This is a genomic window from Bifidobacterium apis (assembly GCF_036986835.1).
In the GTDB taxonomy this organism is placed as follows: domain Bacteria; phylum Actinomycetota; class Actinomycetes; order Actinomycetales; family Bifidobacteriaceae; genus Bombiscardovia; species Bombiscardovia apis_A.
In genome coordinates, this window is the sequence record NZ_BTXD01000004.1 from 1 (window position 1) to 115,343 (window position 115,343).

76 protein-coding genes, 4 tRNA genes, 1 rRNA gene and 2 pseudogenes (1 of these 83 running past the window's edge) are annotated in these 115,343 nt (G+C 60.9%); 42 read left to right on the forward strand and 41 right to left on the reverse strand.

Annotated elements, in window-relative coordinates; all coding sequences use genetic code 11:
• Window positions 1–2: 2 nt before the first annotated feature.
• The 3 genes from rrf (at window position 3) to AACP62_RS07755 (ending at window position 2,784) form a co-directional block, all read left to right on the forward strand.
• Window positions 3–119, forward strand: a 5S ribosomal RNA gene (gene rrf / locus AACP62_RS07745).
• A gap of 521 nt (window positions 120–640) precedes the next feature.
• Entirely contained in the window at window positions 641–2,035 is a 1,395-nt protein-coding gene (gene uhpT / locus AACP62_RS07750; protein WP_339347539.1) for a hexose-6-phosphate:phosphate antiporter, read from the forward strand.
• Window positions 2,032–2,784, forward strand: coding sequence for a tyrosine-protein phosphatase (locus AACP62_RS07755; protein WP_339347540.1), 753 nt, complete (start codon window positions 2,032–2,034; stop codon window positions 2,782–2,784). The genes uhpT and AACP62_RS07755 overlap by 4 nt, the downstream gene beginning before the upstream one ends.
• A gap of 411 nt (window positions 2,785–3,195) precedes the next feature.
• On the opposite strand, the gene AACP62_RS07760 is transcribed toward AACP62_RS07755, so the two are convergent.
• The 8 genes from AACP62_RS07760 to AACP62_RS07795 all read right to left on the reverse strand — a co-directional run bounded on the left by AACP62_RS07760 (window position 3,196) and on the right by AACP62_RS07795 (window position 14,629).
• On the reverse strand, window positions 3,196–3,579 hold the full coding sequence (locus AACP62_RS07760; protein ID WP_339347541.1) for a nuclear transport factor 2 family protein: 384 nt from the start codon (window positions 3,577–3,579) through the stop codon (window positions 3,196–3,198).
• 124 nt (window positions 3,580–3,703) lie between these two features.
• Window positions 3,704–4,546: a formate/nitrite transporter family protein gene (locus AACP62_RS07765; RefSeq protein WP_044097952.1), complete on the reverse strand. Its 843-nt coding sequence runs from the start codon at window positions 4,544–4,546 to the stop codon at window positions 3,704–3,706.
• Between the two features lie 101 nt (window positions 4,547–4,647).
• Window positions 4,648–7,473 (reverse strand): ABC transporter ATP-binding protein/permease, encoded by a 2,826-nt coding sequence (locus tag AACP62_RS07770; RefSeq protein WP_339347543.1) that lies wholly within the window; start codon window positions 7,471–7,473, stop codon window positions 4,648–4,650.
• A 104-nt stretch (window positions 7,474–7,577) separates the two neighbouring features.
• Window positions 7,578–11,036 carry an FtsX-like permease family protein gene (locus AACP62_RS07775; RefSeq protein WP_339347545.1) on the reverse strand — a complete coding sequence of 1,153 codons (3,459 nt, stop codon included), beginning with the start codon at window positions 11,034–11,036 and terminating at the stop codon, window positions 7,578–7,580.
• A gap of 2 nt (window positions 11,037–11,038) precedes the next feature.
• A complete protein-coding gene (locus AACP62_RS07780; protein ID WP_045923831.1) occupies window positions 11,039–11,740 on the reverse strand; it encodes an ABC transporter ATP-binding protein in 702 nt (233 codons plus the stop codon).
• 156 nt (window positions 11,741–11,896) lie between these two features.
• Window positions 11,897–13,396, reverse strand: a complete 1,500-nt coding sequence (locus AACP62_RS07785) for an ABC transporter ATP-binding protein (protein WP_339347547.1) — start codon at window positions 13,394–13,396, stop codon at window positions 11,897–11,899.
• On the reverse strand, window positions 13,326–14,024 hold the full coding sequence (locus tag AACP62_RS07790) for an energy-coupling factor transporter transmembrane component T (RefSeq protein WP_339347549.1): 699 nt from the start codon (window positions 14,022–14,024) through the stop codon (window positions 13,326–13,328). Before AACP62_RS07790 ends, AACP62_RS07785 begins: the two co-directional genes overlap by 71 nt.
• On the reverse strand, window positions 14,021–14,629 hold the full coding sequence (locus AACP62_RS07795; RefSeq protein WP_198216721.1) for an MptD family putative ECF transporter S component: 609 nt from the start codon (window positions 14,627–14,629) through the stop codon (window positions 14,021–14,023). The genes AACP62_RS07790 and AACP62_RS07795 overlap by 4 nt, the downstream gene beginning before the upstream one ends.
• Before the next feature lie 219 nt (window positions 14,630–14,848).
• Here AACP62_RS07795 and AACP62_RS07800 point away from each other — a divergent pair, with 219 nt between their 5' ends.
• Together AACP62_RS07800 and AACP62_RS07805 are read left to right on the forward strand one after the other, a co-directional pair.
• On the forward strand, window positions 14,849–16,936 hold the full coding sequence (locus AACP62_RS07800) for an ATP-binding cassette domain-containing protein (protein WP_339347551.1): 2,088 nt from the start codon (window positions 14,849–14,851) through the stop codon (window positions 16,934–16,936).
• Window positions 16,920–18,668 (forward strand): amino acid ABC transporter ATP-binding/permease protein, encoded by a 1,749-nt coding sequence (locus AACP62_RS07805; protein WP_339347553.1) that lies wholly within the window; start codon window positions 16,920–16,922, stop codon window positions 18,666–18,668. Before AACP62_RS07800 ends, AACP62_RS07805 begins: the two co-directional genes overlap by 17 nt.
• 28 nt (window positions 18,669–18,696) lie before the next feature.
• On the opposite strand, the gene AACP62_RS07810 is transcribed toward AACP62_RS07805, so the two are convergent.
• The 5 genes and pseudogenes from AACP62_RS07810 to AACP62_RS07830 all read right to left on the reverse strand — a co-directional run bounded on the left by AACP62_RS07810 (window position 18,697) and on the right by AACP62_RS07830 (window position 26,553).
• Window positions 18,697–18,879 (reverse strand): hypothetical protein, encoded by a 183-nt coding sequence (locus tag AACP62_RS07810; protein ID WP_144085837.1) that lies wholly within the window; start codon window positions 18,877–18,879, stop codon window positions 18,697–18,699.
• 347 nt (window positions 18,880–19,226) lie between these two features.
• Window positions 19,227–19,841 (reverse strand): annotated as a pseudogene (locus AACP62_RS07815) (isochorismatase family protein); the annotation flags it as partial.
• Between the two features lie 1,177 nt (window positions 19,842–21,018).
• Window positions 21,019–26,031: a type ISP restriction/modification enzyme gene (locus AACP62_RS07820; RefSeq protein ID WP_339347558.1), complete on the reverse strand. Its 5,013-nt coding sequence runs from the start codon at window positions 26,029–26,031 to the stop codon at window positions 21,019–21,021.
• A 337-nt stretch (window positions 26,032–26,368) separates the two neighbouring features.
• A tRNA-Ala gene (locus AACP62_RS07825) sits at window positions 26,369–26,441 on the reverse strand.
• A 38-nt stretch (window positions 26,442–26,479) separates the two neighbouring features.
• Window positions 26,480–26,553 (reverse strand) — tRNA-Ile (locus AACP62_RS07830).
• Between the two features lie 104 nt (window positions 26,554–26,657).
• On the opposite strand from AACP62_RS07830, the gene AACP62_RS07835 reads away from it, so the two are divergent.
• Window positions 26,658–27,266, forward strand: coding sequence for a M48 family metallopeptidase (locus tag AACP62_RS07835; RefSeq protein ID WP_339347559.1), 609 nt, complete (start codon window positions 26,658–26,660; stop codon window positions 27,264–27,266).
• Window positions 27,267–27,740: 474 nt separating this feature from the next.
• Window positions 27,741–28,508, forward strand: coding sequence for an SDR family oxidoreductase (locus AACP62_RS07840; RefSeq protein ID WP_339347561.1), 768 nt, complete (start codon window positions 27,741–27,743; stop codon window positions 28,506–28,508).
• Between the two features lie 90 nt (window positions 28,509–28,598).
• Here AACP62_RS07840 and nhaA read toward each other — a convergent pair whose 3' ends face one another.
• From nhaA to AACP62_RS07855, 3 genes are all read right to left on the reverse strand, one after another.
• Window positions 28,599–29,981: a Na+/H+ antiporter NhaA gene (nhaA, locus tag AACP62_RS07845; protein ID WP_339347562.1), complete on the reverse strand. Its 1,383-nt coding sequence runs from the start codon at window positions 29,979–29,981 to the stop codon at window positions 28,599–28,601.
• 490 nt (window positions 29,982–30,471) lie between these two features.
• Window positions 30,472–30,951, reverse strand: coding sequence for a Dps family protein (locus AACP62_RS07850; RefSeq protein WP_015021094.1), 480 nt, complete (start codon window positions 30,949–30,951; stop codon window positions 30,472–30,474).
• Between the two features lie 375 nt (window positions 30,952–31,326).
• A complete protein-coding gene (locus AACP62_RS07855) occupies window positions 31,327–32,700 on the reverse strand; it encodes a hemolysin family protein (protein ID WP_339347567.1) in 1,374 nt (457 codons plus the stop codon).
• 156 nt (window positions 32,701–32,856) lie between these two features.
• Between AACP62_RS07855 and AACP62_RS07860 the strand changes: the two genes are divergently transcribed.
• The 3 genes from AACP62_RS07860 (at window position 32,857) to AACP62_RS07870 (ending at window position 35,824) form a co-directional block, all read left to right on the forward strand.
• A complete protein-coding gene (locus AACP62_RS07860; RefSeq protein WP_024627523.1) occupies window positions 32,857–33,420 on the forward strand; it encodes a redoxin domain-containing protein in 564 nt (187 codons plus the stop codon).
• 121 nt (window positions 33,421–33,541) lie between these two features.
• Window positions 33,542–35,293, forward strand: coding sequence for an FAD-dependent oxidoreductase (locus AACP62_RS07865; RefSeq protein WP_339347570.1), 1,752 nt, complete (start codon window positions 33,542–33,544; stop codon window positions 35,291–35,293).
• A 345-nt stretch (window positions 35,294–35,638) separates the two neighbouring features.
• A complete protein-coding gene (locus AACP62_RS07870) occupies window positions 35,639–35,824 on the forward strand; it encodes a hypothetical protein (protein WP_339347572.1) in 186 nt (61 codons plus the stop codon).
• Between the two features lie 912 nt (window positions 35,825–36,736).
• Here the strand turns inward: AACP62_RS07870 and AACP62_RS07875 are convergent.
• Both AACP62_RS07875 and AACP62_RS07880 read right to left on the reverse strand, forming a co-directional pair.
• Window positions 36,737–40,328: pseudogene (locus AACP62_RS07875) on the reverse strand (InlB B-repeat-containing protein).
• Between the two features lie 262 nt (window positions 40,329–40,590).
• Window positions 40,591–43,350 carry a phosphoenolpyruvate carboxylase gene (locus AACP62_RS07880; RefSeq protein ID WP_339347575.1) on the reverse strand — a complete coding sequence of 920 codons (2,760 nt, stop codon included), beginning with the start codon at window positions 43,348–43,350 and terminating at the stop codon, window positions 40,591–40,593.
• 306 nt (window positions 43,351–43,656) lie between these two features.
• On the opposite strand from AACP62_RS07880, the gene AACP62_RS07885 reads away from it, so the two are divergent.
• Window positions 43,657–45,432: a threonine/serine exporter family protein gene (locus tag AACP62_RS07885; protein WP_339347653.1), complete on the forward strand. Its 1,776-nt coding sequence runs from the start codon at window positions 43,657–43,659 to the stop codon at window positions 45,430–45,432.
• Here the strand turns inward: AACP62_RS07885 and trpS are convergent.
• Window positions 45,429–46,514: a tryptophan--tRNA ligase gene (gene trpS / locus AACP62_RS07890; RefSeq protein WP_339347576.1), complete on the reverse strand. Its 1,086-nt coding sequence runs from the start codon at window positions 46,512–46,514 to the stop codon at window positions 45,429–45,431. The two genes, AACP62_RS07885 and trpS, sit on opposite strands and share 4 nt — an antisense overlap.
• 153 nt (window positions 46,515–46,667) lie before the next feature.
• Between trpS and AACP62_RS07895 the strand changes: the two genes are divergently transcribed.
• Window positions 46,668–47,051, forward strand: coding sequence for a DUF3073 domain-containing protein (locus AACP62_RS07895; RefSeq protein WP_198206367.1), 384 nt, complete (start codon window positions 46,668–46,670; stop codon window positions 47,049–47,051).
• 22 nt (window positions 47,052–47,073) lie between these two features.
• Here AACP62_RS07895 and AACP62_RS07900 read toward each other — a convergent pair whose 3' ends face one another.
• On the reverse strand, window positions 47,074–47,493 hold the full coding sequence (locus AACP62_RS07900; RefSeq protein WP_029679057.1) for a sterol carrier family protein: 420 nt from the start codon (window positions 47,491–47,493) through the stop codon (window positions 47,074–47,076).
• A gap of 133 nt (window positions 47,494–47,626) precedes the next feature.
• Entirely contained in the window at window positions 47,627–47,857 is a 231-nt protein-coding gene (locus tag AACP62_RS07905; protein WP_015021110.1) for a hypothetical protein, read from the reverse strand.
• A 153-nt stretch (window positions 47,858–48,010) separates the two neighbouring features.
• Here AACP62_RS07905 and AACP62_RS07910 point away from each other — a divergent pair, with 153 nt between their 5' ends.
• Entirely contained in the window at window positions 48,011–48,772 is a 762-nt protein-coding gene (locus tag AACP62_RS07910; RefSeq protein ID WP_339347577.1) for a rhomboid family intramembrane serine protease, read from the forward strand.
• A gap of 392 nt (window positions 48,773–49,164) precedes the next feature.
• On the opposite strand, the gene crgA is transcribed toward AACP62_RS07910, so the two are convergent.
• Window positions 49,165–49,584, reverse strand: coding sequence for a cell division protein CrgA (gene crgA / locus AACP62_RS07915; protein WP_029679054.1), 420 nt, complete (start codon window positions 49,582–49,584; stop codon window positions 49,165–49,167).
• A 90-nt stretch (window positions 49,585–49,674) separates the two neighbouring features.
• Here crgA and AACP62_RS07920 point away from each other — a divergent pair, with 90 nt between their 5' ends.
• Together AACP62_RS07920 and AACP62_RS07925 are read left to right on the forward strand one after the other, a co-directional pair.
• Complete coding sequence (locus AACP62_RS07920; RefSeq protein ID WP_339347655.1) at window positions 49,675–50,427, forward strand: DUF881 domain-containing protein; 753 nt, start codon at window positions 49,675–49,677, stop codon at window positions 50,425–50,427.
• Window positions 50,428–51,543 carry a class E sortase gene (locus AACP62_RS07925; protein WP_339347580.1) on the forward strand — a complete coding sequence of 372 codons (1,116 nt, stop codon included), beginning with the start codon at window positions 50,428–50,430 and terminating at the stop codon, window positions 51,541–51,543. It abuts the gene before it with no gap.
• 444 nt (window positions 51,544–51,987) lie between these two features.
• Here the strand turns inward: AACP62_RS07925 and pknB are convergent, their stop codons facing one another.
• The 8 genes from pknB to AACP62_RS07965 all read right to left on the reverse strand — a co-directional run bounded on the left by pknB (window position 51,988) and on the right by AACP62_RS07965 (window position 62,042).
• Window positions 51,988–54,150 (reverse strand): Stk1 family PASTA domain-containing Ser/Thr kinase, encoded by a 2,163-nt coding sequence (pknB, locus tag AACP62_RS07930; RefSeq protein WP_198206363.1) that lies wholly within the window; start codon window positions 54,148–54,150, stop codon window positions 51,988–51,990.
• A complete protein-coding gene (locus tag AACP62_RS07935) occupies window positions 54,147–55,139 on the reverse strand; it encodes a serine/threonine-protein kinase (RefSeq protein ID WP_198206362.1) in 993 nt (330 codons plus the stop codon). The genes pknB and AACP62_RS07935 overlap by 4 nt, the downstream gene beginning before the upstream one ends.
• Window positions 55,136–56,599: a peptidoglycan D,D-transpeptidase FtsI family protein gene (locus tag AACP62_RS07940; protein WP_339347583.1), complete on the reverse strand. Its 1,464-nt coding sequence runs from the start codon at window positions 56,597–56,599 to the stop codon at window positions 55,136–55,138. Before AACP62_RS07940 ends, AACP62_RS07935 begins: the two co-directional genes overlap by 4 nt.
• Window positions 56,596–58,137: an FtsW/RodA/SpoVE family cell cycle protein gene (locus AACP62_RS07945; RefSeq protein WP_339347584.1), complete on the reverse strand. Its 1,542-nt coding sequence runs from the start codon at window positions 58,135–58,137 to the stop codon at window positions 56,596–56,598. Before AACP62_RS07945 ends, AACP62_RS07940 begins: the two co-directional genes overlap by 4 nt.
• Before the next feature lie 2 nt (window positions 58,138–58,139).
• Entirely contained in the window at window positions 58,140–59,708 is a 1,569-nt protein-coding gene (locus tag AACP62_RS07950; RefSeq protein WP_339347585.1) for a PP2C family protein-serine/threonine phosphatase, read from the reverse strand.
• Window positions 59,709–59,714: 6 nt separating this feature from the next.
• Window positions 59,715–60,230: an FHA domain-containing protein FhaB/FipA gene (locus AACP62_RS07955; RefSeq protein ID WP_373564724.1), complete on the reverse strand. Its 516-nt coding sequence runs from the start codon at window positions 60,228–60,230 to the stop codon at window positions 59,715–59,717.
• A 36-nt stretch (window positions 60,231–60,266) separates the two neighbouring features.
• A complete protein-coding gene (locus AACP62_RS07960) occupies window positions 60,267–60,971 on the reverse strand; it encodes an FHA domain-containing protein (RefSeq protein ID WP_015021121.1) in 705 nt (234 codons plus the stop codon).
• 198 nt (window positions 60,972–61,169) lie between these two features.
• Window positions 61,170–62,042 carry an LPXTG cell wall anchor domain-containing protein gene (locus tag AACP62_RS07965; protein ID WP_339347588.1) on the reverse strand — a complete coding sequence of 291 codons (873 nt, stop codon included), beginning with the start codon at window positions 62,040–62,042 and terminating at the stop codon, window positions 61,170–61,172.
• A 348-nt stretch (window positions 62,043–62,390) separates the two neighbouring features.
• On the opposite strand from AACP62_RS07965, the gene AACP62_RS07970 reads away from it, so the two are divergent.
• From AACP62_RS07970 to AACP62_RS07990, 5 genes are all read left to right on the forward strand, one after another.
• Window positions 62,391–64,799, forward strand: coding sequence for a S9 family peptidase (locus tag AACP62_RS07970; RefSeq protein ID WP_339347589.1), 2,409 nt, complete (start codon window positions 62,391–62,393; stop codon window positions 64,797–64,799).
• Window positions 64,800–64,856: 57 nt separating this feature from the next.
• Window positions 64,857–66,164, forward strand: coding sequence for a chloride channel protein (locus AACP62_RS07975; protein ID WP_339347591.1), 1,308 nt, complete (start codon window positions 64,857–64,859; stop codon window positions 66,162–66,164).
• 277 nt (window positions 66,165–66,441) lie between these two features.
• Window positions 66,442–69,078 (forward strand): YhgE/Pip family protein, encoded by a 2,637-nt coding sequence (locus AACP62_RS07980; RefSeq protein WP_339347593.1) that lies wholly within the window; start codon window positions 66,442–66,444, stop codon window positions 69,076–69,078.
• Window positions 69,075–71,405, forward strand: coding sequence for a YhgE/Pip family protein (locus tag AACP62_RS07985; protein WP_339347595.1), 2,331 nt, complete (start codon window positions 69,075–69,077; stop codon window positions 71,403–71,405). The genes AACP62_RS07980 and AACP62_RS07985 overlap by 4 nt, the downstream gene beginning before the upstream one ends.
• Before the next feature lie 36 nt (window positions 71,406–71,441).
• Window positions 71,442–72,533 (forward strand): alpha/beta fold hydrolase, encoded by a 1,092-nt coding sequence (locus AACP62_RS07990; protein ID WP_339347596.1) that lies wholly within the window; start codon window positions 71,442–71,444, stop codon window positions 72,531–72,533.
• A 21-nt stretch (window positions 72,534–72,554) separates the two neighbouring features.
• Here the strand turns inward: AACP62_RS07990 and AACP62_RS07995 are convergent, their stop codons facing one another.
• The gene (locus AACP62_RS07995) at window positions 72,555–75,404 is read right to left on the reverse strand and encodes a heavy metal translocating P-type ATPase (RefSeq protein WP_339347598.1); all 2,850 of its coding nucleotides are present in this window, start codon (window positions 75,402–75,404) and stop codon (window positions 72,555–72,557) included.
• Between the two features lie 119 nt (window positions 75,405–75,523).
• On the opposite strand from AACP62_RS07995, the gene AACP62_RS08000 reads away from it, so the two are divergent.
• Window positions 75,524–75,805, forward strand: coding sequence for a metal-sensitive transcriptional regulator (locus AACP62_RS08000; RefSeq protein WP_339347600.1), 282 nt, complete (start codon window positions 75,524–75,526; stop codon window positions 75,803–75,805).
• 164 nt (window positions 75,806–75,969) lie between these two features.
• Window positions 75,970–77,304: a dicarboxylate/amino acid:cation symporter gene (locus AACP62_RS08005; protein WP_339347602.1), complete on the forward strand. Its 1,335-nt coding sequence runs from the start codon at window positions 75,970–75,972 to the stop codon at window positions 77,302–77,304.
• 190 nt (window positions 77,305–77,494) lie between these two features.
• Here AACP62_RS08005 and AACP62_RS08010 read toward each other — a convergent pair.
• Both AACP62_RS08010 and tgt read right to left on the reverse strand, forming a co-directional pair.
• Window positions 77,495–77,577: transfer RNA gene (locus AACP62_RS08010), tRNA-Leu, on the reverse strand.
• A 58-nt stretch (window positions 77,578–77,635) separates the two neighbouring features.
• Entirely contained in the window at window positions 77,636–78,934 is a 1,299-nt protein-coding gene (gene tgt / locus AACP62_RS08015; RefSeq protein WP_339347603.1) for a tRNA guanosine(34) transglycosylase Tgt, read from the reverse strand.
• A gap of 232 nt (window positions 78,935–79,166) precedes the next feature.
• Between tgt and AACP62_RS08020 the strand changes: the two genes are divergently transcribed.
• The 9 genes from AACP62_RS08020 to AACP62_RS08060 all read left to right on the forward strand — a co-directional run bounded on the left by AACP62_RS08020 (window position 79,167) and on the right by AACP62_RS08060 (window position 92,026).
• The gene (locus AACP62_RS08020) at window positions 79,167–81,050 is read left to right on the forward strand and encodes a S1C family serine protease (RefSeq protein ID WP_339347605.1); all 1,884 of its coding nucleotides are present in this window, start codon (window positions 79,167–79,169) and stop codon (window positions 81,048–81,050) included.
• Window positions 81,051–81,222: 172 nt separating this feature from the next.
• Entirely contained in the window at window positions 81,223–83,190 is a 1,968-nt protein-coding gene (locus AACP62_RS08025; RefSeq protein WP_339347607.1) for a heavy metal translocating P-type ATPase, read from the forward strand.
• Window positions 83,191–83,308: 118 nt separating this feature from the next.
• Window positions 83,309–84,775: an FAD-dependent oxidoreductase gene (locus tag AACP62_RS08030; RefSeq protein WP_339347657.1), complete on the forward strand. Its 1,467-nt coding sequence runs from the start codon at window positions 83,309–83,311 to the stop codon at window positions 84,773–84,775.
• Window positions 84,776–85,037: 262 nt separating this feature from the next.
• Window positions 85,038–86,048, forward strand: a complete 1,011-nt coding sequence (locus tag AACP62_RS08035; protein WP_339347608.1) for a D-alanine--D-alanine ligase family protein — start codon at window positions 85,038–85,040, stop codon at window positions 86,046–86,048.
• Between the two features lie 136 nt (window positions 86,049–86,184).
• A complete protein-coding gene (gene htpX / locus AACP62_RS08040; RefSeq protein WP_339347609.1) occupies window positions 86,185–87,120 on the forward strand; it encodes a zinc metalloprotease HtpX in 936 nt (311 codons plus the stop codon).
• Window positions 87,121–87,168: 48 nt separating this feature from the next.
• Entirely contained in the window at window positions 87,169–87,828 is a 660-nt protein-coding gene (locus tag AACP62_RS08045) for a response regulator (protein ID WP_339347611.1), read from the forward strand.
• Window positions 87,829–87,890: 62 nt separating this feature from the next.
• A complete protein-coding gene (locus tag AACP62_RS08050; RefSeq protein ID WP_339347613.1) occupies window positions 87,891–89,000 on the forward strand; it encodes a sensor histidine kinase in 1,110 nt (369 codons plus the stop codon).
• A gap of 183 nt (window positions 89,001–89,183) precedes the next feature.
• Complete coding sequence (locus AACP62_RS08055) at window positions 89,184–91,082, forward strand: ABC transporter permease family protein (protein WP_339347614.1); 1,899 nt, start codon at window positions 89,184–89,186, stop codon at window positions 91,080–91,082.
• A 101-nt stretch (window positions 91,083–91,183) separates the two neighbouring features.
• The gene (locus tag AACP62_RS08060) at window positions 91,184–92,026 is read left to right on the forward strand and encodes an ABC transporter ATP-binding protein (protein WP_339347616.1); all 843 of its coding nucleotides are present in this window, start codon (window positions 91,184–91,186) and stop codon (window positions 92,024–92,026) included.
• 20 nt (window positions 92,027–92,046) lie between these two features.
• Here the strand turns inward: AACP62_RS08060 and nagA are convergent, their stop codons facing one another.
• Genes nagA through AACP62_RS08080 form a run of 4 tightly spaced genes read right to left on the reverse strand, consistent with a single transcriptional unit; the run spans window position 92,047 to window position 96,570 of the window.
• The gene (gene nagA, locus AACP62_RS08065; protein WP_339347618.1) at window positions 92,047–93,354 is read right to left on the reverse strand and encodes an N-acetylglucosamine-6-phosphate deacetylase; all 1,308 of its coding nucleotides are present in this window, start codon (window positions 93,352–93,354) and stop codon (window positions 92,047–92,049) included.
• A 14-nt stretch (window positions 93,355–93,368) separates the two neighbouring features.
• Window positions 93,369–94,157, reverse strand: coding sequence for a glucosamine-6-phosphate deaminase (nagB, locus tag AACP62_RS08070; RefSeq protein ID WP_198178529.1), 789 nt, complete (start codon window positions 94,155–94,157; stop codon window positions 93,369–93,371).
• Window positions 94,154–95,260 carry an ROK family protein gene (locus tag AACP62_RS08075; protein ID WP_198178530.1) on the reverse strand — a complete coding sequence of 369 codons (1,107 nt, stop codon included), beginning with the start codon at window positions 95,258–95,260 and terminating at the stop codon, window positions 94,154–94,156. The genes nagB and AACP62_RS08075 overlap by 4 nt, the downstream gene beginning before the upstream one ends.
• Before the next feature lie 5 nt (window positions 95,261–95,265).
• A complete protein-coding gene (locus AACP62_RS08080; protein WP_198178531.1) occupies window positions 95,266–96,570 on the reverse strand; it encodes an AGE family epimerase/isomerase in 1,305 nt (434 codons plus the stop codon).
• A 298-nt stretch (window positions 96,571–96,868) separates the two neighbouring features.
• Here AACP62_RS08080 and AACP62_RS08085 point away from each other — a divergent pair, with 298 nt between their 5' ends.
• Together AACP62_RS08085 and AACP62_RS08090 are read left to right on the forward strand one after the other, a co-directional pair.
• Window positions 96,869–97,987, forward strand: a complete 1,119-nt coding sequence (locus AACP62_RS08085; RefSeq protein ID WP_044097946.1) for an ROK family transcriptional regulator — start codon at window positions 96,869–96,871, stop codon at window positions 97,985–97,987.
• 123 nt (window positions 97,988–98,110) lie between these two features.
• Window positions 98,111–98,181, forward strand: a tRNA-Gly gene (locus AACP62_RS08090).
• A gap of 229 nt (window positions 98,182–98,410) precedes the next feature.
• Here AACP62_RS08090 and AACP62_RS08095 read toward each other — a convergent pair.
• Entirely contained in the window at window positions 98,411–98,848 is a 438-nt protein-coding gene (locus AACP62_RS08095) for a hypothetical protein (RefSeq protein ID WP_339347624.1), read from the reverse strand.
• 801 nt (window positions 98,849–99,649) lie between these two features.
• Between AACP62_RS08095 and AACP62_RS08100 the strand changes: the two genes are divergently transcribed.
• The 3 genes from AACP62_RS08100 (at window position 99,650) to AACP62_RS08110 (ending at window position 101,683) form a co-directional block, all read left to right on the forward strand.
• Window positions 99,650–99,883 carry a DUF2188 domain-containing protein gene (locus AACP62_RS08100; RefSeq protein ID WP_144085876.1) on the forward strand — a complete coding sequence of 78 codons (234 nt, stop codon included), beginning with the start codon at window positions 99,650–99,652 and terminating at the stop codon, window positions 99,881–99,883.
• 203 nt (window positions 99,884–100,086) lie between these two features.
• Complete coding sequence (locus AACP62_RS08105; RefSeq protein ID WP_339347626.1) at window positions 100,087–100,896, forward strand: hypothetical protein; 810 nt, start codon at window positions 100,087–100,089, stop codon at window positions 100,894–100,896.
• A gap of 31 nt (window positions 100,897–100,927) precedes the next feature.
• Window positions 100,928–101,683 carry an alpha/beta hydrolase gene (locus tag AACP62_RS08110; protein WP_339347627.1) on the forward strand — a complete coding sequence of 252 codons (756 nt, stop codon included), beginning with the start codon at window positions 100,928–100,930 and terminating at the stop codon, window positions 101,681–101,683.
• A gap of 6 nt (window positions 101,684–101,689) precedes the next feature.
• Here the strand turns inward: AACP62_RS08110 and AACP62_RS08115 are convergent, their stop codons facing one another.
• On the reverse strand, window positions 101,690–103,915 hold the full coding sequence (locus AACP62_RS08115) for a cation:proton antiporter domain-containing protein (RefSeq protein ID WP_339347629.1): 2,226 nt from the start codon (window positions 103,913–103,915) through the stop codon (window positions 101,690–101,692).
• A 573-nt stretch (window positions 103,916–104,488) separates the two neighbouring features.
• Here AACP62_RS08115 and AACP62_RS08120 point away from each other — a divergent pair.
• A complete protein-coding gene (locus AACP62_RS08120; protein ID WP_339347631.1) occupies window positions 104,489–107,224 on the forward strand; it encodes a cation-translocating P-type ATPase in 2,736 nt (911 codons plus the stop codon).
• Window positions 107,225–107,283: 59 nt separating this feature from the next.
• Entirely contained in the window at window positions 107,284–107,712 is a 429-nt protein-coding gene (locus tag AACP62_RS08125) for a nucleoside deaminase (RefSeq protein ID WP_029679017.1), read from the forward strand.
• Between the two features lie 9 nt (window positions 107,713–107,721).
• On the opposite strand, the gene AACP62_RS08130 is transcribed toward AACP62_RS08125, so the two are convergent.
• The gene (locus AACP62_RS08130) at window positions 107,722–108,549 is read right to left on the reverse strand and encodes a sulfite exporter TauE/SafE family protein (RefSeq protein ID WP_339347633.1); all 828 of its coding nucleotides are present in this window, start codon (window positions 108,547–108,549) and stop codon (window positions 107,722–107,724) included.
• Window positions 108,550–108,771: 222 nt separating this feature from the next.
• Between AACP62_RS08130 and AACP62_RS08135 the strand changes: the two genes are divergently transcribed.
• Both AACP62_RS08135 and AACP62_RS08140 read left to right on the forward strand, forming a co-directional pair.
• Window positions 108,772–109,746, forward strand: a complete 975-nt coding sequence (locus AACP62_RS08135; RefSeq protein WP_029679015.1) for a ketopantoate reductase family protein — start codon at window positions 108,772–108,774, stop codon at window positions 109,744–109,746.
• Between the two features lie 176 nt (window positions 109,747–109,922).
• Window positions 109,923–112,148, forward strand: a complete 2,226-nt coding sequence (locus AACP62_RS08140; protein ID WP_339347660.1) for an alpha-galactosidase — start codon at window positions 109,923–109,925, stop codon at window positions 112,146–112,148.
• A gap of 22 nt (window positions 112,149–112,170) precedes the next feature.
• On the opposite strand, the gene AACP62_RS08145 is transcribed toward AACP62_RS08140, so the two are convergent.
• Window positions 112,171–113,451, reverse strand: coding sequence for an ROK family protein (locus AACP62_RS08145; protein WP_339347636.1), 1,281 nt, complete (start codon window positions 113,449–113,451; stop codon window positions 112,171–112,173).
• Between the two features lie 268 nt (window positions 113,452–113,719).
• On the opposite strand from AACP62_RS08145, the gene AACP62_RS08150 reads away from it, so the two are divergent.
• Entirely contained in the window at window positions 113,720–114,916 is a 1,197-nt protein-coding gene (locus AACP62_RS08150) for an ABC transporter substrate-binding protein (RefSeq protein ID WP_339347662.1), read from the forward strand.
• A 20-nt stretch (window positions 114,917–114,936) separates the two neighbouring features.
• Window positions 114,937–115,343: the beginning of a carbohydrate ABC transporter permease gene (locus AACP62_RS08155; RefSeq protein WP_339347639.1), read on the forward strand. Its footprint extends 532 nt past the window's final position; only the first 407 of its 939 coding nucleotides appear in the window; it begins with the start codon at window positions 114,937–114,939; its stop codon lies off the right edge, out of view.

A 115,343-nucleotide genomic window follows, 5' to 3' on the forward strand; every position in this document is an offset into this window, starting at 1 on the left:
TTCGCGGCGGTCATGGCCTGGGGGAGACGCCCGGTCCCATTCCGAACCCGGAAGCTAAGACCCAGCACGGCAATGGTACTGCACCCGGAAGAGTGTGGGAGAGTAGCACACCGCCGCCACAACACGTTGAAAGGCCTCTGATGACATAAGTCACCAGAGGCCTTTACTTGTATATACGGGCGTACACCCCTACAAAACACATGCTGTCTGCAAGCCGGACCTCTAGCCCTTGGAGCATTTCAGCTTTATCGAGGCGCTTTATGCTGCGGTACAGCCAAGAGGCGGATACTGGCCCGCCTTATCAGATCTCAGCCAGTGTTCCTGCGATGCAATAGATAAGAAAAGTGAAACTAACGTCGAGCAACTTATGATATTCCAGCTCATACGATACTTTAAAGAGCCATCAATAGCCGCTTACACCGCTGATCGGGATCAACACAGTAGCCAATAGACTGTCCAATAATCTTCAGGTCGTGTCTTATCGGTGAGGCGCCCGGTGCAGTCAATGAAACCTCTCCGGGAACTGTGGTTTTCACATGAATTTGGCAGTGTCTCAAAACCCTTGTGTGTCAATACATAAAACGTTAAAGCAAATAAGTAAAATGTCAGCTGTTGCCCACCATATACAGGGAGGTATTAGATGGCTGGCAGGATATTCGATATCCATTTGGACAAACATGTGCCGAAGGCGACCATACCGGTAACCGAACAACGACATCTCTGGTTCCGTGAGTTCATGAAACCATATCTGATGGTCATCATTCTGTACATTACCATGTACCTTGTTCGGAATAATTTTAAAGCGGCACAGCCTTTGATGAAGCAGCAGTTGGGCATTACAACCCAGCAGTTGGGCGTAATTGGTTTTGTTTTCTCCGTTGTCTATGGAATCGGAAAAATCGTTGTGGGATATCTGGTCACAGGCAAAGACAACAAGAAGATTGCATCAATCATGCTTTTCTGCTCGTCTATCGTGGTCATTTGCATCGGCTTCCTCTTCACCTTAAGTCATGTGCCTATTGGTTGGTTGATCGTTCTATGGGCCTTGAACGGGGTCTTTCAGTGCGCCGGCGGCCCAAGCTGCGCGACGGTGATCTCCAACTGGACGACGAAGACGACCTACGGCCGATATTTGGGTGTTTGGAACGCTTCCCACAATATAGGCGGTGGCTTGGCTGGGGTATTCGCCATCTGGTGTGCCCAAACCTTCTTCGGAGGCAAGGTGGCCGGTATGTTTATCGTCCCGGGTGTAGTGGCGCTTCTTGTGGCTATTATGTGCTTCCTGGTCGGCAAGAACCGGCCTGAGGATCTCGGGTGGGAACCCTCAGAGAAGATCTTCGATGAGCCTGTCAAGCAGGAAGACAAAGAGTCGCATGATGATACCACTTGGCAGATTTTCCGCCGGTACCTGCTCTCCAACCCTTGGGTTTGGGTGCTTTGCGTCAGCAACGTTTTCGTCTATCTGATCCGTATCGGCATCGACAACTGGGCGCCTCTGCGTGTGACTGAGCAGTTGCATTTCAGCAATCAAGTGGGGGCGCGGACCATCTTCTATTTCGAGATGGGTGCTCTGATCGGATGCCTTCTCTGGGGAGTGGTGTCTGACTTCCTGGGCGGCAGGCCTGCCTTGGTATCCACGCTTTGCGCCATCTGCCTGCCACTCGGAATGGCAGGCTACCAGCTGGGCCGCACCCCTGTGGTCATTTACATCTCGCTCTTCTTCCTGGGCATGTTCATCTTCGGACCCCAGATGTTGATAAACATTTCCATGCTCAATCAGATTCCCAAGCGGGCCAATGTGCTGTCCGGCGGCATGGTCGGTGCATTCGCCTACCTGTTCGGTGATTCCACCGCCAAGGTCCTGCTGGCCAAAATCGCAGACTCCTCGTCCGATGGACTGACCGTGTTGGGGCATGTGCTGCATGGTTGGAATGACACTTTTATCGTGCTGTATATCGCCATTGTCTGCGCAGTCGTGCTTCTGGGCCTAGTGGCCCTGATGGAAGAGAAACGCATTAGAGGAGGTCGTCGATGAACATCACCAATTTCCGGGATCTGGGAGGCATTCGGACCATCCATGGCCGCAGGGTACGCCCCCACAGGTTCATCCGGTCAGGGCAGCTGGTCGGCCTGGACGAGGAGACCAGGAGGGATTTGGTCGACCGCTACCATGTGACGCAGGTCGTGGACTTCCGCCGGCCTTTCGAGATACAGGAGAGCCCTGATGATCCAATTGAAGGCATCACCTTCACCAACATCGATCTGCTGGGCATGATTGGTGCCCGCAATACCAGCTTGGACGACTTCGCCTCCATAGGTTCGGTCGATCGGGTCAATGACCATATGCTGGGTACCTACCACGACATGGTCTTGAATCCAGGCGCTCAGAAAGGTTTTGGGCGCTTCCTGCGCATCGTCGTGGACAACGCCCAGGGTGCCACCCTCTTCCACTGTTTCGCCGGCAAGGACCGGACCGGGTTCGCCGCGGCCCTGGTGCTCTGGCTGCTGGAGGTGGACGACGACCAGATATTCGCTGACTATCTGAAGACCAACCAGGAGAGGGTCGCGGCCAACAACCAGCTGCTGGACCAGTTCCGGGCAAAAGGCTTCGACCAGGATTCACTGGATGCACTGGCGGTTGCACTTTATGTCAAGAAGGAATATCTGATTTACGCCCGCCAACTCATGATCGACGCCTATGGCGATGTCTTCGCCTACGCCCAGCAGGCTCTAGGGTTCGGCCCCGACCAGGTGGAGGCCCTGCGCCGCAACCTGCTGGAGTAATCAGACAAGCTGAATAGTCAGGGACAGATGATCGGGCTTGACTGCCAATGGTAAGGAGGACATCGTGCATACATAAATCTGGGACGGACAGGATTCCGGGCCTCCCGAGTGACCCTGGCCGGTCAATGTTGATCACCAGGGGACCGCGAGGCCCGGGCCACTGTGGAGACGGCCATGGATGCAGGTGTGCGTTTCCTTACGCACAAACATATTGCCGGGCAGACCGCGATTATATGGTCAGCAAAACGGCATGGAAACAACTGGATCCGTCTTAACTGACCATATCAACGTTGCAGGCGTCTGGATGGTCAAGGAGAATTTTGGACTCAGTTTGAAAAGCTTCCATGCCCTGGAGCACCACGGTCTTCTCCAGGCCCAGCATGCTTTCACTCTTTCTTATCTCGCTGGATGTCAGAAGAGGCCGTTGCCGTTGCGGGACTGAACGTCTTCCACGTTGTGCTCGATGATGTCCCAGTGCTCAGCCAGCTGGCCGTCCTGCAGCCGGTAGATGTCGCAAACCTTGTTGACATGGCCGTTCTTCAGTGTGCACTTGAAGAAGACGTAGACCATGTCGCCCTCGCCGTTCAGCCTGATGATCTCAATTTGCGGGCCCAGGGACAGGAAGCCCTTGATGAACTCCAGGAAGCCCGCCTTCCCGTCGGCGCAGGTGGGGTTGTGCTGGATGTAGTCGTCCCGCATGAACCTATCGAGGTTGCTGGTATCTCCCCGGCTGAAGACCTGGTCGTAGAATTCCTGCACCAGGGACTTATTGGCTGCCGTTTCAGTCTCGCTCATCATGAACCTTCGCTTTCTGCCTGTACATAGGCCTTTGAGTTTCTTCATGATAGGTGTCTTCGCTCAGGCTCGTAAGTATGTCTGAGATCTCGGTGAACGGGGACGGTAGCAGGCGGGAAGGCTCTCAGGCCTTGAAGTGGCGCTCGTCGTTCATGGTGGCGAAATTCAGGCCGATCAGGATGCCGCCGCCTATGTAATTGCCCAGCATGGCCACCAGGACCACCAGGATTGCCTTCCAGGCGTTGACCCGCCCGAAGACGCCCAGAATGAGGAAGAGGGCCGAATCCGCTATCGAGTGCTCGAACCCGCAGAAGGCGAAGACGAAGACGGCCACGACCATGATGATGCACTTGGTGAAGTCGTTGGAAAGTTTGCCGTTGTAGACCATGAGCATGGCGATGTTGATGCAGAAGTTACACAGGATGCCGCGCACGAACAGGTCGGCGAAGCCCATGGGGCCGCCGGAGACGTAGCCGGTTTTGGTCGCTGCGGCCGCCAGCATCTGGTCCAGGGTGGGACCGCTGACGATGGAAGAAAAGCGCAGGATGACGGCCACGATCAGGGCCCCGGCCAGGTTGCCCAGAAGGCAGAGGACCAGGATCCGCAGGGAGGCCAGCCAGCCCAGGCGCTTGTGATAGGCGCCTATGGTGACCACCATCATGTTGGAGGTCAGCAGTTCTGAGTTGGTGTAGTAGATCAGGACCAGGGCCCAGCCGAAGGTGGTCGCCGCCAGGACCCGGCCTGCCAGGATCAGGCCGTGGTCGGCGGGGTTCTGGCCGGCCTGGCCCATGATGACGAAGAAGGCCGTGAAGAAGATACCCACAAAGAGGCCGGCCATGGTGGCTCGCTGCATGTACTTGCCGGTCAGGGCGCCGCTCATGGTCTTCTTGCTCTCGACCACATCCAGGACGGTGCTGATGAAGGCCCGTCCGGGGAAGAGGGGCTGTCTGTTCTGTGGATCTGTCATCTGATTGGATTGCTCATTCACGGGGTTCATTATGGCATTCCCGAGTAAAGAGAGACCGCTCTTAGGGCCCGACTGTGCGGGAATTCACTTCTTTGCCAGTGTCACTCGGTGCGCAAGGCAGTGGCAGGATCCTGCTTGGCTGCCTTCCGTGAGGGGATCAGGCCGCCGATCAGGGTCAGGATCACGCTCAGAATGACCAGAGCCACGCCACCTGAGGCAGGCAGAGCTGCATTCACCTCCGTGGTGCCCATGAAGTGGTGCATGATGCTGTTGGCCGGAATGATCAGCAGCAGGGTGATGCCCACCCCCAGCAGGCCCGCCAGAAGTCCGATGAGGCCGGTCTCGGCGTTGAAGACGTTGGAGACGTTCCGCTTGGAAGCGCCCATGGCACGCAGGATGCCGATCTCCTTGGTCCGCTCCAGCACCGAGATATAGGTAATGATGCCGATCATGATGGAGGAAACCACCAGCGAGACCCCGACGAAGGCTATCAGCACATAGGTGATGACGTTGATGATGGTGGTGACCGAATTCATCATCAGGCCGACATAGTCGGTATAGACGATCCTGTTCTTCTCTGCGGCCTTGTCGTTGTAGTGCTTGATGGCATCGCCCACGGAATTCTTGTTCTCGAAGCTGTCCGTGTAGATGCTGATGCGGGAGGGGGCATCCCGGGAGATCAGGCCGAAGTCGCTCAGGTTGTCGGCGTAGGTGCCGGTGGAGACGTACTGGTTGTAGATGGCGACCAGGGCGTCCTGTGGGGCGGTGGCGATGTACTGGTCGAAGGCCTGGGCCGTCTGCTGTTCGGCTGAGGCCCCCGTGGGGATGCCCGCAGAACCTTGGGCTCTTGCAGCGGCCCCGGCCCGGCCCTGGGTCTCCTGGCCGGCCATGGCTGCCGAGCCCTTCATGATCTCCTGGGCCATGCTGGCCTTCTGGCTGACACCCAGGGATGCGATGTAGGCCTTGGCGTCGTTGGCCTTGGCGGCATCGTCGGCAGGGGCGAAGGCCATCCCGTTGAGGACGCTGTGGCCTTGGTCGGCCTCCTGGTCGGTGACGATAGGGCTGGTCTTGGCCTGGTCAATCAGATAATCGGTCAGCTGGCGGGTATATCCAACGCCCACCTTGAGTGGTGTTGCCTTGGCTCCTTGGTTGGGACGGACGATGCCGACGATGTGCAGCTGCAGGCCTTGGTCGGCGGCCTTGGTCATCTGGTCGGTGCTGTCGCCGATGTAGTGGTAGTGGCCGTCGGTCCCCTTGGCGTACTGGTCAGCAGCGGGCACCAGGGAGAGCTTCTGGTCCATGGCCTTGGCATACTCGATGGGCTTGGTGTCGGCCTTGACCTCCTGGCCGCTGTTGAGCTTGTTCATCATGTCGGTGTACTGGCTGGAGGGGAGGATACCCAGCTTGTAGAGGCTGGTGACGGGCATCTGGTTGTTCTTGTCCAGCACCAGGACCACCTGATCCTTGGCCTTGGGCCAGGTGCCGTTCACCACCTGGTAGTTGTCGGTCACCACCTTGCTGATGGTGGTCTTGGCATCGGCCCCCGGCATGATCTCGCCGAAGATCTCCGGAGCCTTGTTCTTCTCGGTCTTGCCGGTCAGGTAGGACATCTGCATGGACTGGATGTCGCCCATGTCGCTGTCGGTGTTGGCCGTGGCCATCTGGCTGGCGGTGGAGCTGGCGTCGTCCTGCCCGCTCATGGTCACCTTGTCCGCAGAGACCAGCTTGCCGTCCGGGTCGTGCCCGAAGACCGCGAACTTGGTGGCGTAGGAGTACTGGATGCCGACGGACCCCACGTATTGATGAATTTCGCTCTTTGGATTATCCAAGTATTTTTTGAAGTCCGTCAGATTGTTCTGGGTGATGCTGCTGGTCAGGCTGGAGGCCCCCTTGATGCTGGAGTCGTCTGGCTGAATGGCCTTGAGATCCTTGTGGGCCTTGGCCTCCTTCTGGGATTCCTGGGCGGAGTCCACTATCTTGTTCAGGTCGAAGGACTGCTCCTGAATGGTGATGGGGTAGGAGGTCATGGTCTCCCGCTGCACCCTGTCGATGTAGCGGTTGACTCCGGTGGACACCGACAGGATCAGGGCGATGCCGATGATACCGATGGATCCTGCGAATGCTGTCAGGGCAGTCCGGGCCTTCTTGGTCCGAAGATTGTTGAAGCTCAGGGACAGGGAAGTCAGCAGACCCATGGAAGCCTTGCCGAAGGTGCGGTGGCGTGCCCGGCGGATGGGCACCTGGTCGTCGGGCAGGGGGTCGGAGTCGCTGATGACCGATCCGTCGTGCAGCTCCACAATCCTGGTGGCGTACTGGTGTGCCAGTTCGGGGTTGTGGGTGACCATGACCACCAGCCGGTCCTGGGCCACCTCCTTGAGCAGGTCCATGATCTGGATGGAGGTCTCCGAGTCCAAGGCTCCGGTGGGCTCGTCAGCCAGGAGGATGCGGGGGTTGTTGACCAGGGCCCTGGCAATGGCCACCCGCTGCATCTGACCGCCCGAGAGCTGGTTGGGCCGTTTGTTCACATGCTGGCCAAGCCCCACCTGCTCCAGGGCCTTCCTGGCCCGCTCCCGCCGCTCCTGCCGGTGCACGCCCGAGATGGTCAGGGCCAGCTCCACGTTGGACAGGATGCTCTGGTGGGGGATCAGGTTATAGCTCTGGAAGACGAAGCCCACGGTGTGGTTGCGGTAGGAGTCCCAGTCGCGGTCCTTGTACTTTTTGGTGGAGGTGCCATTGATGATCAGGTCGCCCTGGTCATAGCGGTCCAGCCCGCCGATGATGTTGAGCAGGGTGGTCTTGCCGGAGCCGGAGGGGCCCAGGATGGCCACGAACTCGTTGTCGCGCAGGTTGACGCTGACATCATTCAAGGCCTGCTGGACGAAGTCCCCCGTTTTGTATTGCTTGGAGATGTGTTCGATCTGCAGCACCGTCGTCCTCCGCTTTCTGGGTTCTCAATGGCTTTAATGGCATGGACTTATGGACTCTTGGAGTGCCAGCTTACGCCATTAGCATGGGTAAATGCCGATATGGCCTAGTCCACCGACTTGAGGGCCTCCAGCATGTCCACATGCTTGAGCTTGTTGTTGACCATCCAGCCCAGTCCTGCCGTGATGACCGTGATCATGACCAGGGGCACGACGAAGGCCACCCAGCTGATGGAGGGGTCAAAGAGAACGTTGTCCGGCGGGACGGTGGTGATGATGTAGTGGTGCAGCCAGGCCCCGAACCCGTACCCGGCCAGGACGCCGATAGCCGAAAGGAGGATGGTCTCCCGGTAGATGTACATGGTCACCTCGCGGTCGTAGAAGCCCAGCACCTTGATGGTGCTCAACTCGCGGATCCGCTCCTCCACGTTCAGGTTGGTCAGGTTGTAAAGGATGACCAGGGCCAGCAGGGTGGCCACGATGATCAGCACCTGCATGATCATGTTCAGGGACCTGACCACGGTGTCGATTTGGCTCATCAGGGTCGTGTTCTGCACCACACCCTGGATTCCGTCAATCCGCATGAAGGAGGCGGCCTGCCTTCTGGTGTTCTCCGCGCTGGAGTCCTTGAAGGTGACCAGGTGGGCGTTGGGCGAGAAGTCCTGGTGAAAGACGGTCCTGTAGGCCGATGGGCTCATGAAGACGAAGTGTCCCAGGTACATCTCGCAGATGCCGTCCACCCGCATGGTCCTGTCCCTGCCGCCTGAATCCTGCAGGGTGATCCTGTCGCCAACCTTGGTCCCTGTCAGCTGGGCTATGCGTTCGGAGAGGATCACGCCGTCGCCCTTGAGGCGCAGGGGCTTGTGCCCCGACCGGGTGTCCATGCGGATGAAGTCGTCCAGGTGTTCGGCGCTGGCCGGCGCGATCATGGTGATGGACTGCTTGTCGGCGTTGTGTCCGGCTGTCTTGCTCATCTCCTCGTAGCGCACGTTCAGGGAACGGCTCACATCGGGCTTTTCCAGCCGCTTTTTGATGGATTGGCGCTGGTCGGATGTGGCCTGGCTGTTCTCGGCGGCGATCAGGTCGTAGCGAATGACTTGGCCGAACTGGTGCTCGTTGATGGCCGAGATGGACCCCTGCACGCCGAATCCCGCCATCAGGAGGGCCACCGATCCGCAGACTCCGAAGATGGTCATCAGCATTCGCTGCTTGTAGCGGAAAATGTTCCGGGCGGTGACCTTGTGGGTGAAGTTGAGCCGGTTCCAGATCAGGGGGATGCGCTCCAGGAAAATCTTCGAACCGGCGCTGGGCGGCTTGGGCAGGAGGAGGGCCGACGGTTTCTCGCGCAGCTCCCGCCAGGCGCTCAGGAAGGCCGGGACCACGGCGCTCAGGAAGGCCAGCAGGCAGGCCAGGAGGGTGATGGGCAGGTGGAAGCCGTAGTGGATGGGCGGCATGTCGAAGGCGTGGGCATAGGCCCGGTAGACGATCCAGGGCAGGAGAGTGTGGCCGGCGATGATGCCCAGAAGAGCGCCCAGGGCCGAGGCCGCTCCGCCATAGACCAGGAACTTGGCCATGACATCCTGGTCCCTATAGCCCAGGGCCTTGAGCGTCCCGGCGTTGATTCGCTCCTCGTCCACAAAGCGCGTCATGGTGGTGAAGGTGACCAGGGCGGCGACCAAATACATGAAGTAGGGGAAGACCTTGGCCAGCGAGTCCACGATGAAGGAGACGGAGGCGTAGACCTTGTAGCCCTCTGAGCCGGGCGCCTCACGACGAGAGTCCAGGGCGTAGACCGGCTTTTCCAGTCGGCTCAGCTGGTCGGCTGCCTTGTTCAGCTTTTCCTGGGAGTCGTCTATCTTCTTCTGGGCGTCTGGGCTCTCCCTCTTGAACTTGTCCAGTTTGGTCTGGTATTCCGCGGTTTTCTGATCCAGGGTGGCCTGGGCCTGGTCGATCTGCCCCTGGGCTGAGGCACGGCTGTTGGCCAGCTGCTGCCGGGCCTGGACTAGCTTGGCCTTGCCCTTGGCCAGCTGTGCGGAGGCCTGGTCAAGTTGGGCCTTGCCTTGGGCCAGTTGGCGCTCGCTTTCATTCACCTTGTCTCTTGCCTGGGTCAGTTCCCGACGCTTTGCGTCCAGGGTCTGCTGGTTGGCCGCAACCTGGGCCATGCCGGGGGTGTACTGGTTGGTCATGAAGGCATCGCGGCCCGCCTTGGCCTTGACTACCAGGGCGTCGATCTGCGGTGACTGCCGGTTGAGCTCGGCCAGCTGGGCTTGGAGTCCGGCCTTTTTGCCGTTGAGCTCGTCCTGCTGCTGGGGGGTCAGCCCGGGGGTGGCCAGCTGGGCGCCGATGGCCTGAATGAGGCCGGTGACCTGTGCAACGCCTTGTCTGCATTGCTGCTGCGCTTCCTGAGCCTGGGATACAGCCTGGTCGGCCTGGGTCTTGCCGCCCTCCAGCTGCTGGCGGGAACCATCAAGCTTGGCCTGTCCCTGGTCGATGGCCTGCTGCCCCTGCTCGGCCTGTTGCCTGCCCTGGGCCACCTGGCTGGCGGAGGACTGATACTGCTTCTGTTTTCGAGCCAGTTCAGCCGAGCTCAGGTCCACCTCCTGTTGTCCTTGGTCGATGGCTGCCTGGGCCTGTACCGTCTTGGTTGCCAGTTGGTTCTTGGCGGACTGGATGCTCTGGGCACCCTGGTCCAGATTCTTCTTGGCCTGGTCCAGCTGCTGCCGGTTCCCCTCGAGTTCCGCTCTGGACTGATCCACCTGGTCCTGCCCCTGGTTCAGCTGCTTCTGCAGAGGAGCCTTAATGGCGTTCAGTCTGGCGGTGGGGCGGCCTGACAGAATCCTGTTCAGATCGTCCTTGTGGGTCTGCAGGGCCTGGATGTACTGGTCGGAATAGTGGTCCTTGATTCGATCCAGGTCCTTGAAGGTCAGTCGGGCGATCATGTACTCGTCCGAGTCGAAGGCCTTGGGTGTGGTCACAGCGTAGGAGTCCAGGGAACCGGATCCGGCTGTGGAAGGGCCCATGTTGACCTTGCTCAGGATCTCGGTCGACTTGACCGTACCCACCACGCGGAGCTTGTGGTGCCTCAGAACCTTCCTACCCAGCTGGTCGGCCTTTTCGTCCACCTGAATGCTGCTGCCGATGGGGTGGCTCTCTGCCAGGGCCGTATCGACCGCCACCTGGTCCGGTCTGGTCGGCATTGATCCGTCAACCAGCTCATAGGTGGAGATCCGGTCGGGGGCGGAGTAGATGCGAAGGCTCTTGTCGGTGCCCTTGAGCACCACATCCTTCAGATACCCGTATTCGATTCCCGAGTTGCCGGGGGCGGTGTCGATGGCATCCTGGTCCTCCTGGTCCAGCCCATAGCTGCTGATGACCATCAGGTCGGCCAGATGGTGGTTGGACAGGTAGGCGTTGCCGGCCTGCCGCATGTCCGGCCCGGTCACGCTCAGCCCTACCAGGGCGAAGGAACCCAGCGCCACCAGGCAGACGATGGAGATGAACCGTCCCAGGGACTTGCGCAGGGAGACCCGGATGTCGTGCCAGAGCACCTTCCTGACGGGCTGCATCTTTACCACTCCACGTTTTCGATGTCTTCGGGGCTGTCATTGGTCTGCACGGCCTGGACCCGGGCGTCGTGCATGCGGATGACCCTGTCGGCGATGGGGGCGATGGCCGCGTTATGGGTGACGATGACCACGGTGGCGCCCTTCTTGCGGCACTGGTCCTGGAGGATGCGCAGCACCTGCTTGCCGGTCCGGTAGTCAAGGGCTCCAGTGGGTTCGTCACAGAGCAGGATCTTGGGGTTCTTGGCCACGGCCCGGGCGATGGCCACCCGCTGCTGCTCGCCGCCGGAAAGCTGGGCGGGGAAGTTGTCGATCCGGTCTCCCAGGCCTACGTCGACCAGGGTCTGGACCGGGTCGGCGGCATCGTCCACGATCTCCGAGGCCAGTTCCACGTTCTCCCTGGCGGTCAGGTTGGCCACCAGATTGTAGAACTGGAAAACGAAGCCCACGTCGTAGCGGCGGTAGGTGGTCAGCTGCCGGGCGTCGTAGCCGGCGATGTCCTTCCCGTCCACGATCACCTGGCCCTCGTTGCAGGTGTCCATGCCGCCCAGGATGTTCAGCACGGTCGACTTGCCGGCTCCCGAGGCGCCCAAGATGACCACGAGTTCGCCCTTTTCGATGGAGAAGGTGACCTCATTGTTGGCCACGATGGTCGTTTCGCCGGTCACGTACCGCTTCGTCTCTCCGATGACGTCGATATAGCCCATCATGCCCTCTCGTAACCCTGGCTGTGCGGCGGGGCCGTCCGGCGCGAGGGACGCCCCCCTGATGCTCTTTTCCCCACTACTGTATACGTTCGCGGGGTCCGGAGCACAGGAGAACCGCCTGCCGGGAGGCGTCATGTTCACCGACCCTGCAAGGGCTCAGAGGGCTTGCAGGAGATTGCCCAGTTTCCGGCTGTCCCTGACCGGTCTGCCCTGGCGGAAGGTGATGAACCGCTGGCAGGTCTGGGCCAGGAACTCCTGGTCGTGCGAGATGACGACCACCATGACCCCCAGGGAGCGCATGTAGCGGATCATCCCGGTCACCTGATTCATATGGAGCAGGTCCAGGCCGCTGGTGGGCTCGTCCAGAACCACCAGGCGCTTGCCCGACAGTATGGCGGCCGCGATGGCCACCCGCTGCTTTTCCCCGCCGGAGAGGGTGTTGGGGTGTCGGCCCAGGAGCCGCTCCAGGTCCAGCTTTCGTGCCACCTCCTCGAAGAGGTCGGTCCGTTTGGCTCCAAGGAGCATCTCGCCCTCCACGGTCTCGCTGAAGAGCTGGTAGTTGACATCCTGAAAGACCATGTAGGAGTCCTCGACGCGCTCCCTGGCGGTCTGTTTCGTCCCATTCAGGCTGATTGCCGACCTGTCGCCAGGCTTGAGCAGTCCGGTCAGGACCGAGGCGAAGGTGCTCTTGCCGGCGCCGTTGCGACCGATGATGCCGGTGATGTCATCGCTGGACAGGGTCAGGTCGTCCACATCCAAGGCAGGAGGCTGGTCGTGATGGTAGGCATAGGTCAGGTTCCGGACCCGGAGCAGGTCGGGGGTCCTGTCATCGATGACCCTGGCAGGTGTGCTCGCATTCTCGGTCGCGTCCAGGTCCAGGGCCCGCAGCCCCATAGCCTGGCGACTCGGACCATCCAGTCCCCTCATGGCGGCCGGGGTCAGGTGCTCTGCCAGCCTGCCGTCCTTCATGACCAGGAAGTCGTCGGCCAGGCCGTCCAGGTAGTAGAGGCGGTGCTCGATCAGGACCATGGTCAGGCCCCGGTCCTTCAAGCGGCCCAGGATCTGCGCCAGGCTGGCCACCGCTTCGACGTCCAGATTGCCTGAAGGCTCGTCCAGGACCAGGATCTGCGGGTCCATCATGCAGGAGGAGGCGATGGCGATCATCTGCTTCTCGCCCCCGGACAGGGAGAAGATGTCCCGATCCAAGAGCCGGGTGATGCCGAAGAGGTCGGCCACCTGGTCTATACGCTCCCGGATGGCCTCCGGCTGGACCCCGGTGTTCTCCAGGGGGAAGGCCAGCTCGCTGCGGACGTCGGTGGTGAAGAACTGGGTCTTGGGGTTCTGGAAGACCGATCCCACCTGCTCCGAAAGCCGGTAGATGGGCCGGGCCGTGGTGGGTTCGCCCCCGATCAGGCACTCTCCCTCCAGCTTGCCCTCGTAGAGTTCGGGAATCAGGCCGTTGATGACCCTGGACAGGGTGGTCTTGCCACAGCCGCTCGGCCCGGTGACCACGGTCAGCCGTCCCTGGCCCATTCGGCAGGAGACTTGCTTGAGGGATGGCTGGCTGGCGCCTTCGTAGGTGAAGCTAAGCCTGGAACATTGCAACATAGGCTCCACATCCCATAAGAACCAGACCCAGGGCGCACATGAGCGCATCCAGTCCGGTGAAGGCGATCTGTTGGATGGAGGTCTTGGGCCCGGGGTCGCCGATCCCCCTGGTCAGGGCGGCCGAGGTCAGGTCGGAGGCCACATTGGTGGCGTTGTTGAGCAGGGGAACGTAGATGTACTCCATGGTCCGCATCGGATGCCGGACCATGTCGCCGGTGGTGACCGCGATCCCCCTGAACTTCATGGCTCGTCTGATCTGGGCGTAGTCGTGCCTGACGGTCGGGAAGAAGCGGAAGAGGACGCTGACGGGGATGACCAGCCACTGGGGGGCGTGGATCTTGCGCAGCAGGTAGACCAGCTCCGAGACCTTGGTGGTGCCCATCATAAAGGCCGCCACCAGCACCAGGGGGAGGATCCTGCCCACGCCGACGAAGAGGAAGAGCAGGTAATGCCCCGGCAGGTTCTCGGGAAAGACCATGGCCAGGGAGGCGCCCAGGGCGAAGACCAGACAGACCAGAAGCCAGGCCTGGCCCTTCCTGACCCTGCCCACGATGACCTGGAAGCTGCAGAAGTAGATGTTGATGGCCAGGACCAGTGGGGTGGGGAGGGTAACGAAGATCAGGGCGTTGGCGAAGATGACCAGCAGGAATCTGGTGTAGATGGAGATGGGCCTCATTGCTTGGCGGGTATCCGGTTGAAATGCCTGTCGACGATCTTGGCGCCTATCCATGCCCCGAGCAGGGCGCCGACCAAGGTGGCCAGAATGCAGACCAGGAAGGTGGCTCCGGTGATGGGCGCGAAGACCCCGTCGATGTACTCCTGGCTCTTGCCGCGGCGGACCAGGCTGGCCACATAGGCGTCCTTCATGAACCAAAGAGGCAGGACGGGGCCGGTGCAGCCGAAGGTGAGGATGACGTAGCTCAGGTAGCGGGCCAGGTTGGGACGGCTCTCCCTGAGCGAGGACTGAACCAGATCAGCCAGCAGGCCGCAGAAAGCATAGGGGATGAAGGAGAGGGCGAAGTGGCCGAAAACCAGCAGGAAGAGGCCCATGATGACGCCGACGATGGTGATGGCCCCGAACCTGGGCACCCGGCGGATCATCAGCATGTAGACCGGGCCGGAGACCAGCCCCACCACAGCGGGGATAAAGAGGGAGGACAGACCGGGCATGACCAGGCCAGCCAGGAAGACGGTGATGAAGTTGCCCACCGCCATGCTGACGAAGTAGAGGGCCGTGAAAATGCCGACGTTGACCAGGTCTTTTGTCTTCAGTGCTTTCATAAAGGATCGCTCCCATCTGGGTGGCGGTCGCTCGGCCCTAGGCCATATCCGCCGATTTCAGGTTGTGCCGTCAAGTTTAGGAGGGCCGGGAGGGAAAGTAAATGATATTTTTTTATGTCTCTTGCCAGTGCTTCACAATCGGGGTATTGCCTGGCGCGCGAGGATTTTGTTAGTGTCCACTGAGAGGGGCGTATCAGAAAGGCGGCACAGAGGACAGGCATGATCAGCAAGCGACTACTTCATCTACCGGGAGCCAGGATGGGCGCCAGCCTCCTGCTGGCCCTCCTGCAGACGATCGGTGCGTTGGCGGAGGTGCTCCTCCTGCCGGTAGCCATCGCGGCCGTGGGCCGTTCCCTTGGCCTGCCTGTTCCCCATGCCCTTGCCTGGGTGCCCGGTCGGCCCGGACCTCTGGCGGCCTTGATAGGTGGGCTGATCCTGGTTCGGCTCCTGACCCAGGCGGTCACCAAGTCCGTCAGTGCCCGGCTGGCCGATGGGATGGGCAAGGCGCTCTCCCAGGCCCTGTATCTATCCGTGTTCGACCCCAACAGGCAAGAGGACGACCTGGGCGTTCCGGCGCAGACCCTGGCCAGGCTTTCGACCGAAGGGGTCAAGTCGGTCGTCTCCTACTTCACGGCTTATATTCCGGCGCTGGTCCAGACCGCCCTGATGCTGGTCGTGACCCTGGCCGTCCTCCTGCCTGTCAGCCCGCTGGCTGCGGCAATCGTCGTGATCGGCATGGTGTCTCTGCCCCTGGCATCCAAGCCCACCATGGGCGAGAACATCAAGGTGCAGCTGGGCCAGTTGCGCAAGTATGACAAGGTCGGCGTCCACTTCGAGCATGCCCTGAGGGGGCTCAACACCTTGAAGATCTTCGGGGCAGACCAGCGGCAGGCTGATGACCTGGCCAAGGAGTCCGAGGGATTCCGCAGGATAACCATGGGGGTCCTAGGCGGGCAGCTGCGCTCGCTGATCAAGGCCGACGTGGTCATCTACACCAGTCTTATTTTGGCGGTTGCAGCGACGGTCCTGATCGGGCAGGGCGGGCCCGCTCGAGTGCTGTCCTGCCTGGTTGTTGCCCTGGCTGGGGTCCGGCTCTTCGCCCCTGAGCGGCAGCTGGTCTACATGATGCATTCCGGCATGGTCGCCATCAAGCAGGGCAAGGCCATCGACGATATTCTCCAGGCGCGGCAGGAGAGTGACGGGAAGTCGGCGGCTCCGGGGACGACTCCTGAGTCACGCGGGAAAGCGCCTTCGGATGTGGCTCCGGCAACGATTCAGGAAGCATCCGAGGAAGCGGCTCCAGAAGCGAGTCTTGAAGCATCTGAGGAAGCAATTCAGGAGTCTGAATCGGAATCCGCCTCGAAGCCTGCTTTGCAGCCTGCGTCGGAATCTGCTTTGGAACCTGTTTCGGATGCTGTCCAAATGCCTGCACGGACATCTGCGTCGAAACCTGTTTTGGGTGCTGTTCAAATCCTTGCACCGGGTTCTGCCAATGCGATGAGGCAGAATACTGGTTCGGCGCGATCGAGCTCGCAGCAGGCAGATCAGACGGATATGTCTGGCGACGATTTGCCGGGCATCAGCGCTCGCAATCTGACCTATACCTATCCTGATGGATTCCAAGCCCTGACCAATCTGAACTTCGTCCTGCCTGCCAAGGGACATGTGGGCCTAGTCGGCGCTTCGGGCTCTGGCAAGAGCACCTTGGCGGGTCTGCTGTCCGGGCGTCTTCAGGGGTATGTCGGCGAACTGTCCATTGGCGGGTGCCAGATCTGCGACCTGTCACGCGAGGAACTGGTCGGTCTACAGACCGTAGTCCGAGGGACCGATCACATCTTTACCGGGACCATCAGATCGAATCTCGATCCGGCCGGACTGGGCTACTCGGATTGGGAGCTGCTGGATGCACTGGACCAGGTCGGTCTGACTGGTCTTGTCCAAAGCAAGGGCGGGCTGGACGCTCACATCGATCCTGAAGGAGGCAACCTCTCCGGTGGGCAGCGCCAGCGCCTATCCATTGCCCGCGGGCTCCTGCGGCGTTCTCCCGTCTATATCTTCGACGAGGCCACCAGCGCCGTGGACCGCGAGCATGACGCTACACTGGCAGCCCTGATGGACGCGCTGGGCAAGGAGTCCCTGGTCCTGACCATCACCCACCGCTTGGCCGGGGTCCGCAATGCCGATTCCATCCTCTTCCTGCAGGAAGGCCGTCTGGCGGAGAGCGGCGGCTTCCGTGAGCTGTTGGATGCCGGGGGCGGATTTGCGGCCCAGTGGAAGGAGCAGGCTCAGTATGAGGACGGGGAGTGAAGACATGCAGCAGACGACCGGCAATCTGACGATGATGCGCCGCATGGCCCGGCTGATGAAGCCTCTGACCGGCACGGAGGGCAAGGCCATCCTCTGCGGCAGTCTGGGCCATCTCTTCGCAGTCTGGAGCATGATGGCAGCCGCAGCGGCCCTGATTGGCCTGGTCACGGACTGGCCGCCGCTGAATGGCCAGTGGGTCGTCTGGGCCCTAGTGGCGGTTCTGACTGCTCTCAGCCGTGGGGTCATGGCTTATGGGGAGCAGTACTACAACCACGAGATGGCCTTCAGCATGCTCCGGGACATCCGCACGACGGTCTTCGACAAGATGCGGTCCCTGGCCCCGGCCGGTTTGCGAGACCAAGCGCGCGGAGACATGGTGACAGTGATCACCAACGACATCGAGCTGCTCGAGATCTTCTACGCCCATACGCTTTCGCCTATCGCCATCGCCCTGGTGACCTCTCTGGCCAATTTGGCCCTGCTCACCTGGCTCTCGCCATGGATGGGTTTGGCCGCCCTGGTCTCCTACCTGATCGTCGGTCTGCTCATACCCATCCTGAGCGCAAGGCCTACCTTCAAGGTAGCCATGAAGGAGCGGACGGCCCAAGCCAATTTGCACTCTCTGCTTCTGGAGACCCTTCAGGGCCGCACCGAACTGGCGGGGCTTGGGGCTCTGGGGAATACCCGTCGCCGGGTGGGAGCCGCCACGGACCGGATGCTGGATGCCAGGGGGCGCACCTCTGGGCGGACCATCGCCAACGATATGGTCACCAACGTGGTTACTCTGATCTGTGCTGGAGCCTTCACGTTGATGGCCTGCTACCTAGGTTCGGCGGGCTTGGTGGATCCTGCCCGGGGCATGATCGGACTGGCCGGCTTTCTCTCTTCCTTTGCTCCCTTGATACCTGTGGCCCGGCTAGGCGCTGGCCTACAGCCCACCTTGGCCGCGGCCCGACGTGTTTTCTCGCTTTTGGACAAGGAGCCGCCTGTGCGCGAGGTGAAACCCGATCATGGAAACCCCCTGACGGAGTTCACTGTAGAAGAGGCCAAGGCGGTTTCCTTCTCCTACGCTGGCAAGACTGACCCGGATAAGGACGACCTGGGTGAACATGGCGGCCGGACTTCGGTTTTGGAGGGTCTGGACCTTTCCATCAAGCCTGGCGAGCTGATCGGGATTCAGGGTGCCAACGGAGTCGGCAAGTCCACCTTGATCGATCTGCTGATGCGGTTCCAGGAGCGCAGCGGCGGGGATCTGACCGTTTCCGACCTGCCGATCGAGACCATCTGCACCGCTGATCTGCGTGCCCAGCAGACTCTGGTGAGCCAGGACACTTATATATTCAGTCTCACATTGGCGGATAACATCGCTCTGGCTCGGCCCGATGCCAGCAGAGAGGATATTGAGCAGGCGGCTCATGATGCCTGCCTGGATGATCTGATCGACCAGCTACCCGACGGCTTGGATCATTTGCTTGCTGACAATGGCTCGGACCTGTCCGAGGGGCAGCGGCAACGAGTGGCCTTGGCTCGAGCCTTTTTGAGTCCAGCGCCTCTCATGCTCCTGGACGAACCCACTAGCAATATGGATGCCCTCTTGGAGGGTCGGGTTCTGACCAGACTGATCGAGCGGAAGGGTGACCGTACCTGCCTGATCGTCTCCCACCGTCCTTCAGTTCTTGCCCGGGTTGACCGGTTGCTGACGCTGCAGGACGGCAGACTTATCCCCTCCTAATCGCTGGCAGACGGAAGACGGCTGCCAGTCATAGGAACTGGCGCATGATCTCCCGCAGCGGTGGCATCTTGGGAATCTGGAACTTCTCTTTGTAGTAGCCGACTCCGAACCGCATGTAGCCCTGGGCCTCGTCGTAGACGGTCACGTGGCTCAGGACCGACCGGTCGAATATGTCTGTCTTGTGGAGGCGGTCGCTCCGGGTGGTACACAACTCATGGTGTCCAGATTGATGTTGCGGTAATGATTGATCCTGGTGGCCTCCAGGCCTATCTGAATGGCAGGGGTCTAGAGGGTACTTCGTAAGGAAACAGCCCTGGAGGGGATGCGTATCCGTACTGCTACCATCTACCCCGAGGCTATCAGGCCGACCTGTTGAACACCATCACAGATAAACAGACGCTAATGAGATATGCAAGTCAGTATCAGATAACCCCTGAAAGAACGGCCAGAGTGGTATCTTTCGCCATCACCCAGCCTGAAGATACTTATTGGAGAATTCGCCACAGACCTACTTTTCATCCATGGTGAATTCCTGATCGATCTCTTTCGCTCCTTGCTGGAGGTGGACAACCGGATACCGGCCCGGGTCATAGCCTCACACGCTTCTATACCTTGGTCCTCACTGACCGGGACGGCAGATTCTTGAAGATCGTGACCTTGTAGCCCTGTTTCACAGCGTCAAGGTTGGTTTCTTTGAAGCGCAATGTGATTCAGCGATACCTACTACGTCCGCTTGGTCGACCTTGGCCAGCGCCAGAGCTTCCGCTGGGGTGGAACCGGACGATTTGGCTTTAGAGAACTCCTGCCTGCTCTGGACTCGATCAGTGTTGTCCTCGATATCTTTGAATCCGGAGCATGTGGCTGAGTACTGTCTTTTTTGAAATGATGGGAGATTCCCAGTTCCCGAATTTTGGCATGCAATTCAGCCTCGGGTGAGCCGACTATACCATGTTTTTGGGCTAGTTGTCTACGAAATTTGGGTGGTGGGACGAAAGTTTCGGGTTCGATGTACCAGTCCTGGATGGTGGCCATATAGGCTTAATACCCGGCATGCTTGTGGATGTAGTCGGCAATCCTGCCGGCGACCTCGTTGCTTACCTCAATCGCCAGTTCTTTTCCTTCGCAAAAGGCTGGCTGGACATCCACGATTATCAGGGTCTTGGTCGAGGCGATCGTTTTCTCTGCTGGAACAGATGGTACGAATCAAGAATGTCCAACTTTACCTTGCTAGTCACTCCTTTATTATGGCAGTCTAACGCCATGCTTCGGCCGGTCGTATCAGTCTCCAAGTATATGAAGGAATGCAGAGAATGCAGCTGGCGGACAAGGTGGCGTAGTGGGCACTAGATCATCGAGAGTGTCCGTCGCGGATCAGATTCAATGATATGGTCTTATGGGGCTGTTGAGGCAGTTAGTGATCTTTCTGACGCCACTCTTTTCCTTCAGACAAAGCAGATGTTCAAAATTCTGGTCGCAAATACCCAAGGTCAGCCGCCATAAGGGTCGTCATCTTCTGCCACAAACTCTGTGGAATGGTCTCCACTTGGCTTCCCAGTCGTTTTAGCGTGGTGGTCACGTTCATGGCATAGCAGTGAGCGATATTCCCAGCCAAGTGAGCCTTGGCATCGACTAGATTTCACGGCAGCCTTAGTGCTAGGTTGTTATGGACCAGGTCAGCTTGTTGTATACTGCTACGTCATCGAAGAGCTGGGGAGTATTGATCTTTTGAAAGTACCACGGTGTTGCGCAGGTGCAACTGTATTTGACCCAAGACGGCTATCACGGGCACTATGATCCATTTTGTATCGGAGAGTCCGTCGGGCATATGGATGATGGCCCTGGAACCACCAGTCGACAGCCAGCTGACCGCTTTCCAGGTTCAGCTTGGCGTGGGGCGCAGCGGCCGGAGCCGCTACCGCTTCATGCTTGGCTTGGGTGAAACTTGACTTTGTTGCTCTGTCGGTAGAGCGCACAGACCATCGTATTTACCGAATCCCCAGCCAGTCCATAAACGTTGTCAATTCCTTAGGTCTCCATGGCCCTGACCATCTTGTCGGCAGCTCGGTATCTATCTTCACGCCCCATGTTCGGTTTTGTGCAGTTGTTCGTTAATGGTATTGCCAGGCTTCTCATGGCCTGTTGACGCTAATCGGTTACGAGCAACTACCATATGTTTTACCTTACAAAATCAAGCATCTTCCCTGCGACTAGGAAGACAATTAAAAGTCTAGGAAAGAGGTCAGGGAAGCGGGGTATGCACCAAAATAAAACGTTCCATTCCGGAATTGATTGTCTCTCCTTCTGCAATATCGGTTGGTTGAGGAGAGACAATCAATTGATATGGACGTCTCTATATGCGCCAATCAGCCGGCCAATCTGTCGGTTGTGGCAGCTCTTCCAATGGCGGTAGCGATTCAACTATATCAAGTGTCTTCATGCTGACAGTCACGACTTTTTCAACGAGTTCCACGATATACCGTGGATTATCGCTGTAGTTGTTGGGATCGTTGGTAATTCCTGATTTGTTGTCAGTGGTTACCTTGTATCGATCAATAAGCCAGCCAATGGCAGATTTGCCGTTTACTACATATTCATAGGCTCGCAATGGTATGCCATGAAGTGTGAGGTGTTCTGCTACTTGGAGCACTGTGCGGTCAGGCACCCTCTTACCGGTCTCTGGATCCTTGATCCTTTGAGGGTACTTCATTTTCTCGGTTCTTCCGGGTTCCTTGGAATTCCCTACTTCCATGAGTGGCCAGTTCTCTACAGTTTCATAATTAAGATGCAGGTCAGCCAATGCGCGCCCAGCATTCATGAAAGCCACAAAGTCATTCGCAAGGGGAATTCGGGGCATTTCCTTCTTGAGATTATTGCCAAAGCGCTGACGATACTCTGGAGAGTGCAGGATACCGTAAACATAGAAGAATATATCTTCCTTGCTTATGCGGGGGTCTCTGCTAGCTTTAAGCGCTGTATTCTTCTCATGTACATGGTGACTTAAGTGGATGCTTTGGTAGGCTTCGCGGAATACGCGAAGTGTGGTATCTGTTATTGCACTATGTTGGACCCAACGTGGAGTCTCCCCGCTAATAGGATCTCGATTAATTGCCAGTTGGCCCTGTTGTGCTCCACTAATTTGCTCGTACCAGTAGAGTGGGAAGCACTGTCCATGGTGGTTAAGCTCGAGATCTGGAACAAGATTCGTAATAAACGGGCCGCGTTCTCCTGTGATAATAGCAAGATTTTCCATATCAGAAGCGGGAAAAATTTGTGGCTGGAGATATACACAGCTGTTGAATTGTGAATCCATGTATTGCCACTGTTTAAAGAATGGACGGTACAGAGCGAGACGCACATGTTCAATGTTGAACTCAGCTTTACGATTCTGGATAATATCGTTGTACACTTCGCGTGTCCATTTGATTCGGGTTTGATCCCTTGTGAGAAATGACTGAGCATTAGCTGGTTTACCTGCTTGCTGCCAGCGTAGTAGTTCAGAGTTATAAGTGTCGACTGTCCTTTTCATATTTTCGATAACGATGTCACGTTCGGAGTTATAGCACCACGAATCACGATTGGTCTTTACCCCTGCTGACCAAATAGAGAAGAGGCCTGTCTTCAGTTTTCTGGTTCCAACCTGAATACCGGCCGGTATAAAGGACTTATAGCTATCGTCACGGTGATTAAGCCAATCGCCATGCATATCTTGTTCCAGGCTGGTCCATTCCGGATCTTTGGTGACCGCTTGGGTGAGAATCCCAAGCTTATCTTCGCGAGATAGATAATCGCCAATGTCACAATAGTGGATTATTCCATGACGATTTGAATTGGGGTTCTTTACTAGAAGAGTGATGGCAATGGTGGCCCGTGAGCCAGAGTCAAATATCTTGCCGCCTTCGCGTCGAGACTCTTCACCTAAAGTACGCTGATTGCCGCGCAGGTTATAAACATAGATATCGTTAAATTCTCTGGTGAAGCATCGCCGTACGCCTGCACCTGCTGCGCTGGTTAGCCACCCACCGTTGGAGACGAAGCAAACTATGCCAGAGCTGCCGATCCTGTCAGATGCCCAACGAAAAGCTTTGATGTAGTGGTCGTACAAAGAGTTGTTGTTTGTCGCATCCGAATTGGCGACATAAGTCTCTTCGACACGTTTATCAAGTTTAGGATATCTGGTATTTTGATTTCCCGTATTTTGGCTATCTCCTGCACGGTATGGAGGATTACCGATAATGATTTTGATGGGTAGGTCTTTTTGTTCCTTCACCCTAGTTGTGTTTTCGACGAATACGCCTAAATCGAGTGGATCGTCCTGTTCATACATCTGGAATGTGTCTGTTAGCAGGGCGCCGGGGAAGGGTTGGTAATCGCCACCGACACGTTTGTGGTAAGACTGCTCAATATTGATATCCATAATCGTCTCGGCGAGCGGAACGATTTCATTCGAGTGCAGATCGTGAGTGTATTTGTAAGGTAGGTCTTCATCACTGATGAGACTTCTGTCTTCGATAAGGCGGCAGATATAGGTGCCAGTACCCGCGAAGCCGTCCAAAATGTGTACACCTTTGTCGCTCAGAGATTGGTTGAATTCTCGTTGCAGTGCACGCTCAACCATGTGCAGTTGTGCATCTACGACTTCTACAGGCGTGTAAACGATTCCCAGTGAGTCAGCTGTGTCTTTGAAGGCTTTGGTGAAGAAGTCATTGTAAATCTCCTTAATCAGATTCTGCTTTGCCAAATCTGATTGCAATTGAGCAGCTGATAGCCGCACGCTTGCATACAAATCACGCAAGGAGACACTATCAATGCTGTCTGGTAATCCTGCTGCGTACAAGGCGTTTAATGCCCGGTCCAAGCCCTTTATGATCGGATTATTGGCGAGTACTTCTTTATTAGTAAATAGGGTTTCAAAAATTGGTTTGGTGATTTCGTGCTGGGCTAGTACGGCAATCGCGTCAGCTTCAGAATACCCGGGATTAAGGCTGTCCTGTAATCCCTGAAGAAAAGTAAGGAAAGCGCTGCGAGCAGGTCCTTCCTTTGAAACTAGTTCAGTGATTTTATCGATCCTGCTTCGGGTGATGGATGTAATTTCATCCGTCCACTCACCCCAGTAGATTTTTGTGCCGCACTTACGCACTATCTGTGCATTTATTCCTCGAGCCATCTCACTTAAGTCGAAGTCGAGTTCAGGCTGTGAGCTATTTTCCTCTTGAATATTCTCATCCGTAATTTCTCGGTCATCTGATTCTTGAGAGCCGACTTGGTTCGTCCTATTCGCTGGCTGACCATTTCTGCGCTTGTTCTTGCGCAACTTCGACTCATCGAGTACATCGACCTCGATAATACGGCTCAGGGCATCAGTGTCACCAAGACTGGCCGAGTTGATAACGGCATCCAAACGTTCATCATGACTACGTAGTGCAGTGACAACATCCCAAACGGGTTTATAAGCTCCAGAGGAGAGCACGGAATCAGCATCTGCGCCCAGTGGTATCACCACCGGAATTATGATATAGCCGTACTTCTTGCCAGGAGAACGCCGCATTACGCGGCCGACGGATTGGATGATATCTATCTTGCTTTTCCGACTGCTTAGATACATCACTGCATCCAGATCAGGCACATCAATGCCTTCGGCCAGGCATCTGGCATTGGATAGAATGTGGCATTCATTGTCGGCCGTCGAAGCTGCCAGCCAGTCCAGTCGCGTTTTGCGGGTCTGTGAATCCATGCCACCATCTACATGCTGAATGTCTACGAGAACTTCTTTATTTGCATCGATAAGGGCTTTGTTTTCGCTGCTGTCTTCGAGATTTGACGTATAATCGTCGATAACGGCCCGGAACCGTTCTGTCAGTGCTTTGGATGCTTTGATTGAAGGGGCAAAGGCAATGGCATGGTGCAGTATTGTCTGACTACTGTCGTCTTCTATCGCTGTAGGAGAGCTGTCTGCAATGTCGATATCGCTGATACTGTGTGAGCGCTTCCGGTCAAAAAGTGCCTTCCAGCAACCAACGAACTTGGCGGCGTCATCCAGCGGAATTTCGGAATCCTTGGCGCCATACATTTCCTGCATGCGCTTGCCCATCATGGATTCGGCAACTTGCATGACTACGATTTTGTAGTCAGTTAATAGATGTTGATCTACTGCTTTGCCAAAGCTTAAACGATATGCAATCTTCCCAAAAATGTGCGTATCATCCATGCTGGCTATCTGTATTGCACCAGCATCAGCTTTGTTCCGTGCACCTTCTGAAAAGATGCGAGGTGTGGCAGTCATGTATAGGCGTTTGTTTGAACGTATGAAATGGGGGTCGTGAATTTTTCGGAATGCGGCTTCGCCATCGATAACTCCGGTAGTGCGGTGAGCTTCGTCGCAGATTGTTAAGTCAAAATCCGGTAGTCCCTTTTCCTGTGCATCGTGAATGACCTGAATTGACTGGTAAGTAGAGAATACTACGTTCAGTGCTTTCTCGTTCACATGGAACCGCTGAGAGACGGTTACCGGATTTGTGGTCGCAGGGAATGGTACATCTGATAGCTGGCCATAAGATTCTTCAGATAGCTTGCTGGCTTTTCCATCGGAGCATACCACATATACGTTGATGGGTACACGAACCTGGTTTACCCAGTCACGCATGGTCTGAGAGACCAATGATATTGACGGGGCAAGGAATAGGACCGTGCCGCCCTCGCCCAGCATTTCTTCCGTAAGCCTCAGTGATGTCAGCGTCTTGCCGGTACCGCAAGCCATAACCATTGAGCAACGGTCAGCCTTGGAAAGCTCTTGTTTGACTGCATCAATGGCTTCCCGTTGGTGTGGGCGAGGATCATAGGTGGCACGCTGCTTGAACTTTGTGCCGTGCACAAACGCACTCCAATCAAGATTTGCGTCGCGCATGGTTTCCAAGTCCATGCGAACCAAATCCAGATCGGGGTGTGTGTTGAAGTACGTTTCCAAATTTGAAGTATAGCCAGGTGCAGTATCGGCAATCATATAGTGCTGGTACTGATCATCTGCGAGAGCGTTCATAAAGAAAGTGGCGACATCTCCGTTTGCCAGCCTCGCCTTTGAGTAACATTTCGCTTGTATTGCCCAATACGTGCCATCAACATCTTTCGCAACCAGGTCAATACCTGTATCCTGTTTACCAGGATTGGTAGGAGCCTCATCCCAAAGCCATACGCCGGTCAGCCGTTCAACCCAAGCAGGGTCATTTTTCAGGAACCATTCGACGGCGCGCTCAAATCGGGTTCCCTGTTCCCGTTTGTCAACTGAATCCGCAAGGATGCTGGTGAATATTTCCCCCAAAGAGTCTGTTGGCTTGCTTTGGGCAATTGTGTCATCCGTATATTCCATCATCAGTTACCTTATCCTCCGACTGTCGGCTTCAATGTCATTCTAGAAGTGATTATGATTAACTCATAAGCAGACTTTGTGATGTAGGAAATCAACATGACCAGAGTAATAAGGGTGTCCTGTTGCGCTACTTGTTTAATGAAAATTACTGTAAGTCAGATGCGGGATTTTTACAAAGAATCCGAGCCAGTTGAATTCATCGATTAAAAGCAACGTATGATTCAGTGCGATTGCCCTAATTCTTCTAGATTAAAAATGAACAGGATAGAGGCCTGGAGTCTGTACTGGATTGGAGAACTTATGAAAAGGTCTCCTAGTGGAAACCTGGAAACCCTACCTGTGGAGCTAGCCGGATTCGAACCGGCGACCCTCTGCTTGCAAAGCAGATGCGCTACCAGCTGCGCCATAGCCCCGTAAATGTGAAAAGAACTTCAACTGCGCAAGAAATGCGTGGGCCTGGGAGGACTTGAACCTCCGACCTCATCCTTATCAGGGATGCGCTCTAACCAGCTGAGCTACAGGCCCATGCCGTGTGACCGAAGAATCACACAAATGGATAGCTTACCATAGTGTCCCCTCAAGTCAATCTCGGCGGCGTCGCGTCGCGTCTTGGCGGAAGAATGGGGGTCATGAGGCGGAAACGGCGTGCGGAACCAGTTCGGTCAGAGCAGCTGGAGGTCGGTGGTGAGACTGTTCTGGTCATCAGGAAGCGGATCGCTAACGTCTATCTGCGGGTCAAGCCGCCTGACGGCCATCTGGAAGTGACGACGCCTCTAAACTTGAGCGATGACCAGATTCGTGCCTTTATCGACGGCAAGCGCCGCTGGATCGCAACCACTAGAGAACGTCTGGCCCGCTCGCGCGATGTCTACGCCCAGCCCGGAGCCGATGGTCAGCTGTCGCCGGACCGGTCCGAGGCCGAAGCCAAGAGAATTCTCCAGGAGAGGCTGCCGACTCTGCTGGATCGGTGGGTCCCTGTGGTAGGTCGCCGGCCTGAGCGCATCAGTCTGCGAAAGATGGAAACCCGCTGGGGTTCCTGCACCCCCGCCACTGCCAGCATCCGGCTCAACACCGACCTGGCCTGGCTGGATCCTGACCTGCTGGAGTATGTGCTGGTTCACGAGCTGACCCACCTCTACGAGCATGGCCACGGCCCCGGCTTCCGCGCGCGAATGGATCGCTATATGCCCGACTGGACCGAGCGCCGTCGTCGACTCAACCGCTATCTGGCTTTGTGACCCGCAAAGCTTAGACGTCTGAAGTTATGAGTTCTAAATCCGTGACTTCCGGAGCCGTAAAATCCTCATGAGTCCTGAACTTGTGGACGGGGAGCTTGTAAATTACGAACCTGCGGCATCATCCGTGCTGAAGATTTCGTGACCAAACCCTCGCTAGGCCATCTGGTGCGAAGTTGAATCGGTTTTTGATACGTCCTATCTATCCTGAACCGACTATACGGTCTGATTCAGCCCGATCTGACTTTGCTCTGTTCTGACTCAACTAATCTGCCTTTGATTCGTTCTGGCTCTACTCAAGCCTGGTTTGATGTGCCACATTGGTCATCGAAGACTGACAGGAGACTGCCGCAGCCCATGTTGGTGCGCTAGCGTTGAGGAAGAGGGATGGCACTGCAGCAGTTAGGCAGGCTCCCTGTGACCCGGAGACGCGTGTGGAGTCGATCCGGGGCAATTGATCATGAAGGAGCAGATGAGATGACGGAATCCAAGAAGACGATCAAGCGTGCCGTGGTGACCGGTGCCTCCAGCGGCATCGGCCAGGCCAGTGTGCGGGCCTTGGTGGACAAGGGCTGGAAGGTGGTCGGCCTGGCCCGGCGCGAGGACAAGCTCAAGGCTCTGGCTGACCAGCTGAGTGAGAACTTCACCTATGAGGTCTGTGATGTGACCGACGAGGACTCCACCCAGGCGGCCGTCGATGCTGTGCTCAATGGCGGTCCGGTCAAAGCTCTGGTCAACTGTGCTGGCGCGGCCTTCGGCAAGGACCCGGTGGCTACCTCCAGCCTGGACGATTGGCGCGGCATGTACGAGCTGAACGTCATCGGCACCCTGCGGGTCATCCAGAAGCTGCTCCCGGCTCTGAAAGAGTCGGAGGGCACGGTCCTGGTCATCTCCTCCACGGCGGGCATCGAACCCTACGAGGGCGGCGGCGGATACTGCGCTTCCAAGGCGGCGGAACGGGTCATGGCACGCATTCTGCGGCTGGAGCTGATCGGTCAGCCGGTGCGCGTGGTCGACATCGCCCCGGGCCTGGTCCACACCGACGAATTCTCCCTGAAGCGGTTTGGCGGCGATAGTGACCGGGCTGATGCGGTCTATGCCGGAGTGCCTGATCCGCTGACCGCCGACGACATCGCCGGATGCGTCACTTGGGCCCTGGAGCAGCCCGACACTGTGGACATCGACCAAATCGTGGTCCGTCCCCGGGCCGAGGGCTCCTACACCAAGCTCTACCGTCGTAGTTGAGTCTGGTTGGGGGCCGATTCTGTAGGAAACCGAGACTGGCATGGGATGATTCCGGCAGGGGAAGAGCCTGGCTGGGGCTGAGTCATGCAGTCAGGATGAGACGTGCCTGGCGGACCGCAGTCGACCGGGAATGGTGCCGACGGCCACGATGAGTACGGACAGGACCGACCCTGCCAGCACGCCCAGCAGGGATGATTCCAGGTGCGGGGATCCGGCGAAGGCCAGGTTGGCGATCAGGAAGGACATGGTGAAGCCGATTCCGCAGAGCTGGCAGAGGCCGATCAAGTTCCCGGTCGTGGAGCCGGCAGGTCGCCGCAGTCCCAGACGACCTGCCAGGATCAGCATGGTCATGATCCCCAGGGGCTTGCCCAAAGCCAGTCCCAGAGTGGCGCCCCAAAAGACCCGGTCCGTCAGCAGTCCGGGTCCCAGCTGATCCAGGGAGATGGACAGCGAAAAGAAGGCGAAAAGGGGCAGGACCACCAGGGCGCTCAAAGGGGTCAGGAAGTGGTCCAGCCGTTCAGCCGGTGATAGCGTCGGGTTGCGGTTTGGCTCAATCTCAGTTGGTCCAAACCCAACTGGTTTGGTATTGGCTTGACTGGTCACTGGTGGATGGGTCTCGGTCGGCTCGGTACCGGATGGTTTTGTATCGGTTGGCCTATGCTCGGTTGGCTCAGTTAAATTCGGCGCGGTACTGGCCGAAGGCTCTTCCGCTTCTGTTGCTTCCGCTTCAGACGCCTTCGACCTGGCAACAGGGGTCAATAGGCCCATCGCCACTCCCGCTAGCACCGGGTGGATTCCAGCCTTGAAGAGGCTGTACCAGGCCAGCAGACCGCCTGCGAGAGCGCCCAACAAGCAGAGAAATACCAAGGGTCGCCAGAGCCGGGCGGAACGGCTCGCCGCTCGGATCAGCAAGGCCCAGACCACTAGGCCGACCAGGCAGACAAGCAGCCAGCTCGGTTGTCCCAAGCTGGAGTAGCCCAGGGCGATCAGCAGGACGCCGATCAGGTCGTCGAAGATGGCCAGGGTCATCAAAAACGCCTGCAGGGCGGGCCCGGCCTTGGGCAGGAGCAGTTGCAGAGCCGCCAGGGAGAAGGCTACATCGGTGGCCGTTGGGACAGCCCAGCCGCGCAACCCGGCAGGGGAGCCCAGGTTGAACAGGCAGTAGATCAGGATCGGAACGGCCACACCGCCCAGAGCGGCCAGCATGGGCAGCAGGACCTGCCTGTGGTCGCGCAGAGTGCCCGTGGCAGCCTCCTGGCGCAGGTCAAGGCCCATGGTCAGGAAGAATATGGTCAACAGCCCGTCCTGTATCCAATCCTTCAGGGACAGGCTCAGTCCACCGGGCAGGTCCAGAGGAATCCAAGCGGCAAGAGCGTTCAGCCCCGGCCCGGTCTCTGGCAGATTGGCCAGGATCAGCCCGGCTAGGGCGCAGGCCATCATGAATAGCCCGGTGATCCGATCATTTTCAGCCAAGGATGACAGGGCGGCGAAGAAGTTTGAAGGGTGGAGTCGGTTGTGCTGGTCCCTGTCAGATCCGCCCCGCCCACGCTGCGGATTTGATGGCTGGGCATTCGATGGCTTGGAATCCGACGGTCCGGAATTCGGTTGGGGGCCTGATGACCGGGAATCCGACTGCCTGGGATTGAAAGGTTTGAGATTCTGTTGCGAATTCGAATCGTCGCAATCCTGACGACGTGGATTGACAGAGAATGCTGGGAATGTAGGCGTGGGCGGCATGATGCTCCTGGTCGGGCGGATAGGGTTCGGTCTTCCATGGCCGACCAGTCTTCCCGGCGTGAGGCAGCGCCCGGCCGACTCCCAAGTGTCAATTCTATCCTGAAGCCCAGCAGTCTATCTCGGTCAGAGAAAATGCCAGCGGCCCCGCACCTTTCACGATGCAGGGCCGCTGGCTTACCGCTTATCGGAGCTGTGACGAGCTCTCAGAACTCAGCAACTCAGCAACTCAGAACAGGTGGCTGCGCATGAACCACTGGAAGTGCTCCAGCTCCTGCACGTGGTCCTGCAGAATGTTGGAGCTGACGATGTCCAGGTCGTCCAGCTCCTTGATGGCCTCACGGTCGCGCTTGATGAAGGTGGTGTAGTAGGTGTCCAGGGCCTTCAGGTAATCCAGGGCATCCTGGCGGCCGGTCATGGTGATGCCATCCCAGTCGCGGTTCTTCATGATGTCGTCAGGGCGCCCGGCGGGGGAGCCGCCCAGGGTGGCGATGCGCTCGGCGGTCTCGTCGGCCATGTTCAGCACCGAATCAACCTCGGGGTCCATCATCTCATGAATGCCGATGAATTCCTTGCCCTTCATGTTCCAATGGGCGTGCTTGAGGATCAGGGCAGTCTCCTGTTCCTGGCTCAGACGGCTCTGCAGGATGGCGATGACCTTCTCGCTGGTCGCTTCGTCGAGTCCCGGTACGGTAAAGTTCAATGCCATAATCGCTCCTTAAATATGAAATTATGCCTGCGGTCGGGTCAGCCCGACCTTGTATCTCCAGACTAGAGGAAAAAGCAAGGAAACGCTTGGATTTTGCGGGAATCAACCAGTGATATCGTTCACTGACCATCGGCTACGCTGACAGTCATTTTTCCTTGACTGGCGTGAGGGCGGTCGCCGGCTGACTGCCAGCCGAGCACTGGCTGGATGATAGTAGGGATTCGGTTAGACGATAGCTAGGCTCTGGTCGCAGTATCGTCTCGGCCCGCCTTGGATTGTCGTCTTCCTTCCTGGCTTCGACCAACCTCGGTCGGGTTAGAGCCGGCAAAGCTATCCTCGGTCAAGTCAGTCTCGCTCAGATTAGATCCGGTTCGGTTATCCTCGGTCCGCTCCTGCTTCGGAATTCGACCTGTCTTCATCTTTCCTATCGTCATCATCGCCAGCCTGGTCCTCGGCCTCCTGCCGGCGCCTGACTTCGATGGTCTCAATGCGGCGCCCGTCCACCTTGGTCACCACCATGTCATACCCGTCGTCGGAGTGGATCACGTCGCCCACCTGCCCCATCCGCCCGGTCTGGGCCAGGAAGTAACCGGCCAGGGTCTCGTAGGGGCCATCCTCCAGCTCAATCCCGGTCAGGTCGGCGAAGTCCTCGATGGTCATGCCGCCGTCGACCGTGGCCACCCCGTTGACGAAGGCGGTCGCCTGGGGATGGGCCGGATTCTGCTCCTCGGGCAGGTCGTACTCGTCGCGGATGTCGCCCACCAGCTCCTCGGTCATGTCCTCTAGGGTGACGATGCCGTCGGTGCCCCCGTACTCGTCGATGACCACGGCCAGGTGGATGCCCTTCTTGCGCAGCTTCTCCAGGCTGGGCAGGAGCTTGGAGGTGCCTGGCAGGGCGATGCCGGGCCTGGTCACGTCGGCCACGGTCTTGGCATGGGGGTTGCGCACGTCCATCAGGTCGCGCACGTGGACGAAGCCCAGCACGTCGTCGAAGTCGCGGCCGGTCACCGGGTAGCGCGAGTAGGGCTCGTCGTGCACGAATTCGACCGCCTCCTGCAGGGGCATGTCCCCGGCGATGAAGACCACGTCGGCCCGGGGGCGCATGACCTCGGCCACGCTGGTCTCGGAGGCATCGAAGACGTCGCCCAGGATCATCCGCTCGTCCTTGCTCAGGTTGGTGTTGGAGGATACCAGCATCCGCAGCTCGTCGTCGCTGACCTCGGTGTCGGTCTGCTGGGGGTCGAAGCCCAGGATGCGCACGATGAGGTTGGTGTTCTTGCCGATCAGCCAGATCAGCGGCCTGCACAGGGTGGTGAAGACGTCGATGGCCGGAACGACGGCCCGGGCGATGGCCTCGGTGCGCTGCATGGCGATCCGCTTGGGCACCAGCTCGGAGATGACGATGGAGCAGTAGGAGATGATCAGAGTCAGAATCACCGTGGTCAGGGTGCCGGCCAGACCCTCGTGCACGCCCCACCCGGTCAGGACGGGCACCACGTAGGGGGCGATGGATGATGCGCCGAAGGAGGCTGAGAGGAAGCCCGTCAGCGTCACGCCGATCTGTACGGCGGAAAGAAAGGTGTTGGGGTCGCGGGCGATGCGGGCCACCCGGGCGCCGCGCGCGTCCTGCTGCTCCATCTGCTCCAGCTGCGAGTCTCGCAGGGAGACCAGCGCCAGCTCAGTCCCCGAGAAGACGGAACCGAGCAGGAGGAAGAAGAGAATGAGCAGGATGTTCAGCCATAATGCCATGCCTTCAATGCTAGGGTATGGACGCCCCATGTGCCCTATGTCACACCCCAGCGGTGAACCTCCGTCTTCCCCATGCAGCGCTTCCTGACTAGCATGAAACACGGAAGCAGGTTCGGCTTCAAGCCGGCATTCCCAACGCTCCCGAAAGGATTTTTCATGTCACAGCTTCAGCACGAATTGACTGAGTTCACCACGCAGGCCTACCAGGACAACAAGACCTTCTCGGTCTCCAAGAAGGATCTGCTGGGCCACTGGTCCCTGCTCTTCTTCTACCCTGCGGACTTCAGCTTCGTCTGCCCCACCGAGCTGGAGGATCTGGCCAGCAAGTACGAGGACTTCAAGAAGATCGGCTGCGAGATCTACTCCGTCTCCTGCGACACCGAGTTCGTCCACAAGGCCTGGCACGAGGCCAACGAGAAGATCGCCAAGGTCCAGTACCCCATGCTGGCCGATCCGACCGCAACCCTGGCCAAGGACCTGCAGACCTACAACGAGGCCGAGGGCAAGGCCGAGCGCGGCGACTTCATTTTGACTCCTGAGGGCAAGGTCGTGGCCTACGAGGTCATCTCCTCCAACGTGGGCCGCAACGCCGACGAGCTGCTGCGCCGCGTCCAGGCCTCCCAGTTCGTCTACGAGCACGGCGATCAGGTCTGCCCTGCCAAGTGGGAGCCCGGCGAGGACACCATCGAGCCCAGCCTGGATCTGGTCGGCCAGCTCTGATCCGCAGCTGCCAACATCGGGAACTCGCCGATCGGAAGCGACCAGGGCGGGTTCCCTTTTCTGTATTCACGACCAGCATCCAACACCAGCACATCTGTGCATTCCTTCGGAAGAGGCATTCATGACGGAAGACAAGAATCTTTATGACGTGGTCGTCATCGGCGGCGGCCCTGCAGGCCTGAGCGCAGGGCTCTACCTGGCCCGGGCGCGGTATCGCACCCTGATCCTGGAGAAGGACGACTTCGGCGGCCAGATCACCATCACGGCCGACGTGGTCAACTACCCGGGCGTAGCCAGCACCGATGGCCGCAAGCTGACCGAGACCATGCGCCAGCAGGCCCAGAACTTCGGAGCCGAGTTCATGAGCGCCGAGGCCACTGGCATCGAGGCCCAGGGCGACATCAAGGTGGTCCACACCTCCCGGGGCGACCTGCGCACCTTCGGCATCCTGATCGCCACCGGCGCCAGCCCCCGCAAGATTGGCTTCCAGGGGGAGCAGGAGTACGCGGGCCGCGGTGTGGCCTACTGCGCCACCTGTGACGGCGAGTTCTTCACCGGGCGCGAGGTCCTGGTGGTCGGCGGCGGGTTCGCAGCAGCCGAGGAGTCGGTCTTCCTGACCAAGTACGCCACCAAGGTGACCCTGCTGGTGCGCGAGGAGGACTTCACCTGCGACGCCGCCGTGGCTGACGAGGCCCGGAACAACGACAAGATCGAAATCCACTACTCCACCGAGCTCAAGGGAGTCTCTGCAGGCCCCGGCGGGCTGGTCGAGGCCTCCATCCTGGACCGCAAGAGCGGACAGACCACCACCTGGAAGCCCCAGGACGGCGGCACCTTCGGCGTCTTCGTCTTCGCCGGCTATGTGCCCCAGACCGGCATGCTCAAGGGCGTGGTGGATCTGGACGACCACGGCTATGTGCTGACCCACGGCTACCTGGAGACCTCGGTGCCCGGCATCTACGCCGCCGGGGATCTGCGGGTCAAGAACCTGCGCCAGGTCATCACCGCCACCTCCGATGGTGCTGTGGCCGCCGTGGAGCTGGAGCGCTACGCCTCCAATATGTCGGACAAGACCGGCCTGGTGCCGCCGCGGCCCGATGATTCCCCCTATGCCCGCTCCGAGCGGCAGGCCGAGAACTCCGCACTGGCCTCGGGCACCTCGCCCGCGCCTGTGGCCCAGGAGCACGACCAGGCTCCGGCCAAGACCTCCGGCTTCTTCGGGCCCGACATCCGCAAGCAGCTGGACATGGTCTTCGGCAAGATGACCGGAAAGCTGGAGCTGGCCCTGGATCTGGACGGCAGCCAGGTCTCCAAGGAGTTGGAGGCCTTCGTGGGCGAGCTGGTCGGACTCTCCGACGGCAAGCTGACCTCCAGGGTGGACTCCCGCACGGACGAAGATGGTAAGGATTACGATCCCGCCGGCGACCTGCCCGATGCCCGCCCCAGCGTGCGCATCTGCCGCGTGGACGACCAGGGCGTCTCCCAGCCGACCGGGTTGGCCTTCCATGGCGTGCCCAGCGGCCACGAGTTCAACTCCTTCGTCCTGGCCCTCTACAATGCGGCGGGCCCCGGCCAGCAGGTGGATCAGCCCACCTCGGACCGTATCGATGCCATCAAGGACCAGGTGGACGTGATGATGCTGGTCTCCCTGACCTGCACCATGTGCCCGACCACGGTCCTGTCCGCCCAGCGGGTGGCGGCCCAGAACGGCAAGGTGCGGGCCGAGGCCTACGACCTGGCCCACTTCCCGGAGCTCAAGGACCAGTACCAGGTCATGAGCGTCCCCTGCATCGTGATTCGTAAGGATGGCCAGGAGACCGTGGAGTTCGGCAAGAAGTCCGTCCCTGAAATGCTGGATCTGATCGGGGCCTGACCCTGGGTCTGAGCCTGAACAGAGCCTGAGAGGGCGCTGGTATCAATGCCTTTGTGGCGATGATGCCAGCGCCTTTTTTGGTGTAAGCCTCTGAATTACGTTGATGGAAAATTGCTGATGCTATCCACGGTCTACACGGTCCGCCGCCTTCATAGCGCAAGCGGTGACCGTTGTCATCATGATCGGCTCGACATTATGGGATGATTACGCTTTATCCTGCTACATCCTGACCAATCCTCCGACCCAGACCACTCCTTTCGGTCCTGGCTCATGGCGTAATGGCCCCCGGCAGCAGCCGTGCCATCCTGGTCCACGTCCAGTTGGACGAATCCCTGCATAATCGTGGTGTTTATCTACGTATTCCCGGCCTGGATCGACCCAGCCAAGCCCAGGGCATCCCTGGAGCACTTGGATCCGACGGATCCGCTGGGCACCGCCGAGATCACCGGCACCTATTTGGAGCGCGTGGGCATCCGCATACCTCGCTGCCAGCCCGATACCGTCTGCCTGATTGACCTGGTCCGGGTCTGACCCGCCGCCATCAGTCATACCGCAGGGATGAAGGAGCACTGAATCATGAACCCAACCAGCCTTAGCCTGGGAGAGCCGGACTGGATTACGCTGACCATTGATACCGACAGGGAGACGGCGCTCGCAGGCCCTGGACTACATCCGCCAGGACATCGCCCAGCCCGGACGGCTGGCACTTCTACAACCGGAGCCTGACCGCCGACTAGAAAAACCAGTTCAGGCAGGCCCTGGCCTCAACCGGGGGGCACCCATGCTACTCCGTCGGACTGGCTGGTCAATGCCTGCCCTGAGATCTGGGCTGACGACGGCGGCACCCACCGATACTCCTGGTATCAGCCGCCTGGCCTGGAGTTCGCCGACAAGCCCGAGCGCTACGACGGGTACCTTTCCGCCGTTTAGAAGTAGATGACGGCCGTGCTCGGTTGGGATGGGCACAGCCGCCAGTTCGCCGGATTGCAGTGATGGGAACCCGGCCTTACTCGTGCGAAGTACAGTGGGGAATATTCGATAATGCCATTTACAGAGCCTCCCAAGAACTCTGCCGACTGTCTCCCCAACAGACGGTACATGTCATCCGTTTCTGCGTCTTTGTACAGTGATACAACCCTATCATCGCGCAATGACTATGACAGCCTGATCCAATGTCGGCGGAACTCAAAGCTGGCGGAATGAGTAAACAGCGGCCAGGCTGACTGGGGTTGTATGCCCGTGGCCAGCTTGGCCGTGTTTCCCTCTCTCCCAGGCGGGGCGGGGGCGTGCATGCCTGCCCTCGGCTTCCGCCTGCAGAAGTGTGGTGGGGGCGCGGGAGGATGTGTCGGCTCTCTTGGGGTTTGAGCCTTGATTGGCACTTTTCCTCCCTGCTCCCCCTATGTGGGCCGGGGGCGGGGGGATTGATACGCCGCCCGGCCCGTCTTACTCGAGCGAAGCATGCAATAGTCGGTGTTGTTCCCTCCGGTGGCGGCGTGAGGCGAGGACCCCGCCCATGCCGGTCATGCCGGTGGCGAGGGCGAGCAGGATGCCTTCTCCTCCGGCCTTGGGGAGCACGCCTGCGGGCAGGTACGTGTATTTGAGGGAGGTGTCGGGCTGTTGGGGTGCGCCGCCCAGCGTGTAGTCGACGCTGACCGTGACCGTGCCCGGCTGGTGTGCGGGCGTGAGCACGGTCACGCTGCTGCCGTCGCCGCGCGTCAATCCTGATACGGGGGTCTGGTCGAATCTGACGCCGGTGATCACCGGCGTCAGATTCGACTCCACCGGCACAGGGGTCGGACTTTGGTTTCCGGCATCGGAATTGCCGAGTGCACCGTTCCCCCATGCTTTTGTGTAACCGTCCGCGCCAATCGCCAGCGAATGCCATTCGCTGGCGCTTATTTGTGCTGCGTTCAGCCAGGGTCCAGCCGTGCTTGTGGATTGTGCGCCGGCAAACACCTTTATAGGGGTAGCAAACTGACCACTGGTGGTGTTGTTGCCGAGCAGGCTAGTGTCGTAGGCGTTACCTCCCCAGGCGTAGGCGTATCCGTCGCTGCCCACGGCCAGCGAATGATATTCGCCGGCGCTGACCTGTACGGCTTTCAGACCTTTGCTCGCATCGTTGGGGCTGGTGGGGTCGCGCACGAGCACAGGAACAGACGAATCACCGTACCTGTTGTTGCCGAGCTGGCCTTGGCCGCCCTGTCCCCAGGCGTAGGCGTATCCGTCGCTGCCCACGGCCAGTGATAGCTGCCCTCCGGCGCTGACCTGCACGGCTTTCAGACCTTTGCTCGCATCGTTGGGGCTGGTGGGGTCGCGCACGCGCCCAGGGACAGACGATTGCGTATGGGGACTACGGGGGCCGCTGGTGTTGTTGCCGAGCTCCCCCCTGCCGCTCCATCCCCAGGAGTACACGTATCCGTCCCGGCCCACGGCTAGGGAATGCCCCTTTCCGGCGCTGACCTGTATGGCCTGCAGGCCTTTGCTTGCATTGTTGGGGCTGGTGGGGTCGCGCACGCGCCCAGGTACAAGGGAAGAGCCGCCGTTGCGGCCGAGCTGGCTATTGCCGTTGTCTCCCCAGGAGTACGCGTATCCGTCCCGGCCCACGGCCAGCGAATTCTCGGCTCCGGCGCTGACCTGTATGGCCTGCAGGCCTTTGCTTGCATTGTTGGGGCTGGTGGGGTCGCGCACGCGCACAGGAACAGACGAATTCGCCGCATAGTCGCCGCGGGTGTTATTGCCGAGTGCACCCCAATAGTTGCCCCCCCACGCGTAGGCGTATCCGTCGCTGCCCACGGCTAGCGAATGCTCGTATCCGGCGCTGACCTGCACGTAGGTGAAATCTTCTGGCAGGTCCGGATACGTCTTGCGGTCAGGCGTCTTCACCATGACCGGCGTAGTCCGGCTAGTGGTCGTCCCGTCGCCGAGCTGGCCATAGCCGTTGCTTCCCCAGGCGTAGGCGTTCCCGTCGCTGCCCACGGCCAGCGAATAATCAATTCCGTCGCTGACCTGGCTGAACCTGATGCCTCGGCTGGCACCGTCAGGCGGGGTGATGGCGGTGGCCTCGTTGCCCAGCTGGCTGCCCTTGTCAGGGTTGATCCTCCACGTGTCGTTCGGGTCTTTGGGCGTCCATTTGGCGGTGAGGGTGAGGTTGTCTGTCACGGGCCTGCTGAAGTCGTAGGCGACTTCTCCGATGAACCATCCGTCGAACTGGTAGCCTTCACGCGTAGGGTTAGGTGAGGGCCGCTGCACCCTTCCCAACGGGTAGGTCACTGACTGCGGGTCGGGTTTCGAGCTTCCTCCGTCTATGTCGAAGTCGACTTCATAGGTGGGTCCTTGTTGGGCGTCTCTGGTCAGCGGCTGGTCGACCGTATAGTTGAGGCTTCTGGTGAAAGGTTGGCCATCCTGACTACCGGCGATGAGAATGGTTGCTTGTCCGGGCTGGCGGGCGAGTATGTCCGCTCGCCAAGCGCCGTCGGTCTTGTGGAGTTTGAGCGGCAGGCCGTCCATGCTGGCTGATTCCAGGGTGGGCGCTGTGGTGGTGTCGAGTCTGGCTGGCTTGCCGGGTTGGCCCTGCTTGTCCAGGCTCCACGTGAACATGTCGCCTTGCCGGTCGATGGCGGTGATCCTGCTGTTGTTACTGGTGGCCTGGATGTACTGCTGGCTCCCGTTGTCCGCCCGGGTGGTCTTGCTGCCCGGCTTCCAGGCCCGTAGGTGGCCGTCTTTGTCAACGATCACGGACTGATCGTCGCCGTTGTTTATTTTGCCGATCTGCGTGCCGCCGGGCAGGCTGGCGGCTGTGGGGCCGTTCTTGCCATCGGCGAGATAATAGGTTTGTCCGTCCGAGTCAAGGAGGAGCAACCCTTGGTTGAGGGCTTGGGCTTGGACGATGCGCATGCCTGGTTTCTGCTTGATACGTTCGGGTTCGGCTTTCTTGGTACTGCTCGTTTCCCGGGTCCAGGCCTGCCCGTCAGAGTCCACGATGATGATCCGGCTGGTGGAGGCGACGGCCATGACGGCCATCTGCCCGGGCAGGCTGGTTGCGGCCTGCTGCATGAGTTTCGGATTCTGATTCTGGCTGTCGGCATCGCTGGCCTGGAAGGTGTGGACCTGTCCTTGTCGGTCCACTGCCAGCAGAAGGTAATCGTTCAGGCTGATGCTGGTGAACCCAGTATTCTGGTTGGTGTCGAGAGTCGCGGGTTCGTGCTGTCTGCTGGCCCAGGTGTAGATGTGCTGGTCGGATCCCAAAGCTGCGTGCCAGCGGCTGCCGGCTGCAACCTGCTGGTAGTGGAACCCGTCGGGAGCATGGGCGGGGAAAGGAACCTGCGCGGGTGTGCTGTCTTGGGTCCAGGTGTAGATGCGGCCGTCGCCGGTCAGACCGATAAACCGGTCCCCTGCGGTTTGGATGCTGGCGAATTGAGGTTCCTGTCTGTTGGGCGGGCTGATGGTTAGCCGCGCCCCGGTGGCGGGCCCGTGGTCCGGGCTCAGCGTCCAGTCCGTGACCTTCGACCACCTGGCTTTCAGGGTCATGTCCTGGAGGATGGGGGTCTGGAAGTCGAAAGGCTGGCTGTCGAGTGTCCATCCGTCGAACCGGAAGCCTTGACGTTGCGGGTTCTGTTGCGGGGGAGTGGCGAGGGTACCGGTTTTCACGGTTGACTGTGTGGGTTTGCTCCCGTCGGCAGGGTTGAAGCGCACTGTATGCGCGGCTTGATCGTCCGTCTTATCGGATGGTTTGGTTGAAGCGGGTTCTGCACTGCCGGTAGCATCCGTCGGCGATGACGGGGTGCTCGGGCTCGGTGTTGCGCAGCTTAATGGAGTAGATGTTTGTATCGGTGAGGGTGATGACAGCTGGGTGCTGGTTGCGTTGCTGGGGAGAGTGTCGGGGGTTTGCTTAGCTACGCGAGGGGTCTGACGACCCCCCCCCCCCGGTGAGTATGGGAGCGTCCGCTTGGGCAGATGCGACGCCCAGGCCTGCCAGCAGGCTTAGCAGGACGATCATCATCGCCATGATGCGACGCAGACGGCAAACCAGATGCATGAAACCAAAACCCCTTCACCAAACACCAAGCGGTATCAAAACCGCCTGCCTATCAAAGTTCTACCTGTCAACGCCAACCCTGCATCAAATTGCAAGAGCTAATGGCGTAAGCCAGCTGTCTCTTGACATCCCCCGCTTTTCACCCTACCACCCAGTCCGAAGACAACACACGACCACATCAAAGGCACTTGAATACGGCGAGGCCCCGCCTCCTGCTATCTGCAAGAGAACGGGGCCTCATCCTTAAACTGTCAAGTGGGGATCAGCCGGTGTTCTGCAGGCCGGCGGCGACTCCCGAAACGGTGCAGAGGATCAGGTAGATGAAGTCGGCCTGCTGGCTCTTGCTGAGCTCCTCCTTGTCGTTGCGACGACGCAGGGCCCGCAGGGCGCGCACCTGAGTCACCGACAGGGCGTCCACATAGGGAGAGCGGATCCGGATGGCCTGGCCCAGCACGTGGCGGTGCTGCAGGGGCCACTCGTCGCCCACGATCTGCAGAACCCACTTGCGGGTCAGCTCCATCTCCGAGAGGACCTTCTGGCTCAGGTCGTCCCGGTCGCCCAGGGAGAGGTACATCTTGGCGATGCGCTCGTCGGTCTTGGCCAGGCTCATCTCGATGTTGTCGATGAAGGTGCTGAAGAGCGGCCACTCCTCGTAGGCCTGACGCATGGTCTCCAGGTCGCCGAACTTCTCGCAGGCGGTGCCCAGGCCGTACCAGGCGGCCAGGTTGATTCGGGCCTGCGCCCAGGAGAAGACCCAGGGTATGGTCCGCAGATCGTCCAAGGACTTGGCGCCCAGACCGCGCTTGGCCGGCCGGGAGCCGATGGGCAGCAGGCCGATCTCGTTCAGGGGCGTCACGATGGAGAACCAGGGGGCGAAGTCCGGCGTGTGCAGCAGGTCCAGGAAGCGCTCGTGGGCGGCCTGGTCCAGCTTGTCGGCCATGTCCGCGTACTTCTCGGTCATGGTGGTGTTGCGCTCCTCCACGCTGGGCGCGGACTGGAGCAGGGTGGCCGCGGCCACGGACTCGATGTGGCGGATGGCCAGGACCGGGTTGCCGTAGCGGGCGAAGATGACCTCGCCCTGTTCGGTCAGCTTGAACCGGCAGTTGACCGAGCCCACAGGCTGGGCCAGCACAGCACGGTTGGCGGGGCCGCCGCCACGGCCTACGGCGCCGCCGCGTCCGTGGAAGAGGGTCAGGTCGATGCCATGGCTCTCGGCCCACTTGGCGATGCGCTCCTGGGCGGAGTGCAGTGCCAGGGTCGCCGAGACGGGGCCGGCATCCTTGGAGGAGTCGGAGTAGCCCAGCATGACTTCCATCTTGTTGCCGGTCTCCTTGAGCCGGGCCTGGACCTCGGGGATCTTGATGATCTCCTCCAGCACGTCCACTGAGTTCTGCAGATCCTCCAGCTGTTCGAACAGGGGGATCACGTCGATGACGGGCACGTCCTCGGCATGCTCGAAGGCCAGCCGGTTGAGCTCGTAGACGTCCTTGACGTTCTGCGCCGACTTGGTGAAGGAGATGATGTAGCGGCGGGCGGCCTTCTGGCCGTTGCGCTTCTGGATGGCTCCCAGGGCCCGGAAGGTGTCGAGCACCTCGTGGGTCATGGGCTGCAGCTCGCCACGCTCGCCATGCAGGCCGTGCTCGCGGATGTCCTCCAGGGCGCGGGCGTGGACCAGGGAGTGCTGGCGGAACTCCATCTCAACCATGTGGAAGCCGAAGGTCTGGGCCTGCCAGATCAGATCCTGCAGGGGGCCGTAGGCCTGACGGACCGCGCCCGCCTTGGCCAGGGAGTCCTGGACCACTCGCAGGTCGGCGATGAAGTCGTCGCAGTCGGCATACATGAGGTCGGCATCACGCTGGATGGTGGCCTGCAGACGGTCAGCGATGACCAGGACCACGGCCCGGTGCAGTTCGTTGTGCGAGATGGTGGCGGCCCTATCGGTCAGGCGCTCGCTCATCTCCTTCTGGTGGCTCCACAGGCTCCTCAGCTCGGGGCTGGGCGGCGTGGTGGTCACCTCCATGGTCATGTTGCGGCCCACGGTGGTGGTGGCCTTGACCAGGGCCTCAAGCATGTGGTCGGAGAACTTGCGGGCCACCTTGCGCGAGACCTTGGCGGTCACATTGGGGTTGCCGTCGCGGTCGGAACCGATCCAGCTGCCCGGGTGGAAGAAGGCGGGGCAGACGGGCTTGACCATGCCGGCCTTCTTGCCCAGCATCCAGTCGTCGAAGCGGCGGTAGACCTTGGGAATGGTCTCGAAGAGCGTGGCGTCGAAGATGTCCAGGATGGTGTTGGCTTCCTCGACGGGCGTCGGCTTCTTGGCTGCGATGGGCGAGGTGCGGAAGAGGGCGTCGATCTCGTTGTGCAGCAGACGCTCGTTCTCCTCCAGCTCGGAACCGCCCAGACCGCGGCGAACGGCCAGCAGGTTGGCGATGCGCCGGATCTTGCCCTCCACGGCCTTGCGCCTCGCCTCGGTGGGGTGGGCGGTGAAGACGGGGTGGAACTCCAGCTTCTCCAGCAGCTCCGAGGCCTTGGCCGGGCCCATCTCCTGAAGGAGCTGGCTGTAGGCGCTGGTCATCTCGTTGATGGGGTCGGTGCCCTTGACTTTGAGGTCCACCTTGCCCTCGCGCTCATGCAGGACCTTCACCCGGTAGTTCTCCTCGCAGAGGTTGGCCAGGTGGAAGTAGGTGGTCAGGGCGCGGGCCAGCAGCTGGGAATCCTTGACTGAGGTGTCGTCGATCAGGGCCACAGCCTTGGACAGGCCGTCCTCGTCGGGCACGGGGTCCGAGGGGTGGCGGTTGAAGTGCTCGGCGCTGGCCGTCATCACGTCCTCGCGCAGGGAGTCGAAGCGCTTGAGCAGCTGTTGATCGAATTCCCCCAACACATCCCTGAGCAGCCGCAGGCACAAGGCCATGTCCTCATCCAACGATTGAGGCAGCTTGCGTTCCTCCGGGCCCTTGGTTCCGGTGCCGGATGTGACCAGGGTCGCATCGGCAGCCGTGATTTGCTGATTACTATCTGTCATCAGTCCTCCTTGTCGAATCGCAGGTTGCCCGGTCTTCGACCATTCCACGGCTCCTCCGCGGTTATTGGTGGTCGGCGTTGCAGGCCCACAGCCTTCGGTTCGATGGCTCGCGGCCCATTCTAGGACGCTTTCGGGTCGAATACGTTTCATGGTCCCGTGCGGCGGTGCAAGGGCACGTGACCCGGGTGGAGTATGAATGTGGGTGTGAAATTCAAGAGCAGGAGTTCCAAGGACGGCTATCGCGGCAGGACCGCAGCCGAGGTAAGACGGGTCAGCAAGTACCACACCCACTCCATTCCGCTGGATATGGAGGATATCGAACGCGATTACGACAAGCCCATCGTCGAGGCCTGCATAGCGGCCAAGACCAGCCTGATTGTGCGGGTGGGCATGCTGGAGCTGGGGGCCGGCACGGGAAGCTTCCGTGTGCGCGAGATGATGCACAGGATTGCCTACCCCATGGGCGTGCATGTGCGGGCAGATGTGAACCTGACGGACATCGAAGCCACCTGCACTGATGGCGTGTCCCGCATCACCGAGGTGGTGGACCTGCCCACCACCGGGGTCAACACCGAGCGGATCTGGCTGCTGGAGCACTTCGCGGACTGGCTCAGCGTCAAGTGCGGGCAGGCGGGGACCTACCACGCCGTGACGGTGGTCTCCCGGGAGCTGGTGGACAACCTGGACGAGCCGAATGTCTACGCGGCGGCCCGCAAGGCGGTCAAGGAGGTGCTGGCCCAGGACCAGGATGCTGCCGAGGCGCTCAAGGATGCGGTGGCCACCGCCGTACACAACGAGGACGAGATCAGCCAGAACCGGATCGATGCGGCGGCCATAGACACCAGAACGGCCGCCGGTCTGGGCACCGTAGGCTCCACGCCTCGGCCGGAGGATTCCAAAGGCTCCAAGGATTCCAAGGCTGCTTCTGTCTCTGCTTCCGCGTCTGCCGACGCCGTGGCCAAGGATTCGGATTCGAGCGCCGCCGGTTCTGCCGCCGCTGGACCGTCTGCAACCAGCCAAGGGCGCGACTCTGCGTCTGGGCGGCCTGCCTCCTCTGACAAGTCCTCGTCCCCGGAGCCGCAGGCAACGGGCGGCATCACAGTCCGGCAGGCGCACGAACGCCTGGACCTGATCGAGCGGCGTAGACCCCTCTATTCGCCCCTCTTCTCGGGCTTCGCCTCGGCCGTGGCCTGCGCAGCCTTCGTCTTCCTGCTGGGCGGCGGCCCCTATGACATGGCCGGAGCCTTCGTCGGCGCTGGCATAGGCCAGTGGGTGCGCCGTCAGATGCTGGGCAGGCGGATCAACCAGTTCTTCGCCACCGGGGTGGCGGTCATCATCGCCGCCCTGGCCTGTGTCGGCACGTTGAGGCTGGTGGGCATCTTCGACCCGGTGGCCCTCAGGCACGACACGGCTTACATCGGGGCCATCCTCTTCGTCATTCCCGGCTTCCCCCTGGTCACCGGCGGCCTGGACATCGCCAAGCTGGACTTCCCATCCGGGGTGCAGCGCATCACCTACGCCTTCTCGATCATCCTGGTGGCCACGCTGGGTGGCTGGGCCGTGGCTCGGATGGTCATGCTCAACCCCCAGGGCTTTGAACCCATGAACCTGAGCCCCTGGCTGATGGCCGGCCTGCGCATGATTGCGGCCTTCTGCGGGGTCTGGGGCTTCTCGGTCCTCTTCAACTCACCCCAGCGCATGGCCCTGGTGGCCGCCGTCATCGGTGCTCTGACCGACACCATGCGCCTGGAGATGCAGGACCTGCTCCATGTCCCTCCGGAGATGGCCGCCTTCCTGGGTGCCTTCCTGGCCGGCATGCTGGCCACGGTCTGGCGCTCCTCAGTCCGTCACGGCCTGCTGCCGCCCCACCTGGGCTACCCACGAATCAGCCTGACCGTGCCCTCCATCGTCATCATGGTGCCTGGCCTGTATATGTACCGGGCCATGTTCTACCTGGGGCAGTTCAATACGCTCAACGCCCTGGACTGGGCCTTCCGGGCCTTCATGGTCATCATCTGCCTGCCCATCGGCCTGGTCACGGCCCGGGTGCTGACCGACCGCTCCTGGCGGTACGACGTCTAGTAGCGCATGCCCATGGCCGAACGGACCTGATCAAGGGTCTCCTCGGCTATCTGGTTGGCGCGCTTGTTGCCATCGACCAGGATGTCGCGCACGGTGTCCATGTCCTTGGCCAGCTCGGCCCGGCGCTCGCGGTGGGGTGCCAGGAATTCGTTGACCGACTTGGTCACATAGGCCTTGAGGGCGCCCGAGCCGGCATCGCCGATCTCCTCAGCGATGTCCTCGGGCCTTCGGTCGGTCACCAGGCCGGCTGTGGTCAGCAGGGCCGAGACCTGGGGGCGGTTCACAGGATCGAAGGTGATCCTGCGTTCGGAGTCGGTGGGCGACTTGCGAATCAGCTTGGCTGTCTCCTCGGGGGTGGCGCCCAGCATGATGGAGTTGCCGTAGGACTTGCTCATCTTGCGTCCGTCCAGACCCGGAATCTCAGGGGTGTCAGACAGGATGGCATCAGGTTCGGGGAAGACCGGGGCCTGGCCGGGGTAGCGCTCGTCGAAGCGGCGGGCGATGGTCCGGGTCAGCTCCACATGCGGCAGGTTGTCCTTGCCGATGGGAACCACGTTGGCCTTGCAGAAGAGTATGTCGCAGGCTTGGTGGACCGGGTAGGTCAGCAGCAGGCCGGTCAGGGCGTGGCCGCTGGCCTCCATCTCGGACTTGACGGTGGGGTTGCGGTGAAGCTCGGCCTCGGTCACCAGGGAGAGGAAGGGCAGCAGCAGCTGATTCTCTGCGGGGGTGGACGAATGGGTGAAGATCATGGTCTTCTTGGGGTCGATGCCCGCAGCCAGATAGTCCAGCACCAGGTTGAGCACGTTGTCGCGGATGTGCTCGGTGGTGTCCCGGTCGGTGATGACCTGGTAGTCGGCGATGACGATGTTGGTGTGCACGCCGCGATTCTGCATCTGGACGCGCTCGCGGATGGAGCCGAAGTAATGACCCAGGTGGAGCCTGCCGGTCGGGCGGTCGCCGGTCAGCATGGTGTAGCCGCTGGGATTCTTGTCCAGCTCGGCCAGCACCTGGTCGGACCGATGCTTGGCGGCTCTGAAGCTATCGCTGATCTCGTTGCCTGCCGCTGTGACTTCTTCCTGCATGGTCCCACCCTCGTCGTCGTGCCGAATGTCCTTCTGGGAATTGCTTTTATGGTAAAAGTCCGAGCCGACAAGATGCGTAGGTGGTACTCTCATAAATGATGCAAATTCACATTCAAGTTGCCTAAGTGCACGTTACCTGGCGAAGGGGGTCGGATGGGCCGCGGACGTCAGAAGGCTAAGCAGACGAAAATAGCCCGGAAGCTCAAATATCTGACAACGGACACGGATTACGACGAGCTGGCCAAAGAGCTCAGCAGCAAGGAACCCGGAACCAGGGGCAAAGATCCCTTCAAAATGGTTGAAGAGGAATACTCCAAGCCGGATTCTCGCAAATCGGGGGGCCAGGACCCCGAGGACTCCACGGACGATGATCTGGACGATTACGCCCGGTGGGCCGCCGAGGCTGCTGCCAAGGCCACCTCTGGGGAGATGCCGGCCACGCCCAAGCCGCACAAGCGCATACCCATTCCCGTGCCCAGCGCGCTCAAACATCACAAGGATCAGAAGAGCGCATCCAAGGGGTCCGCGAGCAAGTAGCCGGCCGCAGAGGCAGCCGGCCTCATACCAGTGGTAGCAGCTCGTGCAGATCGTCGCGCTCGCCCACAGCGCTGATATGCCCGGCGGCGGTTTCTTCGCTCCAGCTGGTGATGCCGGCGGCCAATCGTAGCCAGACATCCGGGTCCAGTTCAATTACGTCGGGCGGGGTCAGGTTATGCGGGTCGGATGCCGGCCCATCCAGAATCTTGACGGCTCCCCAAGGGGCCACCCTGACCTCTACGCCGGGGCCGGGGGCCTTGATTTCCAGCATGTGCAGGGAATAGCGGACAGCCATGGCTTTGCTGCGCCTAGCTGTTTGTGGGGCCACTGACAGGCGGTCACCCTCCGGGCCCAGATTATTTGCAGCCTCCTTGGCCGCATCCCGCCAGGCCAGGAAATCCCGGCGGCCTTCTTCCATGTCTGCTTCCCGTATGGCACTCATGGCTCCATTGTGACGCGCCGCCCCAACAGGCGTGTCCAGCAGGTTGCGGTCAAGCCAAATTCAGGCATGAAAAAAGGAATCCGTTGCCCTCACGTCCTTGACGCTGGGTCGGATTCCTTCCCGACCGGAACGGTCAGGCCTGTGCGCCCGCTTGCAGAGGGGTTTCGGGATCCTCAGACCCCTTGTCCTCCTCGTCCTTGGCCAGGCCCAGGTCGACTGGCGATGAGCTGTTCTCCCAGGGCTCCTCCCAGGGATCATAATCCGGGTTCTGCTGCTTGTATACGAACAGAGCGACAACGCCGGCCAGCAGCGTGCCGAAGAGCAGTGCAAAGAACTTCCAGCCGTTTGAAGATGAATTCTCCATGTTTGGCTCCTTTCGACGACTTTCGTCGGTCCTGCCCACTTCGACCGACCTAGTCATCATCCTAGTAGAAAGCGGCGAACTGTGGGGCGCATCGGTGCCATTGCGGCACGGAAACCGCACACCCCGGCCGGACGGTCAGGTAAGGTAAGGTTCATGGTCAATGGCACGGGCACCAGTTTCACAGGCGGAGGAAATGGTCGGGGGCCGCTGGGATGGATCCGGCGGTACTGGGGTGACCATGCTCCGGTGGTGACCATAGCCATCACTCTGATCTGCATAGTGGCCTGGGTCATCCAGATGGCCCTGTACCTGCTGGCCCCACTTCGTTATCAACGGCTTTTGCTGGGCTACTGGGCCTTCGTGCCGATTACGGCCATTCATGAGCCCTGGATGTTTGTGACCAACATATTTCTGCACGCCACCAATGTCTCGCACATCCTCTTCAACATGATCACCCTCTGGGTTGTGGGGCCGGTCCTGGAAAATCTGATAGGGCATGGGCGTTTCCTGGTCCTCTACATGATCAGCGGGCTGGGCGGAGACCTGGGACTGATGGTCTATGCGGTCCTGGCGCCCAACGGCTGGGGCACGTCGGCCATAGGGGCCTCGGGCGCGCTCTTCGGGCTCTTCGCCGCCACTCTGGTGGTCTACCGCCGTCTGGGGATTGACATCCTTTCCTTGGTGGTCTGGATGGGCATCAACTTCTGTATGCCCCTGTTCGTGCCCGGCATTGCCTGGCAGGACCACGTTGGTGGGTTCATAGTCGGCGGCCTCTTCATGCTGGCCCTGTTGCACATGGGCCGGCCCGGCTCGCGGGTGCATAGTCTGCTCTCCTGGCTGCTACCCACGTTGATCTTCCTGGCGGCCCTGGTCCTGCTGGCTCTGGGCTGCAACATGTTCAACCCCATGCGCTGAAATCAGTATCTATCTGTTGCTGACCGCCTGTTGTCGACTGCCAACTATTTCGTCCCCTGTTCGGGTCTGGTAATTGATAAATGACATGGATGTCATCTATCCACATTTGTTGACAATCGTGTGGATAACCTGGGAATAAGTAGTCAGAACTGGTGCATATATACCTGTAAAAAGTGAATAAGTGAAGGAAGAACCCAATCAGCAGTAGGGTTGTGGACGCGTGCCTTAGGTCATCCACGTGGAATCCGGGCGATTGTGGATAACTTTGGCTCGAGTCTCGAAATGGTGGATGAATCCGCACATGCCTGACGTAAGGGTGTGGACGGATATACAAAGAACCCCGCAGCCGTGCCTGCGCGGTTGCGGGGTTCTGAAAGAGTGATGCGGCTGGATCAGTGCCACCACATGGTCATGAGGAAGCCGACCAACAGAATGCCAAAGCCCACTGCCAAGTTCCAGTTGCCGATGCCAGGGATGGGGAAGACTTTGCCCATGGTGGAGGAGATGTAGTAAACCACGATCCAGATCAGGCCCACCAGCATCAGCGTGACGAAGAGGGGCACAAACCAGCGCGGATTAGCCTTGGTGTTCTTGATGGTGTCCTCCACGCGGCGGGTGTTCTCTTCCTGACGCTGCACGATGCGGCGCATCTGCGGTGTCATGTGCTTTTTGTCAACGCTCTGGTTGAGCACGGCCTCCACCTTGTCCATGGACAGGCCGTACTCCTCGTCCTCGGCATCCTCGCCAGTGTCGGCGGTCTTGCTCCTGTCCACCGCCTGGTCCTCGTCATCATGGAGTTGATGCTCTGCCATGAGGTTATTCTCCTTCAGTAGATCTACTAAGCCATAGTAGCGGTTAGACTCGAACGTAATACTATCGCAGACGAGGATGAGGGTATGCCTATGACCAGACGGACGGGACGGCACGGTACGCACAGGTCCCTGGTCGGCACAGTGTCTGTGGCTGTGGTGCTGGCCTTGGTCGGGTACATGCTGACCACCAACATCCGCGTCAACAGGACGGTCACGGTCACCTCGGACACGGCCGGATTGGTGGAGGAGCGCGAGAACAAGGCTGGTGAGTTGCGCAAGGACATCAATGACATGAGCTCGCAGATCAACGCGCTGAAGACCCTGACCGATGACAAGGGCAGCTCGGACCAGGCCCGCGAGGACCCCGGCTCGGGCACGGTGCTCAAGGCCGTCCAGGGGCCTGGACTGACGGTGACGCTCAACGATTCCCCGCTCTGGCAGCAGAAGGTGGGCTCCGACGGGTCGACGGCCAACATCAACGATTACGTCATCCATCAGCAGGATGTGGAGAGTGTGGTCAATGCGCTCTGGGCCGGGGGAGCCGAGTCCATGCGGATCCAGGATCAGCGGGTTCTGCCCACTACAGCTGTGCGATGCGTGGGCAATGTGTTGCTGCTGCATGGCCGAAAGTACTCGCCGCCATATAAGATTTCAGCCATAGGACCAGTCGACAGGATGACCAAGTCCCTAAATGCTTCGCCATCCATCCGGATTTACAAGGAGTATGTGAATACGGTAGGTCTGGGTTGGAATGTCGAATCTTCGGATAATCTGAGATTCCCTGAGACGACGGCTGTCCTGCAGCCACTCCAGTACGCATCGCTAGATGAGAAGGCACGGTAAATGACGACAGAGGACTCGGAGAACGACACAACGCCGGTCGATAAACCGGCGGATAAGCGGCGAACCTGGCTGGTGGGCATTGCAGAAATCGTGGGGGAGCTGCTGATCACGCTGGCCGTCGTCTGCGCACTCTACGTGGTCTGGCAGCTCTGGTGGACCGGTGTGCAGTCCGAGCATCAGCAGTTGGAGGCCCGGGCTTCGACCTCCTGGAGCAACCCGGGGTCGGGCGACACCCGCAAGGTGGCCAAGCCTCAGAAAGGGGCGCCCCCGGTGCAGCCCAAGCAGGCCTCCGAGGGTGAACTGATAGCCCAGGCCTACATTCCTCGTTTCGGACAGCATTGGGAGCGCAACGTGGTTCAGGGCACGTCGCCCCGAGAGCTGGCCTACGCGGGATTGGGCCATTACCCCAATACGCAGATGCCGGGCGAGATGGGCAACGTGGCCATTGCAGGACACCGCGCAGGCTATGGTGAGCCGCTGGGCCATGTGGACGAGCTGCGAGTGGGCGATGCCATCGTCCTGCGCACCAAGGATTACTGGTACGTCTACCACTACACCCGCTATAAGATCGTCGCTGCCAACGAGGTCAGTGTTATCGCTCCCAACCCTTATTCGCCCAAAGAGGCTCCTGATCGGCGCATGATCACGCTGACCACCTGTGAGCCCAAGTACACCACGGCCACCCACCGCTGGATCAGCTGGGGCGAATTCGACTACTGGGCCAAAGTGTCCGACGGAGTGCCCAAGGAACTGCTGGGCGACCGCGGCAGCGATGTGGCCTTTGCTGACGACAAGGGCTCGGTCATGGCCAGGCTGGGTTCTCTGCAGCCGGTCTTCCTGGTTTTGGCAGCAGCCTATCTGATCATCTACCTGGCGGCCCTGGCTGCCTGGCGTTACCCCCTGCTGCGGCAGATTCGCAAGGGCGAGAAGCCTCAGCCCATGATCAGCCTCTACGGCTGGCTGCTGCGGCACCAGTCCGGCATAGCTCCGATTCGGTGGCTTCTGCTGATTCTGCTCCTGCTGGCTCTGGCCTGTGCCCTGATGGAGTGGGGCTTCCCATGGCTGGCCAGCAACGTGCCCATGCTCAGACAGATGTCCAACTACTCCACCTTCTGACCTAGGCGGCATGCAAGAGCGGCGGGGCCGCAGGATTCAATGTGATCCGTGGCCCCGCCGCTCATTGTTGCCACAACTTCGCCGACTGCTAGCAGTGACTGTCCAAGGTCTATCTAAGACACTTCTGTGGCCATGGTTTGATAGCCATGAATTTTTGGTCGCAGTCCAGATGACGCCAGTCTGGCGGCCGAGGCGGATTCGTCGCGATGTGGCGATGCGACTTGGCAAGGCCCAGTCCGGAAGTTGTGCATTGGTCGTTATGAACCGGTCGCTGGACCCTGACGTTTAGCTTGGCCGAAGTCATGACCGGGATTTGTGGACGCGAAGTCGCGATTCGCAGCCTAATGGCGTGGCCTGATAGCCATTACTCCGTCCCAGACCGCATTCGCTCTGCCTAGAACGATATGGCCCGGCGGCAAGACTGTGGTCGCCGGGCCATAGGAGTCAGTTGGTGGAGCTGACGGTGGTCACCGTGATGGGGGTGTTGTCGTCCACCTTGCTGCCGGCTCCGGGACTTACAGCGGTCACCTTGTCCGTGTCCTTGCCGACGGAAGTGATCCTGTCGGCGCTGACGCCGCTGTTGGTCAGCTTCTGCCGATAGCTGCCCAAGGTCTCGCCCTGGGAGAAGGGCGGGACGCTAATGGCCGTGGTCAGGGTGATGGTGTCCTTGGACTTGTCGAAGGAGGAACCTGATGCGGGATCCTGGCCGGTGACCACGGCGTTGTCATTGTTGGGACCATTGACTGTTATGTTGACACCCTGGCCCAGGTTGCGTTTAGCCTCGCCCAGGGTCATGCCGACATAATTGCCCAGCTGCATGCCGTTGCTGACGGTGACCGTGATCATGGCTCCCTGCTGGATGGAGGACCCGGCGGCCGGATCGGTGCTGATCACCATGTCCTTGGCCACGGTGTTGGAGGCTTGCTCGCGGATGGTGATGTTGAAGTGCAGACTCTGCAGGATATTGGTCGCGTCGTCCTTGGTCTTGCCAGACAGATCGGGCACCTTGGTCATGCCCGAGGAGATGTAGATCAGGATGCTGGTTCCCTTGGCCACGCTCTGGCCTGCAGCGGGGTCCGTGCGGGTCACATGGTCCTTGGGAACGTCCTGGCTGTCTTCCACGGAGGCGGCGGGGGAGACCTTGAATCCGGCCTTCTCCAGGGCGCTGCGGGCCTCCTGCTGGGTCATGCCCTTGACGTCGGGGATGGCCGTGTCCTTGGGCCCGGAGGAGAACCAGACGGTCACTGTGGAGCCCTTGGGAGCCATGCTCCCGCCCTTGGGGCTCTGCTTGGTGAAGGTTCCCTTGGGCTCGGCCGAGTCGTTGTCTTCCTTCTCCTGGTAGTGGAAGCCTGCGGCAGTGACCTTCTCACGGGCGAGGATTCGCGACATCTGCGCGTTGATGGTAGGCACCTCGGCCATCGGATGGCGGTTTCGGCCCAGGACGTTCCACGTGCCCAGTCCGACGAGCACCAGGACCAAAGCCGCCACGATGGCGCCGATGATGATCTTCTTGCGCCGTTTGGACTTCTTCTGGGCCGCCTTGGTGGCCGTGCGCTCCGCTGTGGCAACATCGGTGGCAGCGGCCGGGTTGAGCGGGTCCTGAACAGGGTTGAAGGCCTGGGTGGCGGCCGTCTCCTCTTCGGTCAGTGGCATGGTGGCCGTTTCGGTGCCCTGCTCGGCGTCCTTGCGGGCCTTGACATTGGCCAGGTCGGTCAGCGGGTTGAAGGCGGCAGCCACCGGGGTCCCGCCGTTCATGAAGGCCAGGATGTCGCTCTTGAAGGCGGCGGCCGTGGCGTAACGGTTCTGGCGGTCCTTGGCCATGGCCTTGGCGCAGATGGAATCCCACATCTTCGGCAGGCCGGGCACGATGGTGCTGGGCGGGGTGGCCACCTCGGTGACGTGCTGGTAGGCGATGGCCACGGCCGAATCCCCGTTGAAGGGCGGCCGTCCGGTCAGCATCTCGTAGAGGACGCAGCCGGCCGAGTAGAGGTCGGAGCGCATGTCCACGCTCTCGCCACGGGCCTGCTCAGGGCTCAGGTACTGGGCCGTGCCCACCACACCCTGGGACTGGGTCATCGTGGCGGCCGAATCGTCCATGGCCCGGGCGATGCCGAAGTCCATGACCTTGACGATGCCCTGTTCCGAGATCATGATGTTGCCGGGCTTGATGTCCCGGTGGATGACGCCCATGTGGTGGGAGTAGTCCAGGGCGCTGAGCATGCCCAGCATGACCTGCTCGCTGTCGCGCTGGCTCAGGGCCCCGTTCTCCTTGAGGATGGAGCGCAGGGTCTGGCCCTTGACGTACTCCATGACCAGGTAGGGCACCCGCTCATGGTTGCCCTGGTCGTCGGTCAGTATCTCCTCGCCCGAGTCGTAGATGGAGACGATGTTGGGGTTGTTGAGCAGCGCGACCGAGTGGGCCTCCCGCCGGAACCGCGATAGGAAGACCTCGTCGTTGGCCAGATCGGACCGCATGATCTTGACCGCGACCGTCCTTCCCAGACGCGTGTCCACAGCCTTGTGGACCTCGGCCATGCCACCGCGTCCGATCAGCTGTCCCAGACGGTAGCGTCCGTCCGCTAGGGACGGCGGCAGTGTGATGCTCATAGGGTATCCCCTCCGTTCGTCGCTTCAAGGCCGCGCTGTGCGCTTCCTTCTCCATAGTGCCCCCAGAAGGGCCTGAAGATGTCTTTTGCCGCGTGTGGCCTGCTCATAATGCGTCTAGGCATGGGTGCGCGCGGGTCGATGACCTCCGTCTCGCCCAGCTGCTGGTCCAGCAGCCGTTGCTCGATCCTGGCCAGTGTGTGCGAGACCACCAAGGCATTCGCCGGGCGGTCTCGCGGGTCCTTGGCCAGCATGGACATGACGAAGTTCATGAGTTGGTTGTCCACCGAGTTAGGCAGCGGTGGCACAGGGTCGTTGACGTGTGCTGCGGCGATGTCCACCGGGGTGGCGCCAGTGAAAGGTCGGTGCCCGCAGAGTCCCTCATAGGCCACCACACCCAGGGAGTAGATGTCGGACTGGGGCGTGGCCTGGAGGCCCTGGGCCTGCTCGGGAGAGATGTACTGGGCCGTGCCCACCACCATGCCGTCCTGGGTGATCTGCCCCTGGTTGGTGGAGTAGGAGACCCCGAAGTCGGTGATCTTGACCTCGCCGGTGTCGGAAACCATGATGTTGGCCGGCTTGACGTCCCGATGGATGACCCCGTGCGAGTGGGCCACGTAGAGCCCCCGGGCCGTCTGTATCAGGATGGGCAGCAGCTCGATGGGGTCCAGGGCGCCCCGTTCCCGGTAGATGTCCGCCAGGGATTGGCTGGGCACGTACTCCATGATCAGGAATCCGATGCCATCGTGCTCGTAGTACTCGAAGAGGGCGGCGATATTGGGGTGGGCCAGGTTGGCGGAATTGTGCGCTTCGGCCCTTAGCCGCAGCAGCTTGGACTCCTCGTTGGTCAGGTCCTCGCGCAGGGCCTTGATGGCCACCACGCGGCCCAGTTCTATGTCGTAGCCCTTCCAGACTTCGCCCATGCCCCCTTGGGCCAGGCGGCGGTCCAGACGGTACCTTCGATGGATGAGCTGTCCCTGTACTAATTTCACTTGGCAGCCTCCTGCATGACGCGTTTCATGATCGGCCCGGCGGCATCTATGCCGTAGGAGGAGATTCCATGCACTACAACGGCTACGGCTACCTTGGGCTTGTCGGCCGGAGCGAATCCTATCATCCACCCGTCATTTGCCGTATTGCCCGCACCGATTTGAGCCGTGCCGGACTTGGCCGCCACCTGCATGCCGGGGATGGCCAGATTCGGGTAACTCTTGGTGGTCACTGCCTCCATCATGGTGGTCAAGGCCTTGGCGGTGTCTGATGAGAAGGCCTGTGAGTAGACCGAGGGCGTTGTCTCGCTGATGACGCTCAGGTCGCTGGAGCGCACCCGGTCCACCAGGGTCGGCTGCATGAGCTTGCCGCCGTTGGCCACGGCAGCGGCCGTCATGGCAGCCTGCAGAGGTGTGGAAAGGGTGTCCCCCTGGCCAATGGAGGCCAGGGCCAGCCGGTCCTGGGACTGATCCTCGGGGAATTTGGAGGCCACGGCCTTCATGGGCCGTCCTGTGGAGTTGGTCCCGTCCAGGGTGATGGTGGAGCCGTAGCCGAACTTGCGGGCCTGCTCGGCCAGCGTCTTGTCGCCCAGGGCGACCCCCAGCTGGGAGAAGGCCGTGTTGGACGAGTAGGCCAGGGCGTTCTCCAGGCTGATCTTGCCGTTGGACCCGTTGCCCGCAGAAGTGGAGTTTGTCAGTTTGTAATTGGTGCCAGGCAGGGTGTATGAGGCTCCGGCCGGCAGTTGGCTGTCAGGGTGATACTGGCCGGACTCCAGTGCGGCGGCGGCAACAACCACCTTGAAGGTGGACCCGGGCGGATACAGCTGCGAGGTGGCGCGGTTGAGCATGGGGTTGTCGGAACGGGAGGCCAGCTTCTGGTAGGCCTGGGAGGCATCGCCGCTGTCGTGGGCGGTCAGGTCTTCGGGGTTGTAGCTCGGCGTGCTGACCATGGTCAGGATGCGGCCTGTGGAGGGCTCGATGGCCACCACCGAACCGGACAAGTTGCCCAACATGGCGTAGGCGGCCTCCTGCATCTTGGGATTGATGGAGGTCTCGATGGAGGCGCCCTTGTTCTGGGTGCCGGTGAAGAGGGACTTGAGCCGGTCCATCCACAGGCTGTCGGACTGGCCACTCAGCAGGCGGTCGCGCGAGGCCTCGATTCCCCGGTCTGCCGGGCTGGTGATGGAGTAGTAACCGGTGATGGGCGAGTAGACGGCTCCCTTGTGGTAGTGCCGCTGGTACTGGAAGGAGTCGTTGATGGGGTCGGACTGGGCCATGACGGCTCCATCCGATGTCAGGATGGCCCCCCTGGGCGCCGCATACTCGTGATAGAGGGCGCGCAGATTGCGGGGGTCCGAGTTAAGGTTGCCCGCCCGGATCACCATGATGATGGAGCTGGAAAGCCCCAGGATGACGAAGAGGACGATGACGGCGTTGAAGAGTTGACGCAGGGCCTTGTTCACTGCCCACCTCCTCGCACCTGGCGGACGGGGATACGGCCGGTGGCTGGCAGGTCGGTCTCCTCATCCTGATTGGCCTGCTCTTCTTGCCCTGCATGACGACCGTGGGACTCTTGGTCGTCGAAGTCCGAATCGGAGTCCGAGTCGCCCTGTCCGCTACGCTTGCTGGTCTCCTGCTGACGCAGCACGGCCAGGGCTTCGTACTTGAAGGTGTCCGAGCTGACCTCCGGCGCAGGCTTGTTGGCCGCGTTGGAGATGATGATCAGCAGGACGGCCAGGATGCAGTTGGCCACCAGGCTGGAGCCACCCGCCGCCATGTATGGCATGGTCAGGCCGGTCAGGGGGATGACCAGGGTGATGCCACCCACCACGGTGAAGACCTGGAAGGCCATGGTGAAGACCAGGCCGGAGGCCAGGAGCTTGCCGAAGCCGTCCTTGATCTTCATGGCCGTGATCATGCCCGAGGCCACGATGACCAGGTAGAGGGCCAGGACCACCAGCAGGCCGCTCAGCCCCAGCTCCTCGCCCACCGAGGTGTAGATGAAGTCGGAGTTGGCCAGGGGGGTGATCCAGGGGCGTCCCTGGCCCAGGCCGGTGCCTGTCAGCCCGCCGGCAGCCAGGCCGAAGATGCCGCGCACCAGCTGGCCGGACCCGCCGAAGGCCTTGCCGAACTCAGCGTCGCTGAAGGGGTGCAGCCAGGCGTCCACACGGGCACCCACATGGGCGAAGATCATGGACGCCGCCACAGCTCCGATGACGAAGAAGACCGAGCCTATGGCGATCCAGCTGGTGCGGCCGGTGGCCACATAGAGCATGGAGACGAACATGGCGAAGTACATCAGCGAGGTACCCAGATCATGCTGGATGACCAGGACGGCCAGCGAAATAAGCCAGACGATGATGATGGGTCCAAAGTCCTTGATTCGGGGCATCCGCATGCCCAGGAACTTCTTGCCGCCCACGGCCAGCTGGTCCCGGTGGTCGAACAGGTAGGCGGCGAAGAAGAAGGCCAGGAAGAGCTTGGCGAATTCGCCGGGCTGCAGGGTGTGCGACCCTACGCCTATCCAGATGCGGGCGCCGCCGATCTCACGTCCGATGCCGGGCAGCATGGGCGACAGGAGCAGAACCAGGCCCACCACCATGCTCACATAGGAGAAGCGGCGCAGCAGCCTGTAGTCCCGGAGCAGTACCACCAGCAGTCCGCACAGAACCAGGGCCAGGCACAGCCAGATCAGCTGGGTGAAGCCCACCCGTGTGGGCTGGCCGATCCGGGCGTTGCGCAGATCTATGCGGGTGATCAGGGTTATGCCCAGAGAGCTCAGGATGACGATGCTGGGCAGGATGGCCTGGCTGCCATAGGGCTGGAAAATCTCCAGCAGGACCCAGAGGGCGATGAAGAGAGCAGCGGTGACTGCCAGCAGGGCAGCGTAATCACCGGGGAAGCGGCCCGCCGCACGGGCGAACATCTGGAAGAAGCCGATGAACCCCACCAGCAGGGAGAAGAGCAGAAGGCCTATGCGGCGCAGACGGGTGATAATCATGACTATTGCCGCTCGCTCTGGTCGGTTTCCGACGGTGAGGGCGAGGCTGAAGGAGAAGTCGATGCCTGGTCGGACTCGTCCTTGGCCTCCTTGGCTTGCTCGCGTTTGAGGTCGCCGGCCTCCTTACGGATCAATCTGGCGTGCTCCTTGGCATCGTCCATGCTGGAGACGGTGATGCCCTCTTCCAGCTGGTCACGCCAGGACTGAGGCAGTCCCTTGACGGCGATGTCCGTGGTCTGCACCGGGTGGGACAGCGAGAGGGCAAAGGCCTTGGTGGGCACGCCCTGGTAGATGGCCACTCGGCCCTGGTCAGTGCCCAGGTAGTACTGTTCCTGGCTCCAGCGGTAGGCAGCCGCCGTGCCTCCGGCCAGGGCGAGGATCACCAGGGTGATGATGCCGGCCAGGATCAGCCGAATCCGCCGGTGCCGTGAGCGCTGGCGCTTGCGCTGCTCCAGGTGTTCCTTGTGGATGGCGTCGGCCACGTCCGGGTCGTAGGGATCGGCTGAGTCCGAACCGTCCTTCTTGTGGACGATGGGGATCTCGCTGGTGTCGGGCACATGCCGTTCGCCGCTCTCCTCGCGGGCAGCCGAGGGCTGGGCGGTGCGGCCTTCGTCATCCTCGTCCTCCTGCTTGTCGACATCCCGGTCCTGGGCCAGGTCGGCGGCCCGCTTGGCGGGGGACTCCCGGGACTCGTCGCGCAGACGCGGTGCGGCCGCTACGGGCTCATCCAGGATGTCGGCCAGGGCCTCCAGGTTGGAGCTGGCTGCGCCACCGACCAGAGGAGTCTGATGGGGCAGATCGAAGGCATCGGCATCCAGAGCCAGCGTGGCATCGGCGATGACCACGGTCACGTTGTCGGTGCTGCCGGCCTTCAGGGCGAAGGTGACCAGCTGCTGAGCGCACTCCGCCTGGTCCGAGACCGAGGACAGCACTTCGGCGATGGTCGAGTCCTCCAGAACGCCGCAGAGGCCGTCCGAGCAGATCATCCAGCGGTCCGCGGGCAGGGCCTTGGATATGGAGATGTCCGGGCGGGGGTCGATGTCGAAGTCCCCCAGTACCCGCATGACCACGTTGCGCTGAGGGTGGTTGCGGGCTTCGGCCGGGGAGATGCGGCCGGTGTCGATCAGATGTTGCACGTAGGAGTGGTCCTGGGTCATCCGAATCAGCTTGCCCTCCCGAAGGAGGTAGCCTCGGGAGTCGCCGATATGGGCCAGCACCCAGGAGTCGTCGGCCAGAGCCAGGGCCGTGACCGTGGTGCCCATGCCCGACAGGCGGTGTTCTCGCTTGGCTTTGCCCACGATGGCGTCATGGGCGGCGATGACCGAGGTCTCCATCATCCGGGCCAGGGACTGCACGTCCTGCTCCCGGTCGTCGCGTTCGATGTGGGCCAGGGATCGGATGGCTATGGTTGAGGCTGTATCCCCGCCTGCGTGGCCGCCCATGCCGTCGCACATGGCCACAAGGCGCTCACCGGCGAAGGCGGAATCCTGGTTGTTGCTGCGCACGTACCCCACGTCTGAAACCGCCGTGGAATAGAGGAACAGCTTTTGGCTCGCATCGTTCCTGGTCATGGGCGGCTACCTCAACTCGAAGGTGGTGGCTCCGATGCGCACGGGAACCTCCGCCGGTAGGATTGTCGGCGCCGTGATTTTCTGTCCCGAGACGACGGTGCCGTTGGTGGACCCCAGATCCTCGATGGCCCATCGGCCCGATGCGGGATCCTGGTAGACCCGCGCATGATGGCCGGAGACGAACTCGTCGTCCAGCACCAGGGTGTTCGAGGAGGAGCGGCCCAGGGTGATGGGTCGTCCGGACAGCGGCGTGGAGGAGCCGGCCAGAGGTCCGTCGATAACCACCAGCAGGGAGGGTTCATCGCTTGCAGGCTCTGTCTTGCTGACCGGGGCGATAGGCACGGATCTGGCGGCCGCCGGCAGCTTGCGCTGGGCTGCGCGTTCGCTGCGTCGGCGGGTATGAGAGGTCTTGGGGCTGAAGGTTTCGATGTCTTTGCGGAGTGAACGGATGGCCAGCCATACGAATACCCATAACAGAGCCAGGAATCCGTATTTGAGGATGGCGAATGTCAGTTCAGTCAGCATAATGATTCGACCTTACTTCAAGGTCTGGGCGACTTACGAATCCTGTTCCTGCGACGATGCCCAGTAAAGGATGCGGGTACGGCCGATGGTGATGGTATTGCCGTCCAGCAGGGTGGCTGCGGGTACCTGATGCCCCTCTACATAGGTGCCGTTGGTGGACCCCAGATCGCGGGCTACCACGCCCTTGTCGGTGATCTCGATCTGCAGGTGTCGGCGGGAGATGCCTGCGTCGTCGATGACGATGTCGCAGGAGGATCCACGGCCGATGGTGGTGATGGGGGCGGTCAGCAGGTACTGGCGGCCGTTGATTTCCAACACCGGGCAGTCCTTGGACTCTTCGGGTGTGGTCACGGGTGCCGCGTTGCCCTGGACCGACTCGGCAGACAGGTGGAAGTCGCCCTTGTTCAGGTTGAGGTCCTCCTCGAAGATGACCACGACCGGGCCGACGAAGGCATAGTGCTGGCTCTCGGCGTACTTGGTCAGGTTGTCTGCCAGCTCGTTGGCCAGAGCCTCCGAGCCCCACTGCTCGATGCGGTCGAAGTCTGGGGTGGATAGTCTGAATCGATACTCGTTGGGCGCCACGGTACGGTCGCGACCGACGGGCATGGCCTGTGAGTCTATCTCACGCTCGAGGGCGCTCGACAGGTCGACGGGCTGTAGGTCCTTGGAGCCGAACTTCGAGAAGACACCGTTAACGGCGCCTTCCACGCTCTTCTCGAAACGATCGAGAACGCTCATAGTCATCCCTTTCCATATAACCCTTTCATAGTACGTGACCCTGCCGGAAGGGGGTAATGGGCGGTCGGATGCTTGCAATTTCTTCAATGAACAGGTTCGAACGACCGCGACTGCCGGGTATGGATAAGGCCCCATGGCCACAATGGACCAGGGGCCTTTGAACTTCAATCATCATAGGTCAGGCCGAAGCCTGCGGACTCACAGAGCCAGCTTGCGACGCAGACCCAGGGTGATGCCGGCAGCCAGGCAGAGGCCAGCGGCGATGGCCAGAGGAGCCGTGGCGTCGGCGCCGGTCTTGGCCAGATTGTTGTTGTTCTTGGCGTCCTTCTTAGCCGGATCCTTGGCTGGATCCTTGGCTGGAGCCTTGTTGTTGTCCTTGGCAGGCTGCTTGGTGTTGTTGTCAACCGGAGCGGTCTGACCAGGCTTGTTAGGCTCGTTGGGAGTGGTCACCTTGGTGTACCTGGCCCTGAAAACAGTGTCTGCGTTGTAGGTGCCACCGGGGACGTAACGGGACCCGCCATTTTCGTTAAACCAACCGTCGAAGGTGTAACCATCGAAGTTGTGAACCGTGGGTTCCTCAGATAGCTTTCCCTCACTATTGGTTTGCATCACGTCCGCGGTGGATTTTTCGATATCTTCCGGATTCATAGTGACGAAAGTGATGTTGTAAGTGATGGGGTTTATCTGGGCGAAGTTAGGATAGAGATCCTCGTCTTGGGTGAAAACATGGGTGTTGAAGTCGATTTTTTGTGAATTTGGGTCATCAGCTGGGCCACCAGATCCATTGATAGACCAGCCATCAGCTTTCGTATTCTGATCGGGCACTATAGGCTCTGGAATCTTGCTGGGATCCAGCTTGCCGCTGGCGTCGGTGTTCAGAGTGGTTGTCTTCTCCTGCCCCTTATCCCCCCGAGGACCATAGGGGTCGTGGAATGTGATTGTGTAAGGAGCGGCCTTGGTCTGGACATTCTTGCTTTCCACAGCCTGGGCCACGGTGGGCAGCAGTGCTAAGCCGCCAGCCAGGGTGGCGCCGGCAGCGAGTACTGCGCATGCGCGTTTGAAACGAACCATGATATTCATTGGTTACCTCTATTTTCTCTATTGTCGGTTGCTCCCCAGATACGTTCATGGGGTGTCCTGCCTTGACACCCCTACCCCTGGGAAACAGGCATCATCGACCAGTCTTTGGCGATAACACGCTACAATTCTAGCGCAGGGAATGGTCATCGGCCGGTCGTAGTTCGAAAATATGTCTTATCTGACGATAAAAGTTTCTCATGTAGAACGATTAACGTCTGCTGAAGGCAGGGTGGCGCCTCGCAGTTGAGCTATTGGAATTCCCCTTTGGCATCTGGGCGCTTATCATCGTGGCAGACGCATGGTCATAGGGATCATGTCAGAGATATTCGAGGAGCGAGCATGGCCGAAGAGGTGGATCGGGCGATGGAGGCATATCCGCGGGCCAAGGCCCGGACCCTGCGGTTTACGTTGGGTGCGCCACGGTCGGCCCTGGCGGTGGGGGACGGTTCGCGGGCCGTATTCCTGCGCTCCGACGGACCTGAAGACCTGGTGACCGGGCTCTGGCTGTCCGTCTTTGACCAGGAAGGCCGCCACCATGAGGTGCTCCTGGCTGACCCAAGGGCCCTGCTGGAGGATGCGGACCAGGAACAGGTGCCGGCCGCCGAGCTGGCCCGCAGGGAGCGCTCGCGAGAGGGCGGCGAGGGCATTGTCGATTACAGCGTGGATGCTGCCGGGGATCGGGTGGTCTTTGCCTTGGGCGGTCGGCTCTGGCTCTCGCTGATAGCCCCCGATGGTCTCACCGCCTCCACGCGGGCTCTGAGCTTGGAAGATAGCGATTCTGCTGTGCTCAATCCCGCCATCAGCCCGGACGGCACTATGGTGGCCTATACCACTGGCGACCGGTTGATGGTGGTCACCATTGGGCAGGATGCCGGGCAGGATCGAGAAAGGGCTGTCCTGGCCCTGCGCCCAGGCACCGATGATCGGATGCGGCTGGGGCTGGCCGAGTTCGTGGCCGGCGAGGAGATGGACCGCTACCAGGGGTTCTGGTGGTCGCCGGATTCCAAGGCGCTGCTGGTCGAGCACACTGATTCCTCTGATGAGCCGATCTGGTACATCAGCGATCCGGCCAATCCCCAGGTCGGGCCGCGCGCCCGGCGGTATCCCCAGGCTCTGACCGCCAACGCCCGCGTCGGACTGAGCCTGGTCCTCCTGGGCCAGGATGACGCCGACCCCTGGGTGGGCGAGGTGGACTGGGACCATCAGGCCTTCGAGTACCTGGCTGTGGTCCGTTGGCAGGACGGGCATCGGCCCCTGCTGCTGGTTCAGAACCGTCGGCAGACCGAGGACAGGATCCTGGATGTGCAGGTGCCGGATGCCCGTCAGGGCTTGGAGCCGGGGCAGAATATGACCCTGCTTGATCCCGAGGCGGCGCCCAAGGTGGCCACCAGGGTGCTGCAGGAGCATGGCAACGACCAGTGGATCGACCTGGTGCCGGGGCTGCCGGCCTACCAGCCCCAGGGCGGGCTGGTGGATGCCTTCATCGATACAGAAGCCGATACCACGCGGCTGCGCCTGGACGGAAAGGTATTCTCTCCTGCTGGCTGCCAGATTCGACAGGTGCTGTCCGTGGAGGACCGCGATGTGCTGGCGGTGGTCTCCACTGACCCCCGCAGCTTCGACCTGATGCGCCTGGGCTATGACGGCTCCATCCATGTGCTCAACCGTCTGCCCGGAGTGTGGTCCGCCTCGCGAGCCGGCCATGGCATCGTGGTCAGCGGCCGGACCATGGCTTCGGCGCAGGGACAAGTGCGCCATTGCTACTTGGGGGCTGATGGAGATCTGGACCGCTTGGGTGCCGAAGGGCTGGGGTTGGTTGGCGAAGCCTGCCCCGACAGCAGCGCTAGGCAGACAGGTGAACCTGTGCGGCCGGAGCATCAGGATCGCCCTGATCGCCGGGCCGTGGACGCCGGTCATATCAATAGCCAGGGAGCCATGAGCGCCGTCCTGGCCGACACCAGCAGCGATCCCGGGTTCACCCCCAACGTGGACTTCGTGCGCATGGGCCAGCACGAGCTGTTCGCAGCCATTGTCAGGCCGTCCGAATCCAGCCCCTACGCCAGCGCCGACAACCTGCCCGTCCTGCTCAAACCCTATGGCGGGCCAGGTGCCCAGCAGGTGGTCTTCAACCAGTCCTACTACTGGGAGTCCCAGTGGTGGGCTGATCAGGGCTTCCTGGTCCTGACCGCCGACGGCCGGGGCACGCCTGGTCGTGGTCCTGCCTGGGATCGAGCCATCTTCGAGGACATGGCCCAGGTGACTCTGGATGACCAGCTTGAGGCTCTGGAGGCCCTGCCGGACTTCGCTCCCGAGGCCGACCTGGGGCATGTGGCCATGATCGGCTGGTCCTATGGCGGCTTCCTGTCGGCCCTATCGGTTCTGCGGGCTCCCGACCGGATTCATGCGGCCTGCGCGGGTGCCCCGCCCACGGACTGGACTCTTTACGACACTCACTACACCGAGCGCTATCTGGGTCTGGACCCGGCCGTTTACCGCCGCAACGGGATCATTGATGACGCCCCCTCGCTGCGTCGCCCGCTGATGCTGATCCATGGGTTTGCGGACGATAACGTTTCGGTGGCCAACACCCTGAGGCTCTCCGGCGCTCTGATGGCGGCCGGCCGTCCCCATACGGTCCTGCCGCTGACTGGCATCACCCACATGACCAATGACGAGACTGTGGCCGAGAACCTGCTTATTCTGCAGCGGGACTTCCTGCGGGAGGCCCTCAAGAACAAGACGGACTGACAGAAAGGCTGCTTGGGCTGACGCTCTGCTGGCGGTTGCTTCCGCTAGATTGGGGTTGTGCATACCCAACGAAAGCCTGACCAGACTCCAGGACCCAATCGCGGATTCCGGCTTCCCCGCAGCTGGGGCCTGGCGGTCTCGGTGCTCTGCCTGGGTCTGTTGGTCGGACTTTCTTCGGGCCTGCTGGCAAGGTTCTTCGAGCTGACTCAGGCCGGTCTACTGGGTTTCACCGAGACTCCGGAGGCTCCCACGGCTGAGGTGGTGCCGCCTATCAGAAGGCTGGTCTCAGTGACCATTGCCGGACTGGTGGCCGGACTGGTCTGGGCCTGGCTGCGGACGAGGAACAGGCTGGTTCCCTCGGTAGGCCAGGCTGTCAAAGGTGCGCCTATGCCCCCGGGACGGACTGTGGTTCATGTGCTTACCCAGATCTTTTTTGTGGCTGCTGGTGGCTCCATAGGCAGGGAGGTGGCCCCTCGCGAGGCCGGGGCCCTTCTGGGCGGTCTCTGGACCAGGATGGGCCGACGGCTGGGGCTGCGTGATCAGGACGGCCCGCTGCTGGTTGCCTCGGCTGCGGGTGCGGGATTCGCCGGTATTTACATTGCGCCTCTGACCGGCGCTTTCTTCGGCATCGAGGTGCTGCTGCGGCGGGTGGATGCCGAAGTGGTGACGGTCAATCTGGCCATGTCGGCCCTGGCCACCCTGGTCGGCGGATCCATCAAGGGGTTCGCCCCTTACTACAAGGTCGGCTCCGAGCCCTTCCATCCCTGGCTCATGGCAGTGGTCCTCCTGATCGGACCGGTCATGGGACTGTTGGGGGCTGGATTCCGGCGGATGACCTCCTGGGCAGAGGTCCATAGGACCAATGGTCCCGCGGCTATCTGGCAGCTGACAGGGGTTGCTCTGTTGACCGGTCTGGTGGCCCTGGCCGTCCCCCAGGTCATGGGCAACGGCCGGGCTCTGGCACAGATGGGCATGGATCAGCGGCTGTCTGCCGGGTTCTCCGGGCTCCAGTTGGCGCAGTCGCTTGCCCTCCTGGCCCTCTTTGCGCTGGCCAAGGCCCTGCTGACCACAGCCACCATCCGTGCCGGGGCTTTCGGCGGCACCCTGACGCCTTCCATAGCCCTGGGATCCGCCATGGGCGCTGTTCTGGGCCTGTTGTTGGCTTGTCTTGTGCCCGGACTGCCGGTCTGGCAGTGTGCCGTGATCGGCGCCGCCTCCCTGCTGGCCGCCTCCCAACAGGCTCCGCTCATGGCCATGGCCATGTTGATGGAGGTCTGCCATCTGCCGGTCATGGCCTTCATGCCCATGGGCCTGGCTGTGGCCCTGTCGATGGCGGTCTCACGTCTGTTCGTGGCCAAGGTATAAACCGTTGTCGGGAGCCCTTGTCGCCCTGATGCTCCGGCCTTGCGTGATGCCGAAAGATTCCGTCCTTACTCATATACGATGAAACCAAGACTGGTCGCGTGTCTGCCCTGCCGCCTCCGGCCTTGCATGAGCATTCACAATCAGCTGACCGGTCTGGGCCAGTAAGGAAGGGTGGCTATACTCAGGCCGGACGTAAGTCCGGGGAGGATGCAGCCAATCCGCGTGGAACAGGCCAGTGCCGTGATCCCCCGGACAGACAAGAAGGAGGTGCCTGGCGGTGAAGACCGTGTTGGCCATCTTCAGGCGAGATCTCTGGCGGATACTGCGCAACCCCGTGGCCCTGGTCGTGACCATCGGCGTGGCCGTGCTGCCCTCCCTCTATGCCTGGTTCAACATCATGGCCCTCTGGGACCCCTATAGCAACGCCAAGAACCTGCCCGTAGCCGTCGTCAGCATGGACCGAGGGGCGCAATCGGCGGAAACCGGCAGGATCAACGCCGGCAGATCGGTCATCCAGGAGCTGCGCGCCAACAAAAGCCTGGGCTGGAAGTTCATGGATGATGACCAGAGAGCCATCGACGAGGTCCACTCGGGCCAGTGCTACGCGGCCATCATCATCCCTGAACGGTTCAGCGCCGACCTGGTCGGCATCGTCGAGGGGACCGGAAACAGACCTGCCCTGAACTATTACGTCAATGAGAAGAAGAACGCCATCGCCCCCAAGGTGACCGACACCGGCGCCTCCACCATCGATCAGGAGATCAACACGGTCTTCGTCTCGGCCGTCAGCGATGCGCTGGCCGGGAAGGTTCTGCAGACCGCCGGCGATGCCCAGGGTGCGGCCGAGCAGAGCCGCAGCCAGGTGGTGGGTGATCTGGGGGACATCATCGGCCAGCTTGACCGGATGGACGGCCAGCTTGACCGGATTGGTTCCACCATGGGCCAGGCCCGGCAGACCGTGGCCGGCTCCAGAAACGACATCAAGAACCTGCAGAGTCAGATATCGGCCACCCAGGCCACCCTGAGCAAGGCCCAGGACCACATGACCAGGACCCGCGATGACAGTCTTCGCTTCTCCTCTGCCCTGAACCAGGCCCTGGCGGACGGGTCGGTACGGCTGTCCAGCGCGGTCACTGATGTGAATACGGTGGCAGGCGGAATCACCGCCGATCTGAACGCCACCCAGGACAAGGTGGACCGGGTCAATTCCGGCCTGAGCCAGCTGGTCGATGCCAACGGGAAGGCCGTGGACCGGCTCCAGTCTGGTCTGGATCAGTCCGGGCTGCATCCCGGGGATCCGGCCTATGAGAGCATCCAGCGGCAGATCGACGATCTGAAAAAGACCAACCAGCAGCAGAAGGCATCCCTGGATGCCTTCAAGAAGAACTCCTCGACGGCCCTGAATTCGGGCAAGCAGGCCGCATCAGACCTGAGCTCGGCCATGACCGACACCGGCGACTCCGGCATCAAGGCCCTGACTGCGGCCAGCCAGAGCCTGACGGGGACCACCATGCCCAACCTCCTTACCGGCCTGGACAACCTCAATGCCTCCAACGGCTCGCTTCAGGGCGCCCTGAGCAGCCTGTCCACTACGGCCGCCCAGACCGACGCCCTGCTGGACCAGCTGGACTCCACCATCGGTCAGGCCCAGTCGACCCTGTCCACCACCAGGACCTCCCTGGCTTCGGTCAGGTCCGACTTGGAGGGGGTTCGCACCGATGTGGCGGCGCTGGGGTCCTCGGCCGCCTGGAACCGGATGTCCCAGACCCTGGGGTTGAGCCCGGAATCCTTCGGGAAGGCCATGGCCTCGCCGGTTGAGCTGGCCTCGCACACGGTCTACCCGGTAAGCAACTACGGATCATCCGTGGCGCCCTTCTATACCAATCTGGCCCTCTGGGTGGGCGGGTTCATCCTGATAGCCATCTATAAGCTGGAGGTCGACAAGGAGGGCATCCGCAAGTGCACCGCCACCCAGGCCTACCTGGGCCGCTGGCTTCTGCTGGTCTTCGTCGGCTTCTTCCAGGCGCTGATCGCTACAGTGGGCGACCTGATGCTGGGCATCCAATGCCAACAGCCGGCCCTGTTCGTCCTGGCCGGGGTCTTCGCCTCCTTCGTCTACATCAACATCATCTATGCCCTGGCCGCCTCCTTCAGGCATATCGGCAAGGCCCTGGCCGTGGTTCTGGTCATCCTGCAGATACCTGGCTCATCGGGCATGTATCCCATCGAGATGATGCCTGACTTCTTCCGCAATCTGAATCCCTGGCTGCCCTTCACCTACGGGATCAATGCCATGCGCGAGACCATCGGCGGCATGTACGGCAACCACTACTGGCAGGATATGCTCCACGTCTTCTGGTACCTTCCGGTGGCCCTGCTGATCGGACTGGTGGTGCGGCGGTACCTGCTCAACCTGAATGCCCTCTTCGACCGGCGGCTGGGCGCCACCGACCTGATGCTGACCGAGCAGAACCATTCTGCCGACCGTCGTCTGAGCCTGGGCAGCCTGGCCCGCTCCATCCTGGGCGAGGGCGACTACCGTGCCGTCATAAGGCGGCGGGCGCATCGCTTCCTGGCCCTCTATCCAACGCTGATCCGGGCTGGTCTGGTCCTGGTCCTGCTGCCGGTGCTCTTCCTTATCCTGCTGTTCAGCACCGAGGCCAAGATCATCATGCTGATCGCCTGCATCGCCTCCATCGTCCTGATCGACGCCTACCTGATCATCGTCGAGTACATTTGCGACGGCTATGTGCAGCAGCTGGGTCTGACCGAGCGTCCCGGCTTGGACTTCCACACCCTGATCCGCCCGCGCAGGCAGGGTCCCTCGGCCGTGACCAGGCTGACCACGGCTGTGCGCGAATCAGTCATGAACCACGATGAGGAGGGCGCTCCCGAGGATGGTGATCGCCGATGAGGAACATATGGAGGATCCTGCGCAAGGACCTGGCCGATGCCACCAGCAACGTCATCGCCATCATCGTCCTGATGGGCCTGATCATCGTCCCGGCCCTCTATGCCTGGTTCAACATCGCCGCCAGCTGGGACCCCTACAAGAACACCAAGGCCATCAAGGTGGCCGTGGCCAATACCGATAAGGGGTACAAGTCCGACCTGATTCCGGTCAGGATCAACGTGGGGGAGACGGTCACCAGCACCCTGCGGGCCAACGACCAGCTGGACTGGAGGTTCGTCAACCGCGACCAGGCCCTGGATGGGGTGCGCTCAGGCGAGTACTACGCCGCCATCGTCATCCCCAAGAATTTCAGCGCGGACATGATGACCCTCTTCTCGCAGGATGTGAAGCACGCCAACCTTGAGTACTACCTAAACGAGAAGAAGAACGCCATCGCCCCCCATGTCACCGAGCAGGGGGCCGACACCGTGGCCACGACCATCGACAAGACCTTCGTCAAGACCGTGGGGCAGGTGGGGATCGACCTGGCCAGCCAGGTTTTCACATACTCGCAGAGCCCCCAGGTGCAGGATTATCTGACCAGGACGACCGGCCACATCGACCAGATGTCGCAGCGGCTGACCACTGCTTCCAGCCAGGTGAATGCCTATGCGGGCCTTCTGGAATCCTCCGGAAAGATGATCGACTCCACTGGCCGGATTCTGGGCCGGTCCGACTCCGCCATGGCCGATGCCAGGAAGGCCCTGAACCAGGGAACCAAGGGGTCCAAGGATCTGGGCAAGTCCCTCTCCGGATCGGCCCAGGCGGTCGACGCCGCCCTTGACCAGGCCTCGGGCGCCTATGACACCATCGGCTCCAAGATCGACGACGCCTTCGACAAGGTGGGCCAGCAGAGCGATGCAGTCAGTAGCCAGCTGAACGATCTGAGCCAACGGATCAGAGACTCGGCGGCCGACTATGACGGGATGATCGCCAGCCTGGAGAATCTGCGCAGCACTGTGGAATCCGATGCCAATCTGACAGCGGACCAACGCCAGGCTCTTCTGACCGCCATCGATCAGGCCCAGGCCGGAATGCGCACAGCCCAAGCGGCCCAGCGCGACCTGGCCGACCGGATCAGCCAGGCCTCCCGGACGGCCAAGGAGGGCAAGGACAAGCTGGGCGGTCAGCGACAGGATCTGAAGAACAGGATCGCCCAGGCCCGCGCCTCGGTGGACCAGGTCCGCACCCAGTACCGCAAGGATCTGAAGCCCCGCCTGGACGACCTGGCCTCCTCCATGGACACCGTGGTCACCTCGACCGACCGGCTGCTGACGGGTCTGGATGGAACCGTCAAGGGCGTCTCCGGGCTGACGGGCCCTATGACCAATGACATCAGCCAGGCCAAGGACCAACTAGGGGAGATCTCCCAGCGTCTGGACCAGGCCTCCAAGCGGCTGACCGACCTGGGGGGACACCTGACCCAGGCTTCTCAGGGCAAGGATACGCAGGAGGTCAAATCCCTGCTGAGCGGGGATTCCGAAACCCTGGCCGCACTTCTGTCCTCGCCGGTCGGCATCCATCGGCATGCGGTCTTCCCTGTCATGAATTACGGGTCGGCCATGACCCCCTTCTACACCATTCTCTCCATCTGGGTGGGTGCCACCATTCTGGCTGCCATGATGAAGGTGGCCCTGTCCGACAAGAAGAAGGCCTTCGTCCTGCACCTGGACTCCCTGCAGGATGCCTGGAAGAGGGCCGACGACCTGGATGAGGACTCCGAGGGCCGCCGCTCCTGGGGAGCCTTCCGCCCCGAGTCGCCAGGCAACGCCCGCCGCTTCGGCCTTCAGCTCTATCAGGAGTATTTCGGCAGGTTCGCGGTCTTCGCCCTGCTGGCCATCCTCCAGGGCTGCCTGATCGCCCTGGGAGACCTCTTCTACCTGAAGGTCCAGTGCGTCCATCCGCTGATGTTCGTGCTGGTGGCGGTCTTCGCCTCCTTCGTCTTCATGAACCTGATCTACACCCTGGTCGTCTCTTTCGGGGACATCGGCAAGGCCATCGCCGTCATCCTCCTGGTCATGCAGGTGGCTGGCTCGGGCGGCACCTTCCCCATGGAGACCCTGCCCGGCTTCTTCCAGGGGGTCTATCCCTTCCTGCCCTTCGTTCACGCCATCGGAGCCATGCAGTCGGCCGTTGCCGGAGCCTATGGCATGGAGTTCTGGCGGGAGATGGCCACGCTGGCTCTCTTCCTGGTGCCTTCTCTGCTGCTGGGGCTGGTCCTGCGCAAGCCCGTCATCCGCTTCAATGACTGGATCGTCAGAAACCTCGAGAGCACCCGGCTCATGTAGGGCCGAGTCCAACAGAAGGTGGTATAGGGTGAGAGCATGAGCGTCCAACTGGTTGAGGAGCGCCGCTACGACCAAATCATGAAGGATCGCGTCCTTCCTGACCTGGCCTCCTGTCGCAGTGATGGATGGATGATCTCCCATGACGGCGGCGAGGACGGGGGAACCTTGTTGGACAAGGCCCATCTCGGCGGCGTGGACCCCTCCCGGCTCCTGCATTACGTCTGTTATGACAGGACGCTGTTTCGCCAAGGTGCGGTGGAGTCCGGCTCGGCTCGTGTGCGCGGGGCCGTAATCATCTCCTTCGGTTTTTCGGAATTCGCCGACAAGTATCAGGAAATGGCCTGGTACTTCCTGATGCAGGGGTATTCCGTCTGTATTCCCGAGCATTGGGGGCACGGTTTCTCCGGCCGTGGTGTGAACGATCCCAGCCTGATCTGGGTGGATCATTGGCAGCGGTATGTGGCGGATCTGGCCGCCTTCTGCTCACAGGTGGGCCAGCAGTATGCCCAGGACAATCCCATGATGCTCTATGCCCACTCCATGGGCGGCGGCGTGGCTGCGCGGATGCTGGAAACCTTCCCCTCGCTTATCGATAAGGCGGTCCTGTCATCGCCCATGATTGCGCCGCGGACCGGGTTCATGCCCTCGGTGGCCTGGACGGCGACAAACGCCGCCTGCATGATGGGCCGTTCGCGCAGCATGGCTCCGGGGTTCGGCCCATTCCGCCCCGAGCTGGACATGGGCAAGTACCCCAATGGCAGTCAGACTCGGGTGGCCTGGACCCATAAGTTGCGGGCCAAGGAGCTGCATTACCAGACCAGCGCCGCCACCTTCGGCTGGGTAAGGGAGAGCCTGGAGATGAGCCGGGCCATACTGCGTCCCGACCGGTGCAGTCGAGTGGAGACGCCCATACTGCTTTTCCAGGCTCAGCCCGACCGGTTTGTGCTGCCGATGCCCCAGAACCGTTTTGTCGACCAGGTCCAGCAGGGCGGCTGCCAAGCCACGCTGGTACGCATCCCGGGCAGTATGCACGAGCTCTACCAGATGCCCGACAAGGTTCTGAGGCCTTACTTGGAGCGCATCTTCGACTTTTTCGACCAGCCCTGGCGGCTCGCTGACGACCGCTGATCAGACGAAGAACGTACAATTTTACTTGTTGAGCACCTTCTCCGGGTCGGCGTCGAAGGTATTGACGCAGTTCTGCGAGCAGAAGTAGTAGGTCTTGCCCTGGTAGTCGCGCTTGGCGGCGGCAGTGTTGGGGTCGATGGTCATGCCGCAGACCGGGTCGGTGACCTTGCCCGTTGTTGCCTGATCCTGCTGCATGTCGTCATGATGATGGAAGAGTCCCATCTCGTTTCCTTTCTCTTGGTTGTGTTCTTGGTGGGTGGAAATACTGAGGTCCCTGGTCAGGGCATCCATGTCGATTGGCCTGGCCTCCTTGATTGGCCTGGCCTTCAGGGGCGTGTGCCGCAGCCGGTTGGCATTGAGCACCACAGACAGGGAGGAGAAGGCCATGGCTGCGCCGGCGATCATGGGGTTGAGCAGGAGGCCGATGAAGGGGTAGAGCACGCCGGCGGCGATGGGGATGCCCAGGCCGTTGTATCCGAAGGCGAACCAGAGGTTCTGGTGAATGTTGCGCATGGTCGCTGCTGAGAGGTCAATGGCCTTGACGGCCGCGTTCAGATCACCCGAGACCAGGGTCACGTCGGCGGACTCGATGGCCACGTCCGTTCCGGTGCCGATGGCCATGCCCAGGTCGGCCTGGGCCAGGGCTGGGGCGTCGTTGATGCCGTCGCCGATCATGGCCACCTTGTGCCCCTGGGTCTGAAGGGCCCTGACGATGCTCGCCTTGTCCTCGGGATGGATCTGTGCCACCACCCGGGTGACACCCACCTGGCTGCCGACCTGCTCGGCGGTGCCTTGGTTGTCACCGGTCAGCATGATGGTCTGGATGCCGCGTTCGTTCATGTCGTGGATGGCCTGCTTGGACCCGGACTTGACCTGGTCGGTCACGGCCAGGACCCCGGCAAGCCTGCCGTCGATGGCTACGAAGATGGTCGTGCGGCCCTGATCTTCCCAGCTGCGGACAGTGTCGAAGAGGGATTGCGCACCTGCCTGGTTCGCTGTTTCGTTCTCCAGTTCGATTCCCTTGCCCTCGAGTAGTCTGCGGTTGCCGACAAGGACATGCGAAGTGCCCTTGCTTCCTTCGAAAGATCCGGAGGGGAAGGTCGCATCGATGCCGGCGCCGGTGACCGAGTCGAAGTCTTTGGCCGGGACCAGCTCCAGGTTGCGGTCTTTGGCGGCCTGGACGATGGCCTGGGCCAGAGGGTGTTCGGAATTGTTCTCGGCGCTCGCGGCCGCTCTTATCAGCAGGTCCTCATCCATTCCCTGCACGCTCAGGGCATCGGCCAGTTCAGGCCGGCCCTGAGTGATGGTGCCGGTCTTGTCAAGGACGATGGTGTCGACGTCATGCGCCCCCTGCAGGGCCTCCGCCGACCGGTAGAGCACGCCGGCACGGGCGCCGCGTCCGGTGCCGATCGTCACGGACAGGGGGGTGGCCAGGCCCAAAGCGCAGGGGCAGGCGATGACCAGGACGGAGACCGCCGCCACGATTCCATATACGCCACGGGGCATGGGGCCGAACACCCACCAGGCTACGAAGGTCCAAAGCGCTACCAGGATGACTCCGGGGATGAAGATTGACGATATCCGGTCGGCCAGCTTCTGGATGGGTGCTTTGGATGTCTGGGCCGTCTTGACCAGGCGGATGATCTGGGCCAGAACCGTGTCCTGTCCTACTTGGGTGGCCCTGTAGCGCAGGGAGCCTGTGCCATTGACGGTGGCTCCGACAAGGGAATCACCCTCCTGCTTGAGGACGGGTATAGGCTCACCGGTCACCATGGATTCGTCCACTGAGGATGAACCGGAGATGACCTGGCCGTCCACCGGCAACTTCTCGCCTGGATGGACCTGAATCACGTCTCCGACGGCCACATCGTCGACAGCGATCTCCTGGGTGGTCTCCCTGCCGTCCTGGTCGGTCCTCACCACGGTGGCGGTCTTGGGCCTCAGTCCGACAAGGGCGCGGATGGCATCGCCGGTGCCGCGCCGGGCCCGTGCCTCCAGGATCTGGCCGAGAATCATCAGGGTGATGATGGTGCCTACGGCCTCGTAGTAGGGTTCGCGGCTTCCCTCAGGCAGGAGTTGCGGGGCCACGGTGACCACCAGTGAATAGAGGAAGGCCGTGGCAGTGCCCAGGGCGACCAAGGAGTTCATCTCCGGAGCCCGGTGTGCCAGGGCCAGCCATCCGGTGCGGTGGATGGGCCAGCCCGAGTAGAACATCACCGGCAATATCAGGACCAGCTGGACCCAGGGGTTCATCAGAATGTGGGGCATGGGTAGGAACATGCCGAACATGGCCGGGATGAAGACCGGGAGCGTGAAGACCAAGGCCACGATGAATCGCCTGGTCAGGTCACGGATTTCTGCCGTGCGCTCCTGATCCGCCTCGTCCTGGTCGCTGCCGCCAGTGGTCTGAGTGGGTTTGGCGGATTCGGCTTGTGGACGCTCGCTTTGTGGCTGGCTACCTTGTTCTTGTTCGGGCTGCGTCTCAGCGCTGCCGGTGGTAGGTCCGTCGGTGGCCCGGAGCATTCCGTGGAGCATGTTCATCCCGCAGGCGAAGGGGTAGTCGCCGGCCTTGGGCGGGGTCAGCTGGACGGTCGAGGTCTGGAAGGCGGGCAGGGTCTTGTCAATGTTGAAGTCGTTGAAGACCACGTGCGAGGAGCATTCCCCGCTCTCCTGGCGGTCGAAGATCAGTTTGACCGGTCGTCCGGCCTGGACCTGGATCAGCTGAGGGCTGTATCCGCCCTTGACTGTGATGTGGACGGTCTGGACGCCGCCCTCGTCCTTGGCCTGGGTGGCCTTTCTGGGCGCGAAGAAGTACCAGATGATGCCCGCCGTGATGGCCAGGGCTGCGATGAGGACCAGGATGCTGCTCATGTGGCTCACTATACCCCCCAGGGGTATACTGATAGTGAATTTCGAGATGGGTTTCATGGGAACGGGTCGGTCCCGGTTCCGCCATGAAGGCCATGGAATTAACAGGAATGGAGTAAACCTTGCCCGGATATGCCAACGACAAAAAGCGGACCATCACCAGACTCCGGCGTGTCGAGGGCCAGGTCAGGGCCATTGAGCAGATGGTCGAGTCGGACATCTACTGCATCGACATCCTCACCCAGATCGCCGCCTCGACCAGCGCCCTGAAGTCGGTGGCTCTGACCCTGTTGGACGACCACATGAACCACTGCGTCCGTGAGGCTGCCGAAAAGGGAGGCGAGGAGGCCGACGAGAAGATGCAGGAGGCTTCCGATGCCATTGCCCGCCTGGTCCGCTCCTAGCAACCCTCGTCAGGCAGGCCTAAGCCACCCCGGAATAGCAGTCCATAAGCAACGGGTATAGGCATTCTTCCGGGAATCGCTGGACTTCCGTCTCTTTCCTGTTAGATTGAACCCAACCCCGGGCCGTTCGGTCCTGGGGAGGAGAGCTCAATGAGGGAGAGGCAATGTCGGAAACAGGTTGGGATTGGGCGGCCCTGATAGTGGTCGTCATTCTCTTTGCAGGGCTGGCCCTGCTGAGCAGGAAGACCAAGGTCAACTTCAGTTGGCGGGTCATCATAGCGACGGTGCTGGGAATCCTGGTGGGTGTGGGCTTCTCCGGTCACACGACCTATGTGGGGGCATTCGGCAACGTCTGGTCCGAGGTCATTTCGGCCCTGGTGGTACCCCTCCTGCTTTTCAGCATCATCGCCAGCATCAGCCGCATCGGCGGGTCAGGTCGGCTGAAGAACATCAGTGTGAAGACCATCGTTCTGCTCCTGGTCAACACCTTCACAGCCGCCGTGATCGCCCTGGTTCTGGGGCTGATCTTCCAGGTCGGCAAGGGGTTCAACCAGGCCTTGCCCAAGGGGGCCAAGCCTCACGAGGTGCCGGGAGTGCTCGATACCCTGGTCGGTCTCTTCCCATCGAACCTGGCGGAAAACTGGGCCCAGAACCAGGTCATTCCTGTCGTGATCTTCGCCATCCTTCTGGCGGTCTCTCTGAACAAGGCCGCCTCCACCCCGCGCGGCGAGCAGAGTGTGGCCCCCTTCAAGGCTTTCGTTGAAGCCGGCAATGTGGTCCTGTCCAAGGCCACTCAAATCGTGGTTGGTTTCACCCCCTATGCGGTCCTGTCCTTGATTGCAGCCGCCATCGGTCGCAGCAACCTGAAAAGCCTTCTGCCCCTACTGGCAGTTCTCTTGGTGGCCTACCTGGGCCTGGCCATTCAGCTCTTCCTGGTCCAACCCCTGATTCTGGCTCTGGTCGGCCGGGTCAATCCTCTGCCCTTCTTCCGCTCACTTTGGCCGGCGGGCGTGGTGGCCTTCACCTCCGAGAGCAGCATCGGCACCATTCCTGTCACGGTCCGTCAGCTGCGCTCCGCCGGCGTTCCCGAGGAGACGGCCTCCTTCGTGGCCAGTCTGGGAGCCAATCTGGGCATGCCCGGATGCGCCGGACTCTGGCCCGTTCTGCTGGCGGTCTTCGCCATCAATGCTCAGGGGATTCCTTACTCTCCCCTGCGCTTCGCCCTCCTGATCGTCTTTGCTCTGGTGGTTTCCGTGGGGACGGTGGGCGTGCCCGGCACAGCTACAATCACCGCCACCTCCCTCTTCACGGCGGCTGGACTGCCCGTACCCTTCATCGCTATCATGCAACCTATTTCCCAGATTGTGGATATGGGCCGCACACTGGTGAACGTGGCTGGTGCAGCTAATACGGCTGTCATTGTGGCCAGGACCGAGAATGAACTGGACCTTGACCTCTACAAGGGTCGCAAGGTCTTCGACGACCAGGATATTGAATGACATCGAATGACTGGTCTCTATAACATTGCAAGCCGTATGGTCAGACAGCAGGCGGCAAGAGGATGAACCAGCCTGTCCGGACCTGTAGCTGTTGGGATATCGAGTAGTCCGAACAGCCACGGTTGCCATCGGACCAATAAAAAATGTCTTCGACCGACATCAGTCAGCCGAAGACATATTCATTTCTTCGTGCGAACGGAGGGAGTTGAACCCTCACGAGCATCAGCTCACTGCCACCTGAAGACAGCGCGTCTACCATTCCGCCACGTTCGCAGACAACTGGAAAGGTTAGCACGGTTGTCTGCGCGGCGCAATAATGGCGTGTTTTGGTTCAGCCCTTGGATCCGTGGGCGTAGAACCGGGCCAGGGTCTCCTTCTTGTACTCGTCGAAGTAGCCGCCGTCGATGGATTGGCGGATTTCGTCCAGTAGCCTGACAAAGAAGCGTTCGTTGTGGATGGTGGCCAGGGTGTAGCCGTTGAGCTCATGGGCGCGAAGCAGATGGTCGATGTAGGCCCGGGAATAGTGGGTGCAGGTGTAGCAGTCGCAGTCCTCTTCGATGGGTCTGAAATCGGTCTTGAACTGGGCGCGCTTGATGTTCCAACGGCCGTCGCGGGTGAAGACGGCTCCGTTGCGGCCGCAGCGCGCCGGGGATACGCAGTCGAAGGTGTCTCCGCCGTTCTCCACGCCTGCAAAGATGTCGTCCACAGCGGCGATGCCCAGCACATGCCTGGGTCGGGATTCGGGCATTTCGTCGCAGATCCAGGCGCAGGTCTGCCCCAGCAGCCGTTTCTCTATGGCGCCCCCGATGCCCACACCGTCGAAGTCCAGGGAGGCGATCTGGCGGGCGGCGCGTCTTCGGAGGTCCTCATAGTTGGCCCCCTGCACCACGCCGAACAGGGCCTGGTAGGGCTTGCCGGTCCGCGCCTGGGTCAGCCTGTGGTGCTCCTCCACGCAGCGTTTGGCCCAACGGAAGGTGCGCTCCACTGACTGCTCCTGGTAGGTGCGGGTGTTCATCAGGGTGGTCAGCTCGTCGAAGGAGAACATGATGTCGGCGCCGATGCGGTGCTGGATGCCCATGGAGATCTCGGCCGAAAAGCGGTGCCGGTCGCCGTTGAGCGGGGACTTGAAGGTGACCCCGTCCTCGTCCACGAAGGCCAGGCGCTCCTTGCCTTCGGCGATCACCTGGTCCGACTTCATGCCGGTCACGTCCATGGCCAGGGTCTTCTTGAAGCCAGCCCCCAGCGAGAGCACCTGAAAACCGCCCGAGTCGGTGTAGGTGGGGCCGTCCCAGTTCATGAACCGGGCCAGGCCTCCGGCTTGGTCCAGGATGTCGGGGCCGGGGCGTTCGAACAGGTGGAAGGCGTTGGCCAGAAGGACCTGGGCGCCCAGCTGCCGCATCTGCTCGGGCAGGACGGCCTTCATGGCCGCCTGGGTGGCTACGGGAATGAATGCGGGGGTGTGGATGTCTCCGTGAGGAGTGTGGATGATGCCGGTGCGGCCGTAGCGGCGGCCATTGCGTCCCAGGCCTTCCGGGCTGTCAGGCAGGCGGTTCAGGGTTTCGAATGAGAATTCGGCGCGGTCGCCGGGTCGCCCCGGCGTGGCTCCCAGCGGGTTGGTGATCAGGCTCATGGCTCCACTGTATCCAAGACATCCAACCGCCCATCTGCCGCCCTGTGTACAGTCGATGTGACTTTCATGCAATGTCCAGACAACATTCAGTGTTTCGGCTCTAGACTTGGAAGCAATGCATGCGAGGACCCGCTTCGCCTGTCAGCCGGAAACAGCAAAAAGCGCGGGCGACGGGGTAGATTGACAAGCGTGACCGAATAGCAGGCAGCGGCATCGATCCGAAGGAGCAGAAATGGCTGAAGAGCACAAGGCCGACCCCTGGAGGGGCGGCGATGACGGTCAGTCCTGGCAGCCAAGCCACATCGAGCGCGGGGCCGCCGATCAAGAGCAGGAGACGGGAGCTTCCGCAAACCAGACCGACTCTGCTCAAGTCCCTGCGACAGAAGAAGGGGACCAGCAGACCCGGGCCTGGGACCAGAGGCCCACGACCCCCATTGCCATGCCTGGTGGCGATGCACAGTCCACGACCACGGAAAACGGGTCGAATGACGGTAGCGGCACCGGGACTTCATCCTCCTCTTCCAGTGGCTCGGCCACGGGGCAGGATGCGCAGACGCAGCAGCAGCCTTACTATCGGCCTGCGCCCGAGTATGGCGCCTATGCTCCCGCAGGATCACGTCCGCCTGCCAACAATCAGGGTCAGCAGCAGCCCAATCAGCAGCCCAACCAGGGATATGGCTCCGGTCCTCAGCAGGGCTTCTTCGGACAGTATGGACAGCCAGGCCAGTTCGGTCAGAATGGCCAGAATGGCCAGCCCCGTCAGAATGCCGGCCAGAACCCCCAGGGTGGCCGACCCTCCGGCCAGGGTCCCTATCCGCCCTTCGGATCCGGCGGTCCCAACGGCAGGCCCGGTCCTGCCAACAACGTCAGCAGCAACTTGAGCGGCACGGGCAAGTACGTCTTCACCGCCGTGGTGGCCGCCCTGGTGGCCGCAGCCCTCATGCTGGGCCTGGGCTGGGCGGCTCTGTCCAACGGATGGATCACCCTGCCCTCGTCCTCCTCACTCAGTGGGGTCTCCTCCAACTCCTCTGGCCAGGGTACGGCCAAGGTCGAGGGCGGGCAGGCTCCTGACTGGCAGGGCATCAGCAAGCAGGTCTCCGAGTCCGTGGTCTCCATCCAGGTGCAGACCAAGAGCGGTGTGGGAGCCGGATCGGGTGCGGTCTTCGACACCCAGGGCCATGTGGTCACCAACAACCACGTGGTCGATGGCGCCCAGGAGATTCACGTCACCCTCTCCAATGGGCAGATGTACACGGCCAAGGTGGTCGGCACTGACACCACAGCCGATCTGGCCATTCTCAGCCTGGACCAGGCGCCCTCCGACCTGAAGCCTGTGAAGTTCGCTGACTCCGAGAAGCTGGCTGTGGGCGAGAACGTCATGGCCATCGGCAACCCCCTGGGCTACGAGAACACGGCCACCACCGGCATCGTCTCGGCTCTGAACCGCCCGGTCTCGGTCATGGACGAGAGCAACAACAACCCCATAGTGACCAACGCGGTCCAACTGGATGCGGCCATCAACCCCGGCAACTCGGGCGGCCCCACCTTTAACGCGGCTGGCGAGGTCATCGGGATCAACTCCTCCATCGCATCCATGGCTTCTTCCAAGTCTGAAGCAGGGTCCATCGGCATCGGATTCGCCATCCCATCCAACCTGGTCAAGCGGATCGCCGATGAGATCATCAAGGACGGCAAGGCCAAGCACGTCTCCCTGGGTGTCACCATTCAGAGCAGCACGGCCCAGGCAGACGGAGTTACCCGTGGCGGCGCCAAGGTCACCAATGTGGTTTCGGGCTCTCCGGCTGACAAGGCCGGCATCAAGGTCGGAGACACCATTGTGGCCTTCAATGGCCATGCGGTCAACAACAACTACTCCCTGCTGGGCTTCGTCCGGGCTGCCGCCTTCGGCGACTCAGTCAAGATTACCGTGGTACGCGACGGCAAGACCGCCGAGGTGAACGCCACCCTGGACAGCGAGGAGCAGACCGTTCAGGGCAAGCCCAGGACCAACAGGAAGAACTCGGACGGCAGTGGCCAGGACGGCGACTCCGATCAGGGTGGTTCGGGCGACGACGATGACTCCATGGATCCCTTCCGTTTCTTCTTCGGGCAGTGATCCAGGACTGAACCCAGGGGCCGCATCCGTCACTTTGGCGGGTGCGGCCCCTTGTCATACTCGCCGTCCATCGCTGACTCCCGCGCGGTATAGGCTTGGAATGTCAAGAGCAGAAGAGAGCCGTGATCCGGCTACGGCTGTCAGGTAGACAAGTCCGGAGTCGGGAAGTGGCATGTCAAAAATCCTGGGTTTCGCCAAGAAGGTCCCCATGCTTTGGGTGGTTCTGATTTGCGGGCTGGTCATGGGCCTGCTCTGGCACCCCTATCGCCAGGCTGCCCAATGGCTGGTCGCCGTCCTGGTGGCCGTCTCGCTGGTGGACACCCTCAAGGGGATGATCGAAGACGTCCGCCAGGGCCACGTGGGCGTGGACATCCTGGCCGTGGTCGCCATCCTCTCCACGCTCGCCGTCCGGCAGTACTGGGCCAGTTGGGCCGTGGTCCTCATGCTCTACTCGGGCGATGCCATCGAGCAGTACGCAGGGAACAAGGCGCAGAACAATCTGACCGTATTGGTCCAGGCTGCCCCCCAGGTGGCCCATGTGGTTCAGGCGGAGCTGCCGGAGGGGGAGCATACCCTTCCCAAGGAGAGCGACTGGAACACGGTGGCTGTCGATAAGGTCCGTCTGAACGACCTCCTGGTGGTCAAGCCCGGCGAGACCGTGCCCGTTGATGGCGAGCTGATTAGCCCAACCGCCACCTTGGATATGTCTACCATCAATGGCGAGCCCATGCCCCGCAGGCTCTACCAGGACGCCCAGGTCATGTCCGGAGCGGTCAACGGCTCGGGCACCTTCCTGATGCGGGCCCGGCAGCTGGCGCGGGATTCCCAATACCAGCGAATCCTCAACCTGGTACGTTCCGCACAGAATTCGCGGGCAGCAGTTGTCAGAACAGCCGATCTGATGGCGGTCCCCTTCACCGTGGTGGCCTTCATCATCGCCTGCGTAGCCTGGATCATCTCCGGCGTGCCGACCCGGTTCGCCCAGGTTCTGGTCCTGGCTACCCCCTGCCCTCTGCTGATTGCCGCCCCTGTGGCCTACATGGCTGGAACCGGGAGGCTGGCCAAGGCAGGTCTGCTGATCAAGACCCAGGACGTGATTGAGAATCTGGGCCGGGTCTCGCACATCTTCTTCGATAAAACCGGCACGCTGACCGTCAAACGTCCCCAAGTGGCCAAGATCGACCTGCCTGACGGTAGGGAGCAGAAGGTCGATACAGACCGGATTCTGGCCATGGCGGGCGCTGTGGAGTCCTACTCGGTCCACATCCTAGCCAACGGAATCGCTGAGGCCGGGGCCGCCGCCCAGGAGCGACTGCGGGCACAGAACAAGGGTGAGACCCATCTGCATGCGCGGGAGGTTCGGGAGGATTCCGGCAACGGGGTACAGGGCCAGGTCGATGGTCACCAGGTCAAGGTGGGCAGGTCTCAGTTCGTGGCTGATGGGCATTCAAGCGATTTATTCGGCCCCCTGGCGCCTGACGAGATGGCTTCCTACGTCTCTATTGATGGGGTCTTGGCCGCCAGGGTCGTCATGAAGGACGTGCCCAGGTCGGATGCCGCCCAGACCATCGCCCAGCTGCGGGAGTTGGGCATCACTCGTCTATCCATGGTCACCGGTGACAAGGAGGCCTCGGCCCGGATCATCGCCGACCAGGTGGGCATCACCGACGTGCATGCCGGCCTCTTCCCCGAGGACAAGGCCAATCTGATCGCCAAGGCCTCCAAGGAGGAGCCCAACAGGCAGCCATTCTGGGACATCTGGCTGTCTAAATTCCTAGGGGAGTCAGTGACCAAATCCATCACCATGATGGTGGGAGACGGGGTCAACGATGCTCCGGTCCTGGCCGCTGCCGACGTGGGCATGGCCATCACCGACGGAACCACCACGGCCGCCTCCGAGTCCGCCCAGGCGGTGATTATGAATGACGACATCGCCTGCCTGCCAAGGTCGATCACCATCGCCCGCAGGACCAAGCGGGTCATGCTCCAGGCGGTCATGCTGGGGCTGACCCTGGCCACGGTGGGCATGCTCTGCGCCGCCTTCGACCTGATTCCGGTGGTTGTCGGCGCCTTTACGCAGGAGGCCATCGATGTGGTTTCCATCCTCTGGGCCCTGACCGCGCTGATAGACCGGGACTGAGGCCCTTTTGCGACGCTTGGTGAAAGTCCCGGGGATGGAGCCCGACTAGCTCTGTTCCCGACCGTCGCTTTGCGTTAGGCTGACAAGCATGAGCGATAATAATGTCAACGATTCCACCATGCCCGCACCGGCCCGCGGCGAGGAAGCCGGCTCTCCCCTGCGCGTGGCCGTCATAGGCGCGGGGCCTGCAGGGGTCTACGCCTCTGACATCCTGCTGCGGCAGCTTCGGGAGAAAGGTGTCGACCTTGGTCTGGGGGACCGGGCCAGGATTGATTTGTTCGAGAAGCTGCCCGTTCCCTTCGGCCTGGTCCGTTACGGCGTGGCCCCGGACCACCCCAGCATCAAGTACATCGCCGGCGCCTTGGAGAAGACCCTGGACAACCCGGAGATTCACCTCTATGCGGATGTGGAGTTCGGCAAGGACGTGAACCTGGATGATCTGCTTCAGCGTTACGATGTGGTGCTCTTCGCCACCGGCGCCGTGGATGACCGCCCCCTGGAGATTGCCGGCCATGAGCTTGATGGCGTCCACGGGGCCGCCCACTTCGTCGAGTGGTATGACGGCTATCCCGATGCTGACCAGAATTGGCCCCTGGATGCCAAACAGGTTGCCGTCATCGGAGGCGGGAACGTGGCCATGGATGTCTCCCGAATACTGATGCGGCGGGCCGACGACCTGCTGGGTACCGACATCCCCGACAATGTTTACCGGGGGATCCAGGGTAACCAGGCCCGCGAGCTGCACATGTTCATCCGTCGCGGCCCAGCCCAGGCCAAGTTCTCGGTCCAGGAGTTGCGCGAGCTGGAAAAGCTGCCCGGGGTGCAAATCGTCATCGACGAGGACGACTTCGACCTGGACCAGGAGACCATCGACCGGGCCGGTGCCGACAAGCTGACCCGGCAGATGCTGGAGGAGCTCTTCACCATCAGGGAGATGGCCGAGGACATGGCTGAAGACGGCGGCGTCGACTTCGAGGGCAACCCTGCCTACCGCCGTTTCTATATGCACTTCTACCGGATGCCTGCGGCAATCATCGGCCAGGACGGTAAGGTGACCGGCATTCGTGTGGAAAAGACCAAGGTCACACCCGAGGGCTCCATGGAGGAGACCAGCCAGTATGAGGAGTACCCGGTTCAGGCCGTCTACCACGCCATCGGCTACAAACCGGCCGAGGTTCCCGGCATTCCCTACGACTTCTCCGGCTACACCCTCTCCAACGTCCACGGTCGCGTGACCACTGCTCCCGAAGGGCAGGACGGCCGACCCATCGACCGACTTTACGCAACGGGCTGGGCTAAGCGAGGGCCTGTGGGCCTGATCGGGTCCACCAAGTCTGATGCACTGGAGACCATCGGCAACATGCTGGATGACCTGGCCTCCAGCCCGGACCATGGCCGCTTCGCCAAAGACCGCGACGACGATTCGATCGATCGTTTCCTGGCGGAGAAGGGCATCCAGCCCATCGACTTCGCCGGCTGGAAGCGGGTGGATGCCTACGAGCGTGCCGAGGGAGCCAAGGTCGGCCGCGAGCACATCAAGGTCATCGATCCCGACCAGCTCCGCCAGCTCGCCCACGGCGAGTAGGCGATCGCTCCTGGGCCTGTGTTAGCAGTGGCAGGACCTGGATGAGGTTCATGAATCCTCATCCAGGTCCTGTTTTCTTGGTCTGCAGCCAGTATGGGTATCTATTGAAGTAATTCAATTGCGTATATAGTTGAATAGTTCTTTGAACTTTATTGTTTTTAAGGGGCATATGCCCGTCAAAAGCTGACGAACACACTCGAGATTTTCTGGTCCACGGGAAGCGGAACCATATGGATGAGGGAACAGCCAGGAGGGCTGAACAATGAGGATAGCTGTCGTCTTTGGTGGAACCAGTTCTGAGCGCGAGGTATCAGTAGCATCCGCTGTCGAAGTTATCCGTGCGCTCCGTGAACGAGGCCATGAGGTCATCGCCGTTGACAGTGCCCGCGGCAGGTTGAGCTTGGAGGAGGAAGGCAGTCTGACCCTTCCTTCATCGGCTTCGACTCCTATCCAGAATCAGCCGGGTGCTAAACAGCTTGAAACATTGAAACGTACACATTCTGAGGTGAATCTTTCGTCGGCAGTCTTGGATTGCGATTTGGTCTTCCTGGCCTTACACGGGGGCTCTGGTGAGAACGGTCAGATTCAAGCACTCTTAGAATTGGCACAGATTCCGTTCACAGGGTCGGGGAGCACGCCGAGTGGTCTGGCCATGGATAAGGAGCTCTCGAAGAGGGTGGCTAGGAGTGCAGGCATCCTCACCCCTGACTGGTTGACGGGTTCCGTCGACGCGATTGAGGTTGAGAATCGTCTGGGCTGGCCAGTAGTAGTCAAGCCGGATGCTGAGGGTTCCAGTGTCGGCCTGAGTATTGTGGACAATCCTGGCGGTCTGCCTGCTGCCATTCAGGAGGCGGCTGCCTATGGCCAAGTGATTATAGAGCGTTTCATCACTGGCAGGGAGTTCACAGTCAGTGTCCTGGGCGACGATGCGCTTCCAGTTGGTGAAATCGTCAAACCAGACGGGCAAGTTTTTGACTATGCCTCAAAATATCAAAAAGACGGAGTGGATGAGGTCTTTCCAGCCCGAATACCTGCAGGTTTGGCTGAACGGCTCCAGGAGGCAGCCGAGTCTATTCACCGGGTTTTCAAACTGCGTGGTTACAGCCGCAGTGACTTCATCGTGGATGAAGGGGAACGCATCTGGTTTATGGAGGCCAACACTTTGCCCGGCCTGACGAGATCCAGCCTCCTGCCCAAGGCGGCAGCTGCAGCCGGGATGAGCTTCGACGACCTGTGCGAGCGGATTTGTCAGCTGGCTCTGGCTATGGAATGAATCATCCTTGGTATCGCGAAACGGTTCTGTCAAGATTTTCCTGGGGTATATGATTCAGGTCCGATAGGCACAAAGCCAGTTGGACTTACAGACTTCGTTCAGCAAAAATTCAGCGGCATTGTCTACCATGGAACCCATGAATGGCAAGCTGAAGGTTCACGGACATTTCAACGGCCTGAAAACGACGCTTTTGTTCGCCCTCATGTGGGCCGTTATTATGCTCATCTGGTGGTTGACTGGCGGTCGCCAGGGGACACTGGGCATCTATATCCTCATAGGCCTGGCCACCACTTTCGGATCCTACTGGTTCTCCGACAAGGTGGCGATTGCCTCCATGCACGCCCGGCCGGTCAGCGAGCAGGAGGCTCCCGACCTCTACCGGATCGTCCGAGAGCTGTCGGGGAGGGCAGGCAAGCCCATGCCCCGCATCTACATTGCCCCCACCGAATCGCCCAATGCCTTTGCCACAGGTCGTAACGAGCGCCATGCCGCCGTCTGCTGCACCCAGGGGATCCTGCGCATCCTCAACGAGCGGGAAATTCGCGGGGTGCTCGGCCACGAGCTCATGCACGTCTATAACCATGACATCCTGACCTCTGCTGTAGCTTCGGCCATGGCCACGGTCATCACCTATCTGGGATACTCCCTCATGTATTTCGGCGGCGACAGCCGGGACAGGGATAACGATTCCGGCGTCTTTGGCCTTCTGGGCGTGCTGATCAGCTCGATTCTGGCCCCCCTGGGCGCCTCCCTGATTCAGATGGCCATTTCCCGCACCCGAGAGTATGACGCCGACGAGGATGGCAGCCGGCTGACTGGAGACCCGGCGGCTCTGGCATCGGCGCTGAACAAAATATCCTACGGGTCTCAGGCCGCGCCCATGCCGCAGACTGCCGGCACCCAGAGCGCCGCTGCCATGATGATCGAGAATCCCTTCTCAGTCAAAGGGTTCAGCAGACTCTTCTCCACCCATCCGCCCACCGATGAGCGCATAGCCCGCCTAATGCAGATGAGCCAGGAGATGGGGCAGACCCAGGTGAATTCCGGGCATGGAGCCCAGGTGGGGTACTGAGAGGTCGAGTAGCTTTACGCCCCCTGTCGATAGGAGATGATGCCTGGGATGACGGAGACCATCAATCTGGCCATCGTCGACGATCAGGAACTGGTCAGAGCAGGACTGGTCTCGATACTGGCTGATGAAGACGATATCAAGATTGTCGCGGATGCAGCCAGTGCCCGGCAGCTTCTGGAGCATCCTCATCTGAGAGATGTCGATGTGGCCCTAGTCGACTGCCGGATGCCTGACATTGACGGGATTCGCCTCATTGACATTTTGCGTAGTAGAGGACTGAAAGCCCGATGCATCGCACTGACGGCATTCGACGAGGATGAGAACCTTGTGGGGAGCATCAAGGCTGGAGCATATGGGCACCTGCTCAAAGATGCCGATGCAGAGGAGATCATCGGCACCGTGCATAGGGTCTATAGAGGTGAACGCGTTCTCGGAACTGCAGAGTCGGGTAGGCTGATGGACCTCATCAGCAGGGAAGGCGAACCGTCGCAGCCTGTCAAAACAGCGGGAGGAGTCGACGTAGCCGATGACTTCGATCAGACGGACTGTCAGATCATTGACATGATTGTGGCTGGCTCAACCAACAGGGAGATTGCCGATCGTCTTTGCCTGGCTTTGGGCACGGTCAGGAACCGTGTCAGCAGCATTTTCGACAAGACCGGCGTACGCAACCGCACCGAGTTGGCCATGATCTTAAGACGGCCATGAGCCCATCAGAACCTGAGCCGTCTCAGGAGCGGAAACCAGGGTCTCTCCCGTACGTAGGCTTGGTGGAGGTCGCCTCGTTCTGCTGCTCCTTCCTGTGGTCAAAATACGGCGATCCTCTCAACTTCTTCCTCTTCCAGACAGCCATGGTGCTGGCATGGCTGGGTTATAGGCTGATTAGGCGGCGTATTCCTGCCCTGATTTGTGGGGGTCTTCTCATCGTGGCTTGTCTGGCAGCCACCTTCTTTGACAATCCGCCACAGATGTTTCTCACCACCATCGTGACCGTTGATGTTCTCTTCGCTTTCCCGGAAATCTGGACCTGGGTCGCAGTGGGAGGGGAAATAGCGGCTTACATTTTGCATACGGCATGGAAGGGCGAATGGCAACGGGCCTCCTGGGGCGATACGGTTCTGAATCTGGCTCTTATCGTCTTCTTCGCGGTGGCTTTTCTTTTCTACGCACGGGCCAGCCGTCTGCTCATTGAAAAGAACCGGCAGCTCGCCAGGCAGTCACTGACAATAGAGAGCCTGGTATTAGCTAAAGAGCGAGCAGAGATGGCCTCGCAGATGCATGATTCGATTGGTCAGTACCTGTCGGCCATGCACATGGAGCTTGAAGCAGCACAAAGGACCCTGCACAAGGATTCGTCAATTGACCGAGCCCTCGCTCGTGTGGCTAAGGCCGAAGACATCGACAAGCAGGCTCTGGCTCAGGTACGTCAGCAGGCCAGGGCTTTGAACCCAGCCGCCTTTGGCGGGGAACTGACCAAGGAGTCGATCGCGAGTCTGGCAGATTCCTTTGAATCCACGGGTCTGCATGTGACTGCCACGGTGCGTGGGAGCCTGGATGGCCTGTCGTCGCAGAACAAGGTTCTTGTCTACCGGGCTTTGCAGGAGACTTTGACCAATGTGGTCCGTCATGCCCACGCCTCTTCCGCTTCGATTGTCATTGATCTGGCCCCAAGAACCCTTCGCCTGAGTGTGACGGATGATGGGGTGGGTCCCGGCAACGGGTCCGGACGATTTGTGCCGGGCTTTGGCCTGTCCTCCCTGGAACAGAGGGTGAAGGACTTGGGCGGCTCCTTACAGGTAGGACCGGCGGAGACATCGGAGTCTTCCCACGGTACCCGGGTGGTGCTTTTCCTCCCACTGACCGCGGATTCTGGCAGGTAACTTCTGCAAGGCGGCGGATGTAGTGACATTTGTCCTCCTGATGATGACATCTGTCGGTAGCCTCTCCGCTGCCTATCGATATAGCTTGGCCCTATGCGAAGGGCAGCAATAGGTGGCGAAAGGAAAGGACTCAGAGCAGAAAGGCGTGGAAGGCGGAGTATCAGGATCGGTTACATCCGCCTGGTGAATTCCCTGTGGAGGGGAAACCGTGGTCTGCAAACCCTGAACATTCTGGCCGGAGCCTGCCCCATGGCCTTGATTCTCCTGGTCCTTGAGGCCATGGTTCGGGTAGGAGAGCGGGCCGATTCGACCACTCCGGTAGCCATGGTGGCCATCTTTCTGGCATCTTCGGCCTCCGTTTCCAAGACAATCAGCGACCACGCTTTCACCGCTCAATGGGACAGGATCATGCGCATCCGTCTGCTAGGCGCCTCCCCTTATCGGCTCCTGGGCTCGATACTGGCCGTTCAAGGTCTCATGGCTGCCTTCTCAGGTCTCATCGGCGTGGCTCTGGGTGAGCTGGTTATGCCTTTGGCAGGGCCAACCATGGCACGACTGGACATGTTTTTGCCGGAGCATGGCATCCTGCCAAGCCTCTTCTCCATTCTTATGACGGTCCTGTTTTCCATCTTGTGTCAATGCCTGGGCGCCATATTGGCTGCTGTGAGGGTCATCAGAGCTCGGCCTGATTTGCAGTCCATGCCTCGTGCTTCCGGGAGGCGGCGTCGCGCTCTGTCCACTGCGGTCATACTCCTGGTGGTTCTTGTAGTCTGCGTGATGATCTACCTGAGGGGGACTGGAGTGACTGCCGGTGGTCTGGGCATCTTTGTGATTCCACTCCTGGTGTGGGCCTTGGTACGAATGGGCAGACCCCTATTGAACCGAGCTGCGGGCGTCATCATGTCTGGTCGACCAAAAGGCCCCGTGGTCACCTTGGCTCTGCGAAACCTAGAGACCGCCAGGGCATCCTCGCTCTTCACGATGGTGGTCGTCGCCACTGTGGTCAGTTGCGGGCTTTTCGGCTTTTTGGGATACAGCGATGCCGATGCGCGCGCCTCTCTGACCAGGGTTCTGGCGGAAGGGTCTGTGATTAGCCCGGTCGGTAATGACCGGGGGACCCTGAATCGTTGGGCCGCCTATGTTCGGTCGCGCGATACCGATCCTCTTATTCTGGCTCCTGCCACGGTGGTGCCTATGGAGAAGGGCGGTGGCGGATGCGAACTGCAGATACACCGAGCAGCCTCCTACTATCGTGGTGCCTCCCGTCTTCAGATAGATGGCGATCTGAGTCGGATTTTTCCGTCTGCAGCCCTGCATCTTGAGCAGGACAGTACAGGATTGGACGGGCTCAATGGGGTGGTGGCTTCCAGTCCTGAGGTGGGTGCGGGTCTGTCCCTCGGCGCTCCGGTCTGCATCGACGATGGGGGCGGATCAGCAGAGCAGAGTCGGATCGCGGCTGTGGCCGACCTGCCAGGAGGAATGGGTCAGTACTTCATCCCTTCGCATCTGTCGACTTCTGCCTCCCGAGATGCATGGGAGACCGGATATGAATGGTGGGGTGGGCGCGGGCCCCTGGCTCTGGTTTCATCCCAGTCAGGCGGCCGGAAGGCGCCGATAGGAGTAGTCGACCAGACGGCTAAGGCATGGGTTGCGAATCTGCCTACGGGCAAGATCTACGCACAGACCGGAGGGGAGGGGATGAAGGAGATGGCTGTCATCGTTTACCCGGTCTTGGTCATATGTGGCGTGGGCGTCCTGTCACTAATCTTCACCATGGTTGAGAAGGGGCGCAGGACCAGGACCGTGGCCGTCCTCCTCGATCTGGGAGCTTGGCGGTACGGCTGCAGCGGTGCTGTCAGATATCTTGGCGAAGTCATTTCGGCTTTTTTCCTAGGCTGTGTCGGCTCGCTCCTGGTCGTTAACCTCTGCTCCCACCCGCAGTCGGTCGAACTCTACGGAGGCATCTCCTTTTACTGTCCCGCTGGGCAGCTGGGTCTGCTCCTGGCTGTGGTCCTGTCGATGGGGCTTCTGGCCCTGGTCGCCCACATGGTTTCCTATGTTCGTCTGGCTCGTCGGAGATGAATGAGAGCACCGCGAAATGCGGCACAGCCTTACGTCGGCAGTCGTGAGAAGACGTTTCGAAAATTGCATGTAAGAAGGTTGGACGCGGGAAGGAGAGATGTATGGAAACAGGACATGATGGACGGGATGTAAGAAAATCTCAGGTGACTGCCCAGGGTGTGGATCCGGTCGATGGCGATACGGTCTTGCGGGCCATGTCCATCTGCTATGACTATTCGGTTGGCGACTATCACAGGCACAATCTGTTTGGAAGATCGCATGACAGGAATGGCCTGACCTCTCAAATCGGGCCGGTAAACGTACAGTTGCAGGATGGTTGTATTACGGCCCTTATTGGACCCTCGGGATGCGGGAAGTCCACTGTGCTCAAGCTGCTTGCCGGTATCCTGACCCCGTCGCGAGGTGAGGTCTGGTATGGGCATCGGGATATTGCTCGGCAGCCGGATTTTCGTCGGGCAAGGCTTCGCAGGACCGAATTCGCCTTCATCTTCCAGGATTACATGCTGGTCGATTCTCTGACGGTTGCCGAGAATATCATCCTGCCGATGTCCTTGAATGGTTCAGCCGCCGATGGTGGTGCTGTACGCCGGGCTCTGGCCTATGTAGATCTGCCGACCGGTGTAATGGGGCGAAAGGTGAGCGAGCTGTCAGGAGGTCAGCAGCAGCGGGTGGCCATTGCACGGGCCATGATTATGGATGCGCAGGTCCTCTTCGCGGATGAGCCCACTGGCAATCTGGATCCCAGAGCCCGTGAGGACACACTTGATGCCATCCGAGCAGCCATGAGTGCGGGTCTCAGGGCCAGCCTTCTGGTCACCCATGATGCTCGGGTGGCTTCCAGGGCCGACAGAATCCTGTATATGCGGGATGGGAGGATTTGCGGTTCCTACCCCCATATGGATCAAGAGAATATAGAGCGGCTCCTTCTATCCGGGTCCGAGTAGGAGGAGCCGCTGAGGTCGATTCAAAGTTGAATTCTGCGTCCGTTGCAGACCACGGTTTTGACGGACCAGTCGGCCGGGTTCAGCAGGAGGAGGTCGGCCGCGTAGCCGGGTGCCAGCAGACCCAGCGGAGCACTGGTGATCGAGTTGGAGCGGTCCAGTCCCAGGGCTCGGGCAGGTGTCAGCGTTGCGGCTTCCACGGCCTGGGGAGCCGGGATACCGATGGCCTGGACAGCTCTGCCGACTGCCACATCCAGGGTCAGGGTTGAACCAGCGATGGCTCCGTTGGAGGTCAGACGGGCGTGGCCGCCCTTCACTGTTACGTCCAGGGAGCCCAGCTTGTAGGCGCCGTCCTCGCAGCCGGTAGCCTCCATGGCATCGGTGACCAGGGCTATCCGATGGGGGAAGAGCCTGAAAGCCAGGTCGACACAGGGGTCCTGCACATGGAAACCGTCGTTGATCAGCTCGGCCGTGATCCGGGGGTCCTCCACGGCGGCCGGAATGGGCCCAGGCTGACGGTGGTGGATGCCGTTCATGGCGTTGAAAACATGAGTGAGTATGTGGGCGCCGGCATTGAAGGCGCGACGGGTCTGATCGTAGTCGGCATCGCAATGGCCGACCGCAGGGATCACACCGGACCCAGCCAAGCGGGATATGGCCTCGTAGCCATGGTCGCGCTCGGGGGCCAACGTCACCTGACGTATGCAACCGTCGGCAGCTTCCAGGAAGCGGTCAAGAACCGCTGGTTCAGGATCGCGCAGGCACTTGGGATCGTGCGCCCCTTTACGGGAGAGGGCGATGAAGGGCCCCTCCAAGTGGGCACCCAGCACATCGGGCCTGGAGTCCATGACCCGCCTGACCGAGCGCAGATTTGCGCACATCGTGTCGACCGGGTTGGTGATCAGGCTGAGCACCTGCCTGGTGGTTCCATGGACCATATGACAGGCCCTGGCTGTGCGAATGGCATCGTCGCCGTCATCGAAGGAGTGAACCCAGCCGCCGTGGGAGTGGATGTCGATGAACCCGGGGGTGAGGATGAAGCCGGCTGCGTCGATGAACTCCACACCGTTCGCATTCACGTCATGGGTATCTGATCCAGGCTGGAAGGAGGGCGGCAGGTTGGGCAGGCCAGAGGCCCTCAGGGCGGATTCCAGGCTCTCCCTGCCTTGCCCGACCTGCTCAATCCTGCCATCCAGGGCCAAAATCCAGCTGTCTTCCCTGATTCCTCGGGCGTCTATCAGCCTTGCGCCTGTCAGGACAAGGGGATGGGCCGGTCCATTCAGGGATGATTCGACCGCGAGCCCCGCCGACTCGTATGCTTCCTTGGACATGTTTGGTTTGCCTTCTAGATGGACTGCCAGTCAGGCTTGTTGGCATAGGCCCACTTGTAGTAGTCGCGGTTGCGCAGGCGGGAGGCGGCCGCCTCGTCCACGATCACGGTGGCGTGGGGATGCATCTGGAGGGCGGAGGCCGGGCAGAAGGACGATATGCCGCCCTCTACGCTCTCGGCCACGGCTTCTGCCTTGCCAGCGCCGAAGGCCAGGAGGACCAGCTGGCGTGCCTTGAGGATGGTTCCGATTCCTTGGGTGATGCAATGGGTGGGCACCTGGTCCATGTCATTGTCGAAGAAGCGGGCGTTGTCGATGCGGGTCTGCTCGGTCAGGGTCTTGATGCGGGTGCCCGAGGCCAGGGAGGATCCGGGCTCGTTGAAGCCGATGTGTCCATCAGTGCCGATGCCCAGGATCTGCAGGTCGACGCCGCCGGCATCCTCGATTGCCTGGTCATATACGCGGCCAGCGTCCTTGATGGTGTCCAGGTTTCCATTGGGAACCCTCACCTTGGTGGGGTCCAGGCCCAGAGGCTCGACCACGGTCCGGTCGATGGTGGAACGGTAGGACTGAGGGTGGGTCGGATCCAGGCCCGCGTATTCGTCCAGGGCGAAGCCACGCACCTGGGAGACGTCGATCCCCTCCTTGTGGACCAGATCGGCCAGCGCCTTGTATGCCGCCAGTGGGCTGGATCCCGTGGCCAGACCCAGCACGCAGTCAGGCTTGCGCCGGATCAGGTCGGCCGTGCAGCGGGCATAGATCTCGCCGGCTTCCTCCTGGGACTTGACGATGATGATTTCGGTCATGATGCGATTTCCTTTCCTATAAAGTCAGATGGGCGACTGTCGGCTGTCATGCGTCCTGCCAGGGCGGCTCCGATGGCTGCGATGGGCAGGTCGGCTGGAGCCAAGCGCAACCGGTCGGGCAGACTCAGCGAGGCGATGAAGTGGCTGCAGGCCGCGCTCCTATTCAGATGCTCGGCGACCAAATCCAGCAGGGGTTGGCCGGTTTTGCTCATGCCGCCGCCCAGGATGATGACTGCGGGATCGATGGTCAGGGCCACGATCTGCACGGCCAGGGCGATACCATGGCCGATGATGTCCTGGACTTCCTGGGCGTGCTGGTTCCCCTGGCTTGCCTGGGCAATCAGGTCAGGCAGAGGGTGGGCGATTCCTGGCCAAAGTGATTCCACTGCGGAGCCTGAGGCCACGGTCTCCAGACAGCCGCACTGGCCGCACTTGCAGGGAAACTGGTGGGCATCCACCGGAATGTGTCCAATTTCGCCGATTGCTCCACTGGCTCCGTGCTCGATTCGGCCCCCGCGGATGATGCCCGCTGCCAGGCCGGTACCCAGGTTGATGAAGACCACAACATGGTCGTCCTGGTCAGGCAGGGCCCTGGGTCTGTCGCGCCCAGGCTCTGACGCGGGGTGTCGGGCCTGGTTCCGGGCGGCCTCGGAGTGGGGTGTGGTTCCAGGGGCCACCAGGGTGTCGCCGTCCTGCGATGCGGCTCCAAGAGCAGCGATGTTGACATCGTTCTCGACACGGACGGGCAGGCCGGTCGTCTTGGCAACGGCAGGGCCCAGAGCCATGTGGCGGATGCCCAGGTTGACTGCGTCATCCACTATTCCACGGTCGGCATCCACGCGCCCCGGGATGCCTAGGCCTACGGTGACAGGACCCCGATTTGGGCCCACCTGATTCAACAAGTGGCGGATAAGTGTCACCGTGTCGTCATGAACCGCCTGGTTGCCCTCGCGTGTGGGGATTCGATGGCAGGCCAGCAGGCGCTTGTCGCCGTCTATGGCCACGCCCTCGATCTTGGTGCCGCCGATGTCAATTCCCAGGCTGATCGGGCCAGCCTGGATGTTATCTGTATCCGCCTCGGGATGCGGGGTCGATGCTGCCATGGATTTCAGCGGGCCTGATTCTGGTCTGCATGTCCCTGTCCGCAGGCCCGCTTGATGGCCGTAGCGATGGAGACCGCCGGGTCGTTGTAGGGAATCAGGGTGGACTGGAAGGCATGGTAGAGGTCGGACTTGCCGGGCCAGACCGTGCCGATGACATGGTTGCTGGCATCCAACTGGTGCCACCAGGACCCGCCCTGGTGGTCGATCAAATAGTGGTCTACATAGCTGCAGAAGGTGGTGTACCAGTCGGCGTAGGTGGCCTTGCCGGTGACTGCGTAGAGGGTGGACGAGGTGTTCAGAGCCTCGGCCAGGGTCCAGTGCATGCGGTCGTGGACAACCGGGCGGCCCTGCCAGTCTGTGGTGTAGACCAGGCCCTCGGCTCCGTCGGCGGCCCAGCCATCCTCCACAGCCCTGGCGAACAGGTGCTCGGCTGCCTCGATGTAGTGGCGACGGTCGGCATCCTGATCGAACCTGCTTAGTGCGTACTGAGTGATCAGCCTGGCCCATTCAATCCCGTGGCCCGGCGTTGCCCCGTAAGGCTTGAACTGGTCGGCCTTGTTGTTCTGGTTGTAGTCCAGGTCGGCCTGCCAGTCGCTATTGAAATGCTCGGGGATGCGCCACTGGTTGTTCTCAGCCCAGCTGATGACCTGGTCGATGATGCGGCCGGCGCGCTCGCGGTAGTCCTCATTGCCGGTGGCATCGGCCACTGCCAGGAAGGCCTCGGTGCTGTGCATGTTGGCGTTGAGCCCCCGGTAGGGGTCAAGACGGGTGAAGCTGCTGTCCCAGGTGTCGACGGCCAGGCCCTTCTCGTCATCCCAGAAGTAGCGGTTGAAGATCTCCAGCGCCTGGTCCAGCAGGGCCTGCCCATCAGGGTCGCCGGCCAGCATGGCTGAGGATGCAGCCAGGACAACGAAGGCGTGTGTGTAGCAAGTCTTGCCGCTCTCGGGCTGGCCCTGCCAGGAGACCGAGGGGTACCAGCCGCCGTGTTCGTCGTCGTGCAGGTTGCCCTGGAGGGCCTGAACACCACGATGGACCAGATCTGATGCTCCCGGGTAGCCCAGGAGGCTGCCGATGGCGTAGACGTGGGTCATCCTGCAGGTGATCCAGGTCTGGATTCCCTGGTCTGGGTCGATGCTGCCGTCGTCATTGAGCCAGCCGGCGCCGCCTTGCTCGGTGGGGAACCCACGCCCGAAGTCCAGGAAGCCGTAGGTCTGCGAGGCCATGAAGATGCGGTTGGCTTCGTTGCCCAGCAGGTATCGGGGATTTATGGCGGACGATGAGACTCCCGAATGGTTCGGTGTCGTGGTCATGGCGATCGCTCCTTTGCTCAGCGAGGGGATGCAGCTGTTTCCGATGTCTGTTTACAGCCTAACACTTAATTGTTAGGAAACTGAACTTTTTATTGGCTGTCCCCGTGGTCTTGCTCACGATGCTAGTGCGCAGTCCTGAAAACCAGCAGCTTCAGTGCCGCAATGGCGAGGTATGGACCTGCCCGGGCAAGGAAGTTTACAATATAAGGTGCAAGCATGGATGGGCGTGATCACGGGGTTCAAGGCCCAATCCCCATGGCGGGTCCCCGTTCCCGCATTATCTATTGTCAGGCGAATCATGACCAGCAATACAGGCAACCTGTCCAAGGCGCTGCCCAAGTCGGTGCGGCACCACAACCGAGCCATCCTGCTCAGACTGCTCTACCCCGATGTCAGTATGACCAGGGCTGATCTGGCCCGCGCCTCAGGGCTGACCAGGGTCGCCATATCAGACATCGTGGCCGAGCTGCTGGGCGAGCATCTGCTCATGGAAGTGGGTTATAGCAAATCCACTGGGCCTGGCAAGCGGGGACGGCTGCTGCGCATCAATCCCGACGGGCGCAGCATCCTGGCCCTGGACCTTTCCACGCCCTACGTTTTCAGGGGGGCGGTGCTCAACCTGACCGGACAGGTGGTGGCGCGTGAGGAGATCCCGCTGACTGCTGACGGCAAGGTCCCCCTGGACTTGGTGGGGGAGTTGACTGATTCATTGATGCAGCGGGCAACCCACCCCGTCATGGGCATCGGCGTATCCAGTCCCGGCATCGTCAGTGCTGAAGGCGTGGTGGATGATGCCACCAACCTGGGCTGGGTTCAGACCGACCTGCGAGGCTATCTGCATGAGAAGACAGGCTTGGAGGTGACGGTCAACAACGATGCCAACAATGAGGTTTTGGCCGAGCGGCAGTTTGGCTCAGGCCAGTCCGACCTGTTGCTGGTCCATCTGGGCGACGGAGTTGGGGCAGGATTGCTGGTCTCTGGCGAGCTGGTGACCGGCTGCAATCGCGCGGCTGGCGAGATTGGCCATGTGGTCGTTGACCCCACAGGTCCGCAGTGTCGCTGTGGCAAGCGCGGTTGCCTGGAATCACTGATCAGCGTTCCCAAGCTGACTGCTGCAATGGACCGGGATCCTGACAATCTGGCCAGCATTCTGAGACGTGCTGGCGAACTGCTGGGTCGTGTTCTGACCATGCCCGCCGGCCTTATGGACATTCCCCGCGTAGCTGTCCTGGGCGACTCCAGGGTGGTCAACCGCATCTTCCTGAGTGCCATGGAGAAGACCATGAACGATGCCCTGGCCACTGATTTTCGGCGCCCATTAGTGGTCGACCGCTCGGCCCTGGGTGAGGATGCAGCCTTGCTTGGGGCCTGTTCCACGGTGGTGGCTGACCTGATCGAGCCTGACGGCACCGTCTGAAAGTGGATTTAAGGGCAGTCTCGCAACCGTGCCCGGAGTTGGTGATTCGCGCACATCGCCGAGACCTGCTACCATGGTGACTCGCATGCGGTTGGCCGAGGTTCGACCCCGGTAGCCGGATTTGCGGGCGTAGTTCATTGGTAGAATGGAAGCTTCCCAAGCTTCAGAGGCGGGTCCGATTCCCGTCGCCCGCTCTCTTTTCTGGAAAATCGTCATCAGCATTGACATGTGGGTTTGGGAAGTTTTCAACTTTGACAAAGATAAGCTTTTGAGCGCATCTGGAGCTGATCGGCCTCCTGCCAGGGATGAAGCAGAGGCTCTCGCTCGAGCGTATGCTGCGTTCCTTGCGAATCCAGAGCGTTAGACGTTTGATGAAGCTGATTGACCTATAGTCGGTGAGCGAGCGTCAGCATCAGCGTTTACTCACAGGGGAATATCGCTGACGTCTATCGAGAGGAACAGTACCCCAGCCAGACTATGCAGTAAGACGATCAACGTCACTAAAACAAGCAGGATTTTTGCGACGACGTTCCACCATTTCCGGGCTTTGCGCGACTTCCCTTTATAGAAGGCAACTATATGGACAATGCCGCTTATCAGCCAGCAGACAAGCCCCACAATGGTGGTCGCAATTATCCTGTTCACCCAAGTGTCCGAGGCAAAATCAACGGCATACGGGAATGCCATAAAGAACTGAATAGGAATTTTGCTATACCAGCCCCAGCTCATTGGCAGCAACAGAACCAGGCCTAGAAACCATAGGACAAGGTCGGCATGAGCGGGTACGTGGATCGTGCGGCGAAGGTCGGTCTTCTCCGTATCCTCGCCTGTTTTATCCGATTTCCGTCCCCTGCATGCCATAGCCGCAAGGCTACAGCATCTGTAGGTATGAAGAGCCGCTTGCAGACGCTTCCTCACATTCCCCGTTAATCCTGTTCCGCTTGACCACCGGTTTTCACTGAAGAGTTTCTCATCTGTGAAAGGTTTAACCGTGCGATCTGCAAGGTGGGCGACTATAGCAAAAGACAGTACGAATCATGGCGTGGCTTTGTTTGTGTTTCCACGTCTGATTGAGGCGTATGCGTGGGCTTTTGCTCGCCACATCCAATGTGAGGAAGTTATATCGCAGCTTGGCTTGTTGGCATGAGATTTAGGATGTGGTGCCTGTCAACTTAATCCGTGACTATGCCGACATGACGCCTGCTGACCAGTTGATGGAGCGCTTCCTCAAAGCCATTATCAACACTTGGCGGCTCCTGGGCATGCTGCTTCCCGCATCGGCGAACCAATCGCGCCCATGGTTGCAAACAGGACTCTGCTCAAACCTCTAGAATCTCAAGGTTAATGGAGATGTGTCCACCTTGCCTGAATATGCATCCAACCCAGATCCTGTATCCAAGTAGGTAACTCAACATCAGTAGTTTCGTTCCACTTAAATCACCTCATAGTAATTTGCTCTGGTCATTTTTATTCTCTTGCCCATAATCGAATCTTCGATACCTGACCTAAAAGTTGCAAGCCCGGCAACAGTGCGGAAAGCCTCTATTAGCACCATCATTGATGAACAATATTCCTGGGAGTTCTGGAGTGTCGAAGCACGGTGCCTCAGGCCGGGCAGTGGAAGATGAGGGGGTACAGGGAAGTATCGAAAGGACGGCCATCATGGCTGATTATCACGTGCAATACGACGAGGATCGCGATCTCTGGACAGTCAAGCGGGCCGGGGCCTCACGCGTCTCCCGCACCTTCGCCACCAAGGCGGAGGCCACCAAGCAGGCCAAGGTTTTTGCAGACCGGTCCGGCGGCGGTGAGGTCAACATCCATAACAAGGGCGGCAACAAAATCCGCGACAAGCGCACCATAGGCAAGAAGGATCCCCGAGACATCAAGGGCTGAGCTCCAACTGAGATTTGGGACCTTTCACCGTCATCGGGCCTGTGCTGGTGCCGAACGTCGCGGCGATAAGTAACTAGGCGCTTCTAATACGCCCATCTATCAGCCCGACAGGATGTTGGGATGGTGAAGCATTGGCCGCCGTCGCTGCTCTGCATGTGCCCGTCCCCATAGACTGAAACCAACCGTGAAAGGTGGCGAGGTCGATGGCCGATGGATTCAACCAGCTGGATCAGCGGCTGGCGGACAGCGGGTATGACGAAGGTCTGCCAGCCTCCTATCCTCCTCGCCCGGATATTGATGAGCGCCCCATTCAGATAGCCCATGCCAACATCTGGAGTCGGTTTGCGGCGGTTACGGGGCTGGTCTCGGCCCTGGCGGGCGCGGCCTTGCTGGCCCATGCCATAGCCCCCTCCAGGCTGGGGGTCATAGGCCAGGTGGGCATCTCGGCTTGGGTGGGTGTCTCCGTCGCCTTTGCCCTGTTGACCATAATTTTGGTCATCATAGCCCGTCACTCCGGACCAGTCCCGAACCGGCCATCGGTAGGCTCGGCCGGCATTATTCTTCTAATAAGCGGAATGCTCTTGACCTTGGCAGGCCTGCTTATTGCCGGCTCCTCCCCCAAGGGCATCATCAAGGCCCCTGCGCGTGACGAGGCGCCCATCAGCTCGCCCCAGGCCATGACCGGCGGCATCGACAAGGCTGTTGGCCAGTGCGCTTCGGGTTGGCATGACATCAGCCCGGGCGGGTATGTAGGCATCTCCCAAGCCCGGTATTGCAGGGATACGACCATGGCCTACGTGGTTTTCGATAACGATTCTGCGGCATCCCTGGCCAAGGGGCCTATCCGCGCCAGCGTGCCCGACCTGCTCTCCCGCTACGGAGGCGGGTTGCAGCCCAAGGATCTATGGCTGCTGACCGGCAAGCGTTGGATGGTTGTGGGCAGTAAGGCACAGGTGACCGGACTGCAGAGCCAGTGGGGTGGCCAGGCTGAGCCGCTCATGGGCCAGCATTGAATGACCGAGCCGGTCGACTATCGTGGCAGGTATGGATCAAGCACAAAAGGATGACGGCGGATTGGTGGGTCGGCCCTCCACGGTGGTGCCCGGACGTTTTGGGCAGGAGCTCAAGGTCGAGAAGGTCCGTTGGTCCCGCAAGCAGGGCACGGGCAACCCCTCGCGGCCCATTTTTGTACTCATGCATGGCTGGGGCTCCAATGAGGAGGACATGGCCGACCTGATGCGCTACGTGGCTCCTTACAACGACTATGCATCCCTGCGGGCGCCCATGGTGGTGCCTGGTAGCGAGCGCGGCATGTTCGGCCCTGGCTACACCTGGTTTCATGATATGCGTCCTGAGCAGGAGGACCTGGATCGGGATGGTTACGCAGCGGCTCGGGCTGTGGATGCCTGGGTTTCAGCCAACATCCCCGAGGACCGACCCGTAGTGGCCATGGGCTTCTCCCAGGGGGCCATGCTGGCTGTTCACCTGCTTCGGGTCAACCCTGAGCGTTACCGGGCTTCCATATGTCTGTCCGGTTTCCTGGCTCCGGGCCTGGTGCCCGGCACTGCTCCCGCCGATGGGCGCCTGGCTGGCTTGAACAAGCCGGTCTTCCTGGGGTTCGGCTCGGACGACACCACGGTGCCCAAGTACGAATTCCGTGCCCTGGCCGCCTGGCTGGATGAGCACGTATGGCTGCACACCACCGAGTATGACCACCTGGAACATGCCGTCGACATGCGCGAGATGAACGACCTTCGCCAGTGGCTGGGCGAGATCGACGTGACCTCGGGCCTTATGTAGATCGGCTCAGAGAGCCGAGTCGGCGTCGACCTGCATGACGTAGACGTTGCGGCGCATCTTCCTTGCTGTCGTGCGCGAGATTTCCCCGGATTCGACCATATCCTGGATCTGGCTCAGCTCGATGGCATAACCCTCGCGCTTGGCCTCCTCCACCTGATCCCTGATGGCAGGCATGCCCGCGTATTCGGTCTTTCCCTCCGCCGAGGATTCAATCATCTGATGGTTGATGATGGTGTTCAGCAGGTCCTCGGTCTTGAAGCGGCCCTTGCCCAGCTCGGAGTAAAGCTTTTCGATCAGGAAGTGGTTCATCTCCGCCTGCAGGTGGCGTCCTGCCACGAAGACCTGGTCCTTGTCAATCGGCTGAGCCAGGTGCTTCAGGCGGTGGAACTGGCTGTGCAGCAGGCCCCTGAGTCGTCTGCGAGCCGTGTAGGCCCTCCAGCGGAGCTCACCGCCCCTGTCCAGGTGGAAGAGGGACCCGGATATGGTGGACAGGATCCTGCGGGCGGCCTGTTCCTGGCTGCGTAGATTCAGCAGTTCCTCCTGGTCGTCTCCGCGCTTGTTGCGCTGGTCGATCAGCTGGGCGTCGGCATCCCTGTCGGCTATGGTCTCGGCCTCTGTGCTGGGCTCGTTCTCGTTCCCGGTGGCAGACTGCGTCGATGCAGGTGCCTGCTCTATGCCTGTGTCTTCGCTCTTGAGCTTCTCCTCAAGCTGATCCTGGGCCTCTTCGATTCGACTCAGTCTCTCCTCCATGTAGTCCTGCTCCCACTCCATGGTCTGCACCTGCAGGTCCTGGAAGTCCTTGGGGGAGTACTGGCCGATCTCGGACTTGAGCTTGGCGATGCGGTGGTTGTACTGCTTGATCACCTGCTGGATGGCCAGCCGGTTCTCGTCAGTGATCCTGCTGGAGAGTTCCCGGACCGTACCCCTGAGCACCTTGATGGATTTTTCGACCTGTTGGGCCGGCACCTCGCTGCTCTGTGAGGGAGCCAGCAGCGGCAGGGCGAAGTTGGCCAGCACCAGGGTGACGATGATGACCCCGGCGGCCACGAAGATCAGCTCGCTGCGCATGGGGAAGGCAGAACCGTCATCGGTCATATAGGGGATGGTCAGGGCCAGGGAGAGGGTGATGGTCCCTTTGGGGCCGCCGAAGGTCATGACGGCAGCCGACCTCAGGAGCTTGGATGTGATTCGTGGCCTGCTGCCGGTTTCGTGGTCCTTGGTGAAGATCAGGACGCTGGCCGTCCAGAGGAAGCGCAGCACGATCACCGTCAGGCAAACCAGGGCGATGGTTGCTACCAGCATCCAGTTGCTGACCCGCCGGTCTCGCCAGCTGGTGCCCATGGCCGCCGGCAGCAGCATGCCCAGAAGGACGAAGACCGCGCCGTTGAGGCTGAAGGAGAGCACCTTCCAGACGCTGGACGAGACGATGTTGGCCTTGGAGGTATTGGGTCCCACTCCGGTGTGGTCGAAACGGATCAGCAGTCCGGTGGAGACCACGGCCAGGACTCCGGATACATGCAGGATGTTCTGCCCGACCATGTATATCAGGAAAGGCAGGAAGAGCTCCAGCAGAATCCTGGTAGTGGTGGTTTCCCAGCCCAGGCGACGGGCCGACTCAAAGAGCCAGTTGACTACGAAGCCCATGATCAGGCCGAAGCCGATGCCACCCACGAACTCAACGAAGAACTCGCCCAGGGCCCGGGGCAGGGAGAAAGACCCGGTTACGGTGGCCAGAATGGCGAACTGGAAGCCGATGACGCCGGTCGCGTCGTTGAAGAGCGATTCGCCAGCAAGGATTGAATGTTCATCCGGCGTGAGGTCGGCGCTCTCGCCCAGGGAGGAAACGGCCACGGCATCGGTGGGTCCCAGGGCGGCGCCCAGGGCCATGGCTGCGGCCAGTGGAAACATGGGCCAAGCGGCGTGCAGGATAACGCCCACCATAAGCATGGTTAGGGCGGCCAGTCCGATGGCCAGGGAAAGGGACGATCGCAGTCCCTTGAGCAACTCCACCTTGTTGATGGTGTGGGCCTCGTAGTAGAGCAGGGGCGCGATGAAGAGGACCATGAACAGCTCAGGATCCAGCCGCATCCGCGGGAAAATGGGCAACAGGGCCATGACTGCGCCCAGGACGATCTGGACCAGGGGGGTGGAGATTCGGGGAATGAATCTGGAAATAAAGGAAGAGACGAGGACGGCAGCAAGTATGCACAGGATTAGGATGAATGTTTCCACGGGCTTCCTTTCCGCCACGCAATCCCGGGCGGGCTGCTGCAGGCCCGACTAGCAGGGTTCGTTCGACCAATGAAGGAATCTCCGAGTGCAGGGTCGCATGAGGATCGACGTCGCGTAGTCCATTATACGGAATAGTGATATCCAGGAACAGCATTAATGGACAATGTGCGCTAAGTTGACACCTCAAGCCAAAATGGTGGACAGAGTGCGCTCGCGATAGGCGAACATTTGTGAAAATCCGGCCCGGGGACCCCTCGTCAGCGCATGAAACGCCGGCTCAATCGGTATACTCGTGAAGACCGGGAAGGCTCCAAACCTCCCAGAGGTGCACCGCTTGTGGCGGCTGACCATGGAGCCCCATCTCTTGACCCCGGGGACTTGCGCGCACGCTATTGTTTCCCCGATACTTTTGGACATCCCCCGGTCCAGAAGGAAGATTGCAAGAACGACTGCAGAGGGTCGCATGCGGGGACAAATGACCGATCCGGTTTGGAAAGGCCAGGTTGACCGATGACATCATCCGTGACATCTACAAACATTAAGAATCAGAACGCAGCGGCAGCAGGGACTGACATGCGTTTCGACGACACCGATTGGCATAGCCTGGAGACCTCGGCTGTGCTGGACGCCCTGCACACCGGGGATCAGGGTTTGGACACGCGGGAGAGCGCACGCCGACTGGAGATCTTCGGGCCCAACAGCCTGGCCGAGGCCCAGGCCAAACCCCGTTGGAAGCTCTTCCTGGAGCAGTTCGCCGGCCCTCTGATCGCCGTCCTGATGGTCTGTGGCATCATCACCATTTTTCTGCAGCATTATGTGGATGCGGCGGCCATTTTCCTGGTCCTTTTCCTCAATGCCATCATCGGCTATGTGCAGGAGTCCAAGGCAGATAAGGCCGTGGAGGCCCTGACCACCCTGTCCACCCCCACCACACGGGTGGTGCGCCAGGGCCGGATGGAGCAGATTGACGCCGACCAGCTGGTTCCGGGCGACCTGGTCCTCCTGGAGAGCGGCGACCGTATCCCCGCAGACCTGAGGCTGATCGAGGCCCTCCACCTGCGCATCGACGAGGCCATGCTGACGGGCGAGAGCGAGGATGCCAAGAAGAATACGGACCCTGTGGACCGCGACGCAGCCCTTGGCGACAGGCGCTGCATGGCCTTCTCGGGCACCATGGTCACCAGCGGCCGTGGACGCGGGCTGGTGGTGGCCACCGGCTCCGACACCGAGCTGGGCGAAATCAACGATCTGGTCCATGTGGCCAAAGGCCGCACCCCCCTGCAGCGAATCATCCACCGCACCGAGGTGGGCATCGCCGTCGCCGTCATCCTGGTGGCCATCTTCGTTTTCATCGGCGGAGCCATCCTCAATGGTGACGCTACCGGGGCCTTCCTGTCCGCAGTCTCCCTGGTGGTGGCCTCCATGCCCGAGGCCCTGCCCATCGTGCTGACCGTGGCCATGGCCTTGGGTGTCTCGAGGATGGCTGAATACCATGCCATCGTCCGTTCGCTGCCGGCCGTTGAAACCCTGGGTTCCATCACCGTCATCGGCTCGGACAAGACCGGTACGCTGACCCAGAACCGCATGACCGTGGAACAGTTCACCTTGGGCGGTGGCCAGCCCGTCCCCGTCGAGGGTATGGACCTAGGTGCAGCGGCTGTATCCGGCGACGACCGTATGCGCGGTCTGGCCGCCCTCGCTCGGGCCGGGGCTCTGACCAACGAGGCCCACCGGCAGTCGAATGAACAGGGCGGTATCGAATACAGCGGCGACGCGGTCGACATGGCCATGGCCCGCCTGGCTGATCAGACCGGGGCCGTGACCACTGAAGACCTGGACACTCCTATCGTCATGGAGACCCCCTACGAGCCGGAGCTGCTGCACTCCATGACCATCCGCCGCAGCCCGGACGGCACCCTGACCCAATACGTCAAGGGTGCTCCGGACGCGGTCATGGCCATGTGCCGAACCATGCTGGACCCGGATGGCCAAGTCGTTCCCCTGGACCCCCAGGCCGTCCACAAGTCTTACGAAGCCATGGGCTCCCAGGGGCTGCGCGTCATAGGCGTGGCCAGCAGGGTCCTGTCCTCTGACCAGGACCCCACCTCTCGTCGTCGACCCGACGACTTGACCTTCCTGGGGCTTGAGGGCATGCTCGACCCGCCTCGGCCTGGCGTGCGCGAGGCCATCGCCGAATGCGCCAGGGCCGGCATCCGCGTGGTCATGATCACCGGTGACCACCCGGTGACCGCAGCAGCCATAGGTCGCCGCCTGGGTCTGGAGCACACCGATCAGGCGTTGACCGGCAGCGAGATGCTGGAGATGAGCGACGAGGTCCTCCGGGCCCGTCTGCGTGAGACCTCCATCGCCGCCCGTGTCTCCCCCCAGGACAAGCTGCGTATTGTGGAGGCCCTGCAGGACGAGGGCCATGTGGTGGCCGTGACCGGCGACGGCGTCAATGACGCCCCGGCACTGAAGGCTGCCTCGGTAGGCATCGCCATGGGTCGTTCCGGCACTGACGTGGCCCGGGAGGCCAGCGATGTGGTCCTGACCGACGACAACTTCGTCACCATCACCCAGGCCGTGCGCCAGGGGAGGGTCATCTTCAAGGCCATCCGCGGGTCCGCCTACTTCCTCCTGTCCACGGCTGCAGCCGCCATGATTGCCGTGGGGGTCAACGTGATTGCCGAGGAGCCCCTGCTCTTCCTGCCCCTGCAGATGCTCTGGATCAACTTCGTGACCAACGGCGTCCAGGACATTGCCCTGGGATTCGAGCCGGGCAACGGCGATGAGCTGGAGTCGCCCCCGCGTTCGTCTGGAGAGGGTCTGCTCTCACGGGTGCTCTGGGCGCGACTTGCCGTCTGTGGGCTCTGGATGGCCACCTGCATTCTGGTCCTCTTCCGCCTCAACATCAACGCGGGGATGGATCTGGCCCACGCCCGGACCATGGCCCTGACCCTGTTGGTCCTCTTCAACTTCTTCGTCGCCATGTCGGCCCGGTCCGAGAACAGGCTGATCGTCCAGCTCAACCCCTTGGATAACACCTTCCTCCTGGTGGCCTCGTTCGTTGCCCTGGGCATCCATGCGGGGGCCATGTACCTGGCTCCGGTTGCAGGTGTTCTGGGCATGGCCCCGTTGAGCGCAAGCCAGTGGCTCATCTGCCTGGGGATTGGACTGACGGTCCTGATCTTCAGCGAGGGCGACAAGATGGTTCGTGCATTCCTGGCCAAACGTGGCATCGACACGTCCGGGCGGCCCAAGGGCCATCTGCATCATGTGCGCCGCCGCATTGCAGGCATGATCAACTGAACTGACCTGTCGGGCTGGACTGTCAGACTGAACCCGTGCAAGAACGGTGGAAGGTGCCCATGGAGGAGGCCCTGCGGTTGGCCGGCATAGCCGGAGACCGGGGGGACGTGCCCGTGGGCGCTTTGGTCCTGGATGCCTCGGACCAGGTCATCGGCCGGGGCTTCAATCAGCGGCAGGCCCTGGGCCGCCCCCTGGCCCACGCCGAAATGGAGGCCATCGGAAAATCCAATGCGGGCTGGGATCTTGCAGGATGCACCATGGTCGTCACCCTGGAGCCCTGTCCTATGTGTGCTGGAGCCCTGATGGCCTGCCACTTCAGCAGGTTGGTCTTCGGCGCCTGGGATCCCAAGATGGGAGCCTGCGGGTCGGTCTGGGACCTGCCCCGTGACCCGCATACCGGGACGAAGGTCGAGGTGCTGGGCGGTGTGTGTGAACAGGCATGCGCCGGGATTCTTGCCGACTTCTTCGCCCGTCACCGCCAGGGCTGAGTCCTGTTTTCAGCGGTGGTTGTGGTTGGCCCTGTACCGCTGGAAGGCCGGGGTGACCTGGAGGGCCGCCCAGATGCAGCGCAGGACAATCAGGCAGAGGTAGGCGGCGAACAGGTTGGCGCCCACTCGCGCGCTGACTCCTGAGGCCGCCCAGGTGCCCACCGGCGTGGTCAGAGCGGCCACGATTCCCAGAAGCAGCCCCTGACCGGCGTGGACCAGATGGTGGCGCAGGTTGGTGAAGGTTCCCGACAATGAACTGGGCAGGATGGCCAGCAGGGAGGTCCCCCTGGCGATCAGGTCGCTGGCGCCCAGCAGGGCCAGGGCCGGCACCGCGATGGCTCCGCCACCTACGCCCAGCAACCCTGACAGGGTTCCAATCAGGACGCCGACCAGCAGAATGATCAAGGCCACCGCCGGGCTCAGCTGGATGCTGCTCTCCCTGGAGGGCGTGGACAGCAGCTGCTGGGCAATGACCGCCATCAGGAAGCCCACGTAGAGCCACCTGAGTATCACCTCAGGAAGCCGATCCAGCAGCCAGGTGCCTATTTGCGCTCCAATAACCGTACCCACGGCCAGCAGCAGGGCGGCCAGCCAGTCCACATGCCCGCCCAGGGCGTAGGAGGCCACCCCTGCCAGCGACATGGGGATCATGGAGGCCAGCGAGGTGGCCGAGGCCTGCCGCTGCTGCAGTCCGGTCCATACCAGCGCTGGCACAATGATCGATCCGCCGCCGATGCCGAACATCCCCGACAGGAATCCGCTGATTACGCCTACCAGGACCAGGATGGCCAGGGTCCGCCGGTCCATCCTTCCGGCTCCTCTCTGCTCTTTCTGCATGGGTTCCAGCCTAGGTCGACGTCCTCATCGGGATGGCAGGATGTCCGCCTGAGTGGCCAAGTCCTTCAAGGTGCAGGAATCCGGGCATATTTCAGCCCTTATGTCCACCATGCGACCGTTGCCTTGGTTCCCTTCTGCCGTCTCGGCATACTGCTTGGTATCCCCCGGGCCGGTCCCCGGAGGTGCGTTGTCTATTCAAGAGAATTAAGAGGGTGTATTTCGATGCGATATACGGTCATCGGTGCCGGAGCCATGGGCTATCGTCTGGGCGTGCTGCTGCAGGAGCAGGCCGGCCTGCAGGTGGATTTCGTGGATACCTGGATGCCCAATATTGACAAGGTTCATGACCAGGGAGGCGTCTATGTTTCCCGCGATCATGAGAATCGGCATTTGGTGCCCGTCAACATTTACACCCCCGAGGACTACAAGGGCGACCCCGACGTCTGGATTGTTATGGTCAAGCAGATGCAGCTTGAGGGGATCCTGGAGCGCTGCGCGCCGCTTTTCCGCGACCATCAGGTGGTCTACTCGGCCATGAACGGCTGGGGTCACTTCGACAAGCTGCTCAAGTACTTCCCCAAGGAGCGGATCTACGGCGGCACGGCCATGATCGGCACAGTCCTCAATGGGCCCGGCGATGTGGACTTCATCGGCAAGCCTGGGGCTGGTTCCGTGCATCTGTGTGCCATGACCGAGCAGACCACCGACCTGGAGCGCCGGATGGCCGAGGACTTCAAGGCCGCCAATCTCAACCCCATCCTGACCGAGAACTTCGAGGGCACCTGCCTGGCCAAGATCATCTTCAACTCAGTGGTCAACACCATCTGCACCATGTATCAGATCACCATGGGCCAGTTCGTCTCCTACCCGGGCGCCAAGGACATGTCCCGCCAGCTGATCGACGAGGCCTATGACGCCTGCGAGCGGGCCGGCAAGCAGCTGATCCAGACCCGCCAGGAGACCCTGGACGAGGTGGACTATGTCAGCCGCATAGGCAATCCGCTTCATTACCCCTCCATGTACCAGGACATGTCCAAGGGCCGTCCGACAGAGGTGGACTACATCAACGGCTACCTGGCGCGCCTGGGCCGCGAGCATGACTACGTCTGCCGGACCCAGGAGTTCCTGACCCATGGCGTCCATCTGGCTGAGCTGGCCTTCCGCGTCCACCATGAGGAGCAGGCCGATCAGGGGTGATGTGAACGGTCGCTGAGCAGATTTCCATGAATTACTTTCCCAAGTAAGAAAAACACGCCCTTCCAGACAAGTTAGCCGCGGGTCCCTAGCATGGAGCCTAATTGTTCAATGTCGGCAAACGACATCGTCGGGCTTATGGCGGAGGTGTCATGGAGGATCATCGCGGCGGCCCAAGGATGGGGTCCTATCAGAGCAAATCGAATCTGGGGGTTCCCCTCAGGCTGGTTTACATGGAGCAGTCCGGGCTGTCCCTTGCTGTCCTCTTCCCGGGGAAGGGTCTGCCGCGAATAGTTCACTGGGGCGATCCAGTGGCCGATCCGCAAGCCCTTCTGGGTTCCTACGACGCTCTGGCCCCGCAGCGGGTATCAGGAGGACTGGACCTGACGGCCTGGCCCAGCATCCTCCCGACCCAGTCCGAGGCGTGGACCGGACAGCTCCGACTGCGCATCTGCCGCGGCGGTGTTGAGGTCTTTTGTTGCTTCCAAGTCGAATCAGTCGATCTGGGTGCAGACTCGGTTCGGCCTGACGACTCCGCTGTTCCGACGCTGAAGGTTCGGGCCTGTGACCGGGACCAGGGCGTGGGACTGATCTGGCATTGCCAGGTGCTCCCGTCCGGTCTTGTCAGGCAGCGTGCAGACCTGTTCAACCTGGATAGGGTCAGAGATCTGGATGTCAACGGCTTGGAGCTGGCTTTCCCCTTGCCGGCCGAGGCAACCGAGATTCTGACCACCACCGGTCACCACCTGCGCGAGCGCAGTCCGCAACGTCAGCCACTGACCGTAGGCCGTCTGGAGCGTTCAAGCCTGGTGGGCCGACCGGATTTTGACTCCTCACTGGTCATGTGTGCGGGCCGACCCGGGTTCGGATTCGAGCATGATGAGGTATACACGGTCCACTTGGGCTGGAGTGGCAATGGCCTGCTCAGCGCCGAGCGGATTCCTTCAGCTTCCGCATTGCTGGGCGGCGGCGAGATTCTGATGGCCGGGGAGATTACGCTTCCTTCTGTTGACGGTCATTCCGACCAGCAGGTATATTCCACGCCCTGGCTCTATGGTTCCCGTGGCAAGGGACTGGACCAGGCGGCCCACAGGTATCATGCTTTCCTGCGGTCCCTGCATCCTGGCTTGGCCTCACGTCCTAGGCCCGTCACGCTGAACACCTGGGAGGCGGTCTACTTCGACCAGTCCTATGACAAGCTGGCTGCCCTGGCTGACCAGGCCGCCCATATAGGTGTGGAGCGCTTTGTCGTTGATGATGGGTGGTTCCAGGGCAGGCGTTCGGATGAGTCCGGGCTGGGGGACTGGTCCATCGATCGGCAGGTATGGCCTGAAGGGCCTAGGAGCCTGGAAGCCCTGGCCGCAAGGGTGCATCAGCTGGGAATGGAATTCGGCCTCTGGTTCGAGCCCGAAATGATCTGTCCGAACTCAAACGTCTTTCGCGATCATCCTGACTGGGTCATGTCCCCCGGGCCTTCCCGGTTGCCTGTCGAAGGCCGCAACCAGCAGGTCATGGATCTGACCAACCCCGATGCCTATGCCCATGTGTTCGAGGCCATGGACTCGCTCATTACGCTTATGGGCATCGACTACATCAAGTGGGATCACAATCGCTATGTGACCGAGGCCTGCTCTCCCCGGTCGGGACGTCCTGCCGTGCATGCGCAGACCGAGGCGGTCTATGGAATCATGCGCGACCTGAAAACCAGGCATCCCGGTTTGGAGATCGAGTCCTGCGCTTCAGGGGGCGCACGCATCGATCTGGGCGTATTGGAATATGCGGATAGGGTCTGGGTCTCGGACTGCGTGGATCCCGTCGAGCGGGCCGACATCCAGCGGTACACATCCCTGCTGGTGCCTCCGGAGATGATGGGTGAACATGTGGGCGACTCCCCGGCCCATTCCACCGGCCGTGCCACCTCGCTCGATCTGCGTGTGGCCATGGCTTTCTTCGGCCATATGGGTGTGGAATGGAACCTGCTTGCCGTGCCCCAGGATCAGCTGACTGAGCTGGGGCGCTGGATCGATCTGTATAAGCAGTGGCGGCATATGCTGCACACCGGTCATGTAGTACATGGCGACGCACCCGACCCGGCAGTCCGCTTGGACGGGGTGGTCTCTGCCGACGGCTCGCAGGCGCTCTACCGATTCACCCAGTTGACCTCTTCGGCCAATTACCCCCCGCAGACTCTGGCGCTTCCCGGCCTGGATCCCAGTGCTGATTACCGGATCAGGCCCTTGGACGTCTGCCGTGACCTGGCTCGGATCGGTAATGGGCAAAGTCCTCTGGCCTGGTGGTGTCCCCAAGGGGCGGTCCTCCCGGGCGCGGCCTTGGGCGCTCAAGGAATCCGGCCACCGGTCATTCACCCGGCGGAGGCGGTGATCTTTGAGGCGAGCCGTATCTGAATCCGTCGAGCCGTTTCCCGATTTATTCGGGCTTATCGGCCTCTTCGGGACCCTGCAGATACCGGGCGATTGCTCTGGCTGCGGGGGCTTGGGCCCAACGGAGCCAGTCGCCGTCGATGATCTTCACGGGGACCTCGACCATCTGGCTGTGGCGGAATGAGGCTGTGCCCTTGCGTACGGACTCGATGCATCTCTTCATCAGATAGGAAGTCTCCCCGCCCACCAGGACCTTGTCGGGCAGGGCCACGTTGGCCACCAGGGCGATCAGCACCCCTAGCCGATAACCGGTCAGATTGAGCAGGGTCTCCGCCTGCGGCATGTCCTCTTCCAGGTCTTTGACCAACCTGTCAAAGCTGGCAGCCTGTCCGATGGCATGCGAGTATTGCTCAGCCAGGGATCCTGTAGTCAGGCACTGGGCGCAGCCACGATGGCCCAGATAGCAGACCGGCCCATCCGGATCCACCAGCTGATGGCCGATCAGCCCAAAACCCTCGTCCGGTGAGGAGACGGGCATGCCGCTCTCGCTTAAGGCATAGCCGATGCCGGATCCCATGGTGATCAGAGCGAACCGGTCCAGCCCGATGCCCTCGCCAAACCATCCTTCGTACAGGGCCAGGGCATCGAGATCGTTGAAGACCAGACAAGGCAGATCACATGTGCTCTCCATCTGGGTGGCAAGGTCAACGGGTTCGCTCCAATGCAGGAAGGGGGCGTAGGTGACTACCCTGTCTTGCTCCGCCCGACCGCCCAGGGAGATGGCCAGGCCGGAGGGGCTGGGCAGACCGGCCCGACTGATCTCGCGCATGCAATCTTGGGTCAGGTTTGACAGCATCCTTACGACCTGGCCTGGGTTTCGCTGTCGAATGTGATGACTGTGGGACCGGCCGACGGGTCGGCAGGCCAGGTCCGTCGCCGTTGCCAGTGCAGTACCACCGTGAAGATTGATGCCAATGAAGGTCTTGGCTTCCCGGCGGATGACCAGGGCTTGCTGCGGTCTGCCTACGCTACTGGAACCATGCTTGTGGCCATCCTGTCTTCCTGGTTCGTCTGCCTGCGGCAGTGTGCCGGCTTCCCGGATGACCCCGAGATGGGTCAGATCGTTGGTGATACGCGATACGGCGCCCTGGGTCAGGTTGAATCGCCGCGCCAGAGCCACTCTGGAGATTGGACCGTGCTGGAGGACCTCGACGGCGATGCGGTGGGTGTATTTGGAGGCCGTGAACCAGGCTGGGAATGGCCGTGCTTCCCCTGAGCGGTCAGCATCCCCGTGTTGGTTTGATATTTGGTTGTCTCTGTCGGCCACGGCGCCTCCTTACGGACAAACCTCCCTGTACTGAACAGCCTATCTTAATTACTTTCTTAACGAAAGGAACTCGCCAGAGCTGGGAATGAAATATCCCGGTACCCTATGCTGGTCCGCAGAATCATCTAGGTCACAGTTGCCCGTGCAGATGGTAAAGGAGCCAAATATGAAGGTTATCGGCAGTAGGAAAGGATCCGGGCTTGGCCGAATATCGGCCTGGGTCCGCAACGGAGTCGCCTCACTCCTGGCTCTGTTGACTCTCGTGGCCATGGCGGGCTGCGGCTCCGCGGATTCAGGCCTGGTCACTCTGGACTTCTTCCAGTTCAAGTTCGAGGCCGCCGACCAGTTCAAGGCCATGGTGGCACAATTCGAGAAGGAGAATCCCGACATCAGGGTGAACATCAACAATTCGGCCGACGCCCAGACGGATTTGCGCACCCGTCTGGTTAAAAACCGGGTGCCCGACGTCATCACCTTCAACGGTGATATCAGCTTCGGCATGTTCGCGGCATCCGGGGTCTTTCATGATTTCACCGACGATCCCCTGGTCAAGGAGCTCAATCCGGGCATGGTGTCGATAGCCAGGAATCTGGTCCAGACCAAGGATCCTTCGGCCAAGCGCCTGTATGGCCTGCCCTTTGCCGGCAATGCCAGCGGATACATATACAACAAGACGCTCTGGCGAAAGGCAGGGGTCGATCCTGACAATCCGCCGCGCACCTGGTCGGAGTTCACGGCAGTCATGGACAGGTTCAAGGACCAGGGCATCGAACCTGTGCAGGGCACCCTCTCCGATTCCTGGACCGCTCAGGCCCCTTTGGCATCACTGGCGGGGACTCTGGTCCCTGAGAGCAGGTACCGGGATCTTCTGGCTGGGAAAACCGATTTCAAGACCCTGTGGACACAGCCGGCTCGACGAGAGGTCGAGCTCTTCAGCCATTCCACTGGCGACAAGGGCGTTACCTACCAGCAGGGCACCCAAAACATGGCCAAGGGCAAGGTGGCGATCCTTCCCCTGGGAACATACGCCATACCGCAAATCAGGATGATCGATCCGGATGTGGACCTCGGATTCGCCCAGATGCCGGCCAACGATTTCCCCTCCCAGCAGATACTGACGGCTGGCGACGATGTCATGCTGACCATGGGTGCCACCACCAGGCATCCCAAGGAGGCCATGCGGCTGATCCGTTATCTGATGCAGCCCCAGCAGCTGCGCACATATGCAAAGGCCCAGACGGCCTTCACGCCGACCAGAAAGGTGGAGGCAGGCGATCCGGCCCTGAACGGGGTTCTTCCCTTCTTCCAACAGAACCGCTTGGCCGACTTCTGCGACCATTACATCCCCTCTTCCATCAATATCGGCGGCTATCTGCAGACCATGGTCACCAAGGGGGATGTGGACGGCTTCATCGGTTCCATGCAGAACGAATGGGACAAGGTCCAGGCAAGGAACTTCCAATGATGAAAGGTCAGGACTCAGTCATGGCACAATCCAAGGTCGTCGGCGTTCACGCTGCTGACGCAACAGTCAAGGCCAGAAAGCGGCCTTCAAGGTTCTCCAATCGCAAGGTGGACCGCGCCTTCTACTGGATGGCGGTCCCTGCGGCACTCATCTTCACGCTCTTCCTCTATGTGCCCTTCCTCCAGGGTGTGGCCTACTCCTTTACGAATTCCCAGGGTTATGGGCGCTATTTGTGGATCGGCTTCAAGAATTACGGCGCCCTCTTCCGTGACGGTCGTGTGGGTCATGCTTACCTGTTCACTTTGCTGATTGCCATTCTGATCACCCTGCTGGTCAACTTCATCGCCCTGTTCATCTCGGTGGCGCTGAATGGGAAAATCGCCTTCAAGAACGGGTTCCGGGTCATCTATTTCATCCCCTACACGCT

Bases quoted from the DNA above. Each gene is read 5' to 3' on its own strand.
- AACP62_RS07795 (WP_198216721.1), bottom strand. From the start codon at position 14,629: ATGAAAGCACTGAAGACAAAAGACCTGGTCAACGTCGGCATTTTCACG.
- nagB (WP_198178529.1), bottom strand. From the start codon at position 94,157: ATGACCGAAATCATCATCGTCAAGTCCCAGGAGGAAGCCGGCGAGATC.
- AACP62_RS07990 (WP_339347596.1), top strand. From the start codon at position 71,442: ATGAGCGTCCAACTGGTTGAGGAGCGCCGCTACGACCAAATCATGAAG.
- AACP62_RS08120 (WP_339347631.1), top strand. From the start codon at position 104,489: ATGCGTTTCGACGACACCGATTGGCATAGCCTGGAGACCTCGGCTGTG.
- pknB (WP_198206363.1), bottom strand. From the start codon at position 54,150: ATGAGCATCACACTGCCGCCGTCCCTAGCGGACGGACGCTACCGTCTG.
- AACP62_RS08030 (WP_339347657.1), top strand. From the start codon at position 83,309: ATGCCCGCACCGGCCCGCGGCGAGGAAGCCGGCTCTCCCCTGCGCGTG.
- AACP62_RS07835 (WP_339347559.1), top strand. From the start codon at position 26,658: ATGAGGCGGAAACGGCGTGCGGAACCAGTTCGGTCAGAGCAGCTGGAG.
- AACP62_RS08105 (WP_339347626.1), top strand. From the start codon at position 100,087: ATGGCCGATGGATTCAACCAGCTGGATCAGCGGCTGGCGGACAGCGGG.
- AACP62_RS07860 (WP_024627523.1), top strand. From the start codon at position 32,857: ATGTCACAGCTTCAGCACGAATTGACTGAGTTCACCACGCAGGCCTAC.
- AACP62_RS07945 (WP_339347584.1), bottom strand. From the start codon at position 58,137: ATGATTATCACCCGTCTGCGCCGCATAGGCCTTCTGCTCTTCTCCCTG.
- AACP62_RS07805 (WP_339347553.1), top strand. From the start codon at position 16,920: ATGAGGACGGGGAGTGAAGACATGCAGCAGACGACCGGCAATCTGACG.
- AACP62_RS08005 (WP_339347602.1), top strand. From the start codon at position 75,970: ATGTCGGAAACAGGTTGGGATTGGGCGGCCCTGATAGTGGTCGTCATT.
- AACP62_RS08075 (WP_198178530.1), bottom strand. From the start codon at position 95,260: ATGGCAGCATCGACCCCGCATCCCGAGGCGGATACAGATAACATCCAG.
- AACP62_RS08095 (WP_339347624.1), bottom strand. From the start codon at position 98,848: ATGGCATGCAGGGGACGGAAATCGGATAAAACAGGCGAGGATACGGAG.
- AACP62_RS08020 (WP_339347605.1), top strand. From the start codon at position 79,167: ATGGCTGAAGAGCACAAGGCCGACCCCTGGAGGGGCGGCGATGACGGT.
- AACP62_RS08035 (WP_339347608.1), top strand. From the start codon at position 85,038: ATGAGGATAGCTGTCGTCTTTGGTGGAACCAGTTCTGAGCGCGAGGTA.
- AACP62_RS07820 (WP_339347558.1), bottom strand. From the start codon at position 26,031: ATGATGGAATATACGGATGACACAATTGCCCAAAGCAAGCCAACAGAC.
- AACP62_RS07850 (WP_015021094.1), bottom strand. From the start codon at position 30,951: ATGGCATTGAACTTTACCGTACCGGGACTCGACGAAGCGACCAGCGAG.
- AACP62_RS07765 (WP_044097952.1), bottom strand. From the start codon at position 4,546: ATGACAGATCCACAGAACAGACAGCCCCTCTTCCCCGGACGGGCCTTC.
- AACP62_RS08150 (WP_339347662.1), top strand. From the start codon at position 113,720: ATGGCGGGCTGCGGCTCCGCGGATTCAGGCCTGGTCACTCTGGACTTC.
- AACP62_RS07785 (WP_339347547.1), bottom strand. From the start codon at position 13,396: ATGCGCTCATGTGCGCCCTGGGTCTGGTTCTTATGGGATGTGGAGCCT.
- htpX (WP_339347609.1), top strand. From the start codon at position 86,185: ATGAATGGCAAGCTGAAGGTTCACGGACATTTCAACGGCCTGAAAACG.
- AACP62_RS08140 (WP_339347660.1), top strand. From the start codon at position 109,923: ATGGGGTCCTATCAGAGCAAATCGAATCTGGGGGTTCCCCTCAGGCTG.
- AACP62_RS07970 (WP_339347589.1), top strand. From the start codon at position 62,391: ATGGCCGAAGAGGTGGATCGGGCGATGGAGGCATATCCGCGGGCCAAG.
- AACP62_RS08135 (WP_029679015.1), top strand. From the start codon at position 108,772: ATGCGATATACGGTCATCGGTGCCGGAGCCATGGGCTATCGTCTGGGC.
- AACP62_RS07910 (WP_339347577.1), top strand. From the start codon at position 48,011: ATGGTCAATGGCACGGGCACCAGTTTCACAGGCGGAGGAAATGGTCGG.
- AACP62_RS07775 (WP_339347545.1), bottom strand. From the start codon at position 11,036: ATGCAGCCCGTCAGGAAGGTGCTCTGGCACGACATCCGGGTCTCCCTG.
- trpS (WP_339347576.1), bottom strand. From the start codon at position 46,514: ATGCAGGAAGAAGTCACAGCGGCAGGCAACGAGATCAGCGATAGCTTC.
- AACP62_RS07965 (WP_339347588.1), bottom strand. From the start codon at position 62,042: ATGGTTCGTTTCAAACGCGCATGCGCAGTACTCGCTGCCGGCGCCACC.
- AACP62_RS07895 (WP_198206367.1), top strand. From the start codon at position 46,668: ATGGGCCGCGGACGTCAGAAGGCTAAGCAGACGAAAATAGCCCGGAAG.
- tgt (WP_339347603.1), bottom strand. From the start codon at position 78,934: ATGAGCCTGATCACCAACCCGCTGGGAGCCACGCCGGGGCGACCCGGC.
- AACP62_RS07840 (WP_339347561.1), top strand. From the start codon at position 27,741: ATGACGGAATCCAAGAAGACGATCAAGCGTGCCGTGGTGACCGGTGCC.
- AACP62_RS07755 (WP_339347540.1), top strand. From the start codon at position 2,032: ATGAACATCACCAATTTCCGGGATCTGGGAGGCATTCGGACCATCCAT.
- nagA (WP_339347618.1), bottom strand. From the start codon at position 93,354: ATGTCCAAGGAAGCATACGAGTCGGCGGGGCTCGCGGTCGAATCATCC.
- AACP62_RS08080 (WP_198178531.1), bottom strand. From the start codon at position 96,570: ATGACCACGACACCGAACCATTCGGGAGTCTCATCGTCCGCCATAAAT.
- AACP62_RS07790 (WP_339347549.1), bottom strand. From the start codon at position 14,024: ATGAGGCCCATCTCCATCTACACCAGATTCCTGCTGGTCATCTTCGCC.
- AACP62_RS07780 (WP_045923831.1), bottom strand. From the start codon at position 11,740: ATGGGCTATATCGACGTCATCGGAGAGACGAAGCGGTACGTGACCGGC.
- AACP62_RS07985 (WP_339347595.1), top strand. From the start codon at position 69,075: ATGAGGAACATATGGAGGATCCTGCGCAAGGACCTGGCCGATGCCACC.
- AACP62_RS07760 (WP_339347541.1), bottom strand. From the start codon at position 3,579: ATGAGCGAGACTGAAACGGCAGCCAATAAGTCCCTGGTGCAGGAATTC.
- AACP62_RS07925 (WP_339347580.1), top strand. From the start codon at position 50,428: ATGACGACAGAGGACTCGGAGAACGACACAACGCCGGTCGATAAACCG.
- AACP62_RS07800 (WP_339347551.1), top strand. From the start codon at position 14,849: ATGATCAGCAAGCGACTACTTCATCTACCGGGAGCCAGGATGGGCGCC.
- AACP62_RS07920 (WP_339347655.1), top strand. From the start codon at position 49,675: ATGACCAGACGGACGGGACGGCACGGTACGCACAGGTCCCTGGTCGGC.
- AACP62_RS08100 (WP_144085876.1), top strand. From the start codon at position 99,650: ATGGCTGATTATCACGTGCAATACGACGAGGATCGCGATCTCTGGACA.
- AACP62_RS07960 (WP_015021121.1), bottom strand. From the start codon at position 60,971: ATGAGCGTTCTCGATCGTTTCGAGAAGAGCGTGGAAGGCGCCGTTAAC.
- AACP62_RS07905 (WP_015021110.1), bottom strand. From the start codon at position 47,857: ATGGAGAATTCATCTTCAAACGGCTGGAAGTTCTTTGCACTGCTCTTC.
- AACP62_RS07885 (WP_339347653.1), top strand. From the start codon at position 43,657: ATGGAGGATATCGAACGCGATTACGACAAGCCCATCGTCGAGGCCTGC.
- AACP62_RS08110 (WP_339347627.1), top strand. From the start codon at position 100,928: ATGGATCAAGCACAAAAGGATGACGGCGGATTGGTGGGTCGGCCCTCC.
- AACP62_RS07880 (WP_339347575.1), bottom strand. From the start codon at position 43,350: ATGACAGATAGTAATCAGCAAATCACGGCTGCCGATGCGACCCTGGTC.
- AACP62_RS08060 (WP_339347616.1), top strand. From the start codon at position 91,184: ATGGAAACAGGACATGATGGACGGGATGTAAGAAAATCTCAGGTGACT.
- AACP62_RS08045 (WP_339347611.1), top strand. From the start codon at position 87,169: ATGACGGAGACCATCAATCTGGCCATCGTCGACGATCAGGAACTGGTC.
- AACP62_RS08125 (WP_029679017.1), top strand. From the start codon at position 107,284: ATGGAGGAGGCCCTGCGGTTGGCCGGCATAGCCGGAGACCGGGGGGAC.
- AACP62_RS08025 (WP_339347607.1), top strand. From the start codon at position 81,223: ATGTCAAAAATCCTGGGTTTCGCCAAGAAGGTCCCCATGCTTTGGGTG.
- AACP62_RS07865 (WP_339347570.1), top strand. From the start codon at position 33,542: ATGACGGAAGACAAGAATCTTTATGACGTGGTCGTCATCGGCGGCGGC.
- AACP62_RS07855 (WP_339347567.1), bottom strand. From the start codon at position 32,700: ATGGCATTATGGCTGAACATCCTGCTCATTCTCTTCTTCCTCCTGCTC.
- AACP62_RS07950 (WP_339347585.1), bottom strand. From the start codon at position 59,708: ATGACCAGGAACGATGCGAGCCAAAAGCTGTTCCTCTATTCCACGGCG.
- AACP62_RS08130 (WP_339347633.1), bottom strand. From the start codon at position 108,549: ATGCAGAAAGAGCAGAGAGGAGCCGGAAGGATGGACCGGCGGACCCTG.
- AACP62_RS08085 (WP_044097946.1), top strand. From the start codon at position 96,869: ATGACCAGCAATACAGGCAACCTGTCCAAGGCGCTGCCCAAGTCGGTG.
- crgA (WP_029679054.1), bottom strand. From the start codon at position 49,584: ATGGCAGAGCATCAACTCCATGATGACGAGGACCAGGCGGTGGACAGG.
- AACP62_RS07900 (WP_029679057.1), bottom strand. From the start codon at position 47,493: ATGAGTGCCATACGGGAAGCAGACATGGAAGAAGGCCGCCGGGATTTC.
- AACP62_RS07995 (WP_339347598.1), bottom strand. From the start codon at position 75,404: ATGAGCAGCATCCTGGTCCTCATCGCAGCCCTGGCCATCACGGCGGGC.
- uhpT (WP_339347539.1), top strand. From the start codon at position 641: ATGGCTGGCAGGATATTCGATATCCATTTGGACAAACATGTGCCGAAG.